Genomic DNA, 102,214 nt, shown 5'->3' on the forward strand with positions numbered 1-102,214 from the left:
ACCCCGATCAGGCGTTCCGGGCCGTGCTCTGCACGAACTCCTCGGCATGCGCGCCGACGACCCTTCCCTGAACGCCACCCGCAGCCGCCTTGGACGCCTCGCCCGTCAAGGCTTCCTCACCCAACCCGGACGAGGTCACTACTGGAAAACGGACTTAACGACCTCTGAGGGCCTTCAGGAAAAGCGCCGTCACTCCTCTGTCGGCCTGCATGAACGCGAGGCTGAAGGGGAGGTGGCGGCGCTCTGGGACTTCTCCGGGACTTTCGGCCGGTACCGAGGGCTTCCGGTCGCTGCGCACTCGACAAGATGCGTCATCGGAAAGGTGCCGACCCGGGCGAGTCACGAAAAGGGCGGGTCAGGATCTGTTCCTCGGCCCGCTGCCCGGCGTGCGGGCGCCCAGAGCGTCGAACGAGCGTCATGACCGACAGTCCACGCCTCCTTCTCGGGGCAGAACACGCTGCCCACTCCAAACGGTTCGTGCAGCGCACCCGCACAGGAGGCGATGAACAACCGCTGAAGGGCCGGCACGCCGAGCACCAGCAGCGTGGCCCGCTTCGTGATCGCGTTCACGCAGGCGGGACACGCCCGAACGGCTGTGGCCCAGGTGCTCGCACGTGATCGGCCCATCATCACGCGGCCGAGCCGCCGGCCGCCCCGGCTCCCGATCACGTAGTGCCCGTTCACTGTCCGCACGCCTCCGGATTGGGCGGAAGAACAGATCTGCGCCCGGGGCGTGCGGGTGTGCGCACGTGTCTGATTGACTCCGCGCCCACCCCCACACCGGTACTCGCACCCCTTCCGGGGTGCTGGATCAACGTGAGCGGAGCCGCCCACATGTCCTTCGGACCGCAGCCCCGGCACGGGCCGCCGCACCGTGACGAACCCGCAGCCGGCGCGCGACCTCCGGCGGAGCACGAGCGACGCGACGCCGAGGAGGCGGCGCGACTGGCCGTCGGGCTGCGGCTCGGCGTCCGGATCGCCGTCGCCTGGCTGCTCTACGTGCTGCCCGCCGCCCTCATACCGGCCGTGTACGGCACGCGGGTCGCCGGACCGGTGAGCCTCGGCGTGATCCTGGCCGTGGTGCCCTTCGCCGTCGGTGTGCACGCGCTGGTGGTGTACGGGCGACGGGTCGACCGGCTCGAGCCGCAGTCGGGTGCCCGGAGGTGGTCGTGACCACGCTGCTCGATCCCTCGTCCCGGTCCCTCGTCTTCACCGTGTTCTCGGTGTTCGTCGTGATCTGCCTGATGCTGTGCATCGTCACCGGCGCCGACGAGGACGACCGGGCTCTCGTACGGTCCGACAGCCGTCGGCTGCGCTCCTGGCAGCAGGGCATCGCGATGGGCGGCGACACCACCACGGTCGCGACGGTCACCGTCCTGGTGGGCATGGTCGCCACGTTCGGCTTCGACGGCCTCGGCGTCATGCTGGGCAGCCTGATCGGGGTCATTCTGCTCCTCGTGCTGATCATCGAGCCGCTGCGCAGGCACGCCTCGCTGACGGCCGCGGACATGCTGGACGCGCGCGGCAGCGGCGGGCCCGCCGTACGCGTCTCGTGGGGCGTGGTGACCCTGCTCGTCTGCTTCCCGCTGCTGGTCGTGCAGTTGGTGGTGGTCGGCAACGTCGCCGCGGCGCTGATCGGGCAGCCCGGTATACGGACCGGCTGCATCGTGGTGATCGGCTGCGTGATGACGGCGCTGGCCGTCAGTGGCGGGATCCGGGGCACGGGTGTGGTGATGATCGCGAAGTCGGCGATCGCCCTGCCCGTGCTGGCGGTCACTGCCGTACTCGTGTTCGACCGCTTCGGCTGGGACCCCGGGCGGCTGCTCGACGCCGCCGCGCACGGCTCGCGGATGGGCGAGGCGTATCTGCGTCCGGGCGGCTACACCGGTGAGGGGTGGGTGGGGGCCGTGAACCGGATCGGGCAGACCTTCGGCATGTCGATGGCCACGCTGGCGATGCCCGCCGTGCTGATGCGGGCGATCTCGACCAAGAGCCCGCGCGGCGCCCGGACCGTCGGCCGCTGGATGCTCGGCGAACTCACCCTGCTGTACGGCGTGCTCAGCGTCGTCGGCGTCGGTGCGGCGGCCCTCGTCGGCGAGGCGCTGCGCGAGGCCGGTCCGTCGGCGCAGGTGTTCACGCCGCTGATGCTCGGGCGGGCGCTCGACAGCGGCGGCATCCTGGTCGCGGCCATGGCCTGCGTCCTCTTCCTCACCGCGCTCGCGGCCGTGGTGGATGTGACCCTCGCCGCCGGCATCGCCCTGGGACGGGACGTGCTGGGTGCGTCCGGCAAGGCGGACGGCAGGCGCCCGGCGGGCAAGGCGGACGGTGCCGCGTCACGGTGGTCGGCGGCATTGACGGGGGCGGTCTCCACGGTCGTGGCGGTCGTCGCCGCCGACTGGAACCTGGTGGTCGTCTCGACGCTCTGGCTCGCCCTCGGCGGCGCCGCCCTCGCGCCCGTTCTGCTGTACGCCCTGTACTGGCCCGGGTTCACCGCCCGCGGTGCGCTGTGGTGCCTGTGGGGGGCCACAGTGCTGAGCATCGCGGCGCTCGCGCTGTCGCCGTACACGTCCGGCACACCCGAGTCGATCTTCCCGGAGCACGACTTCAGGATCTGGGACGTGACGATCCCGGGCCTGGTGACGGTGCCGGCCGGATTCCTGCTGGGCTGGCTGGGCAGCGTCACGGATCCGCGCCGGGCGGCAGGCGACGTACCGGGTTCAGAGCGTCGCAGGCAACTGGACACGGTCTGAACCATCCGCGTGCCGCCCACCGATGACTTCCGGTGGGCGGCACGGTCGTATCCGGTACACGCACCCCGATTCGGAGGACACCATGCCGCGGAAAATCACCGCCAGCCTGTTCATCTCGCTCGACGGCGTCGTCGAGGCGCCCGATCAGTGGCATTTCCCGTACTTCAACGACGAGATGGGAGCCGCCGTCGGCTCGGGCCTGAACACCACGGAGGTCCTGCTCTTCGGCCGCAGGACATACGACGGCTTCGCCGGCGCCTGGCCCGAGCGGGAGGCGGCGGGCGGCGAGGACGCGGGCTTCGCCGAGCAGCTCGGCGACATGCGGAAGATCGTGTTCTCACGCCGGCGGCTCGACCTGGCATGGCGGAACTCCGAGCAGGCGCAGGGGGACGTCGCCGAGGTCGCCGCCGCGCTGAAGAGCGAGCCGGGCGGTGACATCTCGCTGAGCGGCTCGGTTTCCGTCGTCCGGCAGCTGCTGGCCGCGGGCCTCCTCGACGAACTGCACCTCTTCGTCCATCCCGTCGCCGTACGCAAGGGCATGCGTCTGTTCGACGAGGGCGAGCCGTCGATCCCGCTGAAGTTGCTGAAATCGGAGACGTTCACCACGGGCGTGCTGAACCTCGTGTACGGGCCCGACACCGCGCCGCCGACGGGCGGTTACGAGGAGGCCGTCGCCACGCTCGGGGAGTGAGGGCCACCGCGGAAGACGGAGGCCCGGCCGCCCGGAGCTCCCCGGTGTCGCCCCGCACGGTATGAACGGCGGGGCAGCACCGGCCGGTTGCCGTGGTGTCACCAGTTCTTGTACCGGACGTCGCCGAGGCCGCAGAAGGCGCAGTCGGGGCTCAGGAAGTCCTGTGTGCGGCGGAATTCCTCGTCGGCCAGGTGCCACCGGAGCCAGGCGGTGATGATGTGCCGGCCGTTGCGGGTGGCAAGGATGTGGTCGGTGCCGTCGAGGATGTTGAACCACACCGGCACGTCGGTGTGGGTGTAGTCGCGTTCCATGTTCGCGGTGGCGAAGTCCTCGTCACCGCCGATGTAGAGGGCCGGGTTGCGGAGGCTGTCGGGGCCGTTGCCGTCGAACGAGCCTCCGGCCACGTGGATGGTGGTTTCCAGCCGCGGTTCATCGGCCACGTCGAACGTACCGATGGACCCGCGGGAGTGGCCGCCGAAGGCCACCTCGGAGGTGTCGAGGTCCCCGTACAGCGGACTGCTCGGACTGGCGTTCTGGTCCTCCAGCCAGTCGAGGGCGTCGACCATGTAGGCGCCGCTGCTGGACGAGACCTCGCTGTAGACGACGAACCCGTGCGAGGCCCACTGACGCAGCATGTCCTCGTAGTCGGCGGGGTCGGACCCCGCGCCCGGGCCCCAGACGAAGACCGGGTGGTCCACACCGTCCTGGCCCGCGTTCGTCGGGTGCACCAGCCAACCGTCGTTGCCGGGACCGGCGGAGTCGTCAACGGTCACCGAGTACGGGCCGGGCTGGGTGACGTCGTCCACGGGTGGCAGTGACCCGGTCGGCGGGTCGGTCGGGCCTCCACCGCCGGCGGCCTCGATCAGCACGTCGTCGACGGTCAACGTCTCCAGGAGGCTGTTGGCGTCCAGCGAGAACCGCAGCCGCAGGTCACCACCCTCGACGGAGTCCGGCAGGGGGAACGACACCGCGCCCGTGGCGGTGCGCGCCGATTCCAGCGCGGTGAACGAGCCACCGTCGACCGAGTAGGCCACGGTGAAGGTCTCACCGAGGTCCAGCCCCGATGCCGCCCGGGTGTAGGACAGTGTCAGGTCGCCGTACCCGGTCAGATCGATGGGTGCGGACACCATGGACGGGTCGGAGGACAGCGACCCACTGAGCCGGGCGCCGTACGTTCCGGTCCTGACGGAACCGGAAGCGGTGAAGGTGCCGAGCCCGTCGGAGAAGTCCTCGCTGTGGACCGGCGTGGCGGCGGAGGCGGGGGGTGTCGCAACGCCCGCGGTTCCCAAGGCCGTGATGCCGACGGCCACGGCGCCGAGTAAGCGCAGGCGCCCGCTGATACGAGACATGTCCGAGATCCCTTCCGGCCGCGCCGGTCGACTGCGTCGGCGCACCCTTGCCGGTTGCGCGAGTCGTGCCTGCTTCCGATCCCCCGGATCGTTCCGGGATCGGCTCGCACCGAGTCAAGCGGGCAGTCGGGATGGGGGAATCGGTGAAATCACCGGCCGGGCCGACGTCGGCGGACAGGGCGAGCAGCACGACCGGGGCGCCGGCACTCCGGTCATGGGCCGAGCGTCGTCGGCTTCGGGGCGTTCTCGGCCGGGACGTTGCCGTTGCCGCACATCGCCTGCCGGTACAGCGCCGACAGCGCGTCGTCGATGGGGTGGCGCTGCGGCAGCCCCGAGGAGTCCGGAATCCGCCGGCGAAATCCCGCCGGCACGGCGGCCGGGTCCAGGCCCGTGCGCTGCGTCAGCGATTGCCGCCGGGAGCAAACGGCCGCTGATCCTGGAGAAGCCGCTTGGGAGACGGGGGCCAAGTGTGGAAATCCAGGGCCCCGACGGAGTGGTGAGGGCCGCCCACGGCCTGCCCGCGAAGATCTCCTCCGAGTTCCCGAGCGGTGAGCTCGAGGCGGGCCCTCTGCCCCTGAACTTCGAGCTCGTCCTTCCGGCCGCCGCGATGTGCCCGGGCCGCACCCTCCAGGACGCCGTGAAGGACAGCACCACGCCCGGTGAGGGTTCATCCACCCTCACGGTCGGTGTCCGCGGTCCGGCCATCAGTCGGCATCGAGCCGCCCACGGCATCGACGCCTCCAGCGACCCGCTGGTCGTCTCATGGCCTCCGGACCCGAACTCCCCGGCCGACGGCGCGGGCCCGTTCCCGGGCAACCGAGCGCTCCAGTCGGCCACGGAGTGCTTCACCCGGCCGACTCGGCGCTCAGCTCGGCGTCGTTCGTGTGCTCCTTCGAAAGAGGTGACGTCGAGTCGCGCCGACCGCCACCGACCACATGCACCGCCGGCCGGTGCGCTGTTACCGGAGGGTGTACTCGCACATGTGCTTGCCCTCGACGCCACCCGGGTCCTCGGCGACCTTCTTCCCGTCGACGCTGATCGAGCAAGGGGCTGCGCCGAGCTGGCCGTTGGACAGCTTCACCGATCCCGGCACGATGGACACGATGATCCCAACCTTACGTTCGGTGCTGTTCAAGGTGAGTTTGTCCGACTTCTTCCACGGCAGCGTGACCTGCTCGGAGCGGTTCGTGTCGAGGTTGTAGTAGACGCTGGACTTGCCCTCGCCGCCGACTTCGAAGGTGACCTCGTACGTCTTGTCCTGGCCGTCGGAGGCCGGCTTCGACGGCGACGTGGCTGCGCCCTTGTCGGCGCTCTCCTTCTTGTCGTCGTCGCTGCTGCTGCCGCACGCGGTCATCAGCCCGACTGCCGCGACGAGCGCCGTTATGGTCGTTGCCCTGCGCATGCGTGTACTCCCCGTGGTACGGATGTGGCCTGTGGTACGGAATGATCCGCCCGAGACATCGTATGCGTGGCGTTCTCCGACGTCGGGGGCGGGCCGCCGGCCGCCGGGCCCGGCGAGGGGGCTCGTGAGGGTGCCGGTGGACCGGTCCGCCACGTCACGTCGCGCCGGGTCACCTGGCCCAGGACCCTGGCTGGTACTGCAACGGTGCTTGCCGAACCGGCGATCCTGCGGACCCTGGGCCTCCCACCGCCACCCGCCCCGTGCGGAAGGACCCGCATGATCCCGCCGTCCTGGACACCGGGCTTGATCCGGGGTCACTTTCCATCGACCGGCAGGGGGCACGGTTCAGGTTCTGGACCACTTTCCGCACTCAGGCCACGGAAGAGATCCAGAACCACGGTCCGAGGAACGGCGACACCCGAGTAACAGCCGGCCGGAAGGCACCGGCCGGCGAACCCGGCTCGCGCGTGTCCGGAGCCTCGACGAGCGGACGACCGCCGCGCTTCCCGCGCGCCCGGCCTGCCGCCGTCCATGCGGGGAAAGGCCCGCACCACGGACGTCACCTCGGACGCACGGCACAGCCCCGACGCCACCACTCGACTCCGGAAAGGGCGGCGCCCACGGGTGTCCACTGGCTGGGCATCAACGGTCGTTCGTCGTCGCGGACATCACCCTCGGCAGCGACGCCGCCTCCTGGATCCGCCCCCACCGGCGTCCGGCACAAAGGGACGGGCCTACGGGCGACGCTCCGGTCGGCCCTGGAGCAGGACAAACGCGCCACCGTGGCGCCCCCGCCCACGACGGGACGCCGAGCCCACCCTTGCATGCGTGGGGCCCCCGCACTTCGCGCACCGTGCCGCTGAACAAGATCGCAGTACACCAATCATCGTGCGGAAACAAGGTATTGACGGGTCAGTCACCTCCTCTTAATGTCGCCCCTGGTACGGATGACGTACGGAGCGTACGGAATGCGTACGGCTGCAACTGTTCGAGGAGGAACACCATGAGCAGCATGGCCACAGGCGCGGCCACGGGCGGAAAAGCCGCACCCGGCGCAGTCCTGGTGCGGCATCTCCCCCGGCTGATCGGCGCCGTCGTCTTCACCTGGCTGTTCGTCTGGCCGCTGGTGATGCTGGTGTACGGGGCGTTCAGGACGTCCCCGATCGGGGTGAACCCCAGCTGGACCATGGAGGGTGTCACCCGGGTGTTCACCGACCCGGGAACCTGGAGCACCCTCGCCACCTCCCTGGTGTACGCACTGGTCATCACCGTCTTCGCGATGGCGATCGCGGTCTTCTTCGCGGCCGTGAGCACCCGCTTCGACGTTCCGCTCCGCCGTTGGATCACTCCGGCGATGATGGTGATCGTCGCGATGCCGACCGTGCTCTACGCCCTGGCGTGGGCCATGCTCGGCGCCGGGGAGTCGGGCCTGATCCACAAGTCGCTGTCCACGGTCGGCCTCGGCTCGCTGGCTCCGCTGCTGGAGACCCGCAGCTGGTTCGGGCTCATCGTGGTCACGGCGCTCAAGGCGGGCGCACTGGCCTACCTGGTCGTCGTCGGCGCCTTCCGCAACCGCAACGCCGCCCTGGAGGAGGCCGCCCGGATCAGCGGAGCCTCGGGGAGGCGGGCCTTCTTCGGCATCGAACTGCCCGCGCTGATGCCCGCGATCCTCGCCGCCGCCCTGTACGTCTTCGTGAAGGGGCTCGAGGCCTTCGAGACGCCCGCGATGCTCGGGGTGCCCGCCGGCATCGAGGTCTACTCGACGCACATCTACGACTACCTGCGCGGCGGGCTGCGGCCGGACTACGCCGCCGCCTCCGTGGCCTCGCTGGTCATCGTGCTGATCCTGGCGGCGCTGGTCGCACTGCAGTGGCGGCTGACCGGCGGCGGACGTTCCTACTCCTCCGTCGGCGGACGCGCCAAGGCCGGAAGCCTGCGGTCGGCGGGCCGGGCCCGGACCCCGCTCACCGTGGCGATCACCCTCTTCCTGCTGGTCGCCCTCGCGGTCCCCACCGTCCAGGTCGTCCTCAGCGCCTTCCAGCCGTACCTGGGCGTCTCGACGCTGACCACGGCCAACATCGAGCGTCTGCTCGCGGACGACGGCGTGGTCAAGGCACTGCGGAACACCCTGACCGTGTCGGCGATCGGCGGCGCGCTGGCGGTCCTGCTCGGCTTCGTCGTCGCCTACGCCTTCGTGCGCATGCGGTCGGCAGCCGGCCGGTTCATCCAGATGGCCTCGTGGGTTCCCGCCGCCATGCCCGGCCTCGTCCTGGGGCTGGCCCTGCTGTGGTCGGTGCTCACCACGCCCGGCGGCAGCAGCCTGTACGGCACGATCTGGCTGCTCGTGATCGGCCTGGCCGTGGCGACCGCGCCGCTGGCCACCCGCACCCTGGAGGGACCGCTCTCCCAGATCGGGGTCGAACTGGAGGAGGCCGCGCGGGTGTTCGGCGGCAGCCCGCTGCGCGCCATCGGCATGGTGACCGCACGCATCCTGTCGCCGAGCCTGCTCTCGGCCTGGTTCCTGGTCGGCATCACGATGTCCGGAATCCTCGACGTGCCGATCCTGCTGGGCTCCACCGACACCCAGATGATCGCGACCGTCAGCTTCTCCTACTACAACAACGGCGAACCGGTGATGGCCTCGGCCCTCTACGTCGTCTTCACCGCCTGCCTGGCCGTGCTGGCCCTCGCCCTGGCCGCCCTCGGCGCCCTCGTCCGCCTGCTGCTCCGAAGGGCCGTGCCCGAGACCGCGCCCGCCACCTACTCCGACTCCGAGAAGGAGAACGTCCGATGACCGGGATTTCCGTCAGGGGTGTCACCAAGTCCTTCGGCGCCAAGACCGTCCTGGACGGGGTGGACCTCGAGGTCGCCGACGGCGAGTTCGTCTGCCTGCTCGGCCCCTCGGGCTGCGGCAAGAGCACCCTGCTGCGCTCCATAGCCGGTCTCGAGAGCCCCAGCTCGGGCAGCATCCACCTGGGTCACGAGCCGGTGTACGACAGCTCACGGAAGCTGAACCTGCCGCCCGAGAAACGCGAACTGGGCATGGTGTTCCAGAGCTTCGCCCTGTGGCCCCACAAGACCGTGTTCGACAACGTCGCCTACCCGCTGAAGCGGCAGCGGGTCGAGCGCCGCGAGATCACCGAACGCACCCGCGAGGCACTGTCGATGGTCGGTCTGCTCGACTTCGCCGACTCCTACCCCGGCACCCTGTCCGGCGGTCAGCAGCAGCGCGTGGCGCTGGCCCGCGCCGTGGTCGGCCGGCCCCGCCTGCTCCTGCTGGACGAGCCGCTGTCGAGCCTCGACACCAACCTGCGGTCCCAGATGCGGCGCGAGATCCGCCGCATCCAGCAGCACCTGGGCGCCACCGCGCTGTACGTGACGCACGACAAGGAGGACGCGGGAGGCCTCGCCGACCGCATCGCGGTGCTGCAGCAGGGCACCATCGTGCAGCAGGGCCCGCCGCGCGAGGTGTTCGTCCGTCCCCGCACGGCTTTCGTCAGCGAGTTCGTCGGGTTCGACAACTTCCTGCGGGCCACGGTCACCGAGACCGGCGACGGGATGTGCACCGTGGAACTGCCGGGCGGCAACCACCTGCGGGCGGCCGTCGACCGCCCGGTCGCCCCGGGCGACCGGGTCACGGTCGCGGTCCGCTCCCGGCTGGTCCGCGTCCACCCCGAGGGCCGGGAGACCGACAGCGGCAACGTCTTCCGCGGCACCGTGCGGTCCAAGTCCCACCTCGGCGACGACGTGGAGATCGTGGTGTCCGACGGCACCACCGAGATCGTCGCCCGGGTACGCCCCGGATACGCCGACGAGGTGACCGTCGGCGAACCGGCCCTGGCGGCACCGCCGGCGGGCGCGTCGGTGGTCGTCGCGGTGGGCGAGGAGGACCGGAAGCAGCCCGCGTCCACCGCCCCCGTCCCGGCGGTGGCCTGAGAGCAGGCCGGCCCGAGAACCCCCGTCACGCGGCCGGCCGGCGGCACCGGCGCTCCTTCGGGCGTTCCCCCCGCCCGGACGCCGGTGCCGCACCCCTCACCTCCGCACCCCACACCTCCCGCTTCCACGCGGCGGCCTCCCCACGACCGCTCCGCCACCCCTGACACCGGCCGGGGAGACCGCCCCCGGCACCCCGCCCGCGCACCCCGACCGTACGAAAGGCCACACCGCCATGAGAAGAAAGCACCTCGCCCTCACGGCCGCCCTGCTCTCCACGTGCCTCACCCTGACGGCGTGCGGCGGCTCGGACTCCGCCCCGGAGGTGACGGACGCCTCCTCCCTCACCGAGCTGTACGAGGTGGCCAAGAAGGAGGGCGAGATCCTGGTCTACGGCCCGACCGAGGACCTCTACGCCGAGGTGTACGAGGAGTTCGAGGCCGCCTACCCCGGCATCAAGGTGAAGACCACGGACATCTTCGGCGCCGAGCTCGACTCCCGGCTCGAGGGCGAGCTGGTCGCCGGCGGCTTCGAGGCGGACCTGCTCCACATCGGCGTCTCCGACATCGAGCGCTACGCCGCCTCCGAGTACCTGTCGTCCTTCCGGCCCGTCGAGGCGGACGCGCTGGAGGACGCCTACCGGGGCGAGGAGGACCTGTGGAGCGTTCCCTCCCAGCACCTCTACGCCACCGTCTACAACACCAAGACCCTCGACGAGGCGGACGTCCCGGACACCTGGGCCGAACTCGGCGACCCGGAGTGGAAGGCCGGGCAGGGCGTCTCCGACCCGTCCATCAGCGGCGCCGCCCCGCAGGTCCTGTCCGCCGCCCTGGATGCGGGGGTCGTCGACGAGAAGTGGCTGGACGACTACGCGGGCAAGGTCAAGCCGAAGGTCTTCCCCAGCGTCGCCACCGCGCTGCAGGCGGTCACCACCGGTGAGACCCAGGCGTCCCTGGTCGCCGGATACGGCACCTACATGCGGCAGAAGGCCGCCGGAGCCCCCCTCGGCTACGCGGTCATGAAGGACGGCGGCTACATGTCGGACGTCGCCTACGGCACCCTCGACGGCAGCCCGCGCCCCAACGCCGCCCGCCTCCTGGTGAGCTGGATGTTCTCCGAGGAGGGCCAGAAGTCCGTGGCCGAGCACATTCACGAGTTCGGCACCATGCCCGGCGCCCCCGAGCCCGAAGGGGCCGAGGAACTGGGCGAGTTCGAGCCGATCACCTACCCCGGTGCCGAGCGCTACGAGAAGGACCTCGAGCTGCTCGGCGAGAAGTTCTGACCACGCGCAACCAGTGGATCCACAGGCAGAAATGGAAGACATCGCACCCATGGACGACATCGTGAGAACGCAGGTACTCGTCGTCGGCGCCGGCCCGTGCGGCACCACGATCGCCAACCTGCTCGGTGTGTACGGCATCGAGAGCCTGCTCGTCGACAAGGCTCCCGAAGTCGTCGACTTCCCCCGGGGCGTCGGAGTGGACGACGAGTCGCTGCGCGTCTTCCAGTCGGCGGGACTGGGCGAGACCGTGCACGCGGACATGATCCAGAACCAGCTGCTGCGGTACTTCGACTCCTCCGGCCGCTACCTCGTGGAGATCGCGCCCTCCGCGCAGCCCTTCGGCTGGCCCCGGCGCAACTCCTTCCTGCAGCCCATGCTGGAGAAGAAGCTGCGCACGGGACTGGACCGCTTCGCCCACGTCGGCCTGCGCGTCTCGACGGAACTGCTGACGCTGGAGCAGGACGACGAAGGGGTCACCGCGCGGATGCGCGACGGCTCCGGTGAGGAGTTCACCGTCCGGGCGGACTACGTCGTCGGCGCGGACGGCGGCCGCAGCACCGTCCGCAAACTGGTCGGGGCCACCCTCGAGGGTTCCACGCTCGGGGCCCGCTGGCTGGTCGTCGACCTCAAGGACGCCGAGCTGCACGCCCCTTACGCCGGCAACTACATCAGCAGCACCCGCCCCCACGTGTCGATCGACCTGCCCTTCGGCTACCGGCGCTTCGAGTTCCGGCTCGCCGAGCACGAGACCGACGAGGAGATGCTCAAGCCGGGGGCGGTCGAGCACCTGATCCGCAAGCACTTCGACTGGGACGGCCCGATGCCCGGCCTGGAACGCGGCCGCATCTACCAGCACCACTCGCGGGTCGCCGACCGCTTCCGCACCGGCCGGGTGTTCCTGGCGGGCGACGCGGCCCACCTCCAGCCGCCGTGGTTCGGCCAGGGCATGAACTCCGGCATCCGCGACGCGGCCAACGTCGCCTGGAAGCTGGCCGCGGTCCTGGCGCACGGCGCCGACGACCGCATCCTCGACACGTACCACACCGAGCGCCACGGCCACGCCAAGGCGATGGTGGACCTGGCCACGACCCTGGGGAAGGTCTACTCCCCGAAGACCAAGCTCGGCGAACGGGCCCGTTCGCTGCTGCTGCGCGCCAGCGTGCGCGTCCCCTCGGCCCGGGACTACATCCTGCAGATGAAGTTCAAGCCGATGCCGTTCTACCGCCAGGGCGTCGTGGCCCACCGGCGGACGGACGACGCATCGCCGGTCGGCAAGATGTTCATCCAGCCCGCGGTGGAAACCGAGGACGGTACCCGGCTGCGGCTGGACGACGCCGTGGGCCCGTGGTTCGCCGTGATCGGCATCAACATCGACCCCGCCGACCACCTGTCGGAGGAGTCGGCCGCCTACTGGCGCTCCCTCGGCGCACAGCTGGTACGCGTCAACCGCTCCCGGGCCGGGAAGCACCTGCGCACCACGGACGCCGGCACCCTGCTGCTGGACGACACCGCCGGGGGCTTCCGGGACTGGCACAAGGGCGACCGCTCCCGCGAGATCGTCGTCCTGCGCCCCGACCGCTACCTCGCGGCCACCTGCGCCGGGGGCGAACTCGACGACCTCACCGCACGGTTCCGCCGCATCGTGCCGGTCCGCGAACCGGCGGTCCGCACCTGAGGGCCGGAACACCCGGAAACCCGAGGTACCCAGGCATCCGAGAAAAGGCTCACACATGTCCGAGATAGTCGGCTTCGCCGCCCTCTCCCACTCCCCCTTCTGGAACGGTTCGTTCCCTGCCGAGGCCACCCCCGAGACCCTTGGTGCCCGGTTCACCACGGCCGCCGCCCGCCTCCGTGACCTGGTCGCCGACCTCGCGCCCGACGCGGTGGTGATCTTCGGCCCGGACCACTTCCGCAACTTCTTCCTCGACGTCATGCCGTCCTTCTGCGTCGGCGTCGGCGAGATCGTCGGCTGCGGCGACTACGGCACGCACAAGGGCGCGGTGCCGCACGCCGAGGGCATCGGCCGGCACATCGCCGAGAGCGCCCAGGCCGCCGGCTTCGATCCCGCGTTCTCCGTGCGCATGGGCGTGGACCACGGCATCGTGCAGCCCTACCAGGTGCTGTGGCCCGGTCTCGACGTGCCCGTGGTGCCGGTCATGGTCAACTGCAGCGCGGACCCGCGGCCCTCCTTCCGCCGCTGCTTCGACTTCGGTCTGGCGGTCGGCGACGCCGTCCGTGCCCTGCCGGGCGACCGGCGCGTGCTGGTGCTGGCCTCGGGTGGGCTGTCGCACTGGGTGAAGGCGCTCTCGGTCGAGGACGAGGCGCTCGACGCGAGCACGCGCGAGTACCTGGTGGACGGCCGCGACCGTGTCGACGCCTACAACGCCTCCCGTGAGGAGAGCCTGGCGCAGCGCATCGCGGACGGCCACGAAGGACCCGTCAACGCCGAGTGGGACCGCTGGTTCCTGGACCGGCTCGCCGCCGGCGACCACACGTCGTTGCTGGCCATGGATTCCCGGCAGGTCGAGGAGACCGCGGGCAACGGGGCCCACGAGGTGCGCGCCTGGCTCGCCGCGTGGGCGGCCTGGGGCGGACCCGTCGAGGTCCTCGGCTACGAGGCGGTACCGCGCTGGGTCACCGGCATGGGCGTCGTCGTGGGAAGCGCACAGCTGTGAACGAGGAAGGCACGCAGAGCATGGACATACCCGACTACACCACCGACGCCCACTTCGGGCTCGACGACAGCTGGGCCGAGACCGCGCCCGGGGAACTGACGCACTATCACGACCTGGGCGAGGGAACGCCCGTCACGTTCCTGCACGGTTCCGGGGCGGGCGTCTCCGCCGCCGCGAACTGGTGGCTGAACCTGCCGGACCTCGCCCGCGAGCACCGCACCGTCGCGCTCGACCTGCTGGGCTTCGGCCAGACCCGGCCCGCGCCCGACACCGCCTACGGCATCGACGCGTGGGTGCGGCACACCGTACGGCTGCTCGACACCCTGGGCATCGAGCGGACCTGGCTGGTCGGCAACTCCCTCGGCGGCTGGGTGGCGTTCCAGATGGCGCTGACCCACCCGGAGCGCCTCCTCGGCGTCGTCTCCATGGGCACCGGCGGTGCTCCGCGCACCGCCGCGCTGGCCCGCCACGCACGGCCCGAGGTCACCGAAGCGGGCATCCGCAAGGTGCTGAACGAGTTCGTCACCGAGCCGTCGCTGGTCACGGACGACCTCGTCGCCGCCCGCTACACCGCGGCCCGCGCACCGGGCGCCGAGGAACGCTTCGCCAGGGTCATCGAGGCCCGCGACCACGACCGGGTGCACCATCCGCTCGACATCGAGGCGCTGCGCGGGTTCGACCGGCCGGTGCTGCTCGTGCACGGCCGGGACGACACCGTCATCCCGGTGTCCCGCAGCCTGCAGCTCGCCGAGGTGCTTCCCCGGGCCGACCTGCACCTCTTCTCCCGGTGCGGCCACTGGAGCCAGGTCGAGAAGGCGCCTCAGTTCAATGCGCTGGTCGGTCAGTTCCTGCGGCTACACTCTGGCGGCTGACCGGCAGACGGACCCTCCCGCCGACAACGCGCGACGGACGTGCCGGGCCGGCCGCCCCGCGCCGGCCGCGGAAGACAACCCCCGAAGGAGGAGCCAGGGTGGCTCGCAACGATCAGGTGGCACCCATCGCCGAGGGCGACTTCATCCAGTCCCTCGGCAAGGGACTGGCGGTCATCCGGGCCTTCTCGGCCGAGCGCAAGTCGATGACCCTCAGTGAGGTCGCGGCCGTCACCGGCATATCGAAACCGAGTGCCCGGCGCATCGTCCTGACCCTGCAGTCGCTCGGGTACATGAGCAACACCGACGGCGCCTTCCGGCTGCTGCCGAAGGTGCTCGACCTCGGCTACGCCTACATCTCCTCCTTCGAGCTGCCCGAGATCGCCCAGCCGCACCTCGACGCGCTCAACGAGCAACTGGGCGAGGTGTGCTCCCTGGGCGTCCTGGACGGCGGCGACGTGATCTACCTCGCGCGTTCCCAGTCCAAGCGCGTCATGAGCACCACCATCCGCATCGGTTCGCGCATCGACCCGACCGCGACCGCCGTGGGACGGGTGCTCCTCGCCCACCTCCCGGAAGCCGAGCTGACGTCCTTCCTGGACACGCACACCTTCCAGGCCTACACCGAGCACACCGTGACCGACCCGGACCTGGTGCGTGCCCGCCTGGCTCGCATCCGCGACCGCGGCTGGGAACTGGCCGATCAGGAGAAGGAGCTCGGCGTACGCACCATCGCCGCCCCGATCACCGACACCAGCGGTGAAACGGTGGCCGCCGTCAACATCGCCACCAACTACATGCGGGTGTCCATGGACAGGCTGCTGGACGAGTTCCTGACCGCCCTGTTGGACACCGCCGCACACATCAGGAACGACCTCGCCGACTACCGGTGAGCCACCCGGTCTTCCACGACCCCCGGAAAGCGAAACACACCCATGCTCGACTCCGCGCAACGACAAGCGATCGCCGACGAACTCGCCGAGGCCACCCGCACCCGCACTCCCATACCCCTGATCAGCGCCCGCTACCCGGAGATGGAGGTCGAGGACTCCTACGCGGTGCAGAACCTGTGGGCCGACCGGCAGACCGCCGCCGGCCGGCGGGTCGTCGGCCGCAAGATCGGGCTCACCTCGAAGGCCATGCAGGCAGCCACCGGCATCACCGAACCCGACTACGGTGTCGTCTTCGACGACATGGTCCTGGAGAACGGCTGCGAGATCCCCTGGGAGCGCTACACCCACCCGCGGATCGAGGTGGAACTCGCCTTCAAGCTCAACGCCGACCTCGACGGGCCGGGGTGCACCGTGTTCGACGTCCTCTCCGCGACCGAGTACGTCGTCCCCGCCCTGGAGATCCTCGACTCCCACATCGAGCTGAAGGGCCGCACCATCGTGGACACCATCAGCGACAACGCCGCGATGGGGGCGATGGTGGTCGGCGGCAACCCGGTCAAGCCGGACTCCGTCGACCTGCGCTGGATCGGCGCCCTGTTGTACCGCAACCAGACCGTCGAGGAGACGGGCCTGGCGGCCGGCGTCCTCAACCACCCCGCATCCGGCGTCCACTGGCTGGCCAACAAGCTTGCCCGGCACGGCAGCGGCCTCAAGGCCGGTGACCTGGTCCTCGCCGGCTCCTTCACCCGCCCCGTCCACGTACAGAAGGGTGACACCTTCCTCGCCGACTACGGACCGCTGGGAACGATCACGTGCACGTTCGCATGACCCCCGACCCCACTTTCCTCGACGCCCTCGCCGCGGCCGACCGGCCGCTGACGGGCATGTGGCTGTGCACCGGCAGTCCGCTGGTCGCCGAGATCTGCGCCGGCTCCGGGCTCGACTGGCTCCTCATCGACGCCGAACACAGCCCCAACGGCCTCGACTCGGTCCTCGCCCAACTCCAGGCGGTGCGCGGATACGGTCCCGTCCCGGTCGTGCGACCGCCCGCCCTCGACACGGTGACCATCAAGCAGTACCTCGACCTCGGCGCGCAGAACCTGCTCATCCCGATGGTCGACACCGCTGAGGAGGCCCGGCAGGCCGTCGCCGCGATGCACTACCCGCCCCGCGGCGTCCGCGGCGTGGGCGCGGCCCTCGCCCGCGCCTCCCGCTGGAACGGCATCGACTCCTACCTGCACACCGCCGACGGGACGTGCTCCCTCACCGTGCAGATCGAGTCCGAGGAAGCCGTGGCCAACGTGGAGGAGATCCTCGCGGTCGAGGGAGTCGACGCCGTCTTCATCGGCCCCTCCGATCTCGCCGCCTCGATGGGCCTCCTGGGCCAACAAGAACACCCGGACGTGATGCGGTCCGTCGAGCACTGCCTCACCGCCGCGCACCGGGCCGGCAAGCCCGCGGGCGTCAACGCCTTCAACGAGGGGACGGCCCGCCACTACCTCAGCGCGGGAGCCCGCTTCGTCCTCGTCGGCGCAGACGTCACACTGCTGGCACAGGGCAGCCGAGCACTTGCCGCTCGCTTCGCCACCGAGGGGAACCACTGAAGCGCCCCTGTTCCCGTCGGCCGGTCGACCGGACCGTTCCGGTGCATCCGTCGGTGACCGGGCAGATGCCGTTGCCGTGAGCGGCCGGTGAGCGGGGGCCGGGGCGGCGGAACCTGGCCCCCTCGCAAAGCACCGCGCTTCGTTCTTTCCCAGCCGCTCCGGGCCGCGCGGTTGTCGGGGCACCGTCCTGCGGCCGAATCGCCGATCGCGGAACGGTGCCGTCCGGCGGTTCCCGGGCAACGCTGTGGAGGAACCGGGCGGGGGGGGAGTAGGCGGATTCAGGACGCCGGGCCGCCGACTTCACCCACGTCACCACCTTCGCCGGCGTCGTCCACGTCGCCTTCGTCGTGGACGCCTTCTCCCGGCGGATCGTCGGCTGGTCCGCCGCCACCACCAAGGAGACCAGGCTCGTCCCCAGGTCATGCCCGCAAGGGTGCGGGCGGCGCGAAGGGCAGGGCCGTGAAGGGTGAGGGGAGTCGTCGGGAAGGGTCTGCGGCGGCGCACCCTGCCCGCTCTGTGGCGATGGCCGCCCGCCACTCGGGCCCGTCCCCGGCGCACCGTGCGAACCGGCACCGCGCGCCACCGTTCTTCCGCGCGTCCTCATCGCGGCCCGCAACTCGGCCCGGGCCGTGGTTTTCGACGTCGCGCCGGCCCTCTCAGGTCAGGGCCGACAGAACCGAGATACGGAAGAGACGTTTGTTCGGGCGCGATTGGTGCACACGATGAGCTAACACAACCTTTACACGACGGAGCGGAGACACCCCATGGGCATCATTGCGTGGATCATCATCGGCCTGCTCGCCGGCGTCATCGCCAAGGCCCTGATGCCGGGCAAGGACCCCGGCGGCATCATCATCACCATGCTGATCGGCATCGCCGGCGGTCTGCTCGGCGGCTGGCTCGGCAAGGTCATCTTCGGTGTCGATTCCATCGACGGGTTCTTCGAACTCTCCACCTGGATCGCCGCGATCGTCGGATCCCTCATCCTGCTCGCGCTCTACCGCCTCATCGTCGGCAACCGACACTCGCACCGTCACGCATGACCCGTTGAAGGCATACGCCTTCGAACCCGTCTGGACGGCTCCCCCTTGTTCGCAGGAGCGGGAGCCGTCAGGGTGTACGGACGGCGCGCTTCGGGCGGGAGCCGATCACCACCGCGTCCGGGCATTGCGGCCTGGTGGCCGGCCCGCCGGCAGCCCGCTGCCGGCGGGCCGGCCACTGCGACGGCGTCTCCGCGTGGGACAGGCCGCTGTCACCGGCCGGGGCGAAGGCCTCACGTCGCCGTCGCTCGTGTGTCCGGCCCGGCCCCGTCGGTCGACCGGAGCAGTGCGGTCAGTTCCTTCTTGAGCACCTTGCCGCTGGAGCCCAGGGGAAGCCGGTCGAGGAAGACCACCCGCCGTGGGCGCCGGTACGCCGCGATGTTCCGTTTGCCCCACGCCACGAGGGAATCCGCCAGCGCCGCGTCCGGTGCCCGGCCGTCCCGCAGCACCACCACCGCGCACACCTCCTGGCCGTGGACCGGGTCCGGGACCCCCACCACCGCGACCCGGGCGACGGCGGGATGCCGGAGCAGCGCGTCCTCGACCTCGCGGGGGTAGACGTTGTACCCGTCCCGGAGGATCACGTCCTTCTTGCGGTCGACGATGGTCAGGTACCCCTCGTCGTCCAGCAGTCCCAGGTCACCGGTGCGGAACCAGCCGTCGGTGAACGCGGCGGCCGTGGCGCGGGGGTCGTCGACGTATCCGGCCATCAGGTTGTGCCCGCGGACGACGATCTCGCCGACCTCTCCGGCGGGAAGCGGCTCGATGGCGTCCTCCACCGTGGACCGGGCTATGGCGACCTCGACGCCCCAGATCGGTTTGCCGACCGTGCCGGGCTTTCGCGGCCAGTCCCGCTGGTTGTAGGCGACGCAGGGGGACGTCTCGGTGAGGCCGTACCCCTCGTAGACCGGGCAGCCGAAGGCGGCCTCGAACTCGGCGAGGGTGTGCGCCGGCAGGGCGGAGCCCCCGGAATAGGCGCGGTCCAGCCTCGGCCTCGCGGGACGGCGGGAGGCCGCCTCGATGAGGGCGAAGTACATCGTGGGCACCCCCATGAGGACCGTGCAGCCCTCGGTCTCCATCAGGTCGAGCGCCCCTTCGGCGGTGAACCGCCGCATCAGCACCAGGGTCGCCCCGGCGCGGAAGGACGTCCCCATGCCGCAGATCTGGCCGAACGTGTGGGAGAGCGGAAGGCAGCCGAGCAGTACGTCGCCGGCGCTCATCCCGAAGGGGGAGAGCATCGTGGTGCCGATGTTCATCACCAGGTTGAGGTGTGTGATCGCCGCTCCCTTGGGGCGGCCCGTGGTACCGGAGGTGTAGAGGATCACCGCGATGTCGCCCGGTGCGCGGGGCACCGGCCCCGCCACCGGGTCGGTGGCGGCCGCGAGTTCGTCGAGCGCGGGGTACCGGCGGCGGTCGTCGCCCGCGCCGACGGTGAGGACGGGTGCTCCGACGGTGAGGACGGGTGCGCCCGCCGCCTCGGCCGCCGCTTCCGCCTCCTCCAGCGACTCGGCCGAACAGACGAGGGCCCGGGCTTTCGAGTGCCGGAGGATGTGGGCGATGTCGTCGGCCTTCAGCAGCACGTTCACGGGTACGGCGGTCGCTCCGAGGGCGAGGATCGCGAAGTAGACCATCGGGAAGTGCGAGGAGTTGGTCACCAGCAGGCCGATCCGGTCACCGGGGCCGATCCCCCGCTCGCGCAGTACCGCGGCGTACCGGAGCGCCGAGCGCCAGAGGGAGCCGTAGGAGATGCGCTCGGGGCCCGCGACCACCGCGGTGCGATCCGGCCACCGGCCCGCGGAGTCCGAGAGGACCGTGGCCGCCGAAAGGGTCGCGCCTCCGGCCCCGGGCGTGTCCCCACCGCCGGTGGAAGGGCCGGTGAGAGTTCCGGAGTGCGCCGTGAACCGCTCCGCCGGGGAGTTTCCGTAAGCGCTCATCGTGGCTCCGCTTCACTCCGCTTCGTATACCGGTAAACGGCCGCGACCGGCCGGACGACAGCATGAAACGTCTTCTGTGCAAGACCCGCGGTGGATCCTAGGATGAGCCCGACCCGTTGGGAAGCGAAAAGGAGCGGACCTTGGACATGTCCTTGTACATGGACTTCTTCGTGCGCCTCGCCCACGAAACCGGTGACCGGAAGAGAGAGTTCCTGGAACTCGGCCGCAAGGCGGGCCGATTCCCCGCGGCAAGCACCTCGGATGGCGAAATCTCCGTCTGGTGCAGCAACGACTATCTCGGTATGGGGCAGCATCCGGACGTCCTTGACGCCATGAAGCGCGCCGTGGACGAATACGGCGGAGGGTCCGGGGGTTCACGGAACATCGGCGGGACCAATCACTGCCATGTGGCTCTGGAGCGCGAGTTGGCCGAGCTGCACGGAAAGGAGGACGCTGTTCTCTTCACCTCGGGATATTCCGCCAACGAAGGAGCGCTGTCGGTGCTGGCCGGTGTCATCGACGGCTGCCAGGCGTTCTCGGATTCGGCGAACCACGCGTCCATCATCGATGGATTACGGCACAGCGGCGCCCGCAAGTACATATTCCGACACAACGACGTTCAGCACTTGGAGGAGTTACTGGACGCGGCCGATCCGGACAGGCCGAAGTTCGTGGTCCTGGAGTCCGTGCACTCGATGCGGGGCGACATCGCCCCACTGGCCGAGATCGCCGGCCTGGCCAAGCGGTACGGAGCCGTCACCTTCCTCGACGAGGTGCACGCGGTCGGTATGTACGGCCCGGGCGGAGCGGGCATCGCGGCCCGGGCCGGCCTGGACTCCGAGTTCACGGTGGTGATGGGGACCCTCGCCAAGGCCTTCGGCATGACGGGTGGCTATGTCGCGGGACCTGCCGTGCTCATGGACGCGGTGCGCGCCCACGCCCGTTCCTTCATCTTCACCACGGCGCTGCCGCCGGCGGTCGCGGCGGGCGCGCTCGCCGCGGTGCGGCATCTGCGCGGCTCGGACGTGGAGCGCAAGCGGCTGGCGCACAACGCGCGGCTGACGCACGGTCTGCTCCGCGAGCGGGGCATTCCCGTGCTGTCGGACGAGTCCCACATCGTCCCGGTCCTGGTCGGTGAGGACCGGATGTGCCAGCGGATGTCGGTCCTGCTGCTGGAACGGCACGGCATGTACGTCCAGGCCATCAACGCGCCCAGTGTCCCGGTGGGTGAGGAGATCCTGCGGGTCGCGCCCTCGGCGGCGCACGAGGCCGGCGAGATCCACCGGTTCGTGGACGCCCTGGACGGCATCTGGTCCGAACTGGGGGCCGCCCGGCACCTCTGAGGCCCCGTGGGTGTCATCCTCCGGGAGGGTTCGAAGAAGCGGGCCCGGTGTCCCCGCTTCCGCCTCCCGGGCCCGCGCCCGTCCAGATCCGGCCCATTTCGGCGGAGGCCGCCATGACCTCGTCGAAAGTGCCCGAGGCCTCCACCCGCCCGTCCTCGAGTACCACCACACGGTCGGCCGCGCGCAGCAGAGCGGGCCGGTGGGAGACCGCGAGCACGGTCCGTTTCCCGTCCAGCAGTCTCTCCCACAGCAGGTGCTCGGTCTCCGGGTCCAGGGCGCTGGAGACGTCGTCCATCACCAGAAGTTCAGGGCCGCCCGCCAGCATGCGGGCGAGGGCGACCCGCTGGATCTGCCCGCCCGAGAGACGCAGGCCGCGTGGTCCCACCACGGTGTCCGCGCCGTCCGGCATCGCCGCGAGGTCGGGTTCCATCACGGCCAGGCGCACGGCCTCGCCGAAGGCCGCACCGTCCCGGCCCAGCAGGACGTTCTCCCCCACCGTTCCGCTGAACAGGCGCGGGACCTGCGGGGTGTACCCGCAGCGCGGAGCCACCAGGAACGAGGCGGGGTCGGCGATCGGTTCGCCGTTCCACAGCACAGTGCCCCGGTCGTGCGGCAGCAGCCCGAGCACGGCCCGGACCAGGGTGCTCTTGCCGGAGCCGACCCGGCCGGTGATCACGGTGACGGTGTGCCGCTCCACCACCAGGTCCACGTCCTCTATGCCGTGGCCCGTCCCGGGGTGGCGGGCCGTCAGGCCGCGCACGGTCAGTTCCCGCAGGAGCGGGGCGGGTTCCGGCGCGGCGCCCGGGGCGGTGGCCCCCTCGGCCGTTCCTTCCGGCGCGTCCGGCGGGCCGGCCTGTTCCAGGGACCGCCGCAGCCGGCCGCCGAGGAACCCGGCGACCCGTCCGAGTGCCACCGAGACCCGCTGCAGCCGCACGGACAGCATGCCGATCGATCCCAGGGCCTCGGTCAGGATCTGCAGGTAGAAGGTGAACAGGGCGAGATCACCGACGCTGAAGGCCCCCTCGTCCATCCGGCCCGCGACCAGCAGCAGCACCACGCCGACCCCGATCGGGGCCGCGTTGCCGATCACCGTGCGCTGGACGACGGCGTACAGCTCCTCCCGTACCGCGGCTTCGGCACGGGCGCCGTTGAGCCGGGCAACGTGCGCGGTGACCTGCGGTTCGGCGGCGGCGGCCTGCACCGCGCCCACCGCCCCCACCATCTCCCTCAGAGCTCCCGCCACTTCCCCGGACGCGGCCCGGGTGGCCCGGCGGTGCCGCAGGAACCGGCTGTGGGCCAGCGCGGTGACCAGAGTCAGCACGACGAGGAGGGCGAGGAGTGCGCCGGTGACCACGGCGTCGATCCGCATCATCACCGTGACCGACGCGGCGACGAACAGCCAGTGGGCGAGATTCGTCGGTGCCCAGGCCACGAAGAAGCCCGTCTCGTCGACGTCCTCGCCCACCGTCCGCAGGGACTCACCGGGGGTGGTACGGGCCGTCACCTCCGGCCCGCGCAGGGCCGATCCCAGCAGGGCGTGCCGCAGCCGGGCCGTGGTGCCGTACTGGACCCGCGGCTCCAGCCTGTTGATCATCACCCCGAACTGGAGGAACAGCCGTCCCGCCTCGATCGCGGCCACCAGCGCGATGATCAGCCACACGCCGCCGTCCGCGCCCAGCGCGTCGAACAGCCGCTGGAACAGCAACCCCACGGCCAGAGTCCCCAGCCGCAGCAGGATCCACAGGCCGGTGAGGGTCCAGTAGGCGCGGGCCGAGCCGCGCAGCACGTCCGCGAGCCGTCCCAGGACGGACTGCCGCTCCGCACCCTCCTCCACACGGTCCCTGTCCCGGGCTGTCCGCCCCGCTCCCTCGTCCGTCCGCTCCACCCCTCGCACGTGATTGCCCTCCTGTTCCCTTCCCTCACCGGGCGGTTTCGGCCGTGCGGAGGAATTCGTGCAACCGCGACGAGGGGTCGGCCGCGAGGACGGCCCGCTCGCCCTCCTCCGCGACCTTCCCGCCGTCCCCCAGTACCAGGATCCGGTCGGCGTTCAGGAGCAGGTGCGGGCGGTGTTCCACCACGACGGCGGTCCTGCCCTCGAGCAGCCGCTCCAGCGCGGGCACCAGAAGCCGTTCGCTGTACGGATCCAGCCGGGCCGTCGGCTCGTCCATCAGGACCAGTCCCGGATCGCGCAGGAACACCCTGGCCAGTGCGAGCTGCTGCTCCTCACCCGCGGACATGCCGCGGGCTCCGGCGCCGAGCAGCGTGTCCAGGCCGTGGGGCAGGGCGCGCAGCCAAGGGCCGAGCCCGGCCTCGCCCAGCGCGGCACGCAGCCGGTCGTCGGGGACGGCGCGGTCGAAGAAGGTGAGGTTGTCACGCAGCGCGGCATGGAAGACGTGCACCTCCTGGGTGACCAGCGCGACCCGGCTGCGCAGCGCCCGGAGGTCGGTCTTCGTCATGTCCAGGCCGCCGGCGGACACCGAGCCGGTCACGGGGTGGTGGAGCCCGAACAGCAGCCGGACGACGGTGGACTTGCCGCTGCCGGTGCGTCCCACGACACCGAGGCGTTCGCCGGGGCGCAGGATGAAGGAGACGTCCTGCAGCACCGGTTCGTCGGGCTCGTAGCAGAACGAGACCCGGTCGAAGCGGACTCCGGGGCGTCCGGCCGGCAGTGCCCCGCCTCCCGTGCGGCGCTCCGTCCTGTGGCCCGGCAGGTCCTTGGGACCCGTCCCGTGGCCCAACAGGTCCCTCAGCCGCTGGACGCTCGCGGCGGCGTCCTCGAGGTCCCGGAAGCGGGTGGTGACCGCGAGCAGAGGGCGGCGCAGCAGCATGGCGTAGGACAGGGAGGCGAAGGCCGTCCCGGTGGAGAGCTGTCCGCGGGAGTGCAGCCAGGCACTGACCGCCAGGGCCAGGACGACGCTGACGGCGGACAGGCCCTGCACCGTGGCGGGCCAGCGGACCGAGGCGCGGGCCGCGTCCCGGGCCCTTCGGTACAGATCCTCCTGCCGGTCGCCGAGTTGCCGCAGCGTGTACCGCGAGGCTCCGTTGGCGCGGAGATCCTCCGCCGCCGCGAGGCGTTCCTCGAGGAAGCCCTGGAGGTCCGCCGCGACCCGCTGCCGTGCGGTGACGAAGGGCATGGCTCGGCCCACCAGGGACCGCAGGAGCAGGAGGGTGCCGGCCGCGAACGGGGCGAACACCAGGGCCAGTCGCCACTCCAGCCGGAACAGGGCGACGAGGATGCCGACGATCAGCAGCGCCTGTGCCAGCAGTTCCAGGAGCAGCGCCGACATCACCGCGGCGAGCCGGGTGACGTCGCCGTCCATCCGCTCGACGAGTTCGCCGGGCGGATGCTCGCGGTAGAAGTCCGGTGGCCGGCTCAGGCAGTGTCCGACCAGGTCCGCGCGCAATCGGTTGGTGCTGCGCCAGGCGATCCGTGAGGACAGCGCCTCGGTGCCCGTGGTGACCACGAGCACCCCGACGGCGGCCACCAGGGACCAGGCGGCGAGGTCCCTCAGCGTCTCTTGGGAGTCGCCGGAGAGCGTCCCGTCGATGAACCCGCGCAGCAGGTAGGGCGCCACCAGCTGGAGGCCTATTCCGGAAGGCACCAGCAGAGCGAGCAGCGCCATGGCGGTCCGTTCGCCGCGCAGGTAGCGGACAAGCATGGAAAGGTGCCGTAACGGGCTGCCTGCCAACGCGTCCCTCCCCCATTCGCCCCGCGGCGAACGGCCAGCATAAAGTCCTGTGCGACTCCTTGTGAATGACGCCTCGGCGACGGTGGCCAAAATGTGTTCATTCTGCGGAAATGCCGATAGCGGACGCAGCCCCGGGCAGGCGCCTCAGCGCGCTATTGCTCGTGATTGACGCGTGCTGTTAGACTCCCCAGGCCTCTTGGTCCGGACATGCGTTTCTCGATGCCGAAGGCGACGCCAAAAGCCTGGTCAGCCGCGCTTTTCAACGCCGCACGGCGCGACGGCGGCCACGCGAGTCGCCCGGTCGAGCCGGAGGCGGACGCGCGCGTACGTGCACCACAATGCACCGCCCAAGCACCGCCTTGATCAGCCATATGTGAGCGAAACAAGGGGGATTCGTGTCGAGCGACACACGCAGAACGGACCTGCCGGACGACAACGTTCTGATCACCGGCGCAGCCGGTTTCATCGGGTCGCATCTTGTGACCGAATTGAGGAGTTCCCACAGAAACGTTGTGGCGTTGGACCGGAGGCCCCTACCGGACGACTCGGAGAGGCAGTCGCCGTCTCTTTCCGGATCGCTCCGGACCATACGCGGCGACCTCAACTCATTGAATCTGGCGGACTGCCTGAAAAACACCTCGACGGTCTTCCACCTGGCCGCATTACCCGGGGTCCGCCCGTCGTGGACCCAATTCCCCGAGTACCTCCAGTGCAACGTGCTGGCGACCCAGCGCCTGCTGGAAGCCTGTGTGCAGGCAGGCGTGGAACGCGTGGTGGTCGCCTCGTCCTCCAGCGTGTACGGCGGCGCGGACGGCATGATGAGCGAGGACGACCTGCCCCGTCCGCTCTCCCCCTACGGGGTCACCAAACTCGCCGCGGAGCGGCTGGCCCTGGCCTTCGCCGCCCGCGGCGACGCCAAGCTCTCGGTCGGCGCCCTGAGGTTCTTCACCGTCTACGGTCCCGGCCAGCGACCGGACATGTTCATCTCCCGTCTGATCCGGTCGACGCTGCGGAACGAACCCATCGAGATCTACGGCGACGGAACCCAGATCCGCGACTTCACCCACGTGTCCGACGTGGTGCGAGCGCTGGTGTCGACCGCGGCGGTCCGGGACCGGGGCAGCGCGGTCCTGAACATCGGCACCGGGAGCGCCGTCTCGGTCAACGAAGTGGTCTCCATGACCGCCGAGTTGACCGGCCTGCGCCCGTGCACCACGTACGGCTCCGCCCGCATCGGCGACGTCCGCTCGACCACCGCCGATGTACGGCGGGCCGCGGACGTCCTGGGCTTCACGGCCCGGACGGGTCTGCGGGAAGGTCTCGCCACCCAGATCGAGTGGACCCGGCGGTCGTCGGTCCGCGCACAGGACACCGTCCCGGTCGGCGGCTCCTCGGCGTCCACGCCGCGGCTGTAGACGGCATGTGCGGCTTCGTCGGATTCAGTGACGCCGGCACCGGGCGGGAGAACGCGCGGGCCACGGCCGAGCACATGCTCGCCGCCGTGGCGCACCGCGGACCCGACGGCTCGGACTGGCTCCACCACCGCGGTGTCACCCTCGCGCACTGCGCCCTGACCTTCACCGACCCGGACCACGGCACACAGCCGTTCGTCTCCGCGTCGGGAGCCACCGCCCTGGTGTTCAACGGCGAGATCTACAACCACGTCGAGCTGCGTGCCGAAGTCCGGGCAGCCGGTGTCACGTTGCGCACCGGCAGCGACACCGAGGTCCTGGTGGAACTGTACGAGTTGCGGGGAAAGCGGATGTTCGACCGGCTGCGGGGCATGTTCGCCTTCGCGCTGCACGACGCCCGCACCGGCACCACCGTGCTGGCCCGCGACCCGATGGGCAAGAAGCCCCTCTACTACACCCTCGTGCCGGACGGCGTCGCCTTCGCGTCCGAACTCACCGCCCTGCTGCGGCACCCCGCCGCACCGCGCACCCCGAACGTCCGGGCGCTCGCCGACTACCTGGTGTTCCAGGCGTTCTGCGCCCCCGCCTCGGCCGTGTCGGGGGTGCACAAGGTGCGCGCCGGCAGCTGCGTCACCTACGAGCGCGGAGAACTGAGCGAGACCGAGTTCTGGCGGCCCCGCCTGGCCCCCGACACCCGGCCGCACCGCGGTCCCGGACGGCGGGAGGCCGCCCGGCGGTTCGAGGAGCTCTTCCGTGCCGCGGTCGCCCGCCGTGTGACCAGCACCGACCGCCGCCTCGGCGTTCTGCTCAGCGGCGGTCTGGACTCCAGTGCGGTGGCCGCGGTGGCCCAGCAGCTCACGCCGGGCCGGCCGGTGCCCACCTTCAGCGCGGGGTTCGAGGACCCGGACTTCGACGAGAGCGACCATGCCCTGGCGGTGGCACGCCATCTGGGCACCGAGCATCATGTGGTGAGGATCGGCGGACCCGACCTCGCGGGTGTGGTGGAGTCGGAACTGGCCTTCGCCGACGAGCCGTTGGCCGACCCCTCCCTGCTGCCCATGCGCCTGGTCTGCCGGGCGGCCCGTGAACACGTCCGGGGCGCTCTCACCGGTGACGGCGCGGACGAACTGCTGCTGGGATACCGCTACTTCCAGGCCGAGCGGGCGATCGAGCTGCTGCTGCGCGTCCTTCCGGCCCCTCGCCTGGAGGCTCTCGTCCACCTGCTGGCCCGGCGGCTGCCGGCCCGTTCCGGCAACCTCCCCGCGGCGGCGGCCCTCGGCCTGCTGGCCAAGGGACTGCGCGCGTCCCCGGAGCACCGGTTCTACCTCTCGACGGCCCCCTTCGCCCCGGGCCAGCTGCCGCGGTTGCTCACTCCCGGGGCCGGGGCCGAACTGGCCGGGCACGACCCGTTCGCCGAGGTGTCGCGCCTCCTTCGGGGGCAGCCCGGTCTCTCCGGGGTCCAGCTCAGCCAGCTCGCCGTGACGACCCACTTCCTGCGGGACGTGATCCTCACCAAGACGGACCGGGGCGGCATGCGCAGCGCCCTCGAACTGCGTTCCCCCTTCCTCGACCTGGACCTGGTCGAGTACGGCAACTCCCTGCCCACCGGCCTGAAACTGCACCGCTTCACCGGAAAGCACCTGCTGCGGCGGGTCGCCGCCGGCTGGCTTCCCCCCTCCGTCGTGCGGCGGACCAAGCTGGGCTTCCGCGCGCCGATGGCGGCCCTGCTCCGCGGCGAGCTGCGGCCCCTGCTGCTGGACACCCTCTCCACGGCGGCCCTGCGCCGGGGCGGCCTGTTCGACCCCGGGGCGGTGCGTCTGCTGATCGACGACCACATCGGCGGCCGGCGGGACACCTCCCGCAAGTTGTGGGCCCTCCTGGTCTACCAGCTCTGGTTCGAGAGCCTGACGGCCCGGCCCCGCGCCTCCGAATCCCCCGCGTACCCGGCCCTCTCCTAGGAGACCCATGGCTGCTCCCGACCGACCGCGCATTCAGGTGCTCTCCCCCCGGACCTGGGGCGAGTTCGGCAACTACCTCGCCGCGACGCGCTTCTCCCGCGCGCTCCGGAGCGTGATCGACGCGGAGGTGACCCTCCTGGAAGCGGAGCCGATCCTCCCGTGGATCGGTGAGGCCGGGGCGGAGATCCGGGCCATCTCGCTGGAGAGCCCCGACGCCGTCGTCCGCAACCAGCGGTACATGGCTCTCATGGACCGCCTCCAGGCGCGCTTCCCGGAAGGGTTCGAGGTCGACCCCACCCCCGCCCAGCGGGCCGACCTGGAGCCGCTCACCCGGCATCTGCGCCGGACCGCTCCGGACGTGGTGGTCGGCACGAAGGGGTTCGTGGCGAGGCTGTGCGTGGCCGCCGTCCGGCTCGCCGGGACGTCCACCCGGGTCGTCAGCCATGTGACCAACCCCGGGCTGCTGCACCTGCCGCTGCACCGCAGCCGGTACCCGGATCTGACACTCGTCGGCTTCCCCCGGGCGAGGGAGCACCTGCTGGCCACGGCAGGCGGCGACCCGGAGCGCGTGCGGGTGGTGGGTCCGCTCGTCGCACAGCACGATCTGCGGGACTTCATGACCAGCGAGTCGGCCACCTCCGACGCGGGCCCCTGGGGCGACGGCCCGGGCCCGGACCGGCCACGGGTGATCATCTTCTCCAACCGCGGCGGGGAGACCTACCCCGAGCTGGTGCGGCGCCTCGCCGGCCGGCATCCCGGCATCGACCTCGTCTTCGTGGGCTACGGCGACCCGGAGCTCGCCCGTCGCACCGCGGCGGCCGGACTGCCCCACTGGCGGTTCCACAGCGTCCTGAGCCAGACCGAGTACTTCGACTACATCCGGCGCGCCTCCCGGTCCAGGTACGGGCTCCTCGTGTCGAAGGCCGGCCCCAACACCACCCTCGAGGCGGCCTTCTTCGGCATACCGGTCCTGATGCTCGAGTCGGGACTGCCCATGGAGCAGTGGGTGCCGGGACTCATCGACGAGGAAGGGCTGGGCCGCGCCTGCGCCGCCCCCGAGGAGCTGTTCAAAACGGCGGACGACTGGCTCACCCGTCCGTCGGTGATCGAGGTGCACAAGAAGGCCGCGGTCTCCTTCGCCGAAACCGTACTGGACCAGGACGCGGTGACGGACAGGATCGGAGCCGCCCTGAGGGCCCTGCTGGACGCCCGGTGACCGTCCGCCGCCCGGCCGCGTCCGCCCCCCGCCTCCTCCTGGTGGCGGGGGCCGGCGGTGTGCGCGTGGAGGGCGACAAGGAGACACGGCTCGGACATCCCCTCACCGGTGACCACCTGGACCCGGGCCCGCCGGCCGAAGGCGTCTTCGCCGGATGGAGCTGGGACGGCGAACGCCTGGTGGTCCGCAACGACCGCTACGGCATCTGCCCCCTCTTCTACCGGGCCGGCGGCTCCTCGCTCGCGCTCTCCCCCGACCCGTTGGCGCTCCCGCCGGACGACGGGCCCGCCGAGTTGGACCACGACGCGCTCGCCGTCTTCCTGCGGACGGGGTTCTTCCTCGCCGAGGACACGGCCTTCGCCGGGGTCCGCGCGCTGCCCCCGGCGGCCACGCTCACCTGGGACACCGGTGGACCACGACTGCGGTCCGGCGGACCGCCGCATCCCGGGCCCGCCGCCATGACCGGGGCACAGGCGGTCGACGGCTTCGTCGAGCTGTTCCGCGCCTCGGTGGCCCGCCGGCTCACCGACGAGCCGTACGACCTCCTGCTCAGCGGCGGCCGGGACTCGCGGCACATCCTGCTCGAGCTGTGCCGCCAGGGCGCGCCGCCGCGGCGGTGCGTCAGCGGCGCGAAGTTCCCTCCCGATCCGGGGGCCGACGCACGCGTCGCGGCCGTCCTCGCGGGCCGGCTCGGTCTGCCGCACACGGTGGTGCCGCGGCCCCGTGCGCAGTTCCGCGCGGAGCTCTCCGCCCTGCCGGCCCAGGGCATGACCACCCTGGACGGCGCGTGGATCCAGCCGCTGCTGGCCCACCTGCTCCGCCACAGCCGCGTCTCGTACGACGGTCTCGGCGGCGGGGAGCTGGCCCAGAACCCGAGCGTCGACTTCATCCGGGCCCATCCCTACGACCCCGCCGATCTGCCCGGCCTCGCGGACCGGCTGCTGGCCGCGGGGCGGACCGGCCCTCACGTGGAGCACCTGCTGGGTCCACGGACGAGCGTCCTGTGGAGCAGGCAGGCGGCCCGGCGGCGTCTCGTCACCGAGCTGGCCCGGCACGCGGACAGCGCCTGCCCGCTCAGTTCCTTCTTCTTCTGGAACCGGACCCGGCGCTCCATCTCCGCGGCTCCGTTCGCCCTGGGGGACGGACGGCTCCTGACCCACACCCCCTACCTCGACCACGACCTCTTCGACCACCTCGCCGCGGTGCCGCACCGCTTCCTGGTCGACGGGACGTTCCACGACCAGGCGCTGCACAAGGCCTTCCCCGAGCACGCGGACCTGGGTTTCGCCTCGGCGGCGCCCCAGCAACACGGGCCGGCGCTGGTCGCGCACCGGCTGGCGTACCTCCTGCGGTTCCTCGCCCACGCGGTGGTCGTGGAACCGGCCTGGTGGCGCAGCCCCGACCGCTTCCTGCAACGGCTGCTGGCCGCCGGCCGGGGAGCCGGGGCGCCGCAGCGCGTCAGCCGGCTGCAGCCCCTGGCGCTCTACCTGCTGCAACTGGAAGGCCTCGCCGCCCGGGGGGCCGGCCACCGGCCCTAGGAACCGGACACCACAGACCCGTCACTCCCGCCCACCCCACGAGACATCAACCGCAGGGCCCAGAAGGAGCGCATCGTATGCGGAAGACATTGCCCGTGATCAGCACAGGTCTCGCCGCGGGGGCAGCGTCGGGCGGCTGCTCGACCCCGGCCGCGGCACCGGCCCGTCCGGGCCTGCCCCTGTGGCGCAAGCGCAAGCTGCGGATCGCCCTGGTGCGCCATCACGACCTGTGCCTGAACACCCGCCAGATAGCACGGGTCCAGAAGCGGGCCGGTGTGCTGCCCCACCTCGGGCTGGGCTACATCCACACCGCACTCAAGTCCGCCGGGTTCCACCACGTCATCCAGGTCGACACCCCCGCGCTGGGACTCGACAGCGAAGGGCTGCGCAAGCTGCTCGCGGACTTCGAGCCGGACCTGGTCGGGGTGAGCACCACGACGCCCGGTCTGCCCGGCGCCATCGAGGCGTGCGAGGCGGCCAGCAGCACCGGGGCGAAAGTGATCCTGGGCGGGCCGCACACGGAGGTGTACGCGCACGAGAATCTCGTCCACGAGTCCATCGACTACATCGGCGTCGGCGAAGGCATCACGATCATGCCGGAACTGGCGGAGGCGATGGAGCGGGGCGAGGATCCGGAGGGCATCCGCGGCCTGGTGACCCGCAAGCACGACGGCGGTGCCGCACCGATGGTGAACCTGGAGGACGTCGGCTGGCCCGAACGCTCCGGGCTCCCGATGGACCGCTACTACTCGATCATGGCCCCACGGCCGTTCGCGACGATGATCTCCAGCCGCGGCTGCCCCTTCAAGTGCAGTTTCTGCTTCAAGCAGGCCGTGGACAAGAAGTCCATGTACCGCAGTCCCGAGGACGTCGTCGGTGAGATGACGGAGCTCAAGCAGCGGTGGGGGGTGAAGGAGATCATGTTCTACGACGACGTGTTCACCCTGCACCGCGGCCGGGTGCGGGAGATCTGCGGGCTCATCGGGGAGACCGGCCTCAAGGTCCGCTGGGAGGCGCCCACCCGCGTCGACCTGGTGCCCGAGCCGCTGCTGGAGGCGATGGCCGGGGCCGGGTGCGTGCGCCTGCGGTTCGGCATCGAGCACGGTGACACCGAGATCCTCGAGCGGATGCGCAAGGAGAGCAACATCGAGAAGATCGAGAAGGCCGTCACCTCCGCGCACGAGGCCGGGATCAAGGGCTTCGGGTACTTCATCGTCGGCTGGCTCGGGGAGACCCGGGAGCAGTTCCGCAGGACCGTCGACCTCGCCTGCCGCCTCCCGCTGGACTACGCCAGTTTCTACACCGCGACGCCTCTGCCCGGCACCCCGCTGCACACGGAATCCGTGGCCGCCGGTCAGATCCCGTCCGACTACTGGGACCGTTTCGTACAGGGCGAGTTCGACGCGCGGATCGGGTATCTGGTGCCGGACGCCCAGGAACGCGCCCAGCGCGCGTACCGGTCCTTCTTCATGCGCCGCTCCATGGTCAAACCGCTGGTGTCGCACATGGCGACGACCGGCCAGTGGCGCAACACGGTGGACGGCCTGCGCAGTCTGCACCGCTCCACGTCCAACACCGACCGTGACTTCTGAGCCGGCGGCCCCGGCCGTCCCGCGTCCGCCGGCCCGCCCGGGGCCGCCGGTCCCTCTCAACCTGCCCCTCCCGCGGCGCAGGCGCCGGCCGGCCGGCGAGGGGTTCCTGACACACCGTCTGCGCAGCACCATGGCCCGCGGTTTCCGGCCCCCGGAGTCCTGGGCGGTCCCCGTCCGGTATCTCCTGCCGGGTCTGCGGGCCGACGGGGACCCGCGGGCCGAGGAGGCCGCCGAGGCTCTGCGCACGCCCGCCGGGCAGCCGGGCATCGCCCTGGTGGTGCCCACCTACGTCTCCCGGGTGCCCCTGGCCCGGCAGCGGGAGTGGTTCGACGCGCTGCTGGACCAGGCAGCCACGGTGGCGCGGGACCACCCCCGGGTGCCCCTGGTGCTGTTCGTCGGCATGCAGTGGTCGTCGGCCGAGGAGGAGGAAGAGTCGCTACGGCGTCTGCGGGTGCTGCTGGACGATGCCCGTACCCGGCTGCCCGGCCTGCGGGTCTGCGGTCTCTCCCTGCCCGGCCCGGGCAAGCCCCGCACCCTCAACGGGGCGATCGCGGTCGCCGAGCTCCTCGGCTGTGCGGGCGTCGGGTGGGCCGACGACGACGTGACCCTGGAGGAGGGCTGCCTGTCCCGGCTGGTACGGGACTTCCTGGCGGCGGGGTGCCGCGGGGCGGTGGGCGCGACCAAGATCGCGCACACCCATGAGTACGCCACCTCCCGGCTGCTCTCCCGGGCCAAGGCGATCGCCGCGCCGGCCACGAACTACCCGCACGGCTGCTGCATCCTGGTGGCCACCGACGTGGTGGCCGGCGGCCTGCCGGGACGCTACGTGTCCGACGACGGCTACGTGTGCTTCCGCCTCCTCGACCCCGCGCTGCCCGACCCGCTGACCCACCTGCGGCTGGTTCCGGACGCCCGGTGCCACTACTACGTGGCGGGGCCGGCGGGCGAGACCCGCCGCAGGATCCGCAGACTGCTGCTCAACCACCTCGTCGACGTCGCCGACTGGCCCCTGCCGGTGGTCCGTCACTACTTCGGCCACGTCCTGTTCGGCGGCATGTGGCCCCTGACCGGCTTCGACTCCTCCCGCGGTGCCCGCCACGGCCTGAAGAAGGCGCTCATCAAGTGGCTCTACTTCGCCTGGTTCGCGGGCATCGGGAGCGAACTGTACGTGCGCGGGCTGTCCGGCAGGCCACTGCGCGGCATCGAGTGGGCCCCGTACTCGGACATCCGCAGACTCACTCCGTCGTCCTCATCCACGCGTCAGGAGAGCTGATGAAGGTCCTCTCGCTCCACTCCGCCGGCCACGACACCGGCGTCGCCTACTTCGAGGACGGGCGGCTGGTCTTCGCCGTCGAAACCGAACGGCTCACCCGGGTCAAGCACGACCACCGCTCCGACATCGCCCTGCGGCATGTGCTCGAGCAGGAGTGCGTGGACACCGACGGGATCGATCTGGTGGCCGTCAGCACGCCGGTCCGCAGCGGGCTGCTGCGCATACCCGACATGGACCGGGCCCTGGAACGGACAGCGGCGGGCGCCCTCCACCACCGGACCGTCTGCGAGATGCTGGGGCGCCGGGTGGAGTGCGTCGTGGTCACCCACGAGGTCTCCCACGCGGCGCTGGCCGCCCACTACGCGGGCTGGGAGGAAGGCACCGTCGTCCTCGTCAACGAGGGCCGCGGCCAGCTCACCCGCAGCTCCCTGTTCCGGGTGTCGGGCGGGGCCCTGAAGTGGGTCGAGAAGGACCCGTTGCCCTGGTACGGCAACGGCTTCGGGTGGACGGCGATCGGGTACCTCCTCGGCTTCGGCCCGAGCCCCAGCGTGGCCGGCAAGGTGATGGCCATGGGCGGCTACGGGCAGCCGGACGCCCGCATCCGGGAACAGCTGCTGGCGGTGGACCCCGAGGTGATGAACGACCGGGAACTCGCGGAGCGGGTGCGCGCGGACCTGGCCGGCCGGCCCGAGTTCGACTCCGGGTTCGAGACGGCGTCGCATGTCGTGGCGACGTTCCAGGAGATGTTCACCGGGGCCGTCCGGGAGGTGCTCGACCGGCAGGTGACGCGCACGGACGCCGGGGTGGGGCCGATCGCCCTCGGCGGCGGCTGCGCCCTGAACATCGTGGCCAACTCGGCACTGCGGGCGGAGTACGGACGGGACATCGCCGTTCCGCCGGCCTGCGGGGACGCGGGTCACCTGACGGGCGCGGGCCTCTACGCCCTCTCCCAGGTGGCCGGGGTGAAGCCGGAGCCGTTCAGCGTGTACCGCAACGGCGGGGGCGAGTCCCGCGCCGACGTCCTGAGCGCGGTGCGGGGCGCGGGGCTGCGGGCCGTCGCCTACGACCGGTCCGAGGTCGCCGGGGTGCTGGCGGCGGGCGGGGTGGTGGCGCTGACGCAGGGAGCGGCGGAACTGGGGCCGCGCGCGCTGGGGCACCGCTCGCTGCTGGGCAGCCCCGAGGTGTCCGGGATGCGCGAGCGCATGAGCGAGAAGCTCAAGCAGCGCGAGTGGTACCGGCCGCTGGGCGCCGTGATGCGCGACGAGCGCTTCGCCGAGCTGTACCCGGAGGAGGCGCCGTCGCCGTACATGCTCTTCGAGTACCGGCTGCCGGACGGAACCGCGTCCGAGGCCCGGCACGTCAACGGCACCTGCCGGATCCAGACCCTGGGCCCCGACCAGGACCGGCTGTACGGTCTGCTCGACGAGTTCGAGGAGCTGAGCGGCGTGCCCGCGCTGATCAACACCTCGCTCAACGGTCCGGGCAGGCCCATCGCGCACACCGCCCGGGACGTGCTCGACGACTTCGCGCACTCCGACGTCGACCTCTTCGTGTTCGACGACCTGATGGTGCGGGGCGACTCGGCGCGGTAGCCCGCCGGGCCGGACAGGAGCGGACGGCCGGCCGGAGACGTTCCGGCCGGCCGTCGGTCACTTCCCCAGGTGCCGGGGGACCAGCCTCGTCAGCACGTCGTCCGTGTAGAGATGGACCACCGGCACCAGGCCGGGCGCACCGGGCGGCACCGCCACCGCGGCGAGGGCCCGTTCGCGCAGCTCCTCCAGCAGGTCCACGACGTCCTGGCCGGCCACGGCCCCGGTCCGCACCAGGTGGGCGAGGTTGCCGTCCCGCTCGCCGTTGCGGTCGTAGTCGGTCAGGTCGTCGGCCACGGTGATGGTCATGGCGAAGGCCTCCGCGAACTGCCGGACGGCGTGAGGGGGTTGGCCGCCCCCGCCGGAGGCGGCCGCGAGCGCCCCGTAGCGGCCGAGGAAAGCGGCGCCGTAGGTGCTCGCGTGGGCGCGCCATTCCCGGAGGTTCGTCGCCCGGGTGCGTTTGGTGCGTATCTGTCCGCCGCAGAGGAGGACGGCGTCCCGCTCCAGGATGTCCGTCACCGCCTTGGGGTCCTCGGCGAGGGATTCCAGCTCGTGGAGCGCCCGCAGATGCAGACGGAGGCAGACGCAGGCGAGTTCGACGCGGTCGAGGCCGGTGTCGTCGTCCATCAGGTCGTCGAGGAGCTTCATGGCGACGATGTCGAGGGCCAGGGCGCGGGACACGGCGGCCCGCCGGTCCGGGTCGGTCGTCCACTCGGTGAGGAAGTGGGGGACCCTCAGGTAGAGGCGGAGGGCGGCGGTGTGCGCCACCAGGTCCGGTGATCCTTCGGTCCCCGCGACGCACCGTGTGACGTGGTCGCGGTTGGCGGCCTCGGCGGCGAGCATGGACTCCGTGTAGTCCGCGGGCAGGGCCGTGGCCGGGGCGGCCGTCACCGTCCGCTCCCCGGGCGGGCCGGGGTGTCGGGCCGTTGTCCGCCGATCTCCTCGAGGGTGGCCCGCCAGTCCGGATGCTCCAGGGCTCCGGCGAATCCCACGCCGTCCGCCCCGCTGTCGAGGTACTCGGTGACCTGCCGGCCGGTACGGACGTTGCCGCTCACGAAGAGGACCTGGTCGGGGTCGAGCCCTTTGCGGAAGTGCCGTACGACGTCGGGCGGCACGTGGTCGTGGCGCGAGTACAGGTACACCATGTGGAAGCCGAAGGTGCGGGCGACGTGGATGTGCCGGTCGATCTCCTCGGTGGAGGTGGTGCTCACCGGCATGGTGCCGAGCAGGTCCCCGGTGCGGTGGTCCTCGCCGAAGGTGAGGGCGACGGTGAGGAGCAGCTCGGGCCACTCCTCCCGGGGCACCCGGCCGGGGAAGGCGGCCAGGGTCTCGAGGAAGCTCTTCCAGACGAAGTAGTCGTCGCCCGAGCCCAGCAGCGCGGGCAGCAGAACCGCGTCCGCGCCGCGGACCACCGGGAAGCCGGCTCCGGGGCGGGGCGGGAAGTGCAGGACGACCGGTAGCGGGGTGACCGCTTTCACCGCCGCCACGTACGGTTCCATGTGCGACTCGAACGACTCGTAGTCGGTGCTGGCCAGAATGATGGCGGCGAAGCCCAGCCGGGTGAGCTCCGCCGCCTTCTCGACCGCTTCCGTCACCGGGACCTTGAAGGGGTCGATGATGTGGACGGGGCCCGGCCGGTGCTCGCGCAGCCGGGCGAGCACGCGTCCCGGTCGCCAGAGTGGTGCGGTGTGGAGTTCGGTGGAGTGGTCCAGCTGCGGTAAGGCGTTCACCAGCGTCTTCCCCCTTGTCGTCCGGGCGGTTCGCGCGACGGGGTGCCGGCCGCGTCGCACGTTCGGATGAGGTGTCGCGCGTTCGTGCGGAGGTGCGGGGCGCCCTGGTCCTCGGATCGTTCCCGAACTGGTCGCGAGGGGTCGCCACGGCGTCGTCGACACCGGCGCCGGCGCCGTGTTCCGGCGCCACCTCGCGGTTTTCCGTTATGCCTGTCCAGGGAACTGCGTGACCGTTCCGGCATCCGCTGCGGCCGAGGAAGTGGAGAAGTGCTCCGGAATTCTTCGGCGAGCCCGTCCGGTGGATTCACCGGCGGACGAACCGAGGGCGTCGTTCACGTACTCCCCTTCCATTGGAGAGACGAACAGCGGGTCCACCGGGCCGCCTTGAGAACATGATGCGGCAGGGCGGTTGCCGATACTACACGCGTTCGTTTCCACGGGGTAGGGAGACTCTGTGCGACGGTTATGAATGTCCGCCGCGGCAAAGAAGGAACGCCCCGGCGGTTTTGACCCGCGCAGGGCGTTTCCAGTGGTCCGGGGCGCAATTCACGCGAATTGCAGATGACGTCGGCGGCGCAATCGGCCCGCCGTCACGCATCCGCTCGCCACGACCAGCAGCAGGGCCACTCCGAGGGCGTGGGCCACCCCCGAGTCGAACGAGCCGGCGTCCGCGCCGTCGACCGCGTAGGTGATGATCTCCCGGGTCGACCAGAAGGGCAGCACCTTGGCCGAATCCTTGGCAGGGTCCGTCACCATCTGGGCGCCGATGACGGAGATCAGCAGCAGGGCGCCCTCCATGTCCCGTGGCACGACCGCCCCGAGCAGCAGTCCCAGTGGCACCGCGACCAGTGTGGTCAGGGCCAGCTCCACCATGACGGCCTGCGGGTGCCGCACGTCCTGCCCGACCAGGATCACCACGGCGTAGAGGGCGGACACGGCCATGCCCGCGGCGAGGAGGGCCAGCAGCCGTCCCAGGAAGAGCTGGAGCGGGCGGAATCCGGAGAGGGCCAGGAGCGGTTCGACCTCCCGGCCGCCGACCGTGGAGAAGAGGGCCGCGGCGCTGACCGCGAAGCCCACACCGAGGCTGGCGAACCGGACGGCCTGGCCGGTCTGGTCGTACCGTCCGAGGTAGAAGACGAGCGGGACCAGCAGCAGCAGGCCCAGTACGCCCCTTCGGCGCAGCAGTTCGCGGAAGGTCATGTCCGCCATCCGCAGGGTGGCTGTCATCGGATGCCCCTGTCCTTGCCTGGAGTGAGGTCCAGCACCTGGTCCACCTGGTCGAGTTGGTTGAGCATGTGGGTCACCACGACGACGGCCTTGCCCGCCTCCCTCCACTCCCGGACGCTCCGCCAGAAGTCCACGTAGGAGCCGTGGTCGAATCCCTGGTAGGGCTCGTCGAGCAGCAGCAGGTCCGGTCCCCCCAGGGCCGACAGGACGACGTTCAGCTTCTGGCGGGTTCCTCCCGACAGGTCCTTGGCCAGGACGCCCTCGGCCGGGGCCCAGTCGAGCTCGCCCGCGAGTTTCCGGCCGCGGTGGCCGGACTCCTTCCGGCTCAGGCCCCGGCCGGTGCCGAAGAGGGTGAAGTGCTCCTGGGGAGTCAAGAAGCCCATGACGCCCGCGTTCTGCGGGCAGTAACCGAGGTTTCCGGAGACGGTGACCTGTCCCTTGTCGGGGGAGAGCAGTCCGGCGCAGATCTTGAGCAGGGTGGACTTGCCCGCTCCGTTGCTGCCGACGATCGCGGCGATCTCACCCGCGTGCACGACGAGATCGACACCGGTCAGGACGCGGCGGCGTTTGTAGCGCTTCACAATGCCGCGTGCCTGCAGGAGAATCTTGCGGTCGGCGGGCTCGGACATGCCGTGGAACCCTTCCTGGGCACCGACGGAATAGCCCATGACTGCCACCTTTCTGCCGACTGCGGCACATGACCCGCGTTGTCGGCCTCAATGGTCAGGATTCGCGCCCCGGCCGGGTGGTTCATCGCCCCGGCCGTCGCTCGCACGACTCAGCCTGCCACACGCGGCGTGCACGACGGTTGAGACCGCGACTCCCCGGAAGTTCGGGCCCCGCAAACCGGTTTCGGGGATTCTACGGGGCGACCGGGCGGAGAACGGGAGTCGAGCCCCCGCTTTCCGGCCATATCCCGCCGATGCCCGGAGTCACTCTTGCAGACCTGTCCGAGGGCTGGTTAGCGTACCGACCCAGCCACATTCATCGCTCACTTGTGCGTTGCTCGCACCAGCGTTTTCCTCCCCTTCCGGAGTCTGCCGCCGGGACGGGAGCGGGTGGGGCCGCACCCCGTGTCAGGGCAAGAGGAATTCTGCTCGAGAACGACGAAGGGGACGTGGATGCGCGGGGGGACCGTGGACCGTCGTGTCTGGTGGCAACGGGCGGTGGCCCGCGGTTTCGCGCCGCCGCCGGCGCGCCCCACCCCGTTCGTGCTGCTGGGGCGCGAGGGACCGGACTCGGACGTCCGGGGCGAGGCGCGCGAGGACCGCGTGATCGGCGCGCGGCCGGGCGGGCCGGCGTTTCCGCTGCCGTCCGGCGGCCTCGGGGTGCTGCTGCCCAGTTACGTGGGGCGGTGCGACGCCGCGGCGCACGAGCAGACGTTCCGTCATGTGCTGGACTCCCTGGCCGAGGTGCGGGAAGCGCACCCGTCCCTGCCGCTGACCCTCTGGGTGGGCATGCAGTACGGCCCCGGGGAGGACGAGGAGGCGCTGCGCAGACTGCGCCGGCTGTACGCCCTGGCCCCCGAGGGCCTGGCCCTCACCCTGGTCGGTCTGGCCCTGCCCGGACCGGGCAAGCTGCGCACGGTGAGCACGGTCCTGCGGCTCTCCGAGGATCTCGGCTACACCGGCTGGCTCTGGACGGACGACGACATCGAGATCGCTCCCCGCTGTCTCGCCCTCCTGGTCTCCCGGTTCCTCGAGCGGGGAGAACGGGGCGCGGTCGGGGCCCACTCGGTGGCGCTGCCCAGGGAGACGGCCACCTCGCAGACCATGGACCGGGTCTCCGGGGTCACCGCTCCGCCGAAGGCCTGCCCGGCGGCGGCCTGCCTGGTGGTCGCGACGGACGTTCTGGGCACCGGCATTCCGGTCAGACGCCTGACCGACGACGGGTACGTGGTGTTCGAGCTGCTCGACGCCGGGGCGTCCGATCCGCTGCACGACCTGGAAGTGCTGCCCGAGGCCCGGATCAGCTTCTACCGCGTCAGCCGCGCCCACGACACCTTCCAGCGTCTGCGCCGCTCCCTCTACAGTCATGTGACCTGCGTCGCCGACTATCCCTGGCCGACCGCCCGGGTCTACCTCACCCGTGTCCTCTTCCACGGTCTGTGGCCGCTCGCGGCGTGGGACGGCAGCCGCGGACCGGTGCGCGGAACGCAGCGCTGGCTGGTCAAGGGCCTGCACTTCACCTGGTTCTGCGGAGTGGCCGGCTCCCTCGCCGTCCGGGGCGCGGCAGGGCGGCCCCGGCGTCATGTCGCGTGGGGCGACGAGGGGGACTTCCGCAGCCCCACGGTCGAGGAACCCTCCGCGGGAGCGGCTGCCGGGCACTGACACACGAGGCCGCCCCGAGGGCGGTCCGGAAGGAGACCCGATGGCGACAGCAGGGCCGGCCGGGGCGGCGGTGACCGTCATCCTGCCCCACTACGACTGCGCGGCGTATCTGGGTGCGGCCGTCGGATCGGTGCTCTCCCAGGACCGTCCGGACCTCCGCCTGGTGGTGGTGGACGACTGCTCACCCGACGAGAAGTGGGTCCCCGAACTCCACCCGTACGCCGGCGACCCGCGGCTGACCGTGCTGCGCACCTCCCGGAACGTCGGCCACCTGCGGATCAAGAACAAGGTCCTGGAATCGGTGGACACCCCCTATGTGGCCTTCCAGGACACCGACGATCTCAGCCTGCCCGGCCGGCTCCGCCATCAGCTGGCCCTGCTGGAAAAGGGCGCGGCCGACCTGGTCGGCTGCGCCTACTCCTACATCGACGAGGCGGGCCGCACGACGGGACAGCGGCGCATGCCCCGCAACGGCAACCTGTGGATGCGGCTGGGGCGGACGACTGTGCTCCTGCACCCGTCCTCGGTGGTACGGCGCTCCGTGCTCGAGACTCTCGGCGGCTTCGACGGCACCGTGCGGCTGGGTGCCGACACCGACTTCCATCTCCGGGCGGCCCGCCTGTACCGGCTGCGCAGCGTGCGCAAGGTGCTCTACCGGTACCGGATCTGGCCCAAGTCGCTCACCCAGGCGCCGGACACCGGGTTCGGGTCCGCGGAACGCCGGGCCTACACCGAGGCGATGACCGCCCAGGAGGAGCGGCGGCGACGGGCACGCACCCGTGAGGAGCTGCTGCCGTTGCTGGTCGCCCCGCCCAACGACATCGACTTCGCCCTGACCCGGATCGACCTCGGTTAGCCGGCGGCGGGTGCGCGACGTGGACGACAGGTCGGCGGAGGCCGTGGACGAGACGCTGCCCCCGATCGCTGTGGTGGTGGCGGACCCGGACGGCGACGGGGAGCGCACGGTGCGCGGCCTCCTCGCCCAGACGGTACGGCCCGTTTCGATCACCCTGGTGACGACGGACGGCCCGACGCCCGGGGACGGCCCGACGGCCCGCCAGGCCCGGTCTCCCGGTGGGGCCGGGTCCTCCGGTGCCGCGGCTCCGCCCGTACGGGTCGTCCGGTGCGCCCACGAGGACCTCGGGCCGGCGTGCGTCGACGCGGTCAGGAGTGCTCGGGCGCCGTACGTCGCCGTTCTCCGCGGCGGCGACGAGGCGCTCCCCCACTGGCTGTGGCACCTGTCGAGAGCGGCCCGCGACGGAGGCGGGAACGGCGCCGGGCCGGTAGGCCTGGTGCAGTGCGGCACGCTCCGGCTGAGGGAGGACGGCCTCGTGGACGGGTTCGCCCTGCCGTCCACGTCCACGAGGGCCTGGCCGTCCCCCGCGGATCTCCTGGAAGGCGCCTACGCGGTACGGCGCGAACTGCTGGACTCGGACGGCGGCACGGCGTCCTGGGTCGCCGTACCCATGCTGCTGGTCCGCCGGCGGACCGGCGCCGCCGGGAACCCGGCCGTGGTCCTGGCCCCCGGAGCGCGTGTGGCGGGGCGCACCCGCCTGGTCCGGCACGGATACCGGCCGCCCGCCGCCGGACCGCGGAACGGAAGCGTTCCTCGGCTGGTGTCGGTGGTCGTCCCGGTGCGCAACGGTGCCCGCACGCTCGCCGCCCAGTTGACCGCCCTGGCCCAGCAGACCGGCGCCGTCGCGTACGAGGTCCTGGTCGTCGACAACGGATCGACGGACGCCACCCGCGAGGTAGCCGAGCGGGCCCGCGCCGGGCTGCCGGGCCTGCGGATCGTCGACGCGTCCGACCGCGCCGGTGAGAGCCGCGCCCGCAACCGGGGAATCGCCGCGGCACACGGTGACTTCATCGCGTTCTGCGACGCGGACGACGTCGCCGACCCCGGCTGGCTGGCCGCGATGGCGGAGGCGGCCAAGGAGGCCGATCTGGTGGGAGGCGGGCTGGAGACTTCCGTGCTCAGCCCCGCCCACGCCGACGAACAGCCCCTGCCGATGGACGCGCAGACGGATTTCCTGCCGTTCGCCCGGGGGGCGAACAGCGGTGCCTGGAAGGACGTCCTGACCGCGATGGGCGGCTGGGACGAGCGCTACCGGGGCGGCGGGGAGGACATGGATCTCTCCTGGCGTGCCCAGCTCTGCGGTTACCTCGTCCGTTACGCGGGTGACGCCCGGATGCACTACCGGTTGCGGGGCGACCTCCGGTCGCTGGCGCGGCAGAAGTGGAACTACGGCCGTTCCGGCGCCCAGTTGTACGCCGCATACCGGCGTGCCGGGTTCGAACGGCGCGACGGCCGGGTGGTCGTCATGAACTGGTGCTGGCTGCTGCTGCACGTTCCGGACCTGGCGCGGTCGCCGGTGCTGCGACGGCGCTGGATCCGCTACGGAGCACGCCTGGCGGGATTCCTGGCGGGAAGTGCGCGGCGGGGCGTCCGGTACCTGTGAGGGGCGGGCGTCCGGCACCCGCGAGGGGCCGGGCCGTCGCCGGCCCGGCGCGCCGCCCGCTCGCCCGCCCGGGGTCAGACCAGCCGGTGGCCGGGGTCCTGCGCCACCGTGTCTCCCTCCATGGCCAGGCAGGTGGCGCGCAGGGCGGCGACGACGGCGTGGTCGTCCCCCCAGGCATCGAGCTCCGGGCCGTCCCCGGACTTCAGGGCCGGCACCGGCACTTCCATGATTTTCGGGTGCACGTACCGGACCGGGGATTCGGAAGGGGCCACCAGTGATTCGGTGAGCTTCTCACCCGGTCTCAACCCGACGTAGTGGACCGGGAGTTCCACGCCCGCTTGTGCGATGACCCTTCTGGCTATGTCGAGGATCCGGACCTGTTCCCCCATGTCCAGCACCAGGGCGTGGCCGACGCTGCCCAGCGCGGCGGCCTGGATGACCAGTTCCACGGCCTCCTGGACGGTCATCAGATAGCGCGTCACCTCGGGGTGGGTGACCGTCACCGGATGGCCGGCCGCGATCTGCCGGGCGAAGACGTCGAGAAAGGACCCCTGGCAACCGAGCACGTTGCCGAATCGCACGCTCACATACGGCCTGCCCGCCTGAATCGCGGCCGCCGCGGTGAGCCCCTCGGCTATGCGTTTCGAGTATCCGAGCACACCGACCGGATCGACCGCCTTGTCGGTCGAGATGTTCACCAGGAACGCGGCGTCCGCGGCCAGCGCCGCCTCGAGTACCGCCTGGGTGCCGAAGACATTCGTCTTCACGGCCTCTCCGGGAAACTCCTCCAGAATGGGCACCCATTTGAGGGCCGCCGCGTGAAAGACGATGTCCGGCCGGCATCGGCGGAACAGCCGGACGAGCCCTCTGGAGTCCCTGATGTCCGCGAGGAGAATGACGGGCCGCACCCGCGAGGAGTTCTCCATGCTGCTGGCCGCCAGGTGGAGGGCCGTCTCGTTCCGGTCGAGCATCATGAGGCTCTCGGGTTCCCACCGGCTGAGCTGCCGGCACAGCTCCGACCCGATGTAGCCACCGGCTCCGGTGACCAGGATCCGCCGCCCGCGCAGGAATCCGGCGCTGCTCTCGAGATCGGTGCTTATCCGCTGCCGGCCGAGAATCCTCTCAAGGTCCAGGGCGGGATGTCCGCTGCCCGGCAGGTGCGCACCATACCCTGCGGAATCATCGTCAAACATGCAGTCACACTTCCTTTTTGAGAAGAGCCATGACTGACGTGCCGACCAATACGACGAGTTGGACCGACGTATCGCCTTGGTGCTTGCTTCGCCGACACCATCACGCTGCCTCCCCGGACGCGCCTGCGCCCGGGGACCACATTCCGGCGGCCGATTCGCCACCTGCTGCGCCGGCTCCGTCGACGTCGGGCATGTCCTCGTTGACGTCCGAGGGCGGCCGGGAAAATCACTTTATCGAGAGGCGGCACGGTACGGGTGAATTTCCTCAACTGCCGCTTCGCGCAACGGAAGCCCGGTGGCCGGGGCACTCGGTCCCGGGGCCGCGGACCCCACGGGGAAGACGGCCCTTTCCCCGGCGCGGTCCGCCCGGCGCACCCGGCCGCGCCGAGTGGTAAACCTCCGTGCCGGCTCACGAGCCGCCGGAGCCGAGGAATTCGCGCGCGCCCCGCAAGCGGGTCCGGACCCGGGCCTGGGTGGCGTCGGTGACGAGACGGATGTCCAGGTCCCCCGGTGGGGCCACGTCGCTCCGCAGACCGGCCGGCAGCCGCGCCGGGTCCAGTCCGTCCCGCCGGGCTATGAGAACACCCAGCTCGTGGCGGTTCATCGCGTCCGGTCCCGCCACGTGGAACACACCGGATCCGTCCGACTCCGTGATCTCCAGAAGGGCGGAGGCCAGGTCGTCGACATGGACCGGACAGCGGATGTCGTCCGTGAACAGGACGCCGGTGCGCGTGCCGGCCGCCAGCGCGTGCACGGCCTTCTCGTGGGCGGACCGGCCGTGTCCCACGATGAGGGACGTGCGCACCACGGCGGCCCCGGGCACCGCCACCCTGACGGCCGTCTCCGCCGCGGCCTTGGCGGCTCCGTACGGGGAGACGGGGTCGGGGAGCGCTTCCTCCGGGTAGTGGACATCGGCTCCGGAGAACACCGCGTCGGAGGAGACGTGGACCAGCCGGCAGTCGGCGCTCGCCGCCTCCAGGGCGAGCCGGGCCGCGCCATCGGCCGTGACCGCCCAGTCGGCGTGTCCGCTCGACGCGTTGATCACCGCGGCCGGCCGGGCCCGGGCCAGCACCTCCCTCATCCGCCCCGGGTCCCGGAGGTCGGCCCGGTACCAGGTGACCGACGGCAGGTCCCCGGGGCGGGTCCGGTAGGTCGCGGCCACGTCCCATCCTGCGGCGACGGCCCGGCGGAGCACCTGGTACCCGAGGAACCCGCTTCCTCCGACGACAAGAACTCTCACGCACCGCCCCCTGACATCCGGCCTGCTCCGATCCGCTCCCAGGAGTACGGACCACGGCCCGCACGGCCGTGTCGAGCCGTGATCCCCGGGGGCCGATGCTACTGAAGGCCGCGTGCGACGGGGAGGGTGCCGACGGTCGGTGCGTTCGTCCTCCCCGTCGCCGTTCCCGCTGCCGGGCGGCCGGTCAGGGCTGGGTGGCGGGGCTTCGGCGCTCCGGCGCTCCGGCGGAACCCTTCGGCCCTTCAGAGGGCCCTCGTCATGAACGTGCTGTTCGGGTCGGGGCGGTAGTCCGCGCCCCCCCTACCAATGTGGCCGTACAGGAACGCGAGCGGCTCTCAGCGCTCCGCAAGAAGTACGCGGCGCGTAACACGCTGGCCGCGAAGAACGCCAAGCAGGCAAAGTCGACACCAGTCGGGCGTGCGGGCGGTAAGAAGCCCGCCCCAAAGAAGTCCACGGCGAAAAGCTCGACGCAGAAGCCGAAGCCCGCGCCTGTTCGCGACCTCGGTGACCGTTTCATCAATCGCGCCGCCCTCGGCTACGGCCCCACGGACGAGACCAAGGGCTCCCGAACGCGGTGAGTCCGTGCCGTCCGCCACTCCAGCGGACGGCACGGACTCAAGTCCGCTCAGCGCTCCGACGCGAACCGCACGAACTGCCCCCAGCCTTCGCGGCCGACGGCGAAGGCCGGGCGGGTCACGTCTTTGGAGTCCCGCACGTGGACGGCCTGTTCGGCGATCGCGACCTCCACGCAGTCGTCCCCCTGGGTGCCGCTGTAGCTGGACTTGAACCAGGCGAGTTTCGACGTACCGCTCTTCATAGCTCTCCTCGCAGTCGCTCCAGCAGGTCCCGGGATTCCTTGGGGTTGAGGGCCTGCGAGCGCAGTGTGTCATAGCGTCGGCAGAGCAGACTCATCTCTTTCGCGTCGGAGATCAGCCGACCGTTCTGCTGCCCCTCGGAGTACCCAAGCCGCCGCCCTTCCGGAGACTCCAAGATCCGCATGGGCCCGTCCAGGCACCCATGGAACTCCAACTCCAGCGGTACCACTTGAAGCGTTACGTTGCGCGGCGCGGTGAGCTCAAGCACTTGGTCCAGCATGTTCGACTGGACCTGCGCCCCACCCAGCCCGCGTCGGAAAACCGACTCCTCCACGATGAAACCGAACGGCACGGTCGGCCGCTCCCGCATCATTGCCTGCCGTTCCATTCGAGCCGCGACCTGCGCCTCCGTCTGCTCATCGGTCAGCAGCGGGATGCTGTTGTCGAACACCGCCCGTGCATACACTTCCGACTGCAACAACCCCGGCACCAACCGGCACTCGTACGTGCACAGGCTCACCGCCTCCCGCTCCAGCCGCGCCCACCGCCGGAACCACGCCGCGAGCCCTGCCTCCCCCCGCGTCAGATGCCGCGCAGCCTTCCGCAGCGCACCCGTGTTGCCCAGCGCCTCCTCTGCCCGCTCCACGAACGCCTCGTCCGGCATCCGGCGCCCCAACTCCACCGATTCCACCGTGTGCTTGGAGTACTGGACCCGGGCACCGAGGTCGACCCGGCTGAGCCCCGCGTGCTCGCGCAGCGCCTGGACGAACGCGCCGAACGTGCGCAGGCTGTCCGACGGATGCGGCTCCCGCTCCCACTCCCCCATCGGCACCGCCCGCGCACCAGCGCCGCCGCCGGCCGCCTCCCCCTCGACTTCGACGATGTCCATGCGCCGCTCCTTTCCTCCGCACCGCACCGCGACGGCTCCTCACGCCGCCCCGCGTTCACCGTCCAGCGTGACGGAAAATCAGACGTACTCCCCACTCTTCGTGTCCGTACGCTGACCCAGCGTACGGGCTGCCACACTCGTCCCCGCCCCGTCCGGCCGCCACTCTGAGGTCACGGAGAGCCAGGAGAAACCGTCCGCGTCCGCCGCTCACCTGCGGAAACACCCGGGCGGCCACCTCCCCTCCCGTGAACTCCCGCCCACCACGGGCGGCGGCGGCCGGACCTGGCCGCGTCAGACGAGCTGGAAGGTGCAGTCATGCAGAACGGAACCAACCTGTACGCGCTCGACATCGGCGGGGCCTCGTTCACGAAGGCCTGCGGCGGCCCCTGCACCGAGGGCTGCGTGACGCTGGCCCGGATCAGCGAGGACGCCTGGGCCCTGGGCGACAGCAAGCGGCCGGACGCGCAGCCACTGCGGTTCACCACGGAGGAACTGGACGCCGCCGGTATCGACCCGGCGCACTTCGGCCTCGGCGCCTGACCCTCTCCTCCCCCTACCGCCGGCCGGACCGGGTTCCCTCCCCGCGTCCGGCCGGCGCTTCTCGAAACGGGAACGGCTCGTGCACCACCACGCCTACCTCTGGACCGGCCCGAAGACGCGCTTCGACGACGAGGCCCTGCGACGACCCCCGCACCCCGAGCCGCCCCCGGCCGGGAGCAGGCCGGAACTGATCGAGCGCTACCGCCAGGCGGCCGCGGAGTTCCGCACGTCGGACCTCCCGCCCCTGGAGACGGCGTACTGGCTCGTCAAGCCCCGCTCACTGGTGCGGGGCACCTGGGACGAGGCGAAGGAGGCGGCGGCCTGGCTCGACGAACGGCTGGCCGAGTGCACCCCGCGATTCGCGTCGGAGAGCGACCGGGACACCGCGCGCCTGGCCCGGCTGGTGGACGCCGCCGCCGAACGCCTACGCTCGGGCGCCGACGTGTCGTACGGCCACTACCTCGAACGCCCCTCGTACCTCTCCCTGGCCGTGGTCACGTGCTCCCCGAACCGCGCGGCCCCCGGACTGGCCTGCCCGTGCGCGTAGAGCAGGCTCGGCACTCACCCCCGCCCTGACCGCACGCCTCGGCGTCAACCCCAGAGAGCGTCACCAAACGGGTGATCACACCTCAAAAACCAACGAATGTTCTTGCTCCGCGCATAGTTTCACGTCATGCCCAACGCCAGTCACGACACCCTGCACGGCTTCCTGCCAGGACGTCCGAAAGCGCTGAACCGTGCGCTGGACCTCCTGGACCTCGGAATCCCGCCCGGTGTCACCACCGAGACCCTTCCGACGGACGCATCCAGCGCCCCGAAGATGTTCACCCGGCAAATGGACTCCGTACTGCGGGTGGTCCGTCCCGACGGGCGCGATCCGTTCATCCTGCTGGTCGAGGCACAGAGCCGCATCGAAACGAAGAAGGAGACCTCGTGGCCGTACTACGTCGCGTACTTGCGTGACCGGTACAAACTCGAGGTCGTCCTGCTGGTCCTGTGCGTGGACACGGCAACAGCGGCATGGGCGGCCAGACCTCTGCGCACCGGCCTGGGGCGCCCCACCCAGGTGACAGTGCCTCACGTACTGGGCCCGGCCAACGTTCCGCGCGTCAGCCGGATCCAGGATGCCTCAGCCGACCTGGACTTCGCCGCCTTCTGTTTGTGGATCCACAGCAACGACCCGGACATCGAGGGCATACTGACGGTAATGGGCGAGGCGTTGGCCCAGGACACGGACCGCGAAGCGCGGGACGACCTGGCGGGACTGATCGAGGACGGCTTGGGCAGCGAACACGCCCGGAAAATCTGGAGGAACCTGATGAAAACCCTCTTCACCCCCAGGCAAGGCACCATCGTGGGCGACGCCCGCCTCGCAGGACAGGAAGAAGGACTCAAGGAAGGACGCGTGGCCGGAAAGGCCGAGCAACTGCTGCGCCTGATGGAGCGCCGCGGCTTCTCGATGACGGAAGAGACCCGACAGCGCGTCATCACCTGCGCGGACATGCCGCTCCTGGATCTCTGGTTCGACCGCGCCATCGACGCCATCACCCTCGACGAGATCTTCGCCAGGCCCTCCGCCACGGACCGCGTCCCCGCCCCCGCCCAGAGCCCGGAGCACACCGCAGTCCTCAGCCAAGAGCCGAGGAACCCCGGGTCCTCGGCCAACTGACACCAGAAGCGCACACCCGGCCGCGCCCCACTCCGGGGTGCGGCCCGCTCGGTTCGCGGCCCGGTCCCCAACGCCTCGCACATGCCCGTTCCGCAAGCGCACCGACTCCTCTCCGCCGCCGTACGGTCACCCCGCGTACGGGGCGCGGCACTCGCCCCCGCCCCCACCCGACCGCCAGTCTGACGGCATGAACCACGCAACATCCCCAGTGGGCGCCCCCACCGACGCCTTCACCCAGCTGCTGTCGTCCACGCGGCGCGGCGCCCGTCTCGCCCGGCTCCTCGCCGTGACCGAACTGCGCTCCCGGGGCGCCTCGCAGGACCTCACGGAACGTGCCGAACTCGTCGTCGCGGAACTCGCCGCCAACGCCGTCCTGCACGGCCGCGTGCCCGGCCGCTGCTTCCGGCTGACCCTCGCCCTCGACCCGGCGGCCGGCCGCCTCCGTATCGAGGTCAGCGACGCCCGCGGAGACCTCCGCCCGCTCCCCCGCCCCACGGACACCGCGTCCGACCCACTCAGCACCACCGGACGCGGCCTGACCCTCGTCACCGCCCTCGCCGACCACTGGGAGTGCGTCCCCTACCCGCCGAGCGGCAAGACCGTCCGGGCCCGACCTGCTCGACATCACTCCCTGATCACTTCGACGACCTACCGCGCCGGCGTCCCCACCCGGCTTCGGCACTACGGCGTCAATCACACCGAACAAACCCCCTTCGGGATCAGTACAGGTCGGACATCTCGTCGAAGTCGCTGAACGGTGGTCTGGGCCTCCCACTGACCTCACGGAACTCGTCCGGGTCGTAGTGAAGCCGGAAGGTGTGGGTGTGACCGTCGTCGACCCAGTACAGAGTGATGGCGGAGAGCAGGTCACGCGCCGTCCAACGGGTGCGGGACCGGATCCCCTCCTCCTGGTCGAGAATCCAGTCCTCGACGTATTCCGGGAGGCTGAAGGTCAACCTGTAGGCACGTCCTTCGCGGGGTTCGAGAGACCAGAGGGGATGCCCTGCCTTCCGCTCGCTCCTGCGCACGCGCACCGCGTGAGTGGGGTGTTCGCGCGCGTATCTGAAGAAGTGCTGGAGATCGTCGGAGACGAGCCCGAGGACGAAAGGAGCCGCGGGAAAGGCGAGGATGAGTCCGAGCGACAGACACTGCAGGTCGGCCACCAGCGTGTCGAGCGGACGAGTCACCGAGGTGGAGCTGGGCACGGGGTCTTCGTGCATGTCCAGCAGGTGGCGGCGTACGTAGTTGCGGATCTCGTACACTGAGCGTTTTCCAACCTGCCGAGCAGGTCGGGTAGTTGAGCTGCCAGACAGGTGAAGCCCCTGGTAGATGGTTTTTCGACCAAGAAATCCGTCTCCACCAGGCGCTTCGTGTGCTTGTCTACCCGTCCGACGTCGACGTGTCCAGCTCCGCCCTGCGCTTCCTGCCCACCAAGCTCCGCCAACACCGTCGGGAGCTCGGTACCCGGTGGCGGCGCCTGAGCCCCGGTCGGCAGGCTCTGCTTACCCTCGCCCACCTCCGCAACGGCCACCCGTACGCCCAGCTCGCAACCGGGTTCGGCATCGGCACCACGACCGCCTACCGCTACATCGCGGAGGCCGTCGAACTCTTGGCCGCCCTCGCCCCGACCCTCGCGGAGGCGGCCCGGACAGCATCGATGAAGGCATTCGTGCTGCTGGACGGCACCCTGCTGCCCATACGCGCCGACATGATCACACGCCACCAGCTGCCTGATGGCCCATCAGCCCTCACGACCGCTGCTTGACAAACATAGGGGCATCTGAGAGGCCGCCTGCGGAGCCATGATCGCCAGCCCTATGGCGCACCCGGGTCGGAGAGCAAAGAGAACGAGTAGCCCGAGATGCGGTCGTGCTCGTCACGGGGACCGAAGGGGTGCAGGGGACTCGCCAACTGTGTCCCACCCCAGTGCCCTTGTCAGTGCTTCGGTCTAGCCTTCGGCCATGCGACCGCCTCTCGAGAACGTTCTCCGCAATGCGCTCGTACAGAACCTGGAGCTGATCGAGCCGGGGCTCCGGCCGGTTCAGTTCGAGGAGTACCCGCTGCCCAACGCACACGGCACCAGGGGCAGCATCGACATCCTGGCCCGTGATCGCCATCAGATGTGGGTGGTCATCGAGCTGAAGCGGTCCCGGTCCAGCGCGCGGCAAGCCCTGCACGAGGTCAACAAGTACACCGAGCTTCTCTGCCGGGAGAAGAACCTCGCGCCGGACCGCATTCGTGCGGTGATCGTCGCCATGCCGGATGACTGGGAGGAACTCCTGATCGCCGTCAGTCATGCCGCGCGTGACTGGAGTCATGATCTTCGCGGATACCGACTGCTCTTGGACAACAACGGCACCCCCACCGGGACTGAGCGGGTGGAGCTCCTGTCCCGGGCGTTTGAACCCCGCATCACCCCCATCCACAACCTGTTCTTCTTCGTCACGGAGGAACAGCGGGAGCAGGGCTGGAGGATCATCAGCAAGGTCGCGGACGAGCTGGGGGCGCTCGACCTGTTGGCGGCGGATCTGGACCGCGTAGCGGAGAAGCACTACATCCCTGCGCCTTTCGGCCTGTACCTGGCGATCGGCCGAGTGAACGAGGAACTCGCCGCAGTGGATCTCCTGGGTGGTTACGACGGGCCTGAGCCGTTCGCTGACGAGCACCAGGCGGAGTACCTGGCCCTCAGCGAGATCTGCAACCGTCTTGCGCGCAGCAAGCTGCGCGGAATGAACATGGAGTCCGCACGGCCAGGGCTGTTGAAGAATCTCCGTGACGACCCCAACTGGGCCATCCAAGGCTTCCGAGGTACCGGCGCCTACGACGTCACAGCCGCCTTCGAAGAGCAGGATCTGTTCCGCTTCCTTACCGGGGACGAACGAGGAGACAGTCAGATCCTGTACACGGGCACCGCCAGCCCGCAGGTAGCCAGCCGTTGGAAGGCGTTCCGGCAGGAGGCTCGGCAGAGCCTGGACGGCAACCACGAGTGGGATTCGCTGGTGGCCGGTTGGCTCGACGAAGTGGGCCCGAAGGTTGGTGAGGGAGACGTCGGACTGCACGTCTACAACCCCTGTGACCTCCTGCAAACAATCACCCATGGGTGGCCGGACGGCCTGGAGAATCTCCTGCCCATGGTCATGGGCGAAGCCGTACCCCGCCACGGCCTACGGCACTCGGTACGTGGCGCCCTGTGTTGGAACGGCCGAGGCATGTCGTTGCCCGATGCGGTACGGCTCGTGTACCGCGATCCGCTGTTCCTGATGAGCAACATGTACGCGGGGGCCGTGTGGGAACGTGACCGAGAGCTCTTGGATCTCCTGGGGCTGCACTACGTGCTCCTGGAGAAGATCGGACCCGTTGGGTCCCAGGCAACGGTGGCCGAAGAGCACCGCATCTGGATACACCAAGATCAGGGTGCTCGCGTCTACTCCTCGGACACGGATCCTCGCGGGTACGCACAGGCGTACGCAACCATTGCGGCTGATGGCGAGATCGTCTCGATCGGGCAGTACCTCAACAGGCATTCCCACGAGGTGGAGCTGGTGGCTCGGGAGTACCGCGCCTTCACTCATGTCGTCTAGCGCTCGTCGGATCTGGTCGTGGCTGGCCGCAGGGCACCGCGAATGATCTGGTCAGCATGCGATAGGTGAAAAGGCTTGACTGAGGTGAAGGAGGCGACGAAGCCCTTCCTTGTGGTCGCCGAAGGAGAAGTGGATGCCGGGTTGCAATGTGGCGGGAGTCTCCAGTCGTTGTCGGGGCGGAGCGGTCAGTGGCTGCGGTACGCGGGCCGGGCCGCGGCGAGGGGGCGGGATGGCGCGCCCAAGGGGAGACCTGAACGAGCCGGCGCCGTATGAGCGCAAGTGCCGTCGCGGCGCCGGCTTTGCGATCCCGGACATTGACGCCTACCTAGCCAACCCGCCGGCGCGCCGCCCAGAAGCCCGTGTCATCCACGGCCGCGACGATGCCTACCTTCCGACCTCCTGGGCCTCATCCACGATGCGCATGTGGTCAAGCGCGGGTATGTGGAGTGGTTGTGAGCGTTCCGCAGCAGGCCAGTCGCCAAGATCAAACTCTTAGCCTCGGCGAACAGACGGATCGGGAGCGAGAACGGAGGGACGTACGGGAACTCCCCCAAACTGTCCGCCTGGTGCCAGGCACCCCGCCCCCGAACCACCAGCCCGTGTTTGCGCCTCTCCAGCACCTTCCACGGGTGTCTGGCCGTGTCGTCCGCCTCCGTCAGCAGACGGTATCCACTGGACCTCAGCAGCCAGGCGAGCACCTCTTCGAGTAGGTACCCCTGCAGTGTTCTCAACCCCACCATGGGGTGACCTTAAGCGCCGCGCATCTGAGCACTCATCAGAATGCCGGAAGAGCGCTCACCAGCACACGCTCCGGGAGAGGATGCGGCCAGCGTCCGTCGGGCGGCGGGCTTTCCCTGTCACGCCCGCGCGACCGCACTGGATCCGCACCCTCCACTCCGAGCCCTTATGCCTCCGCGGGCAGCGCGGGGAACACGACCACCGAGCCGTCTCTGTCGCGGGCGATCTCGATCGCCACGTCCGTCGGGCGGCCGTTGAGTGCGACGCCGTCGCCCAGGCGGCGGATCTGGTACGCCGCGCGCAGGAGCCGGTCGACCTCACCGGTCGTGAAGACGGGGCGCTTGCTGTTCGGGCGTGCCAGCTCCAGCGCCGACAGGCGCACCAGCACCCCGGCGATGCCCGACTCCAGCTCGTCGAGACGCCGCTCGTCGTCCTTGAGGGCGCGGGCGAAGTTCTCGAACGGGTTGTCGGGCTCGCTCTGGGCTCGCTCGACCGCCTGGAGGACGTTGACACGCCGCTTCAACGCCATGGCCAGTTCCGCCAGTTCGACGTGGGTGCGGAACGTGCCGCCCTGGTCGTCCACGCCGGGGAACGACTCGGTCAGCGTGCCGATCTCGACGGGCTCGCCGGCGGGCAGCTTGTCGAGCGCGCTCCGCCAGCGGGCCAGACGGATGTCGGCCTTGCTCAGTGCCGTGTCGATGGTGTGCACCGCCGAGTCGAGTCCCAGCGAGACACCGAGCTTGCCCTGGTCGAGCAGGACGGCCGTGGCCTTGTCGATGGCGGGACGGCAGCCGTTGAGTGCGCTGTGCTCGTCGTCGAGCTTGTCGGCCTGAAGCTGCTCCAGCAGGTCCGTGATGTGCGCGATGGCCTGCTGCCGCTTGCGGTCGGCGTGCGCGCTCACTCCTACGGCCACCGCCATGAGCACGAGCGGAGCGGCCACGGTGAGCACCGCGCCGCCCGCGGCCGCGGCGCCGGCGGTCGCACCCGCGCCGCCGACCGTGCCCGCCGCCGCCGCTCCGCTGACCGGCACAAGTGTCGCTTTGGCGGCGATCTGGCCCGTCGTCGAATGCACGAGGGTGCCGTAGAACTCGCCCGTCGACCCCTTCGGCACCATCCAGCGAACCAGCCCCTGCCCGAACTCGGCGGCGACCTTCGCCGGGACCACCACGCGGCACAGGATCTCGCCGGAGGCCGTCGCCTTGGCGGCCGTGGCGGAAGCCTTCGCCGACTCGGTGATGAGCTGCGACAGGTGCTGCGCCAGGGGGCTGGCGGCATCGAGCGGGATGCCCTGGCTGCGGTCGAGCTTGTCGGGCAGCGGGTGCGCCTCGAGCGTGGCGATCGGCTGGTCGGCCAAGGCGGCCAGCACGCTGCGCAGTTCGGCCAGGCGCTCAGCCATCATCGGCTGGTCCCCGGCCACCGCGGGCGCCCGGACGTCACCGGTCGCCCGCGTCCAGACCGGAACGGTTGCCTTGCGGTAATCGATCACCGTCCCCCCACTCTGAGTTTTTCACGACAGCCCACGGCTGACGTCCCACGAGAACAGTGGATTCCCGTCTTCACCGATCACAGCACCCGAACGTCACTCCCTCACATCGGACCGTCCCGGAACCGGGCCGGCTTCCTCGCCTTGGAGTGATGAGCGCTCGGACCCTGTGCGCAAGGAGTTGCCGATGACGCCGATGCGATGCCCCGGCTGCCGGACCACCGTGGCGGCGGATCCGCGAGGGGCACCCGGCCGCCCGGCAGGACCCCCGGACAGCGCGGGTCCGGGGGCCCGGGGGCGTCCGAGTGAGCCGGGGCCGTCAGTCGACTTCGAGGGGGAGGGCCGGGTCGGCGGCCCACTCGGTGAGGGAACCGTCGTAGATCGCGACGTCGGGGCGGCCGAGGACGGCCAGCTGGAAGGCCAGGCCGGTGGCGGCGATGCCGCTGCCGCAGTACGTGATGACCTTCTTGGACTCGTCCAGGGCACCGGCGTCGTCGAAGAGCTCGCGGACCTCGTCCGGGCCGCGGAAGAGACCGTCGGGGTGGGCGAGTTCGGGGAACGGAACGTTCGTGCTGGACGGTATGCGGCCCGGCCGGGCGTAGGTCTGGCGGGTGCCCGCGAAGGTCGGCCGGTCGAGGGAGTTCACCAGCCGGGTGCCGGGGTCCTCGATCGCGGCGAGGACCGCGTCCTTGTCGGCGTAGAGCTCGGGACGGCGCCGGGCGGTGAACACGGCGGGCTCGTTGGACTCCACGCCGCTCTTCACCTCGTGGCCCGCCCGGGTCCAGGCGGGGAGACCGCCGTTCAGCACCGAGATGTCGTCGAAGCCCTCGTAGCGCAGGTTCCACCACAGCCGGGTGGCCCAGATGTTCGGGCCCTGGTCGTAGATGACCACGTGCGTGCCGGGGCCGACGCCGAGAGCGCCGAGCCGGGCGGCGAACGTCTCGCTGTCGAGCGCGGTGAACGTGGTGGCCGCGCCGGGGTCGGCGAGGTCGTTCAGCAGGTCGGCGAAGACGGCGCCGGGGATGTGGGCCTTCTCGTACGCCTGGCGGCCCGACTCGACGTCGTAGTAGCCGTCGCCTTCGGGCTGGGTGAGGAAAGTGGTCGCGTCGAGGATCCGGATCGCGGGGTCCCCGAGACGTTCGTGCAACCAGGCCGGGTCCACCAGCAGGGGGTGAGACATGAGTGTTCCCTCTTTCTCGCATTAGTACGGTCCCCGGCAAAACGCCGAGGTCCCCTGCAAACATACCCATATGAGAAACATGTCTCAGCATTCGGACATTTGGGTGGTCCGAGGGCCTCGTATCTGGCCGCAGGCCGCAGAAGTCTCCCGGGACTTCTCCGGGACATTCCGCTGCGCCAGCAGGTGCGGGCATGAAACAGCCGAAAGGCCATTTGCGCAGGTCGGCGCCCATCATCTGCCCAGCGGAAAGGGGCGGAGGGCCCGGCACTTCCGGTCAGGCGGAGGTCTCGACGGCGGCCTTGATGCGCCGGCCGAAGGCGGGGGCGTCCTTGCGTGCCGCGCTGCCCGCGAGGGGGAGGAGCACTTTGCCCAGGCCGTGCCCTTCGAGGACGTTGAAGAGGCGCACCCGGGTGCCGCCGTCGGCGGTGGGCTCGAGGTCGTAGCCGCCGTCGTCGGCGGTGATGGAGTTGCGGGACACCTCGTGCCAGCGGATACGGGTGGGGGCGGTCAGTTCACTGATCTCGAAGTCCCGCCGGGACGTCATGCCGCTGTCCTTGACGGTGCTGTGGAAGACGGTGCCCACGTCGGTGACGCCCTCGGGACTCTTCTCGATCTCCAGCACGCGGGGGCTGAACTCGGGGTCGTGGCGGCCGTCGGCGAGGTAGGCGAAGACGTCCTCAATGGGCCGGTCTATCTCTACCGTGACATCGAACCGGGTGCTCATGTTTCCTCCCTGCGAGGACACACCACTCGAACCATGGGCTGCGGCGCCGGCGCGGAAGCGAAGAGCGGCGCCGGGCAGAAGGGCGTCGGCCCCCGACGGGGGCGCACCGCTGGGGTTGCTCGGAGGGCTCGCAGTTGCCGATCGGGGCCCTGCGATGTCGTCCGCCCGACGGGGGCCGGGCGCCGGTTCACGGCCTCCTTCGGTACTGTGCCGCGACCTCCCTCAGCGGCTGTGTCCACCGACGTGGTCTTCACTCGACCGGACCATTTCATGGTGCCGCACCAGCCGGTGGAATGCAGTGTCGTCGTGCAGTCGTTCCCCTCGGCGAAAGAGTGGTTATGAAGCACATACGGCACGCCGCCCGGCGGGCACTTCCCCTGGCCGTTCTCCTCCCCGCCGCGGCCCTGACAGCCGCCGGCCCCTCCGTGGCCTCCGAGAGCGGTGGTGCCGAACCCCACGAGGGCGCCAAGCCGACCGTCGTGCTGGTGCACGGCGCCTGGGCGGACGCCTCGGGCTGGAGCGAGGTCGTCCGTAGCCTCCAGGCCGAGGGCTATCCGGTGATCGCCCCCGCGAATCCGCTGCGCAACCTCTCCGACGACTCCGACTACCTCGCTGCCCTGCTCAAGACGATCAAGGGCCCCCTCGTTCTCGTCGGTCACTCCTACGGCGGCGCCGTCATCACCAACGCGGCGGTCGGCAACCCGAACGTCAAGTCCCTCGTCTACATCGCCGGGTTCGCTCCGGACAAGGGCGAGACGGCTCTGCAGCTGATCGCCAAGCACCCCGGCAGTCATCTGACGGACGACCCCATGGCCCCCGTCCCCACCGCGCTGAATGCCGTACCGCTCGGCGGCGGTCCCAGCGATGTCGACCTGTACATCAAGCCGGACAAGTTCAGAGACGTCTTCCTGAGCAACCGGCTCGACGCCGCCCGGGCGAACGTCCTAGCCGCCTCACAGCGGCCCGCGAACGTGGCCACGAGCTATCAGCCGAGCAAGGGGGCCGCGTGGAAGACCATCCCCTCGTGGTACCTCGTGACCACCGACGACCGCACGATCGGCACCGAGAACCTGCGCTTCATGGCGAAGCGGGCGGGCTCGACCACCGTCGAGGTCGACGCCCCGCACGCCGTCATGGAGACCAGTCCGGGCGACATCACCGACCTGGTCCTGAAGGCCGCGCACGGCTCGCACCCCCGTCTTGCCAGGGCCGGCGCGAGCCCCCGTCTCGCCACAACCGGCGCGAGTGAGCAGACCGCGGTCCTCGGCGGCGCGGCGGTCCTCGCGGTGGCCGGGGGCACGACCCTGGTCGTCCGGTCCCGCCGCTCCTGAGGCGCCGCTGAAGACCTTCTCGGAGCTTGCGGAGGACGAGGAGGCGTCGACGTCCACGCTCCTCCGGCCGGTGCCCCGCTCCCGTCCGCCGGGCGTCGCGGTGCCCGACAACGCGTTGATGGCCTGCCCGCGGACCGCGGGCAGGCCATCAACGCGTTGTCGGGCGGGCCGTCGGCCCGCGTCTCACGCCTCGGCGGCGAGCAGCGGTACGTCGAGGCGGCCGGCGAGTTCGGCCGGCGTGGTGCCGAAGGTCTGGGCGACCCGGACACCCTGGGGCGTGATGTCGAAGACCGCGAGGTCCGTGTAGACGCGGTCGACGCAGCGCAGCCCGGTGAGCGGGTAGGTGCATTCGGGCACCAGCTTGGGGGCGCCGGTCTTGGTGAAGAGCGTCATCATGACGAACACCTTCTTGGCACCGATCGCCAGGTCCATGGCTCCGCCGACGGCGGGGATGGCGTCGGGGGCCCCGGTGTGCCAGTTGGCGAGGTCACCGGTGGCGGAGACCTGGAACGCGCCCATGACGCAGATGTCCAGATGGCCGCCGCGCATCATCGCGAACGAGTCGGCGTGGTGGAAGTAGGCGGCTCCGGGCAGTTCGGTCACCGGGACCTTGCCCGCGTTCGTCAGGTCGGGGTCGACCTCGCCCTCCTTCGCGGCGGGCCCCATGTTGAGCATGCCGTTCTCGGTGTGGAGGACCACGCCGGAGTCGGCGGGCAGGTGGTCGGCGACGAGGGTCGGCTGCCCGATACCCAGGTTGACGAAGGCGCCCTGGGGGATGTCGCGCGCCACGAGGGCGGCCATCTCGTGCTTGCTCAGCGGGCCCCGGTCGTTCACGGCACCTCGGCCGTTCGCACCTCGGCCGTTCGCACCTTGGTCGTTCGCCGCTCGGCTGGTCGCGTTCATGCGGGGTCGGCCTCCTTCACCACACGGTCGACGTAGATGCCGGGGGTCACGACGGTTTCGGGATCGATGTCGCCGGTCTCGACGATCTCCCGGACCTGCGCGATCACCGTGGTCGCGGCGGTGGCCATGACCGGTCCGAAGTTGCGGGCGGTCCTGCGGTAGACGAGGTTGCCCATGCGGTCGGCGCGGTGGGCGCCGACCAGAGCGACGTCACCCTTGATCGGGTACTCCAGCACGTAGGTGCGGCCGTCGATCTCGCGGGTCTCCTTGCCCTCCGCGAGGAGCGTGCCGGCTCCGGTGGGGCAGAAGAAGGCGCCGATGCCGGCCCCGGCCGCCCTCATGCGTTCCGCGAGGTTGCCCTGGGGGACCACCTCGAGTTCGATCCGGCCCGCCCGGTAGAGGTCGTCGAACACCCAGGAGTCCGCCTGGCGCGGGAAGGAGCAGATCACCTTGCGGACCCGCCCCTTGGCCAGCAGCGCGGCGAGTCCGGTGTCGCCGTTGCCGGCGTTGTTGGACACGACGGTGAGGTCCTTGGCGCCCTGGCGTATGAGGGCGTCGATCAGGTCGACCGGCATGCCGGCCATTCCGAACCCTCCGACGAGCACGGTCGAGCCGTCCTCGATCCCGGCCACCGCCTCGTCGGCGTGGTCGTACAGCAGGGTGGTCACCGGTCGCCTCCCGAGACGTTCTCCAGGACCACGGCGAGCGCCTGGCCGACTCCGATACAGATGGCGGCGACGCCCCACCGCTGCCCCGACTCCTTCAGCCGGTGGGCCAGGGTGCCCAGGAGCCTGCCTCCGGAGGCGCCCAGGGGGTGGCCGAGCGCGATCGCGCCGCCCTTGGCGTTGACGGTCTCCGGGTCGACGTCCCAGGCGTCCACGCAGGCCAGCGACTGGACGGCGAAGGCTTCGTTGAGCTCGACGGCGGAGACGTCGGACCAGGTGATCCCGGCGCTCTTCAGTGCCCGGTTCGCCGCTTCCACGGGGGCGTATCCGAACATCTGCGGGTCCAGCGCGGACACGCCCCGGCCGGCGATGCGGGCGACGGGGTCGGTGCCGATGCGTGCGGCGGCCTCGCCCGAACCGAGGAGCACCGCGGAGGCGCCGTCGCTCAGCGGGGAGGCGTTGCCGGCGGTGATGACGCCGTCGGGGCGGAAGACGGGCTTGAGTCCGGCGAGCTTCTCGGCGGTCGACCCGGGGCGGATCCCCTCGTCCCGAGTGACGGTCGTGCCCTTGCGGTCCGTGACGACGGGCACCACCAGGTCGTCGTAGAAGCCTGCGTTCCAGGCGTCGTCGGCGAGGTTGTGGGAGCGGGCGGCGAATGCGTCCTGCCGCTCGCGGGCGATGGTGAAGCGGTCGCCCAGCTGCTCGTTCGCCTCGCCCAGGGAGACGGTCCACTCCTCCGGCATGCGCTGGTTGACCAGCCGCCACCCGAGGGTGGTGGACACGGCGGTCACGTCGCCGGCGGGGAACGCGCGCGAGGGCTTGGGCAGGACCCAGGGCGCCCTGGTCATCGACTCGACGCCGCCGGTGAGCACGATGTCCACGTCGCCGGTCTCGATGGCGCGGGAGGCGATGATGGCGGCGTCCAGGGAGGACCCGCACAGCCGGTTGACGGTCGTGGCGGGCACCGAGGTCGGCAGTCCCGCGAGGAGGACGGCCATCCTGCCGACGTTGCGGTTGTCCTCGCCCGCGCCGTTGGCGTTCCCCCAGACGACGTCGTCGATCTCCGCCGGGTCGAGCGCGGGGGCCTTGGCCAGGGTCCCGGTGACAGCCACCGCGGCGAGGTCGTCGGGTCTGACCTCGGCGAGGGCGCCCGAGAACTTTCCGAAGGGCGTTCTTGCTGCTGCGTAAAGGTAACTGTCGCTCACGCCTTCACGCTACGAGCGCCGCTTCATCATGTCCAAGACCTAGTCGGCATCGATTCATAAGCAGCCCTTATAAACTGGGGTCCATGGAACTCCGTCAGCTCCGGTACTTCCTCGCCCTGGCCGAGGAGTGCCACTTCGGGCGCGCGGCCGCCCGCCTGCACGTGGCGCAGCCGGCTCTCTCCCAGCAGATCAAGCAACTGGAGCGGGAGCTGGGCGTCTCACTGTTCAACCGGTCCACCCGGCACGTCGAACCGACCGAGGCGGGCCGTCACCTCACCGACTACGCACGGGCCCTCGTCACGGAGGAGGAACGCGCGCGGACCCACATGCGGGAGCTGGCCACCGGTCAGGCGGGCCGGGTCTCCGTCGGCTTCATCGGCACGGCCACCTACGACGTCCTGCCACGGGTCGCCCGCACCGTACGGGCGAAGCTGCCCAAGGTCACCATGGACCTGCGGGGTGAACTCCTCACCCCCCGGCTCGTCGAGGGCCTGCTCGCGGGCGTGTTCGACCTCGCCGTCCTGCGGGGCGTGGCAGCGGAGGAGAACATGCGCGTCACGCCGTTGCGGTCCGAACCGCTGGTGGCCGTACTGCCCTCCCACCACCGGTTGGCCGGCCGCCCGAGCATCCCGCTGGAGGCCCTGGCCGGCGAGCCGTTCGTCATCCACCCCTCGCAGTCCCGGTCCTCGATGTACGACCGGGTCCTGTCCGCCTGCCGACGGGCCGGCTTCCGGCCCGACCCTCTCCTGGAGGTCGGCGAGACGGCCACCCTGGTCGTCCTCGTCGCGGCCGGTCATGGCGTGGCCCTCGTGCCGCAGTCGGTGCAGAGCCTGAGCCTCGACGGCGTGACCTACGTACCACTCACCGGCCTCGAGTCGGTCGAACTGGTACTGGCCCGGCGCACGCACCGCGTCTCGGCCGCGGTCGAGCAGGTCGCCTCGGTGATCGAGGACTGCGTCCGCGGCTGAGACGCACGGCCGGCAGGAACAGGCCTCCTCCTCCCTCCCCCTCCTCCTCTCCCCCCTCCCCCGGAAGCACCGCCGGGGGATCGTTCGGGGCGCCTCGCCTCACGGCGCGTGCCACCCCGAGCGGCCGGGCCCGTGCCTTCCGACGTCCGACGCCCGACGCCCTGCGCACAGCCCCGGACGCCCTGCGCACACGAGCCCGCTCCCACCGCCCTCGGCGACCGCGGCACTGGTCACCGACCGCGCTGCCCCTGCTCGGCGACACCGAACGGCCGTGCCCGACCGGACCGAAGTGGCCCTGAGCGAGTACCGTTGACCCGTTCGTAAGGAATGCGCAGAACGTACAGGTCGAAGCTTATTGGCTCCTTATATTCCGGATGTCCCGGCTTCCGCGGGGCAGGTCCGGCGGGCGGGTGGTCCAGCGGGCGGCGACCGCACCGGGACGGCCTGTACATCGCCGCGGAGGAGGCGAACGAAGCAGTGACAGCAGATCCCCGTCGCCCTCCCGGCACGCCACCCCGCGGCTTCAGGGGTTTTGCCGCACGCATGGGATCAGCCCGGCACCGGGCCAGGGAGCAGGACCGGCCGGAGGACCGGCAGCAGGACCGACAGGGGAACCGGCGCGGTGGTGATTCCCGGTCGGCGCGCCTCTCGGGGCGGCTGCGGCCCCTGCTCCGGGTGCGGAGCGTGGCCGGCCAGGTGTTCGTGCTGCAGATCCTGGTCGTGGCCCTGATCATCACCGCCGCAGTGGTCACTCTCGCGCTCCAGGCCCGGCGCAACAGCACCCATGAGGCCGAGGCCCGGTCCCGGGCCGTCGCCACGACGTTCGCGTACTCCCCTCAGACGCTGACGGCGATGACCGGGCCCAACCCGTCCGAAGTCCTGCAGCCGGTCGCCGAAAGAATCGTGCGGGCGACCGACGTGGACCTCATGGTCGTGTACTCGTCAGATGGGGTCCGCTACGTCCACCCCGATCCCTCCAAGATCGGCAAGGCCGTCGTCGGCCCGCTCAGGCCGCCGACCTCCCCCCAGACCCAGCAGATCGACACCTCCAAGGGCCGTGCGGTGGTCGCGTACGCCCCCGTCACCCAGTCCGACGGGACGATCGTCGGCACGGTGGGGGTCGGGATCACGGTCCACAAGGTGGCCGGCATGGCGGCCGAGCAGTTGCCGGTGCTCCTGGGGACCGCGGGCGGGGCGCTGGCCGTGTGCGCGGGCGGCACCGCCCTGGTGAGCCGGCGGCTGCTGCGCCAGACCCACGGTCTCGGTCCGGTGGAGATGACACGGATGTACGACCACCACGACGCGGTGCTGCACGCGGTGCGGGAAGGGGTGCTGATCGTCGGGGAGGACGGGCGGCTGGTGCTGGCCAACGACGAGGCACGGCGGCTGCTGGAGCTGCCGCCGGGCATGGAGGGGCGGCTCGTCTCCGACCTCGGTCTGGACCCGGACATGGCCGAGTTGCTGGCGTCGGACCGGATGGCCACCGACGAGGTGCGCCTCACGGCGGACCGGCTGCTGGCGGTGAACAAGCGGCCCACCGATCCCCGGGACCGGCGCTCCGGAAGCGTGGTGACCCTCAGGGACACCACGGAACTGCGGACACTCACGGGGCGGGCCGAGGTGGCGCGCGAGCGGCTGACGCTCCTCTACGACGCGGGGACACGGATCGGCTCCGCCCTCGACGTGGAGCGCACCGCGCGGGAGCTGGCGGAGGTGGCCGTTCCGCGCTTCGCCGACATCGCCACCGTCGATCTGGCCGAGGGAGTACTGAGCGGCCAGGAGCCGGACGCGGCGGCCACCGGTCTGCGCCGTGCAGCCGCGGTCGGCGTCGACGCCGACCGGCTGATGCCGGTGGACCGGTCCGTCCGCCTCACGGACCACACGCCCCAGGCGCGCTGCGTGGAGAGCGGGCAGGCGGTGCTGGAGGCGGATCTGGGCTCCGCCCAGGGGTGGCGGACGCTGGACCCGGAACGCGCCGAGCGCATTCTGGACCACGGCATTCATTCCCTGATCGCGGTGCCGCTCCTGGCGCGCGGCACGGTGCTCGGCGTGGTGACCTTCTGGCGCTCGCGGGGGACCGAGCCGTTCGACCCGGAGGAGGCGCCGTTCGCCGAGGAGCTGGCCACCCGTGCGGCGGTGGCGCTCGACAACGCCCGCCGCTACACCCGCGAGCACGCCCTGGCGGTCACCCTGCAACGCAGTCTGCTGCCCCGCGACCTGCCGGACCTGAGCGCGCTGGAGGTGGCCCACCGCTATCTGCCGGCCCAGTCCGGGGTGGGCGGTGACTGGTTCGACGTCATCGAACTGCCCGGGGCCCGGGTCGCGCTGGTGGTCGGGGACGTGGTGGGTCACGGCCTGCACGCGGCGGCCACCATGGGGCGGCTGCGTACCGCGGTGCACAACTTCGCCACTCTGGACCTCGCCCCCGACGAACTGCTGGCCCACCTGGACGACCTGGTGGCCCGGCTCGCCCGGGAGCAGGCCGCCCAGGACGAGGACGAGGGGCCCATCGGGGCCACCTGTCTGTACGTGGTCTACGATCCGGCCTCCGGCAGGTGCAGCGCGGCCCGGGCCGGTCACATGCCTCCCGCCCTCGTCCGCCCGGACGGCACCGTGGACTTCCTCGACCTGCCCGCCGGCCCGCCGCTGGGCCTGGGCGGGCTGCCCTTCGAGAGCGTCGAGTTCCAGGTGCCCGCGGGAAGCCGGCTCGTGCTCTACACGGACGGGCTCGTCGAGGACCGCACCCGGGACATCGACGTCGGGCTCGAGATCCTGCGCGGCGCACTGGCCCAGCCGGGCCGGTCCCCCGAGCAGACCTGCGAGGCCGTGCTCGAAGCCCTGCCGCCCGACCGCGCGGACGACGACATCGCCCTGCTGGTCGCCCGCACCCGGGTGCTCGACCCCGGGCAGGTCGCCGGCTGGGACGTGCCCCGCGAGGCGGCGGCCGTGTCCCGGGTCCGCGCCGACGTCACCCGGCAGCTGGCGGCATGGGACCTGACGCACGCGGGCTTCACCACCGAGCTCATCCTCAGCGAACTGGTCACCAACGCCATCCGGCACGGCGCCGTTCCCATCCACGTCCGCCTGCTGCGGGACCGCCACCTGATCTGCGAGGTCTCCGACGGCAGCAGCACCTCCCCCCATCTGCGCCAGGCGGCGGCCACGGACGAGGGCGGCCGCGGCCTGTTCCTCGTCGCCCGTTACGCCGAGCGCTGGGGCACCCGGTACACGCCGACCGGCAAGGTCATCTGGACCGAGCAGCCACTGGACGGAGCACAGAGCGAGCCCGGCTCCACCATGAGCGGCGACGACGTCCTCGACCTGTGGTCCGACGCGACCCTCTGACCTCTGCACGGCCTGTTCACCGCCGGTTCCGTGCCCGATGCACCGCGCCCCGCGCCGTGCGGCCGCCGACGGACGCAACCTTTCCGGGGCGGGCGGTGGTCTCACCGGGCGTCGCGTGCGGAGGCCGGTGAGACCACCGCCCCGGACGACGCGAACCGGCGACCACGACGGGAAGGGCACAGCCCATGGAACTCGACCCCGACCTCTGCCTGGATGTCCCCGAGGGCTTCGACGACTCGGATGCCGAGACCCAGGTCCACCCGATGGCGCGCAAGCTGTTCCCCGCCACGACCGCCGCGGGGGCGTTCGGCAAGGCCCAGGAATGGGTGCGGGAGCATCCCGTGTTCCTGGTGGACGTCTCCTGGAACTACGCCTGTGACGAGGACGAGCCCTACGTCCTGAGCGTCTACTTCACGTTCGAGCCCGACCCCGAGGACGACTGACGACGGCAGTGCCGGCCGGGGCCACCGCGGCATCGTCCACACTTCGGGCGTCAGCGTCCTCACCGGCCCTGCGAGGGACCGAGTGGTACACCGACACCGCAGTCCCACTCAGCGGCAGGGCGCGCAGCGACCAGGACGTGGTTCTCCCCGGGCACTGCTCCCTCCCTCCCGGCTCGCGCCCGGCACGCCGCGGAGCTCCGCGGCGTCTGCCCGCACGACTCGGTGACGGGCTGCGGATGCGGACCGCTCAGGACAGGGCGGTCGGCCTGCGGGGCGGCGGGACGGCCCGGAACGGCTTCGACACCCTCATCCCTGACACACCGTTCCCGGCCGAGCTGCACACCGCCCTGAGCCGGGCCGGCACCGACGTCATCACGGCCTGATCCCGGGACGCCCGGCGGGACGATCCGTATGCCCTCAAAGGAAGTCCGCCGCCCTCAAAGGAGGTCCTCGATCGTGATCGGCAGCTTGCGCACCCGGCGCCCGGTGGCGTGATGCACGGCGTTGGCGATCGCCGCCGCCACGCCGACCTGGCCGATCTCACCGACACCCTTCACACCCAACGGGTTGACGATGTCGTCCTCGACCTCGATGAGCTCGACGTCCACGTCCGGAGCGTCCGCATTGACGGCGACGAGGTACTCGGCGAGGCTCGAGTTGACCCAGCGGCCGGTGTCCGGCGCCATGTGGTTGGCTTCCAGCAGCGCCTGCCCCAGCCCCCACAGCATGCCCCCCATCAGCTGACTGCGGGCCGTCTTGGCGTTGAGCACCCGGCCCGGCGCGAAGGCACCGGTCATGCGCCGCACCCGGACCAGGCCCAGTTCCGCATCCACCGCGACCTCGGCGAACTGGGCGCCGAAGGTCATCATCCCGTAGGGGATGTCGTGGGCGGGCGGGTTCCACTGGCCCAGGGCTTCGGCGTCCGGCTGGAAGGTGCGCCGCAGCAGATCGGTGTACGCCTCGGACGCGGTCCCGGCGGTCATGACGCCGTCCCGGACCACGACGTCGACCGGGTCCGCGCCGTGCAGAGGTGAACCGGCGTCGGCCACGGCCTTGTTGACGAGCTGACCGCGCAGGGCGGTGGCGGCACTGTGCACGGCCGCGCTGATCATGCCGGCACCCGCCGAGCCCACCGCGGCAGCGATGTTGGGCAGGTCGGTGTCCCCGTTCTCGAAGCGGCAGCGTTCCACGCCCATGCCGAGTCCGTCGGCGGCGACCTGGGTCATGACCGTGGCGACGCCGGTGCCGAAATCAGGGGTGGCGGCCTGGACGACCGCCGTCCCGTCGGCGTAGAGGCGCGCGCGGGCGCGCTGCGGGTTGGCGAGCGGGGCGACGGGATACGTCGCGGTGGCCATGCCGACGCCGATCAGCCAGTCGCCCTCACGGCGCGTGGCCGGCCGGGGATCACGCCCGGACCAGCCGAACCGCCGGGCTCCACGCTCGTAGCACTCCCGCAGCCCGCTGCTGGACCAGGGGAAGCCCGACATGGCGTCGACGTCGGTGTGATTGCGCAGCCTCAGTTCGACGGGATCCACACCGAGTTCGTGGGCGAGCTCGTCCATCGCGCACTCGAGCGCGTACATACCGCTCGCTTCACCCGGCGCCCGCATGAACGTCGGGGTCATGGTGTTCGCCCGGAACAACCGGTAGACGCCCTCGTAGTGGGGGCACGCGTAGATCTGCGACGAGGTGCCGATGGAAGGTTCGGCCCAGTCGTCGAAGGGGGAGGTCGGGGAGAGTTTGTGGTGCCGAACGGCGGTCAGCCGGCCTTCGCGCGTCGCGCCGAGCGTCACGTGCTGCTCCTGCTCCTCCCGATGACCGACGGAGGTGAACATCTGCTCCCGGGTGAGGGCGAGCTTGACGGGCCGGCCGACTTCCCGGGCCGCCATGGCGGCGAGCGTCGGGTGGGCGTGGATCATCGCCTTGCAGCCGAAGCTGCCACCGGCGTAGTGACCGATGACCCGGATCCTCGGCATCGGAACGCCGAGCAGCCGTGACACGGTCATCTGCGTGGCGTTGACTCCCTGGGTGGAGTCGTACAGCAGCAGGGTGTCACCGTCCCAGTGGGCCGTGGTGCCGGACGGCTCGATCGGGTTGTGGTTGTTCGCCGCGTAGGTGTATGTCGCCTCCACCCGCACGTCCGCGTCCCTCAGCCCGGCCTCCACGTCGCCGCGCTCGATGCGCCCCGGTATCCACCCTCCGAAGATCCTCTCGGGCACGTACGCCCGGTCCCGGCCCTGGTCGAGGGTGGTGACCGGGGCGGTCTCCTCGTACGAGACACGCAACAGGTGCGCCGCGTGCTGGGCGCGTTCCCAGGTGTCGGCGACGACGAGCGCGATCTGCTGGCCGGCGTAGTGGACGATGTCGTCCTGCATCGGGAAGTACGTCTGTCCGGGCGCCGCCGTGCCGGCGAGCGAGGGCACGAGCGGCGGCTGCTCCGCGATCCTCGGCAGATTCTCGTGAGTGAGGACCGCGAGTACGCCTTCCTCGGCCGTTGCGGCACTCGCGTCGATCCCGGAGACCCGTCCGGCGGCGATGCGGGAGCCGACCACGTAGGCGTACGCCATGTCCGGGAGGGGGATCTCGGTGGAGTAGTGCGCGCTTCCGGTGACCTTGGGACGGCCGTCGACGCGGTCGAGGGGCTGTCCGATGGCGGGCGGTGTCGTCGTGGGCATGGTGGTCATGACGGGCTCCCGGCCCCGGGGCCGGGCTCGGACCCGTCTCCCGTTCCGTCGCTGAGCAGGTCGAGGACGCGGACGATCGCGCGCTGCGCGAGTTCGACCTTGAAGGCGTTCATGGGGGTCGGCCGGGCATCGGCCATTTCGACGCGGGCGGCCATGGCGAAGTTGTCCCGCCGGACGCGCGCGCCGATCAGGAAGTCCTCGGCCCGCCTGGCCCGCCAGGGCTTGGTGGCCACCCCGCCCAGCGCCATCCGTACGTCGGCGATCACGCCGTCCACGACGGAGAGCGCGGCCGCGACCGAGACGAGCGCGAATTCGTACGATGCACGGTCCCGGACCTTCAGATAGTGGGAGTGCCGGGCGACAGGCGTGGCGGGCACCTCGATCCCGGTGATCAGTTCACCGTGCTCCAGGGGGTGCTCGCGGTGCGGAGAGTCGCCGGGGAGGAGGAAGAAGTCGTCGATGGCGTAGGTTCGTTCGCCGTGCGGTCCCGTCGTGCGCACCTGGGCATCCAGCGCGACGAGCGCCACGGCCACGTCCGAGGGGTGCGTGGCGATGCAGTGCTCGCTGGTGCCGAGCACCGCGTGCCCTCGGCTGAAGCCCTCGACGGCCGAGCAACCGGTGCCGGGCTCGCGCTTGTTGCAGGGGGACTCCGCGTCGCGGAAGTACGAACAGCGCACGCGCTGCAGCAGGTTGCCTCCCATGGACGCCATGTTGCGCAACTGCGCGGACGCTCCCAGCTCCAGCGCCTGGGCGATCAGCGGAAAACGCTCACGGACGACGGGGTCGGCGGCGACGTCGCTCATCCGGGCCAGCGCTCCGATACGCACCCCTCCTGCCGGGGTGCCCTCGACATCGGTCAGCGGGAGATCGTTGATGTCGACGAGGCGGCGGGGGTTCAGCACGTTCTGGCGCAGCAGATCGACCTCGGTGGTGCCGCCGGCAAGGAAGTCGCTGGTGGGGTCGGTGCTCACGGCGGTGACGGCGCTCGCCGTGTCGGTCGCGCGGAGGTAGGTGATGGGCCGCACTGGGCGCCTCCTACATGCGATCGCGGGCGGCGCGTATCGCGGCCCGTATGTGGGGATAGGCCGCGCAGCGGCAGATGTTGCCGCTCATCCACTCCTTGATCTCGTCGTCGTCCCCGGCATGCCCCTCATGGACCAACGCCACGGCGGACATGATCTGGCCGGGAGTGCAGTAGCCGCACTGGAAGGCGTCCTCGGCGATGAAGGCCCGTTGCATCTCGTGCAGTCCGCCGTCCTCGGACAGCCCTTCCACGGTGGTGATCTCGTGGCCTTCGCAGGTCATGGCGAGGGTGAGGCAGGCCAGCGCGCGCCGCCCGTCGACCCACACGGTGCACGCCCCGCAGGTTCCCTGGTCGCACCCCTTCTTGGCGCCCGTCAGGTGCAGGTGTTCACGTAGCGCGTCGAGCAGGCTGACGCGCGGCTCGATGTCCAGGGTGCGCCCGGTGCCGTTGACCGACAGTCCGACCCGGACCGGGCCCGGGCCTTGTTCCAGCAGTGCTGCGCCTCGCTCGGTGAGGGCCGGGCCACGTACGGGCATGACACACCTCCCAAAGAATCACCCCTTCATTCTCATCGAGACCCAAAAGTGTCGCAAACGTAAGATCTAGGATATGGACCGGCGTGCGACTGAAGCCCGAGAAGCGGTGACAGTGGTCTACACCTGGGAGGTGATGCCCGGCGAGGAGACGGAATTCGAGCAGTGGGCCCACGGAGTCGAGGCGGAGGCTGCCGCCTTCACAGGACACCGGGGTGTCACCTGGCTCCGGCCCGAGGACCACAGCCACCGCTACCACGCGGTCGTCCGCTTCGCGGACACCGCGAGCCTGGACCGCTGGATGACGTCACCCCAGCGAGCCGCTTGGCAGGATCGCGTCAAACCCTACGGCCACCCGGCCCACCCGAAGCTGACCACCACCGGCCTGGAGACGTGGTTCAACATCCCCAACGGCGCGGCCCGGCCGCCGGCGCGCTGGAAGATGTCACTGGTGACGATCCTCGCCGTCTACCCCTTCGCGCTGCTCTACGACGGCCTGTTCGCGGAGTTCTTCCACACCTGGCCACTGGCGGCACGCACCCTCGTCTTCCCGATCGTCCTCGCTCCTCTCCTCACCTACGCGGTCATGCCGTTCATGAGCCGCCTGCTTCGACGGTGGCTGTACCCGGAACACCCGACATCCTGACCGGGACACACCCGCACGTCGTCCTGGGTCGGGCGCCCGGCTCACCGCTCCTCACAGCGGTCACGAACGTGGTCCGGCCCGCCGCCGTGAAGGCGAACGCAGGGCCGTTCTTCGTCTTGCTGTCCCGCACGGGCACAACGGCGGCGAAAGCGTCGGAGACCTCAACGCATGCGCCACCCTCTTGGTTGCTGTAACTGCTCTTGCGCCACACGGGGAAGGTCAAGTCCAGAGAGCACACGCTGTTTCGTCCAACAGACACAGGACGAACGGAAGCTTCCCGCACCCGCGGGGATGCTCCATGGGCGACTTGGGACGTATCGGTGCCCGATGCCTGCTCCCCGCACCCGCGGGGAGCGTCCCTCGGCGGCGATGACCTGGTCGCCGCGGCTTCTGCACATGGCCTCGTCGGCCAATAGATCATCTCAATTAGCGGGCCTGGCTCATTGGTACAGGTGGGCCAGGATCTCGTAGTTCACGGGGTAGGGACGTTCATGGGGCAGGAGTTGCTGGGCGATGTCCAGGTCTCTGTCTCGTACATGGGCGTGGATCGTGTGGGCCAGCGGTGTGATATCGACGATGGAGACGATCCACTCATCGGCGTAGAGACGTGCGGCTTCGCCGGCGAGGCCGGGCTGGAGCGACCAGTGGGGAGGCGGCTGAAGGTGCAAGTCGCTTTCGGGGTCCCATTGCACCCGGGCGGGAGCCCGCTTCAGTTGTCGCTTCCAGGCGGCACGGTCGGCGTGGAGCCCGTGCTCGTAGTGGGACAGGCAGGCGTGTTCCAGTGCCCACTCGAAGCCATCACGGGTGATCTCGACGGCGAGGACGGTTTCCTGGCCTTCCTTGGTGCCCCATCCGCAGCGGTACATCATCCACAGGAACGACGGCTTGATCCACGTCAAGCCACGTTCACAGTCCTTGGCCCTCAAGGTGGGCGGCGGGATCTCTCGGGAGGGTGGCAGGCTGGGCATCGGCGGCCCGCGGATCAGGCGGCCCTGTCGATCAGATCGAGCAGGCCCGCACGCGTCTTCAGGTGCTCGCGGCGAGGGCCGGCCGATGGCATGAGGAATTCGCGCGCAGAGGAAAGCGGGCGGCAGGGAAGCTGAGGGAGGCCTGAATGCGGGTCGTATTCGTCCATGGCGCGTGCGCGCAGGATGCCGACTGGTGGTGGAACCGGATGGTGGAGCCACTCGCCGCCCTGGGGCTGGAGAGCCACAGTGTGGAACTGCCCAGCTGCGGCGAGCGGGCGGGCGCCGCGTACGGGGCGGATTTGTACGCCGACGCTGACGCGGTGCGGTCCGTGCTGGACCAGGAGCCTGGGCACCCCGCCTTGCTGTGCGGGCACTCCTACGGCGGGATGGTGATCACCGAAGCCGCCGCGGGCAGGGACGACGTCAGCCACCTCCTCTACATCACCGCGGTCGTGCCGGACCGCGGCGAATCCCTCGCCTCCCTGACCGGACCTGAACCCGCCCCCTGGGTCGTCCCGCGGGATGATGGCACGGTCGTCCCGAATACGGCGGTCGACCTGCGGGGCGCCTTCCTGCACGACTGCGACGAGGAGGCCGAGGCGGGCGCCTTCCGGCGGTTGGGACCGCAGTCACAGGCGGTCTTCGCTCAGGCTCCGCGCGGCATCGCCTGGCACAAGACCCCCTCGACTTACGTCGTCTGTACCGGGGACCGGGCCACGCCGTCGGCGAAGCAGCGGGAGTTCGCCCGGCGGGCGTCCGGTGTGATCGACCTGCCGACCGGCCACCATCCGTTTCTGTCCCACCCGGGGCTACTGGCCGACCTGATCGGTGAGGTCGCCCGCGGGGTCGGAGAGTAGATCCGCTTGGGGTCCGCATCCTGCCAGGACCATGGATGGGGCTGTGAACGCGGCTTGATGACCCACGTCAAGCCGCGTTCGCGACCCTTTCCCGCGCCGGATCGAACTGCTCGGCCGGTCGCCCGGAGGGCAGGGCCGGGCGTGTTCCGGCCTGCCGCGTGATCCAGGGCCGGCGGTGAGGTGTGACCGGGATTCAGCCCCTCGCTCCATCGGCCAGGAAGGCGCTCAGGCTCTCGAGGAGCATGGTGCTGCCCTGTTCGGCCATGTCGCGCTCCTCCGCGGTGTCGCAGGCCTGGCGGAGCACGACCTGCGTGTGGTGGTCGTCCTGCTCGTCGAGTTCCATGGTCATGACCGCGGGCGCGGGCTTGCCGGGTACGTCCATGCCGATCGCCAGGAGGCGGTTCTCGACGACCTCGAGATAGGAGCCGGTCAGCGGGAACTGTCCGCCGTCGGGCGTGACCATCGTGGCCTTCCACGCTCCGCCCGGCCGTACGTCCATCTCGACGGAGCCGGCAGCGGCGTAGGCCCACTGGGCATACTGCCCGGGGGTGGTCCACGCCCGCCACGCCTTCACTGCGGGGGCGTCCAGCGTTCGAGTCAGCTTGTAGGAGAAGCCGCCGGCCGGGGTGGTCTGCTCGGTGCTCATCTTTTCGTCTCCTGGTCTCAGGTTGCTCGGGGCTGTTGCATCTGTAGACGCCGGCGGGCGCGGGGATTCATCGGTCTGCCGGAACTTTCCTGCGCGCCCGTACCGGTGCGGTACGGACTCGGCGAAGGAGCGGGGAGGCGCAAGCACGGTCTCTGCACCGACAGCTCTCCACCACCCATGGGACCGTCCGAAGATCCCAGGCTTGATCCATGTCAAGCCGTGCTCGTAGACCTTTTGGCTCGTGTGGTTGCGGGTCTGCGGCGCGGGTTGGTCAGCGTTGAGTGACGTTGCCGTTGCTGTGCTCAGAGCGGCGGGTCCACAGAGATACGTCACTGCTCGTCGCGACGGCGATGGTCTCCCCGGAGGGAGAGAAGCCGAAGGCTCGAAGTTCCGAGTATGTGGAGTGGAAGATGTGCCACCACTGCTCCCCGTACGGGCCGGAGTGGGGAAGGCCGCCGTCGACCGAGAGCAGCACACGATCGTTGGGCCAGGCCGGGGTGACGGCCTCCAGGGTCCAGCCGTCCGCGGTGGTGGTGTGCAGCCCTCCGCCGAAGAGCCCTGCGATGTGTACGCGGCTGCCGGCGATCGGTCCCAGTCCGGGGCAAGTCAGGTCGGCGACCGCGTCGGGGGTGCTGTCCTCGGGGTCGGGGTCGCGGTCCCTGGCGATTTTCTCCCCGGTGACGGCGTCGAAGAGACCGTGACCGTCGTGGGAGACGACCATCACCAGGTCATGGCCGCTCTCAGGGTGTGACGCGAAGCCGATGCCGAGAAGTCCGCCGACAGGGGCGCCGTACTTGTACTCGAAGGCGGACCGCCAGGGATCGGGCGCGGGCATCACAGGGGTGGCGAGGAGCCGATCGCGTAGGGCCTGTTGATACGTGGAAAGCGCCGGTTCTCGAACGAGTTGCTCCACTGGGTCTTCCCTCTTGAGCCGCTTGATCACCTCTCCATGCTCTCGCGTCGGTGACTACCCTGTGCATCCTGGCAGTTGAGAAGATCACGGCATGGCGGCTTCCAGCGAACGTCCTCCCGATGGCTGGGCATTTCTTGGGATTGGCGACCCTCTCTTGGTCGTCCACGACGAGCGGCGCGGCCTACTGGCCGTGGCAGGCACGGATGTGCCCGGCCGAACCACACCAGTCGCGGTCTACGAGAGCCGCTCCTTCGTCCGTAGCGCGCTCATCTGCTCACGCTTCCCCGTTCGCGCGATGGCCTTCCACCCCAGGCGTTCGCTGCTCGCGATAGGCACCGGAAGGTATGACGGTGGCTACTTCTTCGAGGGCGAGCTACTTCTTCTGCACCTCAAAACGGGCGTGGTCACTTCTCTCATCGAGCACGAACTCGGCCGGCAGGTTCTGGGCCTGGAATGGCTCGATGAACAATCTCTTCGTGTCCTCATGGCACCGCCCGATGATTGGCAGGACGGAGCGGCGCACGAGGACGGACATGTCGCCGTGGTGCACCGGAGCGACTGGACTGCCGTTCTCGCGCAGTCGCTCAACGGTCGGGACCTGGCCGGCCCAAGGACCCCTGCCTCGCGCCCCGATCCCCGCGAGGCAGCGCAGCGAGCGGTCGCCAAATTGCGATCTGTCCGGCAGGCCCAACGACCCGTCCCTTCGCAGGATCTCTGAGGAGGCATCCACGTCAACCGGATGAAACGAAGCGGCTCGGTCACGGATGGAGTCTGTGAACGCTGCTTGATGACCCAGGTCAAGCCGCGTTCACAGACCTTGCACGTCTCCGGGCACCTGACGGGCCACACGTGGCTGATTGCCCTAGTTGGAACGAACGGGGGGCGTCTTGTGCGATAGGGATCGCCTCGGCACCGCAGACCACGAATAGCCGCTCTTTGTGAATCAGGTGCCTGAAGAAGGTGGCCGTGAGACCGGCAGCTCGCACGGTGCTGCGGCTGGCGTGCTCCGTTGCAGCGAGCAGCGGTCGAAAATCGGTGGCCACCTGAGCTGGCCGACCCCACGCTGTACGCCATGGAAGAACCGCACCGCGGGATCCGCGCGCTCCACACGGCATCCACGATCACCGTCTACCAGGCGTACGCCCCTGAAATCGGACTGCCTGCCGTCCGCGACGGCCGCTTTCCGTCCGCGTGGCTACGGGACCGCATGACGTGGATTAAGCCCAGCTTTCTGTGGATGATGTACCGCTCCAACTGGGGCACGAGCACCGGGCAGGAGACCGTTCTTGCTGTGGAGATTGCTCGCGACGGCTTCGACTGGGCGCTGCGCCACGCCTGTCTGTCGAGCTACATCCGCGGGCTGCACGCTGATCGAAGCACCTGGCAGCGCGACCTCAAGCGCGCACCGGCCCGTGTCCAATGGGATCCTGAACGCGACCTGAACCTACGTCCCCTGTCGTACCGCTCGCTGCAACTCGGGCTCTCGGGCGAGGCAGCGACGCGTTACGCGGACGAGTGGACCCTGTCCATCAGAGACGTGACACCACTCGCCCGCGAAATCCGCACGCTCGTCAGCCGCGGCGATACGGCCTCCGCGACACGGCTGCTTCCCCAGGAACAGCGATATCCCGCCGGCGACGAACTGCTGGCCCACCTGTGTCCCTGACCAGCGATCCGGACAGAGGGAGGTCGGCATCGCTCGGGGGCTACATGGCAGCACAGGCTCGCTGGGACGGAGGACAGGCCAGATGACCTCCCACCGCAGGGCCGCTGTCCGTCCCACCCGCGAGGCGAGGTACACGCTGGCAGCCGTTCTCGGTCATGCGAGCAGCATGGATGAGGTCTGTGAACGCTGCTTGACGACCCACGTCAAGCCTCGCTCGCAAACCTTCACTGGACTGCAGGCAGGCGACAACCACCGCACGGAAAGCCGACCACCGGTCGCCAAGGAGGATGTGCTCATGGCCGATCGCTCTCCCGCGGTACCTCCCATCTCACTCGTGAACGACACTTCCGGCCGGCGCACCGAGAGCACGCACCGGTCGCCGCTCCTTGACGGGCAGACGTCGCCTGCCGGGACACTGGGTCGGCGTCTGCTACGCCCCCAGGCTCACGCCGCCGCGGCGGCGGTGCGGTGCAGCGTGAACCAGAAGGTCGGAACCGGGTTCGTGCCAGGTGTCACGTCGACCAACCGCCACCCGGCGAACCTGGACCGGAGTTCGTCCGCGGTGACGCCGGAGATCGGGTCGTCGAACGCCTCGGGCCCGTATCCGAACATCAGCAGCCGTGCGCCGGGGGCGGCGCGCGCCGTGAGGCCGGCGGCGTAGGAGTCTCGGCGGTGCGGCGGAATGCCGCAGTAGCAGCTCAGGTCGAAGAACAGATCGTACGGTCCGGGCATGCCCACCTCGTCGAGCCGGGTGGCGTCCCCGCAGAGCACCGTGACGTCCGCCCCCGCAGCGTTGGCCTTCTCCCGCGCCTGCCGAACGGCGCGGTCGACCAGATCGACGGCCGTCACCCGCCAGCCGTGCCGGGCCAGGTACACCGCGTTGGTTCCGGTGCCGCACCCCAGTTCGAGGACGTGACCGGGCGTCAGCGCGTCGGCCCCCTCCACCAGGGCCACCAGCTCGGGCGGCGTCACGCCGCTGTCCCACGGCGGCTTGCCGTTCCGGTAGTAGTCCTCCAACTCGCGGCGCGCGGTCGCTTCCTGGTCAAGCTCCACAGCCGTCCGTGCCTCTCTCATCGCAACCTCCAAGAAGAATCTAGAGCTAAACTCTAGTGTTTAACTCTAGAGATAGACTCCCGGCATGGATGCGGTCAAGCGATTCGACAAGGAATCCGACAAGCGGCCCGACAGACGAGCCGAGCGCTCGCGGCGCACCCGCGAGAAGATCGTCGAGGCGGCGCGGGAACTGTTCGTCGCGCAGGGGTACGGGGCGACGAGCCTTCAGGAGGTCGCGGACCGAGCGGGCGTGGCCGTCCAGACCGTCTACTTCGTGTTCCGCAACAAGCGTGCTCTGTTCAAGGACGTCGTCGACACGTCCATCGCCGGGGACGTCGAGCCGGTCGCCACGATGGACCGCGACTGGTTCCGCGCCGCGTGCGCCGAGCCGACAGCAGTCGGCCAACTGCGGTCCCACGTGCGGGGCGTGCGCGAAATCCTCGGCCGGGTCGCCCCGGTCATGCCCATGATCGCGGCCGCCGCGGCAACCGACCCGGAGATCGCCGCGCAGTGGCCCACCGGCCGGGACCCGCGCTACATTGTCCAGCACGCCGCGGCGGAAGTACTGGTCTCCAAGCCCGACGCCCGCCCCGACATCGACACCGCTCGCGCCGCTGACCTGCTGTACGGGCTGCTCAGCCCGGAGCTTTACTTGGTCTTCGTCCGCGACCGCGGCTGGTCCCCCGGCTCCTGGGAGGAGTGGGCCTGCGCGGCCCTGGCTGCCCAACTCTGCACCGACGGCGAGTAGGGCCCGACAGGCCAGGAAGCGCATCAATCATCTGGCGCCGCACCAGGCAATGTTCGCCCCGCCGTGATGTGATGCGCGGGCCGGGTGGTCGCTTGTGCGGCGCGCGCCGCACAGGCTCTGTGAGCGGCAAAGCGCGTACGAGTCCGAGAGATCTTCGATGACGAACGCACATGGCTGCTGCGGCTCATCCACGGAAGTGCCGACTCGGTGGTGTCCTGGCGGCGGGCTCGGACTGCGCTGCGGTGCGCCCAGGACATGAGCGTGGCGAAGATCGCCGAGGTGACGTCACGAGCGCGGGTGCGCCATGAGCTGACCTTTGGACGACCGACTCCTGTCGGCCTCCTCCCTGCGCCGCCTGCTGTTCTGGCTGTATCAGCTGGTGTACCGGGCCTGACGCGCAGCTACTGATCGCTGGGTGGCTTCAGCCACGGAAAGAGGCTGTGAACGCGGCTTGACGACCCAAGTCCTCCGGTCCCGCTTTCATCGGGGGCCAGGCGGTGCAGCCTGGCCCAGACCCGGGCCTTCGACCACTCGGTGAACCTGCGGTGAGCCGTCGCCCCGGACGGCCCGAACGACGCGGCGGTGCCACTCGTTGGAACAGCTCCCACAACTCGTCCGGCACCAGCCGCTCAACGATCCCCACCACGACCAACAGCCCACCGAGCTAAATGAGATGAATTCTCCTGAACGGCCCCTCACTCGAGGATCGGCGCACGGGGTCGTCATTGACCTCCGTTGCGTGGCTCAGGCGCCCAACTCATCGCGTACCACAGCAGTGACGAAGGAGGTCCAGTTTTCCGCAGCCAGGACGAGTACCGGGCCATCCGGTGTCTTGCTGTCGCGCACGGGGACGACGGAGGTGAACTCGTCGGAGACTTCGAGGCAGGCGCCGCCATCCGGATTGCTGTAACTGCTCTTGCGCCACGTCACGGTACCCAGGGCTATGGATCGCACGGTGTTTCCTCCAACAGGCGCAGAATGAACTTCTGCGACTCGGCAGGGGACATGGCCTTGTCGCGCACTACATCGTAGGCACGTTGCAGGCGTTCGACCCGCGTGCTTTCCTCGATGAGTTCGCCCGAGTGAGCGTTCTCCGTATACGCAACGTAATGCGCAATGTTGGGTCACAGTGGGTGATTCACGCGAATTCACCCTGCCTCGTTCCCTCTGCCGCCGCTCCCTTTTCCGGGGACGTCACCGTTTTCCAGTGGAGGGTGCGGTCACACCAGTGGGTGAGGAGGGTCTGGTCGTGACCGACGGCCAGGAGGCCGGCGCCGGTCTCGGTGCGGTAGTCCTCGACGACCGCGACCAGTGCGGCCGTGGTCGACGCGTCGAGCATCGCGGTCATCTCGTCGCAGATCAGCCAGCGGGGGCGGAGCACCAATGCGCGGGCGAGGCAGGCGCGTTGGAGCTGGCCGTCGCTGACCTCGTGGGGGCGGCGGGTGAGGAGGTCGGGGGTGAGGCCGACGGTGGAGGCCAGTTCCGGGACGCGGTCGGGGACGGTGTCGCGGCGGCCGGTGGCGCGCAGGGGTTCGGCGATCAGGTCGGTGAGGTTCAGGCGGGGGTCCGCGGAGAGGCGGGGCTGCTGGAAGACGACGCCGAAGGAGGTGCGGAGCGAGCGTGGGGCGCGGTGGCGGAAGTGGCGTACGGGGGTGCCGTCGACGGTGACGGTGCCGGCGTCGGGGCGGTGCAGGAGGGCGGCGACCCTGGCGAGGGTGGATTTGCCGCAGCCGCTGGGGCCGAGCAGGCCGACGGCCTCGCCGGGGGCGACGGTCAGGGTGGCGTCGCGGACGACGGGGGTCCGGCGGTCGTAGCCGGCGGTGATGGCGCGCAGTTCAAGCACGGGCGTCCTCCGGGGCGGGGGCGGGGGTGGTCGCCCGGACCGGGTGGTGGCAGGCGACCGTCTCCGTCAGGGGTGGGAGGGTCGCGCAGGTGGGGGTGGCGTGGTCGCAGCGGGCGGCGAAGGCGCAGCCGTCGGGGAGCGCGCCCAGTTCGGGGGGCATGCCGGGGATCGGGGTGAAGGCGCGGTCGGGGAGGGCGTTCAGGAGGCCGCGGCTGTAGGGGTGGCGGGGTCCCGGGGTGCCGAAGAAGGCTTTCGCGTCGGTGAGTTCGACGATGCGGCCCGCGTACATGACGGCGACGCGGTCGGCGACGCGTTCGGCGGCGGCCAGGTCGTGGGTGATCATCAGCAGGGCTCGGCCCTCGCCGGTGCCGTCGTCGGGGGCGTCGACGTGGCGTCGTAGTTCGTCGACCGTGTGGTCGACCAGGTCGCGGTCGAGGCCGGTGGTGGGTTCGTCGGCGAGGAGGAGGGGGGCGTCGCCGACCAGGGCGAGGGCGGTGGCGGCGCGCTGGGCGAGGCCGCCGGAGAGTTCGTGCGGGTAGCGGTCGAGGTGGTCCTCGGGGAAGGCCGCGCGGGCGGCGGCCTTTTCGGCGGCGGCGCGCAGGGACGCGCGGCCGCGTACGCCCGTGAGTGCGGCGACCGTTTCCTCGGTCTGCGCGCGGATGGTGCGGACGGGGGTGAGGTGGGCGGCGGGGCTCTGCGGGATGAGGCCGATGCGCCGGCCGCGTACGGTGCGGGCGAGGGTGCGTTCGTCGGCGGCGAGCAGGTCGAGGTCGCCGAGCAGGGCGCGGCCGGCGGTCTGCGCGTTGGCGGGCAGCAGGCCGAGGAGGGCGGAGGCGAGGACGGACTTGCCGCAGCCGCTCTCGCCGATCAGGGCGAGGCATTCGCCGGGGACGACGTCGAAGTGCGCGTCGGTGACGGCGGCGACGGGGCCCCCGCCGGGCACCAGGAAGCGCACCGACAGTCCGCGGACCGACAGCACGGGAGGTCGCTCGGTCACAGCATCAGCTCCGATCGGCGGCGGGGGTTGATCCGCTCCCGCCAGACTCCGGCGAGTCCGGCGATGGCGAGGGTGGGGATGATCAGGAACAGGCCGGGGAAGAGGGTGGGCCACCACTGTCCGGCGAGCAGGGTGCCGCGGGCACCCTGGATGAGGGTGCCGAGGCTGGCGGTGTGGGTGGGCAGGCCGAGGCCGAGGAAGGACAGCGCCGATTCGTGCCACATGGCGTGCGGGATCATCAGGACGGCGGCGAGTCCCGCCTGCGGCAGCACCCCGGGCAGCAGGTGGCGCAGGACGACCCGCCACCGGGAGGCGCCGCCGGAGACGGCCGCGTCGATGTACGGGCGGGAGCGCAGGGAGAGGACCTCGGCGCGGACGATGCGGGCGGTGGACAGCCAGTGGGTGGCGGCGACCGAGACCACCACGGGCCAGACGCCCGGCCGGAACATGGCGACGATGAAGATGCCGAGCAGCAGGTGCGGGACGGAGGAGATGGTGTCGACCAGGCGCATGACGAGGCGGTCGACCCAGCCGCCGAGGGCCCCGGCCGCGGCTCCGACGGCGGTGCCGATCACGGTGGCGGTGAGGGCCGCCACGACGCCGACGAGCAGGGAGACCCGCAGGCCGTAGACGCAGCGCAGCAGTAGGTCGCGGCCGACGTCGTCGGTTCCGAAGGGGTGGGCCCAGCCGGGTGGGAGGAGTTTCGCGGCGAGGTCGACGGCCTGCTGGTCGAGCTGGACCAGCGGGGGGACGAGCAGGACCGCGAGGGCGGTGACGGCGACCAGGGTGGCGGAGACGCGCAGCCTCAGGGTGTGGGTGGAGCGGCGGGCGGTACCGCGCGAGCGCCATGCGGCGGCCGGGGCCGCGGGTCCGGTCGTGTTCGCCTTCTCCCGTGCGGTGCCGGCTGTGGTGTCAGTCATCGGAGTCACATCTCACTGAGCTTCACCCTCGGATCGGTCAGTCCGTACAGGAGGTCCGCCAGGAGGTTTCCGGCGAGGACGGCGGCGGTGGCGAGGGTCGTCAGGGCGGCCAGGAGCGGGAAGTCGACGGCGGTGGCCGCCTCGACGGTGGCGGCGGCGATGCCCGGCCAGCTGAAGACGCTCTCGACCAGGAGGGCGCCGGTGATGAGTTCGGGTACGCGGGAGCCGATCAGGGTGAGGACGGGCAGGAGGCCGGAGCGCAGGGCGTGCCCGAGGAGCACCGTGCGTTCGCCGAGGCCGCGGGCGCGGGCGCCGCGTACGGGGTCCTCGGCGAGCGCGTCGCCGACGCCCTGACGGACGTACAGCGTGAACCAGGGCAGCTGGGAGACGGCGAGGACGCCTGCGGGGAGGACCAGGTGGCGTGCGACCTGTCCGGCGGTGACGTGTTCGCTGCCGGTGTCGGTGAGGCCGCCGGCCGGGAGGACGTCCAGCTGGAGGGCGAACAGCCAGACGGCGAGCAGGGCGATCCAGAAGACCGGCGCGGCCTCCAGGGAGTACGCGAGGGAGGTGACCGTGCGGTCGAGGAGCGAGCCGGGGCGGCGTGCGGCGAGCACGCCGAGCAGGGTGCCGAGCAGGACGGCGACGGCGAAGGCGAAGGCGCACAGCAGCGTGGACCACACGATCCGCTCGCCGATCGCGTCGGCGACCGGCTGCCGCAGCACGCTGGACTGGCCGAGGTCGCCGGTGAGGGCGGAGGTCAGCCACTCCCACCAGCGGACGGCGAAGGGGCGGTCCACGCCGAGGTTGTCCCGGAGCCGGTCCAGGGTCTCCTGGTCGGCGCCGAGGGCGGCGGTGCCGGCGTAGGCCTTGACGGGGTCGAAGGGGGAGGCGGCGGCGATGGCGAACACGCCGAAGGTGACGACGAGGAGGACGGGCACGGCGAGCAGGGCCCGCCGTGCCACGAGGTGGGCCATCGGGGCCCAGGGCAGGGAGGTCACTTCTTGGGCTGCCAGTCCTCGGCGTTCCACCAGGGGCCGCTGGCGAAGCCGTGCTCGTGCGGTTCGACCTGGGTGGTGAGGTTCTCCCAGCGGTCGGCGAGGACGTAGAGGTGGTCGATGTGGGTGAGGAAGGTGTAGCCGGGGTTCTTGACGAGTTCGCGCTGGAGGTCGTCGTAGGCGGCCTTGCGGTCCTCGGGGTCCTGGCTGCGGCGGCCGGTCTCGAGGGCCTTGTCGACGGCGGGGTTGTCGTAGCGGGCCATGTTGTTGAAGCCGTCGCCGGCGAGGGAGGAGTGCAGCAGGGTGTAGAGGCCGAAGTCGGGGTCGCCGGTGCTGCCGAAGCCGGCGAGGACGGCGTCCTTGCCCATCCGGGGTTCGATGACCTCCCAGGTGGCGCCCTCGACCTTGACGTCGATGCCGGCCTTCTTGGCGTCGGAGGCGTAGGCGAGGGCGTGGTCCTGGCGGACCTTGTCGCCGGAGGGGTAGTAGAGGGTGAAGGCGGCCCGGACGCCGTCCTTGGCACGGATGCCGTCCTTGCCGGTCCTCCAGCCGTCCCGGTCGAGGATCTTCTGAGCCTCGGGGAGGTTCTGGGGGCGTTCGACGTCCTTGGTGTACCAGGGGTCGTCGAGGGGCAGCGGGCCGTAGGCGGGGCGGCCGGCTCCGTCGAGGATCTTGTCGACCATGGCCCGGCGGTCCACGGCGAGGTCGAGGGCGCGGCGGATCGCGGTGTCGCCGGTGACCTTGTGCGCGGTGGGGAGGGTGACGGCGCGGAAGTCGTAGGTGGTGGCCCGGTACGTGGTGCGGCCGTCGTCGTTCTTGAAGGTGGCGGCGAGGTTGGGCGGGAGGGTCGCGCCGTCGAGGTCGCCGGAGCGCAGCCGGGTGGCGCGGACGTCGTCGTCGGCGATGACCGCCATGGTGATCTTCTTCACCCGGGGGGCGCCGCCCCAGTAGTCCGGGTTCGCCTTGAAGGTCAGCTTCTCGCCCTTGCTCCAGCCGGTGAGCACGTACGGTCCGGTACCGACCGGCTCGGTGTTGAAGGAGCCGGTGTTGGGGTCCTGCTCACCGGTGATGTGCTCGGGGACGATGGGCAGGACGGTGCGGGCGGCGAAGGCCGCGTAGGGGTACTTGAGGGTGAAGACGACCTTGTCGTCGCCGTCCGCGCGGACCTTTTCGACGGCGTCCAGTTCGCTCTTGGCGGTGTTGTTGGTCTTGTCGTCGAGCACCGTTTCGTACGTGTGGACCACGTCCTCGGCGGTGAGGGGTTCGCCGTCGCTGAACGTCACGCCGGAGCGCAGGGTGTAGGTGTAGGTGCGGCCGTCGTCGCCGATCTCGGGCAGGGCCTTCGCCAGCGCGGGCTTCAGTTTCAGGTCGGCGTCCCGGGCGAGCAGTCCGTCGAAGATCTTGGAGTTGCCGTCCTTGCCGTAGCCGAGCAGGGGGCTCAGGGTGTCGGGTTCGGAGGGGACCCCGATCACCACGGATTCGGCGGACCCGCCACCGCCCGCACCGGCGTCCGTGCCGCCGGTCGGCGCCGAGCAGGCGGCGACCGCCGCGATCGCGGCGGCCGTGGTCGCCGCGCCGGTACTGCGCCGTATTCGTCGGGTCGTCATCGATCCTCACACCTCTACTGACCTGAATTCGTTGTTGCATATTAATTGCAGCAAGGTTCTGCCCAGAGCCCCGGCCCCCCATGCCGGCGTCCCGGCGACACAGTGGCCGCCCGGGCGGGCGGCGAAGGGCGGCCGGCGCACCACCTGCGCACACCCGCGCACACCCGCTGTCAGGGCCGCGGGTGTGCGCGGGGGCACGAGCTGCGGAACGCCGTCCGCGCGCGCCCCCGCACCCGCTTGTCACCAGGACGGATCCGGGTCTACTGTCGCCACGCCTTGGTGAACGGGAAATCCGGTGCGATACCGGTGCGGCCCTCGCCACTGTGATCGGGAAGTCCGGCTCCGGCCCCTGGTCCTGTCCCCCCGACAGGACCGACGGGCAGCCACTGGGTCCCTCCGGGACCCGGGAAGGCGGAGCACGGGCGGTGGTACCCGTCAGCCAGGAGACCGGCCAAGGCGCGTCAACCATCCACGAGGTGTTGGAGAGGGTCTGCTGAGCCATGCACATCGCCGAAGGTTTTCTGCCACCGGTACACGCGGTCGCCTGGGGCGCCGCGGCGGCGCCGTTCGTCGTCCACGGCGCCCGGTCACTCGTCCGTGAAGTCAGGGAACATCCCGAGAGCACGCTGCTGCTCGGCGCCTCGGGAGCGTTCACCTTCGTCCTGTCCGCGCTGAAACTGCCCTCGGTGACCGGGAGTTGCTCCCATCCCACCGGCACCGGGCTGGGCGCCATCCTGTTCCGGCCGCCGATCATGGCGGTGCTGGGCACCATCACCCTGCTGTTCCAGGCCCTGTTGCTGGCCCACGGCGGGCTGACCACGCTGGGCGCCAACGTCTTCTCGATGGCGATCGTCGGGCCGTGGGCGGGCTACGGCGTGTACCGGCTGGCGCGGCGGTACGGGGCACCGCTGATGGCGGCGGTGTTCTGCGGCGCGTTCGTCGCCGACCTGTCCACGTACTGCGTCACCAGCGTGCAGCTGGCGTTCGCCTTCCCCGACCCGGGGAGTGGCTTCCCGGGCGCGCTCGGGAAGTTCGGTTCCATCTTCGCCGTCACGCAGATCCCGCTCGCGGTGAGCGAAGGACTGCTGACCGTCCTGGTGATGCGCCTGCTGGTGCAGTCCAGCAAGGGTGAACTGACCCGTCTCGGCGTGCTGTTGACCGGTAAGCGTGCCGCGTCGGCAACGGCGGCGACGGAGACGGGGACGGGGACGGGGACGGGGGAAGGCTCCGACGCGAGGACAAAGCTCGAGCCGGAGTCGGAGACGACGGGCACGGCAGGGACGACGGGGACGACCGGTACCGGGACGGTGGCTCGATGACCAGGAACGCGAAGATCAACGCCCTGCTGCTGCTCGCCGTGGCCGCGCTCGCGGTGCTGCCGCTGGCGCTCGGGCTCGGCGACCACAAGGAGGAGCCGTTCGCCGGTGCGGACGGCGAGGCGGAGACCGCCATCACCGAGCTCGAACCGGACTACGAGCCGTGGTTCTCGCCGTTGTACGAACCTCCGTCCGGTGAGATCGAGTCGGGGCTCTTCGCCCTCCAGGCCGCCGTGGGCGCGGGGGTCCTGGCGTACTACTTCGGGGTGCGGCGCGGGCGTCGGCAGGGTGAGGAACGGGCACGGCAGCAGCAGCCGGCGCCCGGTGCCGGCCCGGGCGCCGGCACCGGCCGGCCCGACGAGGCGGTCTCCCCCGGCCCCCGGGCCTGATCCCGCGTGCTGCCGATCGACGCGGCGGCGCACAGCAGTCGCTGGCGCCGCCGTCATCCCGTGGACAAGGCCGTGCTCGGGCTGGGGCTCACCGTGCTCGCGATCTCCCTGCCTCCGTGGCCGGGGGCTGCCCTGGTCCTGCTGACCGCGCTCGTGGTGCTGCTGGGCCCGGCGGGGGTGCCGGGCCGGCGGCTGTGGCGTGCCTACCGGGTGCCGCTGGGCTTCTGCGTCACCGGGGCGCTCACGCTGCTGGTGCAGGTGGGCGGGCCGGACGGGTTCGTTTCCCCGGCCCCCGAAGGGCCGCTGCGTGCGGGCGAGTTGCTGCTGCGCACCTCGGCGGCGTCCCTCGGGGTGCTGCTGTTCGCCTTCACCACGCCGATGTCGGACCTGCTGCCGCGTCTGGTGCGGGCCGGGGTGCCCGCGCCGCTGGTGGACGTGGCCCTGGTGATGTACCGCATGAGTTTCCTGCTGCTCGACTCGGTGCGCCGGATCGGTCAGGCGCAGGCGGCCCGGCTCGGGCACACCACCCGGGCGGCGTCCTGGCGTTCGCTGGGCGGTCTCGGCGCGACGGCGTTCGTCCGGTCCTTCGACCGGGCGGCGCGGCTGCAGGCGGGGCTCGCCGGGCGCGGTTACGACGGCACGCTGCGCGTCCTGGTACCCGAGGCTCGTGTCTCCGTACGGTTCACGGCCGTGAGCCTGGTGTTCCTCGCGGCGCTGGCCGCCGTCGCCCTCTTCCTGGAAAGCCGGATGCCGTGAGCGATCCCGTCCTGGTCCCCTCCCTGGTCTCCCTGCGGGACGTGTCCTTCGCCTACGAGGACGGCCCGGCCGTACTCACCGGCCTCGACTTCGAGGTGCGGGAGGGACGCGCGCTCGCACTGCTGGGCCGCAACGGCAGTGGCAAGACCACACTGATGCGGCTGCTGAGTGGTGGACTTCGGCCGAGCGGGGGCGAGTTGGCCGTGGCGGGCCGGCCCGTCCGGTACGACCGCAAGGGGCTGACCCGGCTGCGGACGACGGTGCAACTGGTGGTGCAGGACCCGGACGACCAGTTGTTCGCGGCGTCCGTGGGCCAGGACGTGTCGTTCGGGCCGCTGAACCTCGGGCTGTCCGACACGGAGGTACGGGCGCGGGTCGCGGAAGCACTGGCCGCACTCGACATCACCGCGCTCGCCGAACGGCCCACGCATCTGCTGTCCTACGGGCAGCGCAAGCGGGCCGCGATCGCGGGTGCGGTGGCGATGCGGCCGCGCGTCCTGATCCTGGACGAGCCGACCGCGGGTCTCGACCCGGACGGTCAGGAACGGCTGCTCGCGACGCTCGCCGGGCTGCGCGAGCGGGGCACCACGGTGGTCATGGCGACCCATGACGTGGATCTCGCCCTGCGCTGGGCGGACGACGCCGCACTGCTCACGCCGTCCGGGGTGCGCACCGGGCCGGTCGCCGAGATGCTGGCCCGCAGCGAGCTCCTCCGGGCGGCCGGTCTGCGGCTTCCGTGGGGCATCGCGGCCGCGCGCCTGCTGCGCGCGTGGGGGCTGCCGGCCGGCACGGCCGCCGTCCCTCTCACCCCGGAGGAACTGGCGGCAGTGGCCGCGACCGGCCTGTGAAGCGCTCCACCAGCCGACCGCACAGCATGCGGAACGCCCCCTTTCCGGAGGGCGGAACCCGTGTCCGTCCCGCCTCCTCCCCCGGGACTCAGTCCATGACCGGGGTGACCGGGGTGACCGGGGTGAAGCGCACCGGCAGGGACTGCGGTCCCCGGGTGAACACCCCCTTCTCGACGGGGTCGAAGCCGTCGGCGAGCCGTACGTCGGGCATCGCGTCGAGGAGCTGGTTCACGCCGGTCTCGACTTCGGCCTTGGCGAGCAGGGCGCCCACGCAGAAGTGCCGGCCGAGGGCGAAGGCGAGGTGGTCGGCGGCGGCCGAGAAGGCGGTCGTGGTGGTGAGGTCCTCGCGGAAGACGTCGAAGCGGTCCGGGTCGCGGTAACGGTTCTCGTCCCGGTTGGCGGCGCCGATCAGGCAGGTGACGGTGGCACCGGCGGGTACGGTGCCACCGCTGAGGACGACCTCGGTGGCCGACTGGCGCATGATCATGTGGACGGGCGGGGTGTAGCGCAGCGTCTCGGCGAACGCGCCGGCTATGAGGCTGCGGTCCTCGCGGACGGCGGCGAGCTGCTCGGGGTGCAGCAGCAGGTTCGCGAAGATGCCGGCGATGGCCTTGTCGGTGGTCTCGCCGCCGGCGGCGAGCAGCAGGCTGCAGAACGCCTTGATGTCCTCGTCGCTCATCGACACGCCGTCGACCTCGGCGGCGCACAGCGTGGACAGCAGGTCGTCGCCGGGGTGGTCGCGGCGCCGGCGGATGATCGGCAGCATGTACTCGGCGAACTCCACCCGGGTCCGCTGCCCCGCCGCGGTCACCTCCGGGTCGCCGGAGAGGTTGCCGAGGAAGGCGATGACGGAGGTGTACCAGCGGTGGAAGCGGGTGTGGTCGGCCTTGTCGAGGCCGAGCATGTCCGCGATCACGTTGACCGGTAACCGGGTCGCGTAGTCGGCGACCAGGTCGGCGGAGCCGGTGTGCCGGAAGGCGTCGATGAGTTCGCGCGAGTTGCGCTCGATGAAGGGGAGGAACTTCTCCTGGAGGTCGCTGCCGCGGAAGGCGGGGGCGACGAGGGCGCGGCGCACGGCGTGTTCCCGCCCGCTGAGCTGGAGGATCGTCCTGCCGTGCACGGGCTCGAGCTGCCAGTCGTAGTTGTCGGTGGTGAACTGGTTGTTCTTGTCCTTGAAGACGCGCTCGACGTCCTCGTAGCGCGAGACGATGTAACTCCGGGTGGCCTCGTGCCAGATGAGCGGCGCGCTGTCCCGCATGACGCGGTAGGCGGGGTAGGGGTCCGCGGCGAACTCGGGCGAGAGGATGTCGGGCACGTGCTGCGCGGTGGGCATGAAGCTCCCTGGGGTCAACAAGTGATGTACCGCACAAGGTTATTGATTGGCGATTGGCCGGAACAGTCCTGCCCTGGACCCTGTTGAGCAGGTGACGTTCGTTGGCCGAAAATGCTCTGTCGGTGCGCGGCGGGCAGGGGGCGGCCCGCGGGCCGGAGCCGTGCCCGGTGTGCGCGGATGCGATGGCACCGGCCGGGCAGGGCGGCGCGGTGCCATCGCACGCGAGGGGGGAGAGAGCGAACACTCAGGTCCGCTAGGCCACGGAGCGGAAAGCGGGCAGATATCCCCCTGACTGCCCGACGGCCTTCGGGTGGTAGGAGTTGATGACCGGGACCGACACGCTGTGGAGCCAGGCGTCGCCCGAGCAGAGTTCATGTCCGGTGAACTCGTCCACCACGCTGGAGAAGGTGAACCCGGCGTTGGCCGCCCGCTTCGCCATCACCCCGTTCAGCACGTCCGAGGCGTTGTTGATCGCACTGCGCTCGGTCTCGGTGAGCCCGGCGATGCAGCTGCCCGAGAGTCTGTAGAAGCGGGGGTACCCCAGGACCACCACATGGGCCTGCGGGGCGCGTGCGCGGATGTTGCCGTACAGCGAGTCGAGCTTCCCCGGCAGGGAGTTCTGCATCTGCGAGACCGCGGTGTTGACGCGACTGACGCAGTTCGCCTGGCTCTGCAGCACGCAGGTCTGCATGACGTCCGCGAAGCCGACGTCGTTCCCGCCCGCCGTGACGCTGACGAGCGTGGTCGACGAAGCCAGGGCGCCCAGTTGGCCGCTGGACACGCTGGTCGTCGTCGCACCCGAACAGGCGACGAACTTGAACGAGGACGGGGCGTTCGCAGCCGCCCAGAGGGACGGGTATGCCTTGGTGCTGCGCTTGCAGTCACCGCTGTCGGAGGTGTAGCTGCCGGCGCCCACTCCGGAGGAGTAGGAGTCACCGAGAGCCACGTAGGTGTCGCCGGCGGCCGAGGCGGGCTGTGCCAGACCGAGCACGGCTGCGGCGCCCATCGTGAGGGTCAACACGGAGGCCCAGAGAGAACGAACTGACGCTGACATGACAATCAGCCCTTCCGAACATGAGGGGGGCGAGCGGGTAGTTGATGAAGCAACCGTGTTTGTAGCAGGACTGGCTACCCCTCGGTAACACCTGGGAAAGAAGTCGTCCGGAATGCCTTAATGATCATTTCGCCGATCCGCTCCGCGCGTGGACAAACCTTCAATCGGCCCTCGGATCAGCGAAGTCGGAGGCCTTTCGGGCGCCGCCCCGTTTCCCCGGGACGGTCACGGCGACGCCCTCCGCCGGGGACCTCGGCCGGTCACCCCCGGCCGCCCCGCCCGGCCACCCCCGGCCGTCCGGCCACCCCCGGCCGCCCCGTCCGGTCACAGGTCCCCTTCCTCGCGCCGGGGCGTCGGGCGGGCCATGATCCGGCGCGGGTCGGCGGCGCGGGTGATGGCCGACTCGACGGCGGCGATGCGGTCGCCGAGGAGGGCGAGGGCGGCGACCGCGCGGGTGAGGGCGTCGTCGTCGGGGCCGCCGAGGGCGTGGGTGCGCACGTGGGCGGCCTTGACCTCGGCCCAGCGGTCGGCCTGCGCGGCGGTGAGCGTGCCGCGCAGCTCGGCGAGCTTGAGCAGGTTCGCCTCGGCGCCGGTGGTGAGGGTCTGCGCCTCGGCCGCGTAGTGGTCGTCGATGACGGCGGAGAGTTCGGCGTCGTTCATGACCGGCTGGATCCGCTGGGCGATCTTGTTCATGTTGCGGTAGGAGCCCTGGAGGCGGAACGGCGGCTCGGTGCGGGCGTCGTCGGACTGGGCGGCGGAGGCGATGTAGGCCTCGTTGACCGCGAGGACGGTGCGGCGGGCGGTGAGCAGGTGGCGCAGGACGGTGAGGACGCGGTCCAGTTCGGTGGGCGCGTACGGGTGGGCGAGCCGGTCGGCGTGGACGGTGGGGTCGCCCTCGGCCAGGCGGATCAGCAGGTCGAGGTCGCCGCGGTCGCGGCCGGCGAGCGGGGCGAGCACCGTGTTGGCGGTGAGCGCGTTCTCGATGAAGCTGGCCGCGAAGGCGTCGCCCTTGCCGGTGAGGACGTCGCCGAGGTTCCACACGTCAGCGCGGTTGGCCAGCATGTCGGGCACCCGGAAGAGGTCGCCGGACTCGGTGTAGGGGTTGCCGGCCATGCAGACGGCGAAGCGCTTGCCCCGCAGGTCGTAGGTGCGCGGCTCGCCCTCCCACACGCCCTCCACGCGGCGGGTGGCGTCGCACAGGGGGATGAACTTCTGGAGGAGTTCGGGCGAGGTGTGCTGGATGTCGTCGAGGTGGAGGAGCGTGTTGTTGCCTGCGGCCAGCGCGAAGTTGATCTTCTCGATCTCCTGGCGTGCGGTGGCGTTCGGCGCCTCGGCCGGGTCGAGGGAGGTCACGGAGTGGCCGAGGGCCGGGCCGCTGATCTTCACCAGGACGAGGCCCAGCCGGTCGGCGACGTATTCCACGAGGGTGGTCTTGCCGTAGCCGGGCGGGGAGACGAGGAGCAGCAGGCCGCCGGTGCCGGTGCGCCCCGACTCGCCGGTGGTGCCGAGCTGTTTGGCGAGGCTGTCCCCGATGAGCGGGAGGTAGACCTCGTCGACGAGGCGGTTGCGGACGAACGACGACATCACGCGCGGGCGGTGGTCGTCCAGGCGCAGCCGGGTGCGTTCGGCGGTGACCAGGGCGGTGCGGCGGCGCTGGAAGGCACGGAACGCGGGGGTGTCGCGGTCCCTGAACTCCTCGGTGCGGGCGAGGAATTCGTCCAGCCGGAGGACGAGGCGCCGGTCGGTGACGCGGGGGTGGGTGCCGAGCAGGCCCTCCACCGTGACGGTGAGGGGCGCGTCGGACTCGTGGCGGGGCTGGTCCGGGCAGAGTTCGGCGGCGACGGCCTCGGCGAGGTCGCCGGGGGTGAGCCGGCTGCCGGTGGCGGCGGTGTACGCGGTCAGCCAGGCCTCGACGAGCTGGCGGCGGTCGGCGAGGGTGCCGAGGGCGGGCAGGTCCTCGTCGTAGGCCTCGGTGGCGACGGTGCGGCGGAACTTGTCGAGCAGGGTGCGGGTCTGCGCGCCGATGACGAACCCGTCGGTTCCGGTGGTGAGTTCGTCGAAGAGGTAGGCGGCGGCCGCCTCCGGGCGGGCCGGCGTGCCCCCCGGGCCGGTGCCGCCGGCCCCGTCCCGGCCGCCGTCCCATGCGCCGATCCTGCGGGCGAGTTCGGCGCACAGGTCGGCGAGGGCCGGGGGCGGGCCGAAGGCGTCGCGGACGCGGGCGAGGGAGCGGGCCCGGCGGGTGAGGTCGGCGCGTTCTCCGGTGGTGGTGCCGTGGGTCCAGTGGAGCAGGGCGAGGGCGCGGGCCGCGGGTTCGTGGCGCAGGAGTCCGGCCCCGTCGTGCAGGGGCAGCAGGGCGGTGAGCAGGGCGAGGGCGTCGTGGTCGTGGACGCCGCGCTCGTATCCCTCGTCGTAGGCCTCCTCGGCGGCCCGGCGTACGAGGGCGGCGAGGTCGTCGGCGGCGTGCAGGGCGTCGGGGCCGTGCTCGTGCAGCAGGCGGGCGGCGAGGTGTTCGGCGCGGTAGACCTCGGGCGACTCGGACGGCAGGTGCCGGTTCCAGTGGCGGCGGCCTTCGGCGAGGGCGGGGTCGGTGACGGGGGCGCGGTAGTCGGTGCCGGTGAGGGCGAAGGCGAGGCCGTCGCCGTGCGGGACGAGGGTGAGGTCGAGGGGCTGGGTGGTGACGGCGAAGCGGTGGCTGCCCAGGCGGAGGGCGCGGCCGCCGTCGGCGTAGAGGTCGGTGCGGTCGCGCAGGGTGCGGGCGGCTTCCTGCCGGGCGGAGCGCAGGCGGCCGTCGAGTTCCTCGGCCCGGACCCGGTCGCCGAGGTCGCGCAGTTCGCCGGCGGTGCGGCGGACCTTGGCGACCAGGGGGTCGGAGGCGAAGTAGGTGCTGACCTCGTCGGTGTCGGCGAGGGCCGCGGAGCGGCGGGCGACGGTCTCCAGGACGCGTTCGGCGGCGGAGGCGAGCTGTTCGGCGCGGCGGGCGCGGGCGTCGGTGAGGCTCTGTTTGCGGGCGGCGAACGCCTCGTAGATCTCGGTGCGCCGGCCGGCGAGTTCGCCGAGCACGTCGTCGAACTCCGCGAAGCGGGACTCCAGGGTCTCCAGCTGGGCCAGTACGCGGGTCAGTTGTTCGTCGCACGCCTCGGGGTCGGCGGCGGACGCGAGGGCCCCGGTCACGGTCTGGCCGAGCAGAGCGAGTTCGGCGGCGAATCCGGCGCGGGCCTCCCGGTCGCGCAGGCCGCGGCGGCGGGCGTCGAGGGTGGCGCGGGCGCGGTTGACGCCGCCCAGGGCTTCGGCGACGCGTTCCAGTACGGCGGTGCGGACGGTCGCGTCGCCGATGTCGAGTCCGGCGACGACCTCGGTCACCGTCCGCAGGCCGTCGGCGAGTTCGTCCAGGCGGTCGGCGACGGGGACGGCCTCGGCGGCGGTGTCGATCTGCTCGGCGTCGGCGACGAGGCGTTCGACGTCGGCGTGGTGGGCGGCGAAGGCGTCCTCGTGGGCGAGGTGGGCGACCGCCCGCCGGCCGAAGGAGGCGAGGTCGTGTCCGGCCTCGTCGGCGAGTTCGTCGATGCGGGCGTGGTCGGCGTACCGCATCTCCTTCAGGGTCAGCAGATGGCCCTGGGCTTGGCGGAGTTCGGTGAGGCCGGCGACCCAGGCGGCGGCCTCGCGGGGCTGCTCGCCGCGCAGCCGGCGCACCACGGAGCCGATGCGGGCGGCCGCCTCGTCGAGCGCGGCGGCGGCGCGGCGGCCGAGGTCGCGTACGGTCTCGAACTCGGCCAGGACCTGTTCGGCGGTGGTGCGCACCTCCTCCAACGGGCTTCGAAGGTCCCCCAGTTCGGGTTCGCCGAGCCAGTGGTGGGCGTCGGCCGTGCGGACGCAGGCTGCGGCCAGTGCCTCGTACACCTCGGTCGTCGGGGTGGTCTCGGTGACGGAGCGGACCAGGGAGAGGCAGTCGGAGATGCCGCGGACGAGGTCGGCGTTGCCGACCCGGTCGAGGGGGCCGTCGCCGACGGGCCGGCCCGCGGCGTGGGTGTCGGAGACGTAGGGCGAGTGCCACAGCTGGAGCGGGTGGACGCGGGCGGGCTCGTCGCCGTCGGGCCGCAGCAGGGTCAGCGCGCCGTCGTCGGACAGGGCCCAGCCGTGGCAGCTCAGCGGTGCGGCGACCTCCTTGCGGATCACGTTGTACGACAGGAGCAGGGCGCGGCCCCGGCCGGGTGCGTGGAAGGCGTACAGCACGTCCTCGCCGTTGGGCGAGCGCACCTCGCGTTCGAACTCCATGCCGGTGGTGTCGAGTCCGTACGTCTTGTGGGTGCCGGCGGCCAGGCAGTAGCCGCCGGGGAAGACGATGCCCTGGTCCTCGGGCAGGCGTCGGCAGCCCTGTCCGATGCCGTCGAGGCGGACGACGGTGCGGGTGAGGGTGTCGAAGACGAGGTGGCGGTGCGCGGTCTCCTTGTAGGGCAGGACGCGCAGCAGGATCAGCGCGCCGACGCGGGCGTACGAGATTTCGGCGTCGGCGAGGGACTGGAGCGGCTCGTCGACCGGCTCGGAGTGGATGCCGTCGGGGGTTTCGGTGTCGCTGTCCGTACTGACGGTGAGGGTGCCGCCGAGCGTGTCGACGAAGACCTCTCCCTGGACGGAGACGTGCGGGTGCCGGCCGAGGACGTGGTCCTCGCGGGTGGTGCGGATCCATTCGATGTCCGGGGCCGGGGTGCGCGCGTGGTCGCGGTCGCCGCGCGCGTCGAGGAAGACCGCCTGTCCGTCCTCGGACACCGACCAGCGCAGGACGCGGATGTCGCCGGCCTTCTCGCCGGTCTGGAACACGGCGAGGAGCCTGCCGTCGACGCGGCGCAGCCGCAGCAGGCGGGCCTGGCGGTAGTAGCGGTGCAGGGCGACGAACTCCCGTACGAAGGCGGGGTCGTCGAGGAGTCCGGGCACGGCGTCGTCGGGCAGCCGGTTCAGGTCGCGGTCGTGGGCGGCGAGGACGTCGCCGACGGCGGTGTCCGTCTCCGGGCGGGGCTGGGCGCCGTAGCCGAAGAGGAGCACGTCGCCCACGGCGACGATGTCGCGGGGCACGCCGGCGCGGTCGGTGCGCAACCGTCCGGTGCCGGTGAGGCGCAGTTCGGCGGAACCGAAGGTGTCGATCCGGAGCCGGTTCAACTCCTCGGTGCACCGTGCGAGTTCTGCGGCCTGCACGGTCAGGCGGTCGCGCAGCACCTGGTAGGTGCCGCCGTTGACCGCCTCGTGGACGCCGGTGCCTGCCGCGGTGCCTGTGGTGATGTCCGCGCCTGCCGGGTCGTGCGCGTCCGTGCCGGACTGCTGGTGGGTGCCCGTGCCGGGCGTCTCGTGGGTGCCGGTGGTCATGGCTGCCTCTCGAACGGGAGCGGTCGGGGAGCCGCCGTCCCCTGTGCGGCGGCTCCCCGACCGGGGGTGGTCAGGCCCTGGTGTGGCCGTTCAGCGCGGCCAGCGGTGTGTCCGCGAGGCCCAACTCCCCAGCTCTTTCGATCAGTTGCTTGATCTGTCCGGTGTTCTCGCCGTCCGCCTTCATCAGCTTCATGAGCAGCGCGGACACCGTCAGGTTCTGTACGTCGGCGCTCGACACGGAGCCCAGGATCCGGCTCAGGTCGTCGGGGAAGCTCGCCGATCCGTCCAGCCACGGGCCGGCGAGGGCCTGGACGGTCCCGGAGTTCTGGACGAGGCCGTCGATGCCCTTGCCGAGCGCGATCGACGACATCAGCCGGTCGAAGAACACGGACTCCCCGCCGACGATGCTGATGTCGGCACTCTCCAGACCGGTCGCGAGCACCGTGGCCTGCGCCTCGGCGACCTGCCGCTGCACCTCGAGCCCGGCGAGCCGGATGTCCTTCTCCGCCTCCAGGCGCAGCCGGTACTCCTCGTGTCCGCGGGACGCCTCGTCCAGCGCGGCCATCGCCGCCGCCTTCTCGGTGAGACCCGCGGCCTCCGCCCTGAGCCTGCCGCTGATGCCCTCCGCCTCGGCGAGCGCCCTGGCCCGCGCGCCCTCGGCCTCGGCACGCATCCGGGCCTCGGACGCCTCGGCCTCGGCACGGCCGGCCTTCTCGATGACGTCGGCCTCCTTGTCGCGGACCTGCACGGCGGCGAGCCCCTCGGCGGCGGCCTCGGCCTGGATGCCCTCGGCCATCCGCACCTTGGCGCGGGCGTCGAGGTCGGCGGCCTTCAGCCGGGCCTCGGCCAGCGTCAGTTCCTCGGCTGCACGGTGCGTGGCGGACACCTCGGCGGCCTCCGCGGCCTTGATGTCCTTGACCAGCCTCTCCTGCGCCTCGGCCTCGGCGGCGATGATGACGGCCTGCCGCTCCCGCTCGGCCTCCTCCACGGCCCGCAGCCTCTTGATCGACTCCTCCTGCTCGGCGACCGTACGGTCCACCGCGACCCGCTCCCGGACGACCTCGGCGATGTCGCGCTTCTCCGCCTCGACCTCCTTGTCGGCGGCGATCCGGGTCAGTTCGGTCTCCCGCTCGCGGGCGATGACCTCGAGCATCCGGTCCTTCTCGATGCGCTCGCTCTCCACGGCGATGACCCGCTCGCGGTTCTTGGCGGCGACGGCGACCTCGCGGGCCTGGTTCTCGCGCTGCACGCCGAGCTGTTCCTCGGTGCGCAGGAAGGCGCTCTGCGCGCGCAGCCGCTCCTCCTCCACCACCCGCGCCGTCTCGGCCTCCTCGCGGGCCCGTACGGTCTCGATCTCCCGGCGCTGCTTGATCTCGGCGTCGACCTGCCGGCGCTCCAGCTCGAGGATCGCCTCGCGCGCGTCGACGTTCTGCCGGGTGATCTCCTTCTCCTCGCCGCGCTGGGCCTCGTTGGTGCGGACGTGCTCCACGGCCGTCAGCTCGGTGATCTTGCGGATGCCCTGCGCGTCGAGGACGTTGCCCGGGTCGAGCTGGGCGAGCGGCGTCTGCTCCAGATAGTCGATCGCCGCGTCCTCGAGGTGGTAGCCGTTCAGGTCGATACCGATGACCTCGATGATCCGGTACCGCAGTTCCTCACGCTTGGTGTAGAGGTCGGTGAAGTCCAGCTGCTTGCCGACGGTCTTCAGCGCCTCGGAGAACTTCGCGTGGAACAGCTCCTGCAGCGTGTTGCGGTCGCTGGCCCGCGCGGTGCCGACGGCCTGCGCCACCTTGATGACGTCCTCCACGGTCTTGTTGACCTTGACGAAGAAGGTGATGCGGATGTCCGCCCGGATGTTGTCCTGGCAGATCAGGCCCTCCTTGCCGGCCCGGGTGATCTCTATGGTCTTCACCGAGATGTCCATCACCTCGGCCTTGTGCAGCACCGGCAGCACGACCTGGCCGGTGAAGGTCACGTCGACCTTGCGGACCTTGGAGACGATGAGCGCCTTGCCCTGCTCCACCTTGCGGAACAGCCTGGACATGATGAACAGCACGACGAGTACGACGAGAAGGCAGACGCCGACGAGCACGGCGATGCCCACGGTGGCAGCATCCATGGGATACGTCCTTCGGAGCTGGGTGACGAACGGAAGTGGCAGGCCGGCGCCGGGCGCCGGGACGTGGGGCGGACATGACCGCCCCGGTGCCGCCCGGCCCGGACGGCACGGTGGCGGCGTGATGGTGACGTGACGTCGAAGTGACGGTTGCGCGGCGGGGCGCGGCGGTGCTGAGCGCGTGGCCCGCACGGGAGCCGCGCGCCGGCTCCGCCACGGGACACGCCGGGCGAACCGCCCCGGTTCCCGCCTGACCCGCGGAACTACCGGGACGGCCCGGGTTCGTCGGGCAGCAGGCGGTGCAGCGGACGCACGAAGAAGCGGGTGAGCCGCCAGGCCGCGAGCAGCGCTCCGGCCAGGGCCGGCAGGCGCAGCAGTCCGGCGCCGGGCCCCTCGGGGACGTGCGCGTCCAGCAGCACGGTCACGCCGGTGGCCAACAGCCAGGCGAACAGGGTCAGCAGGGAGAGCGCGAGGGCGACCGGCACCCCGCCCATCCCCCAGGCGTCGAGATCCGCGTCCGGGTCGAAGGCCTGCGGTGTGGTGACGCCGACGGCCACCAGCAGCCAGAAGCCGGCTGCCACGACGAGGGCGGCGGTCAGCAGGAGCGTGGGCAGGCCCGTGGCGGCATCCGCGATCATGTGCATCCCCGGCCACCCCTTCCCGGTCCCCGCGTCCCGCGTTCTGCGTCCCGCGTCCCTCTTGACGGCTCACGCCGACGACCGCACCGCCCCCGCCGGTTCCGGCACCCCGCACCTGCCGGTGCCAGGCACCGGAACCGTCCGCGGTGCTCCCCGCGGACCATGATGCCCGGCCGGCCACCACCCCCGCATTGCCGGATTCCGGCAATGTTCACTAGGGTCTGCATGCCGGGTGTGGATCACACCGCGCGTCAGGACGGCGTCAAGGACGCATCAAGGACGCGTCAGGATTCGGGGGGCGATGTGGCGGAGCGGGAGATTCCCGAGGAGTATCTCAAAGGTTATGCCCAGATTCTGAAGGAGGTCGCGGCCACGGGCCGGCGCCTGTCCCGCGACGAGCTGTCCTCCCGCCGGAACCTGGGGGAACGGGCCGCGGAGGCGGGCTTCGGACTGCGCGCCCTGGTGCGCACCCACCTGACCGCCGCGCGTGACGCCTGGCCGCGCGGCCGGGACGACTCGGCCGAAGAGGCGCTCGCCGCCGTCCAGCAGGCGGTGGACGCGTTCGCCGAGGGCTACGAGCGGGCACAGCGGCTGGCTGTCCGCCAGGAGGAAGCGGCCCGGCGGGAGTTCATCGACGACCTCCTCTACGGCCGCAGCGACCTCGGCCGGCTCGCCGAGCGCGCCGAACGCTTCGGCCTGCGGCTCTCCCACGAGCACGCGGTCGCCGTCGCCCGGGGCCCCGTCGCCTACGACGAGGGGGACGCCGTGCCGCGGCAGGTGGAGCAGGCCCTCATCTCCCGGTTCGGTGACCGCAGCATCCTGCTCACCACCAAGGACGGGCGGCTGCTGTGCGTCGCGCCGGGGCACCAGGGCGAGGTGCTCACGCACTTCGCCAAGCAGGCGCACGCCGCCACCGACGGCGGCCAGGTCGCCATCGGCCGCCCGCAGTCCGGACCCGGCGGGGTCGTCCAGTCGTACGAAGAGGCCCTGAGCACGCTGGAGATAGCCGAACGGCTGGGGCTGGACGAGCCGGTGCTGCGCGCCGCCGAGCTGCTCGTCTATCCCGTCCTCGCGCGCGACCGCCAGGCCATGACCGACCTGGTCCACAACACGCTCGGCCCGCTCACCTCGGCCCGGGGCGGCGCGGAACCGCTCCTCGACACGCTCACCGCGTACTTCGACTCGGGCTGCGTGGCGGCGGAGGCGGCCCGCCGGCTCTCACTGAGCGTGCGGGCCCTGACGTACCGTCTGGAACGCATCCACAAACTCACCGGCGCCAACCCGGCCGAGCCCGCCCACCGTTACATGCTCCAGACCGCGGTCATCGGTGCCCGCCTGCTGGCCTGGCCGGACGAGCAGCTCTGATCCGCCTGCCGTTCGGCCGGCCCGGACCGGGCCGGCCGAACGGCAGGCGGGCGCCCCTCACTCAGCCGCGGACCAGGTCGACCTCCTGCTGCTGGACCGCGTGGAACACGGGCAGCAGCAGGCCGTCGACCGGACGCAGTTCGGTGAGGGTGGCCTCGACGTCGGCGGCGCCGGCCTCCAGGGTGCCGGAGGGGACCCGTCCGGTGTTCTCCCACGTGTGGGTCTCGCCGTCGCACACCGCCCGGGTGCCGCCGACGCCGTACCGCGTGGGGGCGGTGCCCTGGTGGACGGAGGAGCCGACGAGGACCGGCCCGGAGGCGTCCAGGCAGCGGTACGTGCCGGAGAGGGTGACGGTGCCGTCGGCGGCGATGCGGCCCTCGGAGTCCACCGTCACGGTCTCGTGGACAGGGGCGGGGGCGGCGGACGCCGCCGGGGGCGCGGCCACGGCGGTGCCGAACAGCAGCGCCGCGCAGGCCGCCGCGCGGATGAGGACGGGACGCGCGGACCCGGACACGGAAGCGGGTACGGACATGGGGAACCTCCCGGAACGCAGGGAACGAGGGTGTGAGGCCCCACCAGTACCGGGAGAGCGGGCCGGGAGGAGTGACCCTCACCCCTTCGGTGGCGAGTCGGCATCGGCCGTCGGGGAACCGTCCCGGGATTGTCCGGGAGCTGTCACGCTTCGCGTCCGTCCGTTCCGGCGAGTCCGCGGCGGGGGCATGGTCCTCGTAGACGACCCATTCGGATCGATCCACCTATGTGGAGGTGCGCCATGTGTGCCCACCGGACGTCATGCCCCCGGCCCCATGTACAGGTCCCCCATGTGGTCGCCGCCCACCCCGAGCAGGGCTGGAGCCTGCTGTGCGACGGCGCGATCGTCTTCGACGACACGGGTGAACTGCTGCCCGACGGCCGCGTGATCGCCCCGCACCGGATCCCCGCGGACCACCTCACCGTCGCCGCCTGAACGGACACGGCACGGAGGTCGCGCCGCACACCCGCTCCCTCCGCCGGTCCCACGGGACCGGCCCGCGCCCCGGACGTCCCACCGGCCCGCCTCCCCTGTACCGGAACCTCCTTTTCCAGTACGGGAGATGACCAGGCGTGATGCCGACGCCCGGGGGGAGGGCGCCGATCGGCACGACCTAAGATGATCAACGTGTCCGACCAGCCTGCCCCACGGTCTCTCATCGTCACGCTCTACGGCGCGTACGGCCGCTTCGTTCCGGGCCCCGTGCCCGTCGCCGAGCTGATCCGGCTCCTGGCCGCGGTCGGTGTCGACGCTCCCGCCGTACGTTCGTCGGTGTCCCGGCTCAAGCGGCGCGGGCTGCTCCTGCCGGCCCGCACCGCCCAGGGCGCGGCCGGCTACGAACTCTCGCCGGAGGCCCGCCGGCTGCTGGACGACAGCGACCGCCGCGTCCACGCCTCCGCGAGTCCCGGGGACGAGGGCTGGGTGCTCGCCGTGTTCTCCGTGCCGGAGTCCGAGCGGCAGAAGCGTCACCTCCTGCGCTCCCGCCTGTCCGGCCTCGGCTTCGGCACCGCCGCCCCGGGTGTGTGGATCGCGCCGGCCCGGCTGCACGAGGAGACCAGGCACACCCTGGAGCGGCTGGAGCTGGACGGTTACGTCGACCTCTTCCGCGGCGAGCACCTCGGGTTCACGCCCACCCTCGAGGCGGTCGCCCGCTGGTGGGACCTGGCCGGGATCGCCGAGGAGCACGAGGCGTTCCTGGACCGTCACGCGCACGTGCTGGACGCCTGGCGGCAGCGCGAGGACACCCCGCCCGAGGCGGCGTACCGCGACTACCTCCTCGCCCTCGACTCCTGGCGCCACCTCCCCTACACCGATCCCGGGCTGCCTCCCGGGCTGCTCCCGGAGGGCTGGCCGGGAGTCCGCTCGGCGGGCGTCTTCCACGGTCTGCACGCACGCCTGCGGGACGCGGGGGCGGTCTTCGCGGGCCTGTGACACGTGCCACGTGACGCAGCACGGCCCGCACAGCCTCCTTCCACCGCCGACCTCACTCGCCCGTGACCGCCGCCGTCCTCACTCATCCGTGACCGCCGCCGCCATCGCGCATCCGTGACGGCCTCCATGATTGCGCCACAGACGGGCCGGGCATGATCGGTGCGACGGGTTCCGGGGGGGGGGGGGGGGGGGGGGGGGGGGGGGGGGGGGGCGGGGCCCCCCGCCCCGGGGGGGGGGGGGCCCCCCGGGGGGGCGCCACCCCCCGCGCGGGGCCCCCCGCGGGGGGCCTTGCAA

87 protein-coding genes, 4 pseudogenes and 1 riboswitch are annotated in these 102,214 nt (G+C 71.1%); of the genes and pseudogenes, 48 read left to right on the forward strand and 43 right to left on the reverse strand.

The window, feature by feature from the left end:
• Window positions 1-834 precede the first annotated feature (834 nt).
• The 3 genes from ACIF80_RS33030 to ACIF80_RS33040 all read left to right on the forward strand — a co-directional run bounded on the left by ACIF80_RS33030 (window position 835) and on the right by ACIF80_RS33040 (window position 3,441).
• Window positions 835-1,173: a hypothetical protein gene (locus tag ACIF80_RS33030; protein WP_399811495.1), complete on the forward strand. Its 339-nt coding sequence runs from the start codon at window positions 835-837 to the stop codon at window positions 1,171-1,173.
• On the forward strand, window positions 1,170-2,750 hold the full coding sequence (locus tag ACIF80_RS33035) for a transporter (RefSeq protein WP_399811498.1): 1,581 nt from the start codon (window positions 1,170-1,172) through the stop codon (window positions 2,748-2,750). The genes ACIF80_RS33030 and ACIF80_RS33035 overlap by 4 nt, the downstream gene beginning before the upstream one ends.
• Window positions 2,751-2,832: 82 nt before the next feature.
• Window positions 2,833-3,441, forward strand: a complete 609-nt coding sequence (locus ACIF80_RS33040) for a dihydrofolate reductase family protein (protein WP_399811500.1) — start codon at window positions 2,833-2,835, stop codon at window positions 3,439-3,441.
• Window positions 3,442-3,539: 98 nt separating this feature from the next.
• On the opposite strand, the gene ACIF80_RS33045 is transcribed toward ACIF80_RS33040, so the two are convergent.
• The 3 genes from ACIF80_RS33045 to ACIF80_RS33055 all read right to left on the reverse strand — a co-directional run bounded on the left by ACIF80_RS33045 (window position 3,540) and on the right by ACIF80_RS33055 (window position 6,192).
• A complete protein-coding gene (locus ACIF80_RS33045) occupies window positions 3,540-4,790 on the reverse strand; it encodes a hypothetical protein (RefSeq protein WP_399811502.1) in 1,251 nt (416 codons plus the stop codon).
• A gap of 212 nt (window positions 4,791-5,002) precedes the next feature.
• Window positions 5,003-5,161, reverse strand: coding sequence for a hypothetical protein (locus ACIF80_RS33050; RefSeq protein ID WP_399811504.1), 159 nt, complete (start codon window positions 5,159-5,161; stop codon window positions 5,003-5,005).
• A gap of 587 nt (window positions 5,162-5,748) precedes the next feature.
• Window positions 5,749-6,192: a hypothetical protein gene (locus ACIF80_RS33055; protein WP_399811506.1), complete on the reverse strand. Its 444-nt coding sequence runs from the start codon at window positions 6,190-6,192 to the stop codon at window positions 5,749-5,751.
• 1,003 nt (window positions 6,193-7,195) lie between these two features.
• Here ACIF80_RS33055 and ACIF80_RS33060 point away from each other — a divergent pair.
• From ACIF80_RS33060 to ACIF80_RS33105, 10 genes are all read left to right on the forward strand, one after another.
• Window positions 7,196-8,986, forward strand: a complete 1,791-nt coding sequence (locus tag ACIF80_RS33060) for an ABC transporter permease (RefSeq protein ID WP_399811509.1) — start codon at window positions 7,196-7,198, stop codon at window positions 8,984-8,986.
• Window positions 8,983-10,128: an ABC transporter ATP-binding protein gene (locus tag ACIF80_RS33065; RefSeq protein WP_399811511.1), complete on the forward strand. Its 1,146-nt coding sequence runs from the start codon at window positions 8,983-8,985 to the stop codon at window positions 10,126-10,128. The genes ACIF80_RS33060 and ACIF80_RS33065 overlap by 4 nt, the downstream gene beginning before the upstream one ends.
• 232 nt (window positions 10,129-10,360) lie before the next feature.
• Window positions 10,361-11,407, forward strand: coding sequence for an ABC transporter substrate-binding protein (locus ACIF80_RS33070; protein WP_399811513.1), 1,047 nt, complete (start codon window positions 10,361-10,363; stop codon window positions 11,405-11,407).
• Between the two features lie 49 nt (window positions 11,408-11,456).
• Window positions 11,457-13,082: a bifunctional 3-(3-hydroxy-phenyl)propionate/3-hydroxycinnamic acid hydroxylase gene (locus ACIF80_RS33075; protein ID WP_399811515.1), complete on the forward strand. Its 1,626-nt coding sequence runs from the start codon at window positions 11,457-11,459 to the stop codon at window positions 13,080-13,082.
• Window positions 13,083-13,137: 55 nt separating this feature from the next.
• Entirely contained in the window at window positions 13,138-14,082 is a 945-nt protein-coding gene (locus ACIF80_RS33080; protein WP_399811518.1) for a 2,3-dihydroxyphenylpropionate 1,2-dioxygenase, read from the forward strand.
• A 20-nt stretch (window positions 14,083-14,102) separates the two neighbouring features.
• Window positions 14,103-14,954, forward strand: coding sequence for an alpha/beta fold hydrolase (locus tag ACIF80_RS33085; RefSeq protein WP_399811521.1), 852 nt, complete (start codon window positions 14,103-14,105; stop codon window positions 14,952-14,954).
• A gap of 98 nt (window positions 14,955-15,052) precedes the next feature.
• Window positions 15,053-15,844, forward strand: coding sequence for an IclR family transcriptional regulator C-terminal domain-containing protein (locus ACIF80_RS33090; protein ID WP_399811524.1), 792 nt, complete (start codon window positions 15,053-15,055; stop codon window positions 15,842-15,844).
• A 42-nt stretch (window positions 15,845-15,886) separates the two neighbouring features.
• Entirely contained in the window at window positions 15,887-16,672 is a 786-nt protein-coding gene (hpaH, locus tag ACIF80_RS33095; RefSeq protein WP_399811526.1) for a 2-oxo-hept-4-ene-1,7-dioate hydratase, read from the forward strand.
• Window positions 16,657-17,448 carry an HpcH/HpaI aldolase/citrate lyase family protein gene (locus tag ACIF80_RS33100; RefSeq protein ID WP_399811529.1) on the forward strand — a complete coding sequence of 264 codons (792 nt, stop codon included), beginning with the start codon at window positions 16,657-16,659 and terminating at the stop codon, window positions 17,446-17,448. Before hpaH ends, ACIF80_RS33100 begins: the two co-directional genes overlap by 16 nt.
• Before the next feature lie 764 nt (window positions 17,449-18,212).
• Window positions 18,213-18,491, forward strand: coding sequence for a GlsB/YeaQ/YmgE family stress response membrane protein (locus ACIF80_RS33105; protein ID WP_399811531.1), 279 nt, complete (start codon window positions 18,213-18,215; stop codon window positions 18,489-18,491).
• A gap of 230 nt (window positions 18,492-18,721) precedes the next feature.
• Here ACIF80_RS33105 and ACIF80_RS33110 read toward each other — a convergent pair whose 3' ends face one another.
• Window positions 18,722-20,422 carry a long-chain fatty acid--CoA ligase gene (locus ACIF80_RS33110; RefSeq protein ID WP_399811533.1) on the reverse strand — a complete coding sequence of 567 codons (1,701 nt, stop codon included), beginning with the start codon at window positions 20,420-20,422 and terminating at the stop codon, window positions 18,722-18,724.
• A 146-nt stretch (window positions 20,423-20,568) separates the two neighbouring features.
• On the opposite strand from ACIF80_RS33110, the gene hemA reads away from it, so the two are divergent.
• A complete protein-coding gene (gene hemA, locus ACIF80_RS33115; protein ID WP_399811715.1) occupies window positions 20,569-21,765 on the forward strand; it encodes a 5-aminolevulinate synthase in 1,197 nt (398 codons plus the stop codon).
• A 13-nt stretch (window positions 21,766-21,778) separates the two neighbouring features.
• Here the strand turns inward: hemA and ACIF80_RS33120 are convergent, their stop codons facing one another.
• A complete protein-coding gene (locus ACIF80_RS33120) occupies window positions 21,779-23,599 on the reverse strand; it encodes an ATP-binding cassette domain-containing protein (protein WP_399811536.1) in 1,821 nt (606 codons plus the stop codon).
• Between the two features lie 85 nt (window positions 23,600-23,684).
• Window positions 23,685-25,424: an ABC transporter ATP-binding protein gene (locus ACIF80_RS33125; protein ID WP_399811538.1), complete on the reverse strand. Its 1,740-nt coding sequence runs from the start codon at window positions 25,422-25,424 to the stop codon at window positions 23,685-23,687.
• Between the two features lie 425 nt (window positions 25,425-25,849).
• On the opposite strand from ACIF80_RS33125, the gene ACIF80_RS33130 reads away from it, so the two are divergent.
• The 7 genes from ACIF80_RS33130 (at window position 25,850) to ACIF80_RS33160 (ending at window position 36,035) form a co-directional block, all read left to right on the forward strand.
• Window positions 25,850-26,869 carry an NAD-dependent epimerase/dehydratase family protein gene (locus tag ACIF80_RS33130; RefSeq protein ID WP_399811541.1) on the forward strand — a complete coding sequence of 340 codons (1,020 nt, stop codon included), beginning with the start codon at window positions 25,850-25,852 and terminating at the stop codon, window positions 26,867-26,869.
• A 5-nt stretch (window positions 26,870-26,874) separates the two neighbouring features.
• Entirely contained in the window at window positions 26,875-28,824 is a 1,950-nt protein-coding gene (asnB, locus tag ACIF80_RS33135) for an asparagine synthase (glutamine-hydrolyzing) (protein WP_399811545.1), read from the forward strand.
• Between the two features lie 7 nt (window positions 28,825-28,831).
• Window positions 28,832-30,040, forward strand: a complete 1,209-nt coding sequence (locus tag ACIF80_RS33140) for a Moenomycin biosynthesis protein MoeGT1 (RefSeq protein WP_399811548.1) — start codon at window positions 28,832-28,834, stop codon at window positions 30,038-30,040.
• Window positions 30,037-31,578, forward strand: coding sequence for an asparagine synthase-related protein (locus tag ACIF80_RS33145; protein ID WP_399811551.1), 1,542 nt, complete (start codon window positions 30,037-30,039; stop codon window positions 31,576-31,578). The genes ACIF80_RS33140 and ACIF80_RS33145 overlap by 4 nt, the downstream gene beginning before the upstream one ends.
• 77 nt (window positions 31,579-31,655) lie before the next feature.
• The gene (locus ACIF80_RS33150; protein WP_399811553.1) at window positions 31,656-33,170 is read left to right on the forward strand and encodes a B12-binding domain-containing radical SAM protein; all 1,515 of its coding nucleotides are present in this window, start codon (window positions 31,656-31,658) and stop codon (window positions 33,168-33,170) included.
• A gap of 130 nt (window positions 33,171-33,300) precedes the next feature.
• The gene (locus tag ACIF80_RS33155) at window positions 33,301-34,443 is read left to right on the forward strand and encodes a hypothetical protein (RefSeq protein ID WP_399811556.1); all 1,143 of its coding nucleotides are present in this window, start codon (window positions 33,301-33,303) and stop codon (window positions 34,441-34,443) included.
• Entirely contained in the window at window positions 34,443-36,035 is a 1,593-nt protein-coding gene (locus ACIF80_RS33160) for a carbamoyltransferase C-terminal domain-containing protein (RefSeq protein WP_399811558.1), read from the forward strand. The genes ACIF80_RS33155 and ACIF80_RS33160 overlap by 1 nt, the downstream gene beginning before the upstream one ends.
• Before the next feature lie 57 nt (window positions 36,036-36,092).
• Here the strand turns inward: ACIF80_RS33160 and ACIF80_RS33165 are convergent, their stop codons facing one another.
• The 4 genes from ACIF80_RS33165 to ACIF80_RS33180 all read right to left on the reverse strand — a co-directional run bounded on the left by ACIF80_RS33165 (window position 36,093) and on the right by ACIF80_RS33180 (window position 39,657).
• Window positions 36,093-36,923 carry a Moenomycin biosynthesis protein MoeN5 gene (locus tag ACIF80_RS33165; RefSeq protein WP_399811561.1) on the reverse strand — a complete coding sequence of 277 codons (831 nt, stop codon included), beginning with the start codon at window positions 36,921-36,923 and terminating at the stop codon, window positions 36,093-36,095.
• The gene (locus ACIF80_RS33170) at window positions 36,920-37,762 is read right to left on the reverse strand and encodes a geranylgeranylglyceryl/heptaprenylglyceryl phosphate synthase (protein ID WP_399811563.1); all 843 of its coding nucleotides are present in this window, start codon (window positions 37,760-37,762) and stop codon (window positions 36,920-36,922) included. The genes ACIF80_RS33165 and ACIF80_RS33170 overlap by 4 nt, the downstream gene beginning before the upstream one ends.
• A 546-nt stretch (window positions 37,763-38,308) precedes the next feature.
• Window positions 38,309-38,989, reverse strand: a complete 681-nt coding sequence (locus ACIF80_RS33175) for a hypothetical protein (protein WP_399811565.1) — start codon at window positions 38,987-38,989, stop codon at window positions 38,309-38,311.
• Entirely contained in the window at window positions 38,986-39,657 is a 672-nt protein-coding gene (locus ACIF80_RS33180; RefSeq protein WP_399811567.1) for an ATP-binding cassette domain-containing protein, read from the reverse strand. Before ACIF80_RS33180 ends, ACIF80_RS33175 begins: the two co-directional genes overlap by 4 nt.
• Window positions 39,658-40,110: 453 nt before the next feature.
• On the opposite strand from ACIF80_RS33180, the gene ACIF80_RS33185 reads away from it, so the two are divergent.
• The 3 genes from ACIF80_RS33185 to ACIF80_RS33195 are packed head-to-tail and all read left to right on the forward strand — an operon-like array spanning window position 40,111 to window position 43,778.
• Complete coding sequence (locus ACIF80_RS33185; RefSeq protein WP_399811570.1) at window positions 40,111-41,319, forward strand: glycosyltransferase family 2 protein; 1,209 nt, start codon at window positions 40,111-40,113, stop codon at window positions 41,317-41,319.
• A 40-nt stretch (window positions 41,320-41,359) separates the two neighbouring features.
• Window positions 41,360-42,175 carry a glycosyltransferase family 2 protein gene (locus ACIF80_RS33190; RefSeq protein ID WP_399811573.1) on the forward strand — a complete coding sequence of 272 codons (816 nt, stop codon included), beginning with the start codon at window positions 41,360-41,362 and terminating at the stop codon, window positions 42,173-42,175.
• A 19-nt stretch (window positions 42,176-42,194) separates the two neighbouring features.
• Window positions 42,195-43,778, forward strand: coding sequence for a glycosyltransferase (locus ACIF80_RS33195; protein ID WP_399811574.1), 1,584 nt, complete (start codon window positions 42,195-42,197; stop codon window positions 43,776-43,778).
• Window positions 43,779-43,852: 74 nt separating this feature from the next.
• Here ACIF80_RS33195 and ACIF80_RS33200 read toward each other — a convergent pair whose 3' ends face one another.
• Together ACIF80_RS33200 and ACIF80_RS33205 are read right to left on the reverse strand one after the other, a co-directional pair.
• Window positions 43,853-44,971, reverse strand: coding sequence for an SDR family NAD(P)-dependent oxidoreductase (locus ACIF80_RS33200; RefSeq protein WP_399811578.1), 1,119 nt, complete (start codon window positions 44,969-44,971; stop codon window positions 43,853-43,855).
• 409 nt (window positions 44,972-45,380) lie between these two features.
• The gene (locus ACIF80_RS33205) at window positions 45,381-46,211 is read right to left on the reverse strand and encodes an SDR family oxidoreductase (RefSeq protein ID WP_399811581.1); all 831 of its coding nucleotides are present in this window, start codon (window positions 46,209-46,211) and stop codon (window positions 45,381-45,383) included.
• Between the two features lie 308 nt (window positions 46,212-46,519).
• On the opposite strand from ACIF80_RS33205, the gene ACIF80_RS33210 reads away from it, so the two are divergent.
• The gene (locus tag ACIF80_RS33210; protein ID WP_399811583.1) at window positions 46,520-46,789 is read left to right on the forward strand and encodes a hypothetical protein; all 270 of its coding nucleotides are present in this window, start codon (window positions 46,520-46,522) and stop codon (window positions 46,787-46,789) included.
• 47 nt (window positions 46,790-46,836) lie between these two features.
• Here ACIF80_RS33210 and ACIF80_RS33215 read toward each other — a convergent pair whose 3' ends face one another.
• Window positions 46,837-47,028, reverse strand: coding sequence for a DUF397 domain-containing protein (locus ACIF80_RS33215; protein WP_399811586.1), 192 nt, complete (start codon window positions 47,026-47,028; stop codon window positions 46,837-46,839).
• Window positions 47,025-47,915: a helix-turn-helix domain-containing protein gene (locus tag ACIF80_RS33220; protein WP_399811589.1), complete on the reverse strand. Its 891-nt coding sequence runs from the start codon at window positions 47,913-47,915 to the stop codon at window positions 47,025-47,027. Before ACIF80_RS33220 ends, ACIF80_RS33215 begins: the two co-directional genes overlap by 4 nt.
• Before the next feature lie 315 nt (window positions 47,916-48,230).
• On the opposite strand from ACIF80_RS33220, the gene ACIF80_RS33225 reads away from it, so the two are divergent.
• The 4 genes from ACIF80_RS33225 to ACIF80_RS33240 all read left to right on the forward strand — a co-directional run bounded on the left by ACIF80_RS33225 (window position 48,231) and on the right by ACIF80_RS33240 (window position 50,878).
• Complete coding sequence (locus ACIF80_RS33225; protein ID WP_399811592.1) at window positions 48,231-48,455, forward strand: DUF397 domain-containing protein; 225 nt, start codon at window positions 48,231-48,233, stop codon at window positions 48,453-48,455.
• A 79-nt stretch (window positions 48,456-48,534) separates the two neighbouring features.
• Window positions 48,535-49,002 carry a hypothetical protein gene (locus ACIF80_RS33230; protein ID WP_399811595.1) on the forward strand — a complete coding sequence of 156 codons (468 nt, stop codon included), beginning with the start codon at window positions 48,535-48,537 and terminating at the stop codon, window positions 49,000-49,002.
• A gap of 126 nt (window positions 49,003-49,128) precedes the next feature.
• Window positions 49,129-50,124, forward strand: a complete 996-nt coding sequence (locus ACIF80_RS33235; protein WP_399811598.1) for a hypothetical protein — start codon at window positions 49,129-49,131, stop codon at window positions 50,122-50,124.
• A gap of 187 nt (window positions 50,125-50,311) precedes the next feature.
• Window positions 50,312-50,878: an ATP-binding protein gene (locus ACIF80_RS33240; RefSeq protein WP_399811601.1), complete on the forward strand. Its 567-nt coding sequence runs from the start codon at window positions 50,312-50,314 to the stop codon at window positions 50,876-50,878.
• Here ACIF80_RS33240 and ACIF80_RS33245 read toward each other — a convergent pair.
• On the reverse strand, window positions 50,844-51,386 hold the full coding sequence (locus ACIF80_RS33245; RefSeq protein WP_399811604.1) for a hypothetical protein: 543 nt from the start codon (window positions 51,384-51,386) through the stop codon (window positions 50,844-50,846). The genes ACIF80_RS33240 and ACIF80_RS33245 overlap by 35 nt on opposite strands.
• Window positions 51,387-51,496: 110 nt before the next feature.
• Between ACIF80_RS33245 and ACIF80_RS33250 the strand changes: the two are divergent.
• Window positions 51,497-51,823: pseudogene (locus tag ACIF80_RS33250) on the forward strand (transposase family protein); the annotation flags it as partial.
• Between the two features lie 262 nt (window positions 51,824-52,085).
• Entirely contained in the window at window positions 52,086-53,705 is a 1,620-nt protein-coding gene (locus ACIF80_RS33255) for an endonuclease NucS domain-containing protein (protein ID WP_399811607.1), read from the forward strand.
• 904 nt (window positions 53,706-54,609) lie between these two features.
• Here ACIF80_RS33255 and ACIF80_RS33260 read toward each other — a convergent pair.
• From ACIF80_RS33260 to ACIF80_RS33270, 3 genes are all read right to left on the reverse strand, one after another.
• Window positions 54,610-55,929: a hypothetical protein gene (locus ACIF80_RS33260; RefSeq protein WP_399811610.1), complete on the reverse strand. Its 1,320-nt coding sequence runs from the start codon at window positions 55,927-55,929 to the stop codon at window positions 54,610-54,612.
• Window positions 55,930-56,245: 316 nt separating this feature from the next.
• Entirely contained in the window at window positions 56,246-57,106 is an 861-nt protein-coding gene (locus ACIF80_RS33265) for a sulfurtransferase (protein WP_399811613.1), read from the reverse strand.
• A gap of 274 nt (window positions 57,107-57,380) precedes the next feature.
• Window positions 57,381-57,830, reverse strand: a complete 450-nt coding sequence (locus ACIF80_RS33270) for an SRPBCC family protein (protein ID WP_399811616.1) — start codon at window positions 57,828-57,830, stop codon at window positions 57,381-57,383.
• 338 nt (window positions 57,831-58,168) lie between these two features.
• On the opposite strand from ACIF80_RS33270, the gene ACIF80_RS33275 reads away from it, so the two are divergent.
• Window positions 58,169-59,161, forward strand: a complete 993-nt coding sequence (locus tag ACIF80_RS33275; RefSeq protein ID WP_399811618.1) for an alpha/beta fold hydrolase — start codon at window positions 58,169-58,171, stop codon at window positions 59,159-59,161.
• Between the two features lie 183 nt (window positions 59,162-59,344).
• Here the strand turns inward: ACIF80_RS33275 and ACIF80_RS33280 are convergent, their stop codons facing one another.
• The 3 genes from ACIF80_RS33280 to ACIF80_RS33290 all read right to left on the reverse strand — a co-directional run bounded on the left by ACIF80_RS33280 (window position 59,345) and on the right by ACIF80_RS33290 (window position 61,934).
• On the reverse strand, window positions 59,345-59,962 hold the full coding sequence (locus ACIF80_RS33280; protein ID WP_399811718.1) for a 3-oxoacid CoA-transferase subunit B: 618 nt from the start codon (window positions 59,960-59,962) through the stop codon (window positions 59,345-59,347).
• A 98-nt stretch (window positions 59,963-60,060) separates the two neighbouring features.
• Window positions 60,061-60,732, reverse strand: a complete 672-nt coding sequence (locus ACIF80_RS33285; protein WP_399811621.1) for a 3-oxoacid CoA-transferase subunit A — start codon at window positions 60,730-60,732, stop codon at window positions 60,061-60,063.
• Window positions 60,729-61,934, reverse strand: coding sequence for a thiolase family protein (locus tag ACIF80_RS33290; protein ID WP_399811624.1), 1,206 nt, complete (start codon window positions 61,932-61,934; stop codon window positions 60,729-60,731). The genes ACIF80_RS33285 and ACIF80_RS33290 overlap by 4 nt, the downstream gene beginning before the upstream one ends.
• An 83-nt stretch (window positions 61,935-62,017) precedes the next feature.
• On the opposite strand from ACIF80_RS33290, the gene ACIF80_RS33295 reads away from it, so the two are divergent.
• The 4 genes from ACIF80_RS33295 to ACIF80_RS33310 all read left to right on the forward strand — a co-directional run bounded on the left by ACIF80_RS33295 (window position 62,018) and on the right by ACIF80_RS33310 (window position 67,073).
• Window positions 62,018-62,902, forward strand: coding sequence for a LysR family transcriptional regulator (locus tag ACIF80_RS33295; RefSeq protein ID WP_399811626.1), 885 nt, complete (start codon window positions 62,018-62,020; stop codon window positions 62,900-62,902).
• 543 nt (window positions 62,903-63,445) lie between these two features.
• Window positions 63,446-66,247 carry a SpoIIE family protein phosphatase gene (locus ACIF80_RS33300; RefSeq protein ID WP_399811628.1) on the forward strand — a complete coding sequence of 934 codons (2,802 nt, stop codon included), beginning with the start codon at window positions 63,446-63,448 and terminating at the stop codon, window positions 66,245-66,247.
• Window positions 66,248-66,432: 185 nt separating this feature from the next.
• Window positions 66,433-66,690, forward strand: coding sequence for a hypothetical protein (locus tag ACIF80_RS33305; protein ID WP_399811630.1), 258 nt, complete (start codon window positions 66,433-66,435; stop codon window positions 66,688-66,690).
• 236 nt (window positions 66,691-66,926) lie between these two features.
• On the forward strand, window positions 66,927-67,073 hold the full coding sequence (locus ACIF80_RS33310; RefSeq protein WP_399811632.1) for a hypothetical protein: 147 nt from the start codon (window positions 66,927-66,929) through the stop codon (window positions 67,071-67,073).
• 54 nt (window positions 67,074-67,127) lie between these two features.
• Here the strand turns inward: ACIF80_RS33310 and ACIF80_RS33315 are convergent, their stop codons facing one another.
• From ACIF80_RS33315 to ACIF80_RS33325, 3 genes are read right to left on the reverse strand one after another with little or no spacing between them, the layout of a single operon-like run.
• Window positions 67,128-69,374 (reverse strand): xanthine dehydrogenase family protein molybdopterin-binding subunit, encoded by a 2,247-nt coding sequence (locus ACIF80_RS33315; RefSeq protein ID WP_399811634.1) that lies wholly within the window; start codon window positions 69,372-69,374, stop codon window positions 67,128-67,130.
• Window positions 69,371-70,399: an FAD binding domain-containing protein gene (locus ACIF80_RS33320; protein ID WP_399811637.1), complete on the reverse strand. Its 1,029-nt coding sequence runs from the start codon at window positions 70,397-70,399 to the stop codon at window positions 69,371-69,373. The genes ACIF80_RS33315 and ACIF80_RS33320 overlap by 4 nt, the downstream gene beginning before the upstream one ends.
• Before the next feature lie 10 nt (window positions 70,400-70,409).
• The gene (locus ACIF80_RS33325) at window positions 70,410-70,934 is read right to left on the reverse strand and encodes a (2Fe-2S)-binding protein (protein WP_399811640.1); all 525 of its coding nucleotides are present in this window, start codon (window positions 70,932-70,934) and stop codon (window positions 70,410-70,412) included.
• A 106-nt stretch (window positions 70,935-71,040) separates the two neighbouring features.
• Here ACIF80_RS33325 and ACIF80_RS33330 point away from each other — a divergent pair, with 106 nt between their 5' ends.
• A complete protein-coding gene (locus ACIF80_RS33330; protein ID WP_399811644.1) occupies window positions 71,041-71,577 on the forward strand; it encodes an antibiotic biosynthesis monooxygenase in 537 nt (178 codons plus the stop codon).
• Window positions 71,578-71,611: 34 nt separating this feature from the next.
• On the opposite strand, the pseudogene ACIF80_RS33335 reads toward ACIF80_RS33330, so the two are convergent.
• Together ACIF80_RS33335 and ACIF80_RS33340 are read right to left on the reverse strand one after the other, a co-directional pair.
• Window positions 71,612-71,815 (reverse strand): annotated as a pseudogene (locus ACIF80_RS33335) (DUF397 domain-containing protein); the annotation flags it as partial.
• A gap of 202 nt (window positions 71,816-72,017) precedes the next feature.
• Window positions 72,018-72,545, reverse strand: coding sequence for a DUF4291 domain-containing protein (locus tag ACIF80_RS33340; protein ID WP_399811646.1), 528 nt, complete (start codon window positions 72,543-72,545; stop codon window positions 72,018-72,020).
• A 146-nt stretch (window positions 72,546-72,691) separates the two neighbouring features.
• Between ACIF80_RS33340 and ACIF80_RS33345 the strand changes: the two genes are divergently transcribed.
• On the forward strand, window positions 72,692-73,402 hold the full coding sequence (locus ACIF80_RS33345) for an alpha/beta hydrolase (RefSeq protein WP_399811648.1): 711 nt from the start codon (window positions 72,692-72,694) through the stop codon (window positions 73,400-73,402).
• Window positions 73,403-73,595: 193 nt separating this feature from the next.
• Here the strand turns inward: ACIF80_RS33345 and ACIF80_RS33350 are convergent, their stop codons facing one another.
• Window positions 73,596-74,048 (reverse strand): SRPBCC domain-containing protein, encoded by a 453-nt coding sequence (locus tag ACIF80_RS33350; protein WP_399811650.1) that lies wholly within the window; start codon window positions 74,046-74,048, stop codon window positions 73,596-73,598.
• 271 nt (window positions 74,049-74,319) lie between these two features.
• The gene (locus ACIF80_RS33355) at window positions 74,320-74,883 is read right to left on the reverse strand and encodes a hypothetical protein (RefSeq protein WP_399811652.1); all 564 of its coding nucleotides are present in this window, start codon (window positions 74,881-74,883) and stop codon (window positions 74,320-74,322) included.
• A 169-nt stretch (window positions 74,884-75,052) separates the two neighbouring features.
• On the opposite strand from ACIF80_RS33355, the gene ACIF80_RS33360 reads away from it, so the two are divergent.
• On the forward strand, window positions 75,053-75,679 hold the full coding sequence (locus tag ACIF80_RS33360; RefSeq protein WP_399811654.1) for a hypothetical protein: 627 nt from the start codon (window positions 75,053-75,055) through the stop codon (window positions 75,677-75,679).
• A gap of 354 nt (window positions 75,680-76,033) precedes the next feature.
• Window positions 76,034-76,627: a DUF4291 domain-containing protein gene (locus ACIF80_RS33365; RefSeq protein WP_399811656.1), complete on the forward strand. Its 594-nt coding sequence runs from the start codon at window positions 76,034-76,036 to the stop codon at window positions 76,625-76,627.
• 444 nt (window positions 76,628-77,071) lie between these two features.
• Here ACIF80_RS33365 and ACIF80_RS33370 read toward each other — a convergent pair whose 3' ends face one another.
• Complete coding sequence (locus ACIF80_RS33370) at window positions 77,072-77,701, reverse strand: class I SAM-dependent methyltransferase (protein ID WP_399811658.1); 630 nt, start codon at window positions 77,699-77,701, stop codon at window positions 77,072-77,074.
• A 64-nt stretch (window positions 77,702-77,765) separates the two neighbouring features.
• Between ACIF80_RS33370 and ACIF80_RS33375 the strand changes: the two genes are divergently transcribed.
• A complete protein-coding gene (locus ACIF80_RS33375) occupies window positions 77,766-78,428 on the forward strand; it encodes a TetR/AcrR family transcriptional regulator (RefSeq protein ID WP_399811660.1) in 663 nt (220 codons plus the stop codon).
• 464 nt (window positions 78,429-78,892) lie between these two features.
• Here ACIF80_RS33375 and ACIF80_RS33380 read toward each other — a convergent pair.
• The 8 genes and pseudogenes from ACIF80_RS33380 to ACIF80_RS33415 form a co-directional block, all read right to left on the reverse strand.
• A pseudogene (locus ACIF80_RS33380) lies at window positions 78,893-79,080 on the reverse strand (hypothetical protein); the annotation flags it as partial.
• 92 nt (window positions 79,081-79,172) lie between these two features.
• Entirely contained in the window at window positions 79,173-79,382 is a 210-nt protein-coding gene (locus ACIF80_RS33385; RefSeq protein WP_399811662.1) for a DUF397 domain-containing protein, read from the reverse strand.
• Window positions 79,370-79,534 (reverse strand): annotated as a pseudogene (locus ACIF80_RS33390) (Scr1 family TA system antitoxin-like transcriptional regulator); the annotation flags it as partial. The gene ACIF80_RS33385 and the pseudogene ACIF80_RS33390, both read right to left, overlap by 13 nt.
• Before the next feature lie 32 nt (window positions 79,535-79,566).
• Window positions 79,567-80,271 carry an ABC transporter ATP-binding protein gene (locus tag ACIF80_RS33395; RefSeq protein ID WP_399811665.1) on the reverse strand — a complete coding sequence of 235 codons (705 nt, stop codon included), beginning with the start codon at window positions 80,269-80,271 and terminating at the stop codon, window positions 79,567-79,569.
• Complete coding sequence (locus ACIF80_RS33400) at window positions 80,264-81,268, reverse strand: ABC transporter ATP-binding protein (RefSeq protein WP_399811667.1); 1,005 nt, start codon at window positions 81,266-81,268, stop codon at window positions 80,264-80,266. The genes ACIF80_RS33395 and ACIF80_RS33400 overlap by 8 nt, the downstream gene beginning before the upstream one ends.
• Complete coding sequence (locus ACIF80_RS33405; protein WP_399811670.1) at window positions 81,265-82,188, reverse strand: ABC transporter permease; 924 nt, start codon at window positions 82,186-82,188, stop codon at window positions 81,265-81,267. The genes ACIF80_RS33400 and ACIF80_RS33405 overlap by 4 nt, the downstream gene beginning before the upstream one ends.
• A gap of 5 nt (window positions 82,189-82,193) precedes the next feature.
• Window positions 82,194-83,162, reverse strand: a complete 969-nt coding sequence (locus ACIF80_RS33410; RefSeq protein ID WP_399811720.1) for an ABC transporter permease — start codon at window positions 83,160-83,162, stop codon at window positions 82,194-82,196.
• Between the two features lie 20 nt (window positions 83,163-83,182).
• On the reverse strand, window positions 83,183-84,790 hold the full coding sequence (locus tag ACIF80_RS33415; protein WP_399811673.1) for an ABC transporter substrate-binding protein: 1,608 nt from the start codon (window positions 84,788-84,790) through the stop codon (window positions 83,183-83,185).
• 239 nt (window positions 84,791-85,029) lie between these two features.
• A riboswitch (cobalamin riboswitch) is annotated at window positions 85,030-85,261 on the forward strand.
• Between the two features lie 29 nt (window positions 85,262-85,290).
• Between ACIF80_RS33415 and ACIF80_RS33420 the strand changes: the two genes are divergently transcribed.
• From ACIF80_RS33420 to ACIF80_RS33435, 4 genes are read left to right on the forward strand one after another with little or no spacing between them, the layout of a single operon-like run.
• Window positions 85,291-86,109, forward strand: a complete 819-nt coding sequence (locus ACIF80_RS33420; protein WP_399811675.1) for an energy-coupling factor ABC transporter permease — start codon at window positions 85,291-85,293, stop codon at window positions 86,107-86,109.
• Window positions 86,106-86,495 (forward strand): energy-coupling factor ABC transporter substrate-binding protein, encoded by a 390-nt coding sequence (locus ACIF80_RS33425; RefSeq protein ID WP_399811678.1) that lies wholly within the window; start codon window positions 86,106-86,108, stop codon window positions 86,493-86,495. Before ACIF80_RS33420 ends, ACIF80_RS33425 begins: the two co-directional genes overlap by 4 nt.
• A 6-nt stretch (window positions 86,496-86,501) precedes the next feature.
• The gene (gene cbiQ, locus ACIF80_RS33430) at window positions 86,502-87,251 is read left to right on the forward strand and encodes a cobalt ECF transporter T component CbiQ (RefSeq protein ID WP_399811680.1); all 750 of its coding nucleotides are present in this window, start codon (window positions 86,502-86,504) and stop codon (window positions 87,249-87,251) included.
• Entirely contained in the window at window positions 87,248-88,099 is an 852-nt protein-coding gene (locus ACIF80_RS33435) for an energy-coupling factor ABC transporter ATP-binding protein (RefSeq protein ID WP_399811683.1), read from the forward strand. The genes cbiQ and ACIF80_RS33435 overlap by 4 nt, the downstream gene beginning before the upstream one ends.
• 88 nt (window positions 88,100-88,187) lie before the next feature.
• On the opposite strand, the gene ACIF80_RS33440 is transcribed toward ACIF80_RS33435, so the two are convergent.
• From ACIF80_RS33440 to ACIF80_RS33460, 5 genes are all read right to left on the reverse strand, one after another.
• Window positions 88,188-89,432, reverse strand: a complete 1,245-nt coding sequence (locus ACIF80_RS33440; protein WP_399811686.1) for a cytochrome P450 — start codon at window positions 89,430-89,432, stop codon at window positions 88,188-88,190.
• 253 nt (window positions 89,433-89,685) lie between these two features.
• Window positions 89,686-90,486 carry an SGNH/GDSL hydrolase family protein gene (locus ACIF80_RS33445; protein ID WP_399811689.1) on the reverse strand — a complete coding sequence of 267 codons (801 nt, stop codon included), beginning with the start codon at window positions 90,484-90,486 and terminating at the stop codon, window positions 89,686-89,688.
• Window positions 90,487-90,810: 324 nt separating this feature from the next.
• Window positions 90,811-95,841 carry a DNA repair ATPase gene (locus tag ACIF80_RS33450; protein ID WP_399811692.1) on the reverse strand — a complete coding sequence of 1,677 codons (5,031 nt, stop codon included), beginning with the start codon at window positions 95,839-95,841 and terminating at the stop codon, window positions 90,811-90,813.
• Between the two features lie 70 nt (window positions 95,842-95,911).
• A complete protein-coding gene (locus ACIF80_RS33455; RefSeq protein WP_399811695.1) occupies window positions 95,912-97,957 on the reverse strand; it encodes a flotillin family protein in 2,046 nt (681 codons plus the stop codon).
• Between the two features lie 260 nt (window positions 97,958-98,217).
• The gene (locus ACIF80_RS33460) at window positions 98,218-98,598 is read right to left on the reverse strand and encodes a hypothetical protein (protein WP_399811697.1); all 381 of its coding nucleotides are present in this window, start codon (window positions 98,596-98,598) and stop codon (window positions 98,218-98,220) included.
• Window positions 98,599-98,895: 297 nt separating this feature from the next.
• Here ACIF80_RS33460 and ACIF80_RS33465 point away from each other — a divergent pair, with 297 nt between their 5' ends.
• Window positions 98,896-99,957 (forward strand): PucR family transcriptional regulator, encoded by a 1,062-nt coding sequence (locus ACIF80_RS33465; protein WP_399811700.1) that lies wholly within the window; start codon window positions 98,896-98,898, stop codon window positions 99,955-99,957.
• A gap of 61 nt (window positions 99,958-100,018) precedes the next feature.
• On the opposite strand, the gene ACIF80_RS33470 is transcribed toward ACIF80_RS33465, so the two are convergent.
• Complete coding sequence (locus tag ACIF80_RS33470; protein WP_399811702.1) at window positions 100,019-100,489, reverse strand: DUF6299 family protein; 471 nt, start codon at window positions 100,487-100,489, stop codon at window positions 100,019-100,021.
• Window positions 100,490-100,729: 240 nt separating this feature from the next.
• On the opposite strand from ACIF80_RS33470, the gene ACIF80_RS33475 reads away from it, so the two are divergent.
• Together ACIF80_RS33475 and ACIF80_RS33480 are read left to right on the forward strand one after the other, a co-directional pair.
• A complete protein-coding gene (locus tag ACIF80_RS33475; RefSeq protein ID WP_399811704.1) occupies window positions 100,730-100,924 on the forward strand; it encodes a DUF5999 family protein in 195 nt (64 codons plus the stop codon).
• 183 nt (window positions 100,925-101,107) lie between these two features.
• A complete protein-coding gene (locus ACIF80_RS33480; RefSeq protein ID WP_399811706.1) occupies window positions 101,108-101,920 on the forward strand; it encodes a PaaX family transcriptional regulator C-terminal domain-containing protein in 813 nt (270 codons plus the stop codon).
• The last annotated feature ends 294 nt before the right edge of the window (window positions 101,921-102,214 follow it).

The organism is Streptomyces sp. NPDC085927, assembly GCF_044540975.1.
Classification (GTDB): domain Bacteria; phylum Actinomycetota; class Actinomycetes; order Streptomycetales; family Streptomycetaceae; genus Streptomyces; species Streptomyces hirsutus.

What these genes read in the sequence shown, in the direction of transcription:
- ACIF80_RS33085 (WP_399811521.1), top strand. Translation starts at nt 14,103, where the DNA reads ATGGACATACCCGACTACACCACCGACGCCCACTTCGGGCTCGACGAC.
- ACIF80_RS33480 (WP_399811706.1), top strand. Translation starts at nt 101,108, where the DNA reads ATGATCAACGTGTCCGACCAGCCTGCCCCACGGTCTCTCATCGTCACG.
- ACIF80_RS33045 (WP_399811502.1), bottom strand. Translation starts at nt 4,790, where the DNA reads ATGTCTCGTATCAGCGGGCGCCTGCGCTTACTCGGCGCCGTGGCCGTC.
- ACIF80_RS33425 (WP_399811678.1), top strand. Translation starts at nt 86,106, where the DNA reads ATGACCAGGAACGCGAAGATCAACGCCCTGCTGCTGCTCGCCGTGGCC.
- ACIF80_RS33415 (WP_399811673.1), bottom strand. Translation starts at nt 84,790, where the DNA reads ATGACGACCCGACGAATACGGCGCAGTACCGGCGCGGCGACCACGGCC.
- ACIF80_RS33420 (WP_399811675.1), top strand. Translation starts at nt 85,291, where the DNA reads ATGCACATCGCCGAAGGTTTTCTGCCACCGGTACACGCGGTCGCCTGG.
- ACIF80_RS33225 (WP_399811592.1), top strand. Translation starts at nt 48,231, where the DNA reads ATGCAGAACGGAACCAACCTGTACGCGCTCGACATCGGCGGGGCCTCG.
- ACIF80_RS33160 (WP_399811558.1), top strand. Translation starts at nt 34,443, where the DNA reads ATGAAGGTCCTCTCGCTCCACTCCGCCGGCCACGACACCGGCGTCGCC.
- ACIF80_RS33450 (WP_399811692.1), bottom strand. Translation starts at nt 95,841, where the DNA reads ATGACCACCGGCACCCACGAGACGCCCGGCACGGGCACCCACCAGCAG.
- ACIF80_RS33080 (WP_399811518.1), top strand. Translation starts at nt 13,138, where the DNA reads ATGTCCGAGATAGTCGGCTTCGCCGCCCTCTCCCACTCCCCCTTCTGG.
- ACIF80_RS33340 (WP_399811646.1), bottom strand. Translation starts at nt 72,545, where the DNA reads ATGCCCAGCCTGCCACCCTCCCGAGAGATCCCGCCGCCCACCTTGAGG.
- ACIF80_RS33110 (WP_399811533.1), bottom strand. Translation starts at nt 20,422, where the DNA reads ATGAGCGCTTACGGAAACTCCCCGGCGGAGCGGTTCACGGCGCACTCC.
- ACIF80_RS33150 (WP_399811553.1), top strand. Translation starts at nt 31,656, where the DNA reads ATGCGGAAGACATTGCCCGTGATCAGCACAGGTCTCGCCGCGGGGGCA.
- ACIF80_RS33460 (WP_399811697.1), bottom strand. Translation starts at nt 98,598, where the DNA reads ATGCACATGATCGCGGATGCCGCCACGGGCCTGCCCACGCTCCTGCTG.
- asnB (WP_399811545.1), top strand. Translation starts at nt 26,875, where the DNA reads ATGTGCGGCTTCGTCGGATTCAGTGACGCCGGCACCGGGCGGGAGAAC.
- ACIF80_RS33280 (WP_399811718.1), bottom strand. Translation starts at nt 59,962, where the DNA reads ATGGCCGCCCTCGTGGCGCGCGACATCCCCCAGGGCGCCTTCGTCAAC.
- ACIF80_RS33175 (WP_399811565.1), bottom strand. Translation starts at nt 38,989, where the DNA reads ATGACAGCCACCCTGCGGATGGCGGACATGACCTTCCGCGAACTGCTG.
- ACIF80_RS33370 (WP_399811658.1), bottom strand. Translation starts at nt 77,701, where the DNA reads ATGAGAGAGGCACGGACGGCTGTGGAGCTTGACCAGGAAGCGACCGCG.
- ACIF80_RS33155 (WP_399811556.1), top strand. Translation starts at nt 33,301, where the DNA reads ATGGCCCGCGGTTTCCGGCCCCCGGAGTCCTGGGCGGTCCCCGTCCGG.
- ACIF80_RS33065 (WP_399811511.1), top strand. Translation starts at nt 8,983, where the DNA reads ATGACCGGGATTTCCGTCAGGGGTGTCACCAAGTCCTTCGGCGCCAAG.
- ACIF80_RS33310 (WP_399811632.1), top strand. Translation starts at nt 66,927, where the DNA reads ATGCGGACCGCTCAGGACAGGGCGGTCGGCCTGCGGGGCGGCGGGACG.
- ACIF80_RS33125 (WP_399811538.1), bottom strand. Translation starts at nt 25,424, where the DNA reads ATGCTTGTCCGCTACCTGCGCGGCGAACGGACCGCCATGGCGCTGCTC.
- ACIF80_RS33475 (WP_399811704.1), top strand. Translation starts at nt 100,730, where the DNA reads ATGTGTGCCCACCGGACGTCATGCCCCCGGCCCCATGTACAGGTCCCC.
- ACIF80_RS33030 (WP_399811495.1), top strand. Translation starts at nt 835, where the DNA reads ATGTCCTTCGGACCGCAGCCCCGGCACGGGCCGCCGCACCGTGACGAA.
- ACIF80_RS33455 (WP_399811695.1), bottom strand. Translation starts at nt 97,957, where the DNA reads ATGGATGCTGCCACCGTGGGCATCGCCGTGCTCGTCGGCGTCTGCCTT.
- ACIF80_RS33200 (WP_399811578.1), bottom strand. Translation starts at nt 44,971, where the DNA reads ATGTTTGACGATGATTCCGCAGGGTATGGTGCGCACCTGCCGGGCAGC.
- ACIF80_RS33375 (WP_399811660.1), top strand. Translation starts at nt 77,766, where the DNA reads ATGGATGCGGTCAAGCGATTCGACAAGGAATCCGACAAGCGGCCCGAC.
- ACIF80_RS33445 (WP_399811689.1), bottom strand. Translation starts at nt 90,486, where the DNA reads ATGTCAGCGTCAGTTCGTTCTCTCTGGGCCTCCGTGTTGACCCTCACG.
- ACIF80_RS33235 (WP_399811598.1), top strand. Translation starts at nt 49,129, where the DNA reads ATGCCCAACGCCAGTCACGACACCCTGCACGGCTTCCTGCCAGGACGT.
- ACIF80_RS33295 (WP_399811626.1), top strand. Translation starts at nt 62,018, where the DNA reads ATGGAACTCCGTCAGCTCCGGTACTTCCTCGCCCTGGCCGAGGAGTGC.
- ACIF80_RS33265 (WP_399811613.1), bottom strand. Translation starts at nt 57,106, where the DNA reads ATGTCTCACCCCCTGCTGGTGGACCCGGCCTGGTTGCACGAACGTCTC.
- ACIF80_RS33075 (WP_399811515.1), top strand. Translation starts at nt 11,457, where the DNA reads ATGGACGACATCGTGAGAACGCAGGTACTCGTCGTCGGCGCCGGCCCG.
- ACIF80_RS33300 (WP_399811628.1), top strand. Translation starts at nt 63,446, where the DNA reads ATGGGATCAGCCCGGCACCGGGCCAGGGAGCAGGACCGGCCGGAGGAC.
- hpaH (WP_399811526.1), top strand. Translation starts at nt 15,887, where the DNA reads ATGCTCGACTCCGCGCAACGACAAGCGATCGCCGACGAACTCGCCGAG.
- ACIF80_RS33215 (WP_399811586.1), bottom strand. Translation starts at nt 47,028, where the DNA reads ATGAAGAGCGGTACGTCGAAACTCGCCTGGTTCAAGTCCAGCTACAGC.
- ACIF80_RS33060 (WP_399811509.1), top strand. Translation starts at nt 7,196, where the DNA reads ATGAGCAGCATGGCCACAGGCGCGGCCACGGGCGGAAAAGCCGCACCC.
- ACIF80_RS33055 (WP_399811506.1), bottom strand. Translation starts at nt 6,192, where the DNA reads ATGCGCAGGGCAACGACCATAACGGCGCTCGTCGCGGCAGTCGGGCTG.
- ACIF80_RS33185 (WP_399811570.1), top strand. Translation starts at nt 40,111, where the DNA reads ATGCGCGGGGGGACCGTGGACCGTCGTGTCTGGTGGCAACGGGCGGTG.
- ACIF80_RS33190 (WP_399811573.1), top strand. Translation starts at nt 41,360, where the DNA reads ATGGCGACAGCAGGGCCGGCCGGGGCGGCGGTGACCGTCATCCTGCCC.
- ACIF80_RS33355 (WP_399811652.1), bottom strand. Translation starts at nt 74,883, where the DNA reads ATGCCCGCGCCCGATCCCTGGCGGTCCGCCTTCGAGTACAAGTACGGC.
- ACIF80_RS33470 (WP_399811702.1), bottom strand. Translation starts at nt 100,489, where the DNA reads ATGTCCGTACCCGCTTCCGTGTCCGGGTCCGCGCGTCCCGTCCTCATC.
- ACIF80_RS33270 (WP_399811616.1), bottom strand. Translation starts at nt 57,830, where the DNA reads ATGAGCACCCGGTTCGATGTCACGGTAGAGATAGACCGGCCCATTGAG.
- ACIF80_RS33305 (WP_399811630.1), top strand. Translation starts at nt 66,433, where the DNA reads ATGGAACTCGACCCCGACCTCTGCCTGGATGTCCCCGAGGGCTTCGAC.
- ACIF80_RS33255 (WP_399811607.1), top strand. Translation starts at nt 52,086, where the DNA reads ATGCGACCGCCTCTCGAGAACGTTCTCCGCAATGCGCTCGTACAGAAC.
- ACIF80_RS33140 (WP_399811548.1), top strand. Translation starts at nt 28,832, where the DNA reads ATGGCTGCTCCCGACCGACCGCGCATTCAGGTGCTCTCCCCCCGGACC.
- ACIF80_RS33105 (WP_399811531.1), top strand. Translation starts at nt 18,213, where the DNA reads ATGGGCATCATTGCGTGGATCATCATCGGCCTGCTCGCCGGCGTCATC.
- ACIF80_RS33410 (WP_399811720.1), bottom strand. Translation starts at nt 83,162, where the DNA reads ATGGCCCACCTCGTGGCACGGCGGGCCCTGCTCGCCGTGCCCGTCCTC.
- ACIF80_RS33275 (WP_399811618.1), top strand. Translation starts at nt 58,169, where the DNA reads ATGAAGCACATACGGCACGCCGCCCGGCGGGCACTTCCCCTGGCCGTT.
- ACIF80_RS33070 (WP_399811513.1), top strand. Translation starts at nt 10,361, where the DNA reads ATGAGAAGAAAGCACCTCGCCCTCACGGCCGCCCTGCTCTCCACGTGC.
- ACIF80_RS33180 (WP_399811567.1), bottom strand. Translation starts at nt 39,657, where the DNA reads ATGGGCTATTCCGTCGGTGCCCAGGAAGGGTTCCACGGCATGTCCGAG.
- hemA (WP_399811715.1), top strand. Translation starts at nt 20,569, where the DNA reads ATGTCCTTGTACATGGACTTCTTCGTGCGCCTCGCCCACGAAACCGGT.
- ACIF80_RS33360 (WP_399811654.1), top strand. Translation starts at nt 75,053, where the DNA reads ATGGCGGCTTCCAGCGAACGTCCTCCCGATGGCTGGGCATTTCTTGGG.
- ACIF80_RS33350 (WP_399811650.1), bottom strand. Translation starts at nt 74,048, where the DNA reads ATGAGCACCGAGCAGACCACCCCGGCCGGCGGCTTCTCCTACAAGCTG.
- ACIF80_RS33315 (WP_399811634.1), bottom strand. Translation starts at nt 69,374, where the DNA reads ATGACCACCATGCCCACGACGACACCGCCCGCCATCGGACAGCCCCTC.
- ACIF80_RS33405 (WP_399811670.1), bottom strand. Translation starts at nt 82,188, where the DNA reads ATGACTGACACCACAGCCGGCACCGCACGGGAGAAGGCGAACACGACC.
- ACIF80_RS33240 (WP_399811601.1), top strand. Translation starts at nt 50,312, where the DNA reads ATGAACCACGCAACATCCCCAGTGGGCGCCCCCACCGACGCCTTCACC.
- ACIF80_RS33040 (WP_399811500.1), top strand. Translation starts at nt 2,833, where the DNA reads ATGCCGCGGAAAATCACCGCCAGCCTGTTCATCTCGCTCGACGGCGTC.
- ACIF80_RS33365 (WP_399811656.1), top strand. Translation starts at nt 76,034, where the DNA reads ATGGAAGAACCGCACCGCGGGATCCGCGCGCTCCACACGGCATCCACG.
- ACIF80_RS33345 (WP_399811648.1), top strand. Translation starts at nt 72,692, where the DNA reads ATGCGGGTCGTATTCGTCCATGGCGCGTGCGCGCAGGATGCCGACTGG.
- ACIF80_RS33440 (WP_399811686.1), bottom strand. Translation starts at nt 89,432, where the DNA reads ATGCCCACCGCGCAGCACGTGCCCGACATCCTCTCGCCCGAGTTCGCC.
- ACIF80_RS33220 (WP_399811589.1), bottom strand. Translation starts at nt 47,915, where the DNA reads ATGGACATCGTCGAAGTCGAGGGGGAGGCGGCCGGCGGCGGCGCTGGT.
- ACIF80_RS33325 (WP_399811640.1), bottom strand. Translation starts at nt 70,934, where the DNA reads ATGCCCGTACGTGGCCCGGCCCTCACCGAGCGAGGCGCAGCACTGCTG.